The 110,007-nt window shown below is 63.0% G+C and carries 111 protein-coding genes and 2 pseudogenes (1 of these 113 only partly in view); 58 read left to right on the forward strand and 55 right to left on the reverse strand.

The window, feature by feature from the left end:
• Window positions 1-413: 413 nt before the first annotated feature.
• Complete coding sequence (locus tag AC0L3U_RS23995) at window positions 414-632, reverse strand: hypothetical protein (protein WP_456768873.1); 219 nt, start codon at window positions 630-632, stop codon at window positions 414-416.
• A 227-nt stretch (window positions 633-859) separates the two neighbouring features.
• On the opposite strand from AC0L3U_RS23995, the gene AC0L3U_RS24000 reads away from it, so the two are divergent.
• The 4 genes from AC0L3U_RS24000 (at window position 860) to uraD (ending at window position 3,472) form a co-directional block, all read left to right on the forward strand.
• Window positions 860-1,138 carry a hypothetical protein gene (locus tag AC0L3U_RS24000; protein ID WP_007612882.1) on the forward strand — a complete coding sequence of 93 codons (279 nt, stop codon included), beginning with the start codon at window positions 860-862 and terminating at the stop codon, window positions 1,136-1,138.
• A gap of 89 nt (window positions 1,139-1,227) precedes the next feature.
• Window positions 1,228-1,641, forward strand: a complete 414-nt coding sequence (locus AC0L3U_RS24005) for a DUF3830 family protein (RefSeq protein WP_007601448.1) — start codon at window positions 1,228-1,230, stop codon at window positions 1,639-1,641.
• Window positions 1,642-2,577, forward strand: coding sequence for an allantoinase PuuE (puuE, locus tag AC0L3U_RS24010; RefSeq protein WP_473363455.1), 936 nt, complete (start codon window positions 1,642-1,644; stop codon window positions 2,575-2,577).
• Window positions 2,578-2,584: 7 nt separating this feature from the next.
• Window positions 2,585-3,472 (forward strand): 2-oxo-4-hydroxy-4-carboxy-5-ureidoimidazoline decarboxylase, encoded by an 888-nt coding sequence (gene uraD / locus AC0L3U_RS24015; protein WP_473363456.1) that lies wholly within the window; start codon window positions 2,585-2,587, stop codon window positions 3,470-3,472.
• Here the strand turns inward: uraD and AC0L3U_RS24020 are convergent.
• Genes AC0L3U_RS24020 through AC0L3U_RS24030 form a run of 3 tightly spaced genes read right to left on the reverse strand, consistent with a single transcriptional unit; the run spans window position 3,469 to window position 8,436 of the window.
• A complete protein-coding gene (locus AC0L3U_RS24020; protein ID WP_473363457.1) occupies window positions 3,469-4,866 on the reverse strand; it encodes a nucleobase:cation symporter-2 family protein in 1,398 nt (465 codons plus the stop codon). The genes uraD and AC0L3U_RS24020 overlap by 4 nt on opposite strands.
• 22 nt (window positions 4,867-4,888) lie before the next feature.
• Window positions 4,889-7,612: a molybdopterin-dependent oxidoreductase gene (locus AC0L3U_RS24025; protein WP_473363458.1), complete on the reverse strand. Its 2,724-nt coding sequence runs from the start codon at window positions 7,610-7,612 to the stop codon at window positions 4,889-4,891.
• Complete coding sequence (locus AC0L3U_RS24030; protein ID WP_473363459.1) at window positions 7,609-8,436, reverse strand: FAD binding domain-containing protein; 828 nt, start codon at window positions 8,434-8,436, stop codon at window positions 7,609-7,611. The genes AC0L3U_RS24025 and AC0L3U_RS24030 overlap by 4 nt, the downstream gene beginning before the upstream one ends.
• Window positions 8,437-8,589: 153 nt before the next feature.
• Here AC0L3U_RS24030 and AC0L3U_RS24035 point away from each other — a divergent pair, with 153 nt between their 5' ends.
• Window positions 8,590-9,939: an 8-oxoguanine deaminase gene (locus AC0L3U_RS24035; protein ID WP_473363460.1), complete on the forward strand. Its 1,350-nt coding sequence runs from the start codon at window positions 8,590-8,592 to the stop codon at window positions 9,937-9,939.
• A 112-nt stretch (window positions 9,940-10,051) separates the two neighbouring features.
• Here AC0L3U_RS24035 and AC0L3U_RS24040 read toward each other — a convergent pair whose 3' ends face one another.
• The 4 genes from AC0L3U_RS24040 to AC0L3U_RS24055 all read right to left on the reverse strand — a co-directional run bounded on the left by AC0L3U_RS24040 (window position 10,052) and on the right by AC0L3U_RS24055 (window position 14,757).
• On the reverse strand, window positions 10,052-11,128 hold the full coding sequence (locus AC0L3U_RS24040; protein ID WP_473363461.1) for a BMP family ABC transporter substrate-binding protein: 1,077 nt from the start codon (window positions 11,126-11,128) through the stop codon (window positions 10,052-10,054).
• Window positions 11,129-11,206: 78 nt separating this feature from the next.
• Window positions 11,207-12,124: an ABC transporter permease gene (locus tag AC0L3U_RS24045; RefSeq protein ID WP_473295328.1), complete on the reverse strand. Its 918-nt coding sequence runs from the start codon at window positions 12,122-12,124 to the stop codon at window positions 11,207-11,209.
• Window positions 12,111-13,202 carry an ABC transporter permease gene (locus AC0L3U_RS24050; protein ID WP_473363462.1) on the reverse strand — a complete coding sequence of 364 codons (1,092 nt, stop codon included), beginning with the start codon at window positions 13,200-13,202 and terminating at the stop codon, window positions 12,111-12,113. The genes AC0L3U_RS24045 and AC0L3U_RS24050 overlap by 14 nt, the downstream gene beginning before the upstream one ends.
• A complete protein-coding gene (locus AC0L3U_RS24055; protein WP_473363463.1) occupies window positions 13,186-14,757 on the reverse strand; it encodes an ABC transporter ATP-binding protein in 1,572 nt (523 codons plus the stop codon). Before AC0L3U_RS24055 ends, AC0L3U_RS24050 begins: the two co-directional genes overlap by 17 nt.
• Before the next feature lie 572 nt (window positions 14,758-15,329).
• Here AC0L3U_RS24055 and AC0L3U_RS24060 point away from each other — a divergent pair.
• Complete coding sequence (locus AC0L3U_RS24060) at window positions 15,330-16,439, forward strand: hypothetical protein (RefSeq protein ID WP_473295331.1); 1,110 nt, start codon at window positions 15,330-15,332, stop codon at window positions 16,437-16,439.
• 136 nt (window positions 16,440-16,575) lie between these two features.
• Here the strand turns inward: AC0L3U_RS24060 and AC0L3U_RS24065 are convergent, their stop codons facing one another.
• The 6 genes from AC0L3U_RS24065 to AC0L3U_RS24090 are packed head-to-tail and all read right to left on the reverse strand — an operon-like array spanning window position 16,576 to window position 22,448.
• The gene (locus AC0L3U_RS24065; RefSeq protein ID WP_473363464.1) at window positions 16,576-17,061 is read right to left on the reverse strand and encodes a nucleoside deaminase; all 486 of its coding nucleotides are present in this window, start codon (window positions 17,059-17,061) and stop codon (window positions 16,576-16,578) included.
• 13 nt (window positions 17,062-17,074) lie between these two features.
• Window positions 17,075-18,607 (reverse strand): ABC transporter ATP-binding protein, encoded by a 1,533-nt coding sequence (locus AC0L3U_RS24070; protein WP_473363465.1) that lies wholly within the window; start codon window positions 18,605-18,607, stop codon window positions 17,075-17,077.
• Window positions 18,604-19,287 carry a biuret amidohydrolase gene (biuH, locus tag AC0L3U_RS24075; protein ID WP_473363466.1) on the reverse strand — a complete coding sequence of 228 codons (684 nt, stop codon included), beginning with the start codon at window positions 19,285-19,287 and terminating at the stop codon, window positions 18,604-18,606. Before biuH ends, AC0L3U_RS24070 begins: the two co-directional genes overlap by 4 nt.
• 11 nt (window positions 19,288-19,298) lie before the next feature.
• On the reverse strand, window positions 19,299-20,225 hold the full coding sequence (locus tag AC0L3U_RS24080) for an ABC transporter permease (RefSeq protein ID WP_007612833.1): 927 nt from the start codon (window positions 20,223-20,225) through the stop codon (window positions 19,299-19,301).
• A gap of 1 nt (window position 20,226) precedes the next feature.
• Window positions 20,227-21,339: an ABC transporter permease gene (locus tag AC0L3U_RS24085; protein ID WP_473363467.1), complete on the reverse strand. Its 1,113-nt coding sequence runs from the start codon at window positions 21,337-21,339 to the stop codon at window positions 20,227-20,229.
• Complete coding sequence (locus AC0L3U_RS24090; RefSeq protein WP_027566597.1) at window positions 21,336-22,448, reverse strand: BMP family ABC transporter substrate-binding protein; 1,113 nt, start codon at window positions 22,446-22,448, stop codon at window positions 21,336-21,338. Before AC0L3U_RS24090 ends, AC0L3U_RS24085 begins: the two co-directional genes overlap by 4 nt.
• A 405-nt stretch (window positions 22,449-22,853) precedes the next feature.
• Between AC0L3U_RS24090 and AC0L3U_RS24095 the strand changes: the two genes are divergently transcribed.
• Window positions 22,854-24,113, forward strand: a complete 1,260-nt coding sequence (locus AC0L3U_RS24095) for an allantoate amidohydrolase (RefSeq protein WP_473363468.1) — start codon at window positions 22,854-22,856, stop codon at window positions 24,111-24,113.
• 97 nt (window positions 24,114-24,210) lie between these two features.
• Entirely contained in the window at window positions 24,211-25,584 is a 1,374-nt protein-coding gene (locus AC0L3U_RS24100) for a hypothetical protein (RefSeq protein WP_473363469.1), read from the forward strand.
• 10 nt (window positions 25,585-25,594) lie between these two features.
• On the opposite strand, the gene AC0L3U_RS24105 is transcribed toward AC0L3U_RS24100, so the two are convergent.
• The gene (locus AC0L3U_RS24105) at window positions 25,595-26,914 is read right to left on the reverse strand and encodes a dicarboxylate/amino acid:cation symporter (RefSeq protein WP_473363470.1); all 1,320 of its coding nucleotides are present in this window, start codon (window positions 26,912-26,914) and stop codon (window positions 25,595-25,597) included.
• A 215-nt stretch (window positions 26,915-27,129) separates the two neighbouring features.
• Window positions 27,130-27,351, reverse strand: a complete 222-nt coding sequence (locus AC0L3U_RS24110; RefSeq protein ID WP_473363471.1) for a hypothetical protein — start codon at window positions 27,349-27,351, stop codon at window positions 27,130-27,132.
• Between the two features lie 351 nt (window positions 27,352-27,702).
• On the opposite strand from AC0L3U_RS24110, the gene AC0L3U_RS24115 reads away from it, so the two are divergent.
• Window positions 27,703-27,885 (forward strand): hypothetical protein, encoded by a 183-nt coding sequence (locus tag AC0L3U_RS24115; RefSeq protein ID WP_456768891.1) that lies wholly within the window; start codon window positions 27,703-27,705, stop codon window positions 27,883-27,885.
• A 19-nt stretch (window positions 27,886-27,904) separates the two neighbouring features.
• Here the strand turns inward: AC0L3U_RS24115 and AC0L3U_RS24120 are convergent, their stop codons facing one another.
• The 3 genes from AC0L3U_RS24120 to AC0L3U_RS24130 form a co-directional block, all read right to left on the reverse strand.
• On the reverse strand, window positions 27,905-29,281 hold the full coding sequence (locus AC0L3U_RS24120; RefSeq protein ID WP_473348259.1) for a vWA domain-containing protein: 1,377 nt from the start codon (window positions 29,279-29,281) through the stop codon (window positions 27,905-27,907).
• A 5-nt stretch (window positions 29,282-29,286) separates the two neighbouring features.
• On the reverse strand, window positions 29,287-30,234 hold the full coding sequence (locus AC0L3U_RS24125) for an AAA family ATPase (RefSeq protein WP_007601482.1): 948 nt from the start codon (window positions 30,232-30,234) through the stop codon (window positions 29,287-29,289).
• A 148-nt stretch (window positions 30,235-30,382) separates the two neighbouring features.
• The gene (locus AC0L3U_RS24130; RefSeq protein WP_473363472.1) at window positions 30,383-30,583 is read right to left on the reverse strand and encodes a hypothetical protein; all 201 of its coding nucleotides are present in this window, start codon (window positions 30,581-30,583) and stop codon (window positions 30,383-30,385) included.
• 224 nt (window positions 30,584-30,807) lie between these two features.
• On the opposite strand from AC0L3U_RS24130, the gene AC0L3U_RS24135 reads away from it, so the two are divergent.
• Window positions 30,808-31,782, forward strand: a complete 975-nt coding sequence (locus tag AC0L3U_RS24135; protein WP_247402853.1) for a quinone oxidoreductase family protein — start codon at window positions 30,808-30,810, stop codon at window positions 31,780-31,782.
• 39 nt (window positions 31,783-31,821) lie between these two features.
• Here AC0L3U_RS24135 and AC0L3U_RS24140 read toward each other — a convergent pair whose 3' ends face one another.
• Window positions 31,822-32,097 carry a hypothetical protein gene (locus tag AC0L3U_RS24140; RefSeq protein ID WP_473348261.1) on the reverse strand — a complete coding sequence of 92 codons (276 nt, stop codon included), beginning with the start codon at window positions 32,095-32,097 and terminating at the stop codon, window positions 31,822-31,824.
• Between the two features lie 97 nt (window positions 32,098-32,194).
• Complete coding sequence (locus AC0L3U_RS24145) at window positions 32,195-32,803, reverse strand: S24 family peptidase (RefSeq protein ID WP_007612810.1); 609 nt, start codon at window positions 32,801-32,803, stop codon at window positions 32,195-32,197.
• 166 nt (window positions 32,804-32,969) lie between these two features.
• Between AC0L3U_RS24145 and AC0L3U_RS24150 the strand changes: the two genes are divergently transcribed.
• Window positions 32,970-33,497, forward strand: a complete 528-nt coding sequence (locus tag AC0L3U_RS24150) for a GcrA family cell cycle regulator (protein ID WP_473363473.1) — start codon at window positions 32,970-32,972, stop codon at window positions 33,495-33,497.
• Window positions 33,498-33,543: 46 nt separating this feature from the next.
• The gene (locus tag AC0L3U_RS24155; protein WP_473363474.1) at window positions 33,544-34,119 is read left to right on the forward strand and encodes a hypothetical protein; all 576 of its coding nucleotides are present in this window, start codon (window positions 33,544-33,546) and stop codon (window positions 34,117-34,119) included.
• 46 nt (window positions 34,120-34,165) lie between these two features.
• Here the strand turns inward: AC0L3U_RS24155 and AC0L3U_RS24160 are convergent, their stop codons facing one another.
• Complete coding sequence (locus AC0L3U_RS24160) at window positions 34,166-34,522, reverse strand: hypothetical protein (RefSeq protein WP_473294726.1); 357 nt, start codon at window positions 34,520-34,522, stop codon at window positions 34,166-34,168.
• Window positions 34,523-34,659: 137 nt separating this feature from the next.
• Here AC0L3U_RS24160 and AC0L3U_RS24165 point away from each other — a divergent pair, with 137 nt between their 5' ends.
• The 3 genes from AC0L3U_RS24165 (at window position 34,660) to AC0L3U_RS24175 (ending at window position 35,934) form a co-directional block, all read left to right on the forward strand.
• On the forward strand, window positions 34,660-34,965 hold the full coding sequence (locus tag AC0L3U_RS24165) for a hypothetical protein (RefSeq protein WP_473363475.1): 306 nt from the start codon (window positions 34,660-34,662) through the stop codon (window positions 34,963-34,965).
• A 299-nt stretch (window positions 34,966-35,264) separates the two neighbouring features.
• Entirely contained in the window at window positions 35,265-35,450 is a 186-nt protein-coding gene (locus AC0L3U_RS24170) for a hypothetical protein (protein WP_027519309.1), read from the forward strand.
• Window positions 35,451-35,592: 142 nt separating this feature from the next.
• Window positions 35,593-35,934, forward strand: coding sequence for a phasin (locus AC0L3U_RS24175; protein ID WP_027519308.1), 342 nt, complete (start codon window positions 35,593-35,595; stop codon window positions 35,932-35,934).
• Window positions 35,935-36,131: 197 nt separating this feature from the next.
• On the opposite strand, the pseudogene AC0L3U_RS24180 reads toward AC0L3U_RS24175, so the two are convergent.
• The 3 genes and pseudogenes from AC0L3U_RS24180 to AC0L3U_RS24190 all read right to left on the reverse strand — a co-directional run bounded on the left by AC0L3U_RS24180 (window position 36,132) and on the right by AC0L3U_RS24190 (window position 39,522).
• Window positions 36,132-36,447: pseudogene (locus AC0L3U_RS24180) on the reverse strand (c-type cytochrome).
• Window positions 36,448-36,740: 293 nt separating this feature from the next.
• On the reverse strand, window positions 36,741-37,571 hold the full coding sequence (locus tag AC0L3U_RS24185; RefSeq protein ID WP_247402863.1) for an alpha/beta fold hydrolase: 831 nt from the start codon (window positions 37,569-37,571) through the stop codon (window positions 36,741-36,743).
• Window positions 37,572-37,725: 154 nt separating this feature from the next.
• A complete protein-coding gene (locus AC0L3U_RS24190) occupies window positions 37,726-39,522 on the reverse strand; it encodes a ShlB/FhaC/HecB family hemolysin secretion/activation protein (RefSeq protein WP_473363476.1) in 1,797 nt (598 codons plus the stop codon).
• Between the two features lie 129 nt (window positions 39,523-39,651).
• Here AC0L3U_RS24190 and AC0L3U_RS24195 point away from each other — a divergent pair, with 129 nt between their 5' ends.
• Complete coding sequence (locus AC0L3U_RS24195; protein ID WP_473363477.1) at window positions 39,652-40,932, forward strand: FecR family protein; 1,281 nt, start codon at window positions 39,652-39,654, stop codon at window positions 40,930-40,932.
• A 59-nt stretch (window positions 40,933-40,991) separates the two neighbouring features.
• Complete coding sequence (locus AC0L3U_RS24200) at window positions 40,992-43,733, forward strand: EAL domain-containing protein (protein ID WP_473363478.1); 2,742 nt, start codon at window positions 40,992-40,994, stop codon at window positions 43,731-43,733.
• An 18-nt stretch (window positions 43,734-43,751) separates the two neighbouring features.
• On the opposite strand, the gene AC0L3U_RS24205 is transcribed toward AC0L3U_RS24200, so the two are convergent.
• Window positions 43,752-44,036 carry a hypothetical protein gene (locus AC0L3U_RS24205; protein WP_473363479.1) on the reverse strand — a complete coding sequence of 95 codons (285 nt, stop codon included), beginning with the start codon at window positions 44,034-44,036 and terminating at the stop codon, window positions 43,752-43,754.
• A gap of 243 nt (window positions 44,037-44,279) precedes the next feature.
• Between AC0L3U_RS24205 and rocF the strand changes: the two genes are divergently transcribed.
• The 4 genes from rocF to AC0L3U_RS24225 all read left to right on the forward strand — a co-directional run bounded on the left by rocF (window position 44,280) and on the right by AC0L3U_RS24225 (window position 47,612).
• Complete coding sequence (gene rocF, locus AC0L3U_RS24210) at window positions 44,280-45,257, forward strand: arginase (protein WP_473363480.1); 978 nt, start codon at window positions 44,280-44,282, stop codon at window positions 45,255-45,257.
• 161 nt (window positions 45,258-45,418) lie between these two features.
• Window positions 45,419-46,690, forward strand: coding sequence for a sulfite dehydrogenase (soxC, locus tag AC0L3U_RS24215; RefSeq protein ID WP_473363481.1), 1,272 nt, complete (start codon window positions 45,419-45,421; stop codon window positions 46,688-46,690).
• A complete protein-coding gene (locus tag AC0L3U_RS24220; protein WP_473363482.1) occupies window positions 46,677-47,219 on the forward strand; it encodes a c-type cytochrome in 543 nt (180 codons plus the stop codon). Before soxC ends, AC0L3U_RS24220 begins: the two co-directional genes overlap by 14 nt.
• 96 nt (window positions 47,220-47,315) lie before the next feature.
• Window positions 47,316-47,612 (forward strand): hypothetical protein, encoded by a 297-nt coding sequence (locus AC0L3U_RS24225; RefSeq protein WP_007601505.1) that lies wholly within the window; start codon window positions 47,316-47,318, stop codon window positions 47,610-47,612.
• 6 nt (window positions 47,613-47,618) lie between these two features.
• Here AC0L3U_RS24225 and AC0L3U_RS24230 read toward each other — a convergent pair whose 3' ends face one another.
• Window positions 47,619-48,833 carry a mandelate racemase/muconate lactonizing enzyme family protein gene (locus tag AC0L3U_RS24230; protein WP_473363483.1) on the reverse strand — a complete coding sequence of 405 codons (1,215 nt, stop codon included), beginning with the start codon at window positions 48,831-48,833 and terminating at the stop codon, window positions 47,619-47,621.
• Window positions 48,834-48,996: 163 nt separating this feature from the next.
• Between AC0L3U_RS24230 and AC0L3U_RS24235 the strand changes: the two genes are divergently transcribed.
• Window positions 48,997-49,185, forward strand: coding sequence for a hypothetical protein (locus AC0L3U_RS24235; RefSeq protein WP_473348272.1), 189 nt, complete (start codon window positions 48,997-48,999; stop codon window positions 49,183-49,185).
• Window positions 49,186-49,339: 154 nt separating this feature from the next.
• Here the strand turns inward: AC0L3U_RS24235 and AC0L3U_RS24240 are convergent, their stop codons facing one another.
• Together AC0L3U_RS24240 and AC0L3U_RS24245 are read right to left on the reverse strand one after the other, a co-directional pair.
• Window positions 49,340-50,626: an NRAMP family divalent metal transporter gene (locus AC0L3U_RS24240; protein ID WP_473363484.1), complete on the reverse strand. Its 1,287-nt coding sequence runs from the start codon at window positions 50,624-50,626 to the stop codon at window positions 49,340-49,342.
• A 279-nt stretch (window positions 50,627-50,905) separates the two neighbouring features.
• A complete protein-coding gene (locus AC0L3U_RS24245; protein WP_007612773.1) occupies window positions 50,906-51,091 on the reverse strand; it encodes a hypothetical protein in 186 nt (61 codons plus the stop codon).
• Window positions 51,092-51,365: 274 nt separating this feature from the next.
• Between AC0L3U_RS24245 and AC0L3U_RS24250 the strand changes: the two genes are divergently transcribed.
• The 5 genes from AC0L3U_RS24250 (at window position 51,366) to AC0L3U_RS24270 (ending at window position 53,327) form a co-directional block, all read left to right on the forward strand.
• A complete protein-coding gene (locus tag AC0L3U_RS24250) occupies window positions 51,366-51,569 on the forward strand; it encodes a hypothetical protein (RefSeq protein WP_473363485.1) in 204 nt (67 codons plus the stop codon).
• A gap of 163 nt (window positions 51,570-51,732) precedes the next feature.
• Window positions 51,733-51,909, forward strand: a complete 177-nt coding sequence (locus AC0L3U_RS24255; RefSeq protein ID WP_473363486.1) for a hypothetical protein — start codon at window positions 51,733-51,735, stop codon at window positions 51,907-51,909.
• A 128-nt stretch (window positions 51,910-52,037) separates the two neighbouring features.
• Window positions 52,038-52,229: a hypothetical protein gene (locus AC0L3U_RS24260; protein WP_473363487.1), complete on the forward strand. Its 192-nt coding sequence runs from the start codon at window positions 52,038-52,040 to the stop codon at window positions 52,227-52,229.
• A 116-nt stretch (window positions 52,230-52,345) separates the two neighbouring features.
• Window positions 52,346-52,522: a hypothetical protein gene (locus AC0L3U_RS24265; RefSeq protein ID WP_473363488.1), complete on the forward strand. Its 177-nt coding sequence runs from the start codon at window positions 52,346-52,348 to the stop codon at window positions 52,520-52,522.
• A gap of 556 nt (window positions 52,523-53,078) precedes the next feature.
• Window positions 53,079-53,327, forward strand: a complete 249-nt coding sequence (locus AC0L3U_RS24270; RefSeq protein WP_456768913.1) for a hypothetical protein — start codon at window positions 53,079-53,081, stop codon at window positions 53,325-53,327.
• A gap of 117 nt (window positions 53,328-53,444) precedes the next feature.
• Here the strand turns inward: AC0L3U_RS24270 and AC0L3U_RS24275 are convergent, their stop codons facing one another.
• On the reverse strand, window positions 53,445-54,002 hold the full coding sequence (locus AC0L3U_RS24275; RefSeq protein ID WP_473363489.1) for a hypothetical protein: 558 nt from the start codon (window positions 54,000-54,002) through the stop codon (window positions 53,445-53,447).
• Between the two features lie 321 nt (window positions 54,003-54,323).
• On the opposite strand from AC0L3U_RS24275, the gene AC0L3U_RS24280 reads away from it, so the two are divergent.
• Window positions 54,324-54,593 carry a DUF6894 family protein gene (locus AC0L3U_RS24280; protein WP_456768914.1) on the forward strand — a complete coding sequence of 90 codons (270 nt, stop codon included), beginning with the start codon at window positions 54,324-54,326 and terminating at the stop codon, window positions 54,591-54,593.
• On the opposite strand, the gene AC0L3U_RS24285 is transcribed toward AC0L3U_RS24280, so the two are convergent.
• Window positions 54,587-54,793 carry a hypothetical protein gene (locus AC0L3U_RS24285; RefSeq protein WP_473363490.1) on the reverse strand — a complete coding sequence of 69 codons (207 nt, stop codon included), beginning with the start codon at window positions 54,791-54,793 and terminating at the stop codon, window positions 54,587-54,589. The two genes, AC0L3U_RS24280 and AC0L3U_RS24285, sit on opposite strands and share 7 nt — an antisense overlap.
• Window positions 54,790-54,990 carry a hypothetical protein gene (locus AC0L3U_RS24290; protein WP_473363491.1) on the reverse strand — a complete coding sequence of 67 codons (201 nt, stop codon included), beginning with the start codon at window positions 54,988-54,990 and terminating at the stop codon, window positions 54,790-54,792. The genes AC0L3U_RS24285 and AC0L3U_RS24290 overlap by 4 nt, the downstream gene beginning before the upstream one ends.
• Window positions 54,991-55,437: 447 nt before the next feature.
• Between AC0L3U_RS24290 and AC0L3U_RS24295 the strand changes: the two genes are divergently transcribed.
• Together AC0L3U_RS24295 and AC0L3U_RS24300 are read left to right on the forward strand one after the other, a co-directional pair.
• The gene (locus tag AC0L3U_RS24295; RefSeq protein ID WP_473363492.1) at window positions 55,438-56,214 is read left to right on the forward strand and encodes a DUF4261 domain-containing protein; all 777 of its coding nucleotides are present in this window, start codon (window positions 55,438-55,440) and stop codon (window positions 56,212-56,214) included.
• 114 nt (window positions 56,215-56,328) lie between these two features.
• A complete protein-coding gene (locus tag AC0L3U_RS24300; RefSeq protein WP_473363493.1) occupies window positions 56,329-57,219 on the forward strand; it encodes a hypothetical protein in 891 nt (296 codons plus the stop codon).
• Window positions 57,220-57,339: 120 nt separating this feature from the next.
• Here AC0L3U_RS24300 and AC0L3U_RS24305 read toward each other — a convergent pair whose 3' ends face one another.
• From AC0L3U_RS24305 to ligD, 4 genes are all read right to left on the reverse strand, one after another.
• On the reverse strand, window positions 57,340-58,017 hold the full coding sequence (locus AC0L3U_RS24305; RefSeq protein WP_473363494.1) for an SOS response-associated peptidase: 678 nt from the start codon (window positions 58,015-58,017) through the stop codon (window positions 57,340-57,342).
• A gap of 15 nt (window positions 58,018-58,032) precedes the next feature.
• Window positions 58,033-58,446 carry a hypothetical protein gene (locus AC0L3U_RS24310; RefSeq protein ID WP_473363577.1) on the reverse strand — a complete coding sequence of 138 codons (414 nt, stop codon included), beginning with the start codon at window positions 58,444-58,446 and terminating at the stop codon, window positions 58,033-58,035.
• A 108-nt stretch (window positions 58,447-58,554) separates the two neighbouring features.
• The gene (locus AC0L3U_RS24315) at window positions 58,555-58,890 is read right to left on the reverse strand and encodes a hypothetical protein (RefSeq protein WP_473363495.1); all 336 of its coding nucleotides are present in this window, start codon (window positions 58,888-58,890) and stop codon (window positions 58,555-58,557) included.
• Between the two features lie 177 nt (window positions 58,891-59,067).
• The gene (gene ligD / locus AC0L3U_RS24320) at window positions 59,068-59,991 is read right to left on the reverse strand and encodes a non-homologous end-joining DNA ligase (RefSeq protein ID WP_473363496.1); all 924 of its coding nucleotides are present in this window, start codon (window positions 59,989-59,991) and stop codon (window positions 59,068-59,070) included.
• A 133-nt stretch (window positions 59,992-60,124) separates the two neighbouring features.
• Here ligD and AC0L3U_RS24325 point away from each other — a divergent pair, with 133 nt between their 5' ends.
• Window positions 60,125-60,310: a DUF3606 domain-containing protein gene (locus tag AC0L3U_RS24325; protein ID WP_473363497.1), complete on the forward strand. Its 186-nt coding sequence runs from the start codon at window positions 60,125-60,127 to the stop codon at window positions 60,308-60,310.
• Window positions 60,311-60,460: 150 nt separating this feature from the next.
• Here AC0L3U_RS24325 and AC0L3U_RS24330 read toward each other — a convergent pair whose 3' ends face one another.
• Window positions 60,461-61,135, reverse strand: coding sequence for a hypothetical protein (locus tag AC0L3U_RS24330; protein WP_473294703.1), 675 nt, complete (start codon window positions 61,133-61,135; stop codon window positions 60,461-60,463).
• A 280-nt stretch (window positions 61,136-61,415) separates the two neighbouring features.
• Here AC0L3U_RS24330 and AC0L3U_RS24335 point away from each other — a divergent pair, with 280 nt between their 5' ends.
• Both AC0L3U_RS24335 and AC0L3U_RS24340 read left to right on the forward strand, forming a co-directional pair.
• The gene (locus tag AC0L3U_RS24335; RefSeq protein ID WP_473363498.1) at window positions 61,416-61,763 is read left to right on the forward strand and encodes a hypothetical protein; all 348 of its coding nucleotides are present in this window, start codon (window positions 61,416-61,418) and stop codon (window positions 61,761-61,763) included.
• Between the two features lie 36 nt (window positions 61,764-61,799).
• On the forward strand, window positions 61,800-62,012 hold the full coding sequence (locus AC0L3U_RS24340) for a hypothetical protein (protein WP_473294701.1): 213 nt from the start codon (window positions 61,800-61,802) through the stop codon (window positions 62,010-62,012).
• 325 nt (window positions 62,013-62,337) lie between these two features.
• Here AC0L3U_RS24340 and AC0L3U_RS24345 read toward each other — a convergent pair whose 3' ends face one another.
• Window positions 62,338-64,191 carry a caspase family protein gene (locus AC0L3U_RS24345; protein ID WP_473363499.1) on the reverse strand — a complete coding sequence of 618 codons (1,854 nt, stop codon included), beginning with the start codon at window positions 64,189-64,191 and terminating at the stop codon, window positions 62,338-62,340.
• A 262-nt stretch (window positions 64,192-64,453) separates the two neighbouring features.
• On the opposite strand from AC0L3U_RS24345, the gene AC0L3U_RS24350 reads away from it, so the two are divergent.
• Window positions 64,454-65,086 carry a tyrosine-type recombinase/integrase gene (locus AC0L3U_RS24350; protein ID WP_473363500.1) on the forward strand — a complete coding sequence of 211 codons (633 nt, stop codon included), beginning with the start codon at window positions 64,454-64,456 and terminating at the stop codon, window positions 65,084-65,086.
• 314 nt (window positions 65,087-65,400) lie between these two features.
• Window positions 65,401-67,290, forward strand: coding sequence for a hypothetical protein (locus AC0L3U_RS24355; RefSeq protein WP_473363501.1), 1,890 nt, complete (start codon window positions 65,401-65,403; stop codon window positions 67,288-67,290).
• Window positions 67,291-67,453: 163 nt separating this feature from the next.
• Here the strand turns inward: AC0L3U_RS24355 and AC0L3U_RS24360 are convergent, their stop codons facing one another.
• The 4 genes from AC0L3U_RS24360 to AC0L3U_RS24375 all read right to left on the reverse strand — a co-directional run bounded on the left by AC0L3U_RS24360 (window position 67,454) and on the right by AC0L3U_RS24375 (window position 70,425).
• The gene (locus AC0L3U_RS24360; protein WP_473363502.1) at window positions 67,454-67,777 is read right to left on the reverse strand and encodes a hypothetical protein; all 324 of its coding nucleotides are present in this window, start codon (window positions 67,775-67,777) and stop codon (window positions 67,454-67,456) included.
• A gap of 113 nt (window positions 67,778-67,890) precedes the next feature.
• Window positions 67,891-69,492, reverse strand: a complete 1,602-nt coding sequence (locus AC0L3U_RS24365) for an FAD-dependent monooxygenase (RefSeq protein ID WP_473363503.1) — start codon at window positions 69,490-69,492, stop codon at window positions 67,891-67,893.
• Window positions 69,493-69,735: 243 nt separating this feature from the next.
• Window positions 69,736-70,164, reverse strand: a complete 429-nt coding sequence (locus tag AC0L3U_RS24370; protein WP_473294698.1) for a response regulator — start codon at window positions 70,162-70,164, stop codon at window positions 69,736-69,738.
• A 60-nt stretch (window positions 70,165-70,224) separates the two neighbouring features.
• A complete protein-coding gene (locus tag AC0L3U_RS24375; protein WP_473294697.1) occupies window positions 70,225-70,425 on the reverse strand; it encodes a hypothetical protein in 201 nt (66 codons plus the stop codon).
• Between the two features lie 353 nt (window positions 70,426-70,778).
• Here AC0L3U_RS24375 and AC0L3U_RS24380 point away from each other — a divergent pair, with 353 nt between their 5' ends.
• From AC0L3U_RS24380 to AC0L3U_RS24400, 5 genes are all read left to right on the forward strand, one after another.
• Entirely contained in the window at window positions 70,779-71,078 is a 300-nt protein-coding gene (locus tag AC0L3U_RS24380; protein WP_456768923.1) for a hypothetical protein, read from the forward strand.
• 61 nt (window positions 71,079-71,139) lie between these two features.
• A complete protein-coding gene (locus tag AC0L3U_RS24385; protein ID WP_473294695.1) occupies window positions 71,140-71,568 on the forward strand; it encodes a GNAT family N-acetyltransferase in 429 nt (142 codons plus the stop codon).
• Between the two features lie 237 nt (window positions 71,569-71,805).
• Window positions 71,806-73,074 carry a CaiB/BaiF CoA transferase family protein gene (locus tag AC0L3U_RS24390; RefSeq protein ID WP_473363504.1) on the forward strand — a complete coding sequence of 423 codons (1,269 nt, stop codon included), beginning with the start codon at window positions 71,806-71,808 and terminating at the stop codon, window positions 73,072-73,074.
• A gap of 190 nt (window positions 73,075-73,264) precedes the next feature.
• On the forward strand, window positions 73,265-74,494 hold the full coding sequence (locus tag AC0L3U_RS24395; protein WP_473363505.1) for an acyl-CoA dehydrogenase family protein: 1,230 nt from the start codon (window positions 73,265-73,267) through the stop codon (window positions 74,492-74,494).
• A gap of 9 nt (window positions 74,495-74,503) precedes the next feature.
• A complete protein-coding gene (locus AC0L3U_RS24400) occupies window positions 74,504-75,049 on the forward strand; it encodes a flavin reductase family protein (protein ID WP_027519282.1) in 546 nt (181 codons plus the stop codon).
• Window positions 75,050-75,093: 44 nt separating this feature from the next.
• On the opposite strand, the gene AC0L3U_RS24405 is transcribed toward AC0L3U_RS24400, so the two are convergent.
• Window positions 75,094-76,002, reverse strand: a complete 909-nt coding sequence (locus AC0L3U_RS24405) for an NAD(P)-dependent oxidoreductase (RefSeq protein WP_473363506.1) — start codon at window positions 76,000-76,002, stop codon at window positions 75,094-75,096.
• 167 nt (window positions 76,003-76,169) lie between these two features.
• On the opposite strand from AC0L3U_RS24405, the gene AC0L3U_RS24410 reads away from it, so the two are divergent.
• The 6 genes from AC0L3U_RS24410 (at window position 76,170) to AC0L3U_RS24435 (ending at window position 82,522) form a co-directional block, all read left to right on the forward strand.
• On the forward strand, window positions 76,170-77,153 hold the full coding sequence (locus AC0L3U_RS24410; protein WP_007601560.1) for an ABC transporter substrate-binding protein: 984 nt from the start codon (window positions 76,170-76,172) through the stop codon (window positions 77,151-77,153).
• 78 nt (window positions 77,154-77,231) lie between these two features.
• Entirely contained in the window at window positions 77,232-78,926 is a 1,695-nt protein-coding gene (gene ilvD, locus AC0L3U_RS24415) for a dihydroxy-acid dehydratase (RefSeq protein ID WP_473363507.1), read from the forward strand.
• Between the two features lie 121 nt (window positions 78,927-79,047).
• Window positions 79,048-79,893, forward strand: coding sequence for an ABC transporter ATP-binding protein (locus AC0L3U_RS24420; RefSeq protein WP_473363508.1), 846 nt, complete (start codon window positions 79,048-79,050; stop codon window positions 79,891-79,893).
• Window positions 79,890-80,675: an ABC transporter permease gene (locus AC0L3U_RS24425; RefSeq protein ID WP_473363509.1), complete on the forward strand. Its 786-nt coding sequence runs from the start codon at window positions 79,890-79,892 to the stop codon at window positions 80,673-80,675. Before AC0L3U_RS24420 ends, AC0L3U_RS24425 begins: the two co-directional genes overlap by 4 nt.
• Complete coding sequence (locus AC0L3U_RS24430; protein WP_473363510.1) at window positions 80,672-81,439, forward strand: ABC transporter permease; 768 nt, start codon at window positions 80,672-80,674, stop codon at window positions 81,437-81,439. The genes AC0L3U_RS24425 and AC0L3U_RS24430 overlap by 4 nt, the downstream gene beginning before the upstream one ends.
• A 36-nt stretch (window positions 81,440-81,475) precedes the next feature.
• Window positions 81,476-82,522 (forward strand): 2,5-dihydroxypyridine 5,6-dioxygenase NicX family protein, encoded by a 1,047-nt coding sequence (locus AC0L3U_RS24435; protein ID WP_456768932.1) that lies wholly within the window; start codon window positions 81,476-81,478, stop codon window positions 82,520-82,522.
• Here AC0L3U_RS24435 and AC0L3U_RS24440 read toward each other — a convergent pair.
• The 5 genes from AC0L3U_RS24440 to AC0L3U_RS24460 are packed head-to-tail and all read right to left on the reverse strand — an operon-like array spanning window position 82,519 to window position 88,225.
• Window positions 82,519-83,511, reverse strand: a complete 993-nt coding sequence (locus AC0L3U_RS24440) for a 3-hydroxybutyryl-CoA dehydrogenase (protein WP_473363511.1) — start codon at window positions 83,509-83,511, stop codon at window positions 82,519-82,521. The two genes, AC0L3U_RS24435 and AC0L3U_RS24440, sit on opposite strands and share 4 nt — an antisense overlap.
• Window positions 83,512-83,514: 3 nt before the next feature.
• Window positions 83,515-84,603 carry an NAD/NADP octopine/nopaline dehydrogenase family protein gene (locus AC0L3U_RS24445; RefSeq protein WP_473363512.1) on the reverse strand — a complete coding sequence of 363 codons (1,089 nt, stop codon included), beginning with the start codon at window positions 84,601-84,603 and terminating at the stop codon, window positions 83,515-83,517.
• Window positions 84,600-86,123, reverse strand: coding sequence for a class I adenylate-forming enzyme family protein (locus AC0L3U_RS24450; RefSeq protein WP_473363513.1), 1,524 nt, complete (start codon window positions 86,121-86,123; stop codon window positions 84,600-84,602). Before AC0L3U_RS24450 ends, AC0L3U_RS24445 begins: the two co-directional genes overlap by 4 nt.
• 2 nt (window positions 86,124-86,125) lie before the next feature.
• A complete protein-coding gene (locus tag AC0L3U_RS24455; protein WP_473294684.1) occupies window positions 86,126-87,415 on the reverse strand; it encodes an acyl-CoA dehydrogenase family protein in 1,290 nt (429 codons plus the stop codon).
• A gap of 12 nt (window positions 87,416-87,427) precedes the next feature.
• Entirely contained in the window at window positions 87,428-88,225 is a 798-nt protein-coding gene (locus AC0L3U_RS24460) for an alpha/beta fold hydrolase (RefSeq protein WP_473294683.1), read from the reverse strand.
• Between the two features lie 213 nt (window positions 88,226-88,438).
• Between AC0L3U_RS24460 and AC0L3U_RS24465 the strand changes: the two genes are divergently transcribed.
• The 4 genes from AC0L3U_RS24465 to AC0L3U_RS24480 all read left to right on the forward strand — a co-directional run bounded on the left by AC0L3U_RS24465 (window position 88,439) and on the right by AC0L3U_RS24480 (window position 93,833).
• The gene (locus tag AC0L3U_RS24465) at window positions 88,439-89,200 is read left to right on the forward strand and encodes an SDR family NAD(P)-dependent oxidoreductase (RefSeq protein ID WP_473294682.1); all 762 of its coding nucleotides are present in this window, start codon (window positions 88,439-88,441) and stop codon (window positions 89,198-89,200) included.
• Between the two features lie 43 nt (window positions 89,201-89,243).
• Window positions 89,244-90,080, forward strand: a complete 837-nt coding sequence (locus tag AC0L3U_RS24470; RefSeq protein WP_473363514.1) for an enoyl-CoA hydratase family protein — start codon at window positions 89,244-89,246, stop codon at window positions 90,078-90,080.
• A 95-nt stretch (window positions 90,081-90,175) separates the two neighbouring features.
• The gene (locus tag AC0L3U_RS24475) at window positions 90,176-92,527 is read left to right on the forward strand and encodes a bifunctional salicylyl-CoA 5-hydroxylase/oxidoreductase (RefSeq protein WP_473363515.1); all 2,352 of its coding nucleotides are present in this window, start codon (window positions 90,176-90,178) and stop codon (window positions 92,525-92,527) included.
• 55 nt (window positions 92,528-92,582) lie between these two features.
• Window positions 92,583-93,833: a flavin-dependent oxidoreductase gene (locus AC0L3U_RS24480; RefSeq protein ID WP_247460916.1), complete on the forward strand. Its 1,251-nt coding sequence runs from the start codon at window positions 92,583-92,585 to the stop codon at window positions 93,831-93,833.
• A gap of 9 nt (window positions 93,834-93,842) precedes the next feature.
• Here the strand turns inward: AC0L3U_RS24480 and AC0L3U_RS24485 are convergent, their stop codons facing one another.
• The gene (locus AC0L3U_RS24485) at window positions 93,843-94,298 is read right to left on the reverse strand and encodes a cupin domain-containing protein (RefSeq protein ID WP_007601580.1); all 456 of its coding nucleotides are present in this window, start codon (window positions 94,296-94,298) and stop codon (window positions 93,843-93,845) included.
• Between the two features lie 29 nt (window positions 94,299-94,327).
• Window positions 94,328-95,503, reverse strand: a complete 1,176-nt coding sequence (locus AC0L3U_RS24490) for an ABC transporter substrate-binding protein (protein ID WP_473363516.1) — start codon at window positions 95,501-95,503, stop codon at window positions 94,328-94,330.
• A gap of 248 nt (window positions 95,504-95,751) precedes the next feature.
• Here AC0L3U_RS24490 and AC0L3U_RS24495 point away from each other — a divergent pair, with 248 nt between their 5' ends.
• From AC0L3U_RS24495 to AC0L3U_RS24505, 3 genes are all read left to right on the forward strand, one after another.
• Complete coding sequence (locus AC0L3U_RS24495; RefSeq protein ID WP_456768941.1) at window positions 95,752-96,270, forward strand: MarR family winged helix-turn-helix transcriptional regulator; 519 nt, start codon at window positions 95,752-95,754, stop codon at window positions 96,268-96,270.
• Window positions 96,271-96,416: 146 nt separating this feature from the next.
• Window positions 96,417-98,108, forward strand: coding sequence for a benzoate-CoA ligase family protein (locus AC0L3U_RS24500; RefSeq protein ID WP_473363517.1), 1,692 nt, complete (start codon window positions 96,417-96,419; stop codon window positions 98,106-98,108).
• A 21-nt stretch (window positions 98,109-98,129) separates the two neighbouring features.
• Window positions 98,130-98,588, forward strand: a complete 459-nt coding sequence (locus tag AC0L3U_RS24505; protein ID WP_473363518.1) for a RidA family protein — start codon at window positions 98,130-98,132, stop codon at window positions 98,586-98,588.
• 18 nt (window positions 98,589-98,606) lie between these two features.
• On the opposite strand, the gene AC0L3U_RS24510 is transcribed toward AC0L3U_RS24505, so the two are convergent.
• Window positions 98,607-99,335, reverse strand: coding sequence for a CBS domain-containing protein (locus AC0L3U_RS24510; protein ID WP_473363519.1), 729 nt, complete (start codon window positions 99,333-99,335; stop codon window positions 98,607-98,609).
• Window positions 99,336-99,525: 190 nt separating this feature from the next.
• Here AC0L3U_RS24510 and AC0L3U_RS24515 point away from each other — a divergent pair, with 190 nt between their 5' ends.
• Window positions 99,526-101,373 (forward strand): PHA/PHB synthase family protein, encoded by a 1,848-nt coding sequence (locus AC0L3U_RS24515; RefSeq protein WP_473363520.1) that lies wholly within the window; start codon window positions 99,526-99,528, stop codon window positions 101,371-101,373.
• Here AC0L3U_RS24515 and AC0L3U_RS24520 read toward each other — a convergent pair.
• Complete coding sequence (locus tag AC0L3U_RS24520; RefSeq protein WP_473363521.1) at window positions 101,370-102,341, reverse strand: CHAD domain-containing protein; 972 nt, start codon at window positions 102,339-102,341, stop codon at window positions 101,370-101,372. The two genes, AC0L3U_RS24515 and AC0L3U_RS24520, sit on opposite strands and share 4 nt — an antisense overlap.
• 12 nt (window positions 102,342-102,353) lie before the next feature.
• Window positions 102,354-103,886: a bifunctional aminoglycoside phosphotransferase/ATP-binding protein gene (locus tag AC0L3U_RS24525; protein WP_473363522.1), complete on the reverse strand. Its 1,533-nt coding sequence runs from the start codon at window positions 103,884-103,886 to the stop codon at window positions 102,354-102,356.
• Window positions 103,887-104,079: 193 nt separating this feature from the next.
• On the opposite strand from AC0L3U_RS24525, the gene AC0L3U_RS24530 reads away from it, so the two are divergent.
• A complete protein-coding gene (locus tag AC0L3U_RS24530; protein ID WP_473363523.1) occupies window positions 104,080-104,910 on the forward strand; it encodes a universal stress protein in 831 nt (276 codons plus the stop codon).
• 69 nt (window positions 104,911-104,979) lie between these two features.
• Complete coding sequence (locus tag AC0L3U_RS24535) at window positions 104,980-107,673, forward strand: bifunctional acetate--CoA ligase family protein/GNAT family N-acetyltransferase (protein ID WP_473363524.1); 2,694 nt, start codon at window positions 104,980-104,982, stop codon at window positions 107,671-107,673.
• 7 nt (window positions 107,674-107,680) lie between these two features.
• On the opposite strand, the pseudogene AC0L3U_RS24540 reads toward AC0L3U_RS24535, so the two are convergent.
• Both AC0L3U_RS24540 and AC0L3U_RS24545 read right to left on the reverse strand, forming a co-directional pair.
• A pseudogene (locus tag AC0L3U_RS24540) lies at window positions 107,681-108,170 on the reverse strand (phage holin family protein).
• On the reverse strand, window positions 108,171-108,437 hold the full coding sequence (locus AC0L3U_RS24545; RefSeq protein ID WP_473363525.1) for a hypothetical protein: 267 nt from the start codon (window positions 108,435-108,437) through the stop codon (window positions 108,171-108,173).
• A gap of 175 nt (window positions 108,438-108,612) precedes the next feature.
• Here AC0L3U_RS24545 and AC0L3U_RS24550 point away from each other — a divergent pair, with 175 nt between their 5' ends.
• Together AC0L3U_RS24550 and AC0L3U_RS24555 are read left to right on the forward strand one after the other, a co-directional pair.
• Window positions 108,613-109,749: an MlaE family ABC transporter permease gene (locus AC0L3U_RS24550; protein ID WP_473363526.1), complete on the forward strand. Its 1,137-nt coding sequence runs from the start codon at window positions 108,613-108,615 to the stop codon at window positions 109,747-109,749.
• Between the two features lie 2 nt (window positions 109,750-109,751).
• Window positions 109,752-110,007, forward strand: partial view of an ABC transporter ATP-binding protein gene (locus tag AC0L3U_RS24555; RefSeq protein WP_247460899.1) — the start only. 512 nt of this gene lie beyond the right edge of the window; 256 of the gene's 768 nt are visible here — the first part of the coding sequence; its start codon is at window positions 109,752-109,754; the stop codon falls past the right edge of the window.

Raw genomic sequence — 110,007 nt, forward strand, 5'->3', positions numbered from 1 at the left:
GGGTGCCAGCCGGCACCCGGCCTTCCCTGCGCCCTCTTGGACAAGAGGGTGGAGTGACCAAGCAAAGCTCGGGCGAAATGCGCCGCGAGGCTGCGAAGGCGTGTCTGCGTCTACATGCTCGCTGTCATCGCCCGGCTTGACCGGGCGATCCAGTATTCCAGTAACGGTTGCGTTCGAACCGAGATGTCACAGCGTACTGGATTCCCCGCCTTCGCGGGGAATGACATTGGAGGACGACGCCATTGCCTCATGCTCCGTCATTGCGAGCGCAGCGACTTGTCCGCCGAAGCTTTAGCGAAGGCGGGAGCAATCCAGAAATGCATCCGGGAAAATGTCTGGATTGCTTCGTCGCAAGAGCTCCTCGCAATGACGATTTGGAGGCAGTTTCGCGTGATCGCGCCAGGCTTCCCGCATCACCGTCCCGCTGGTGCAGACATCGCGCCGTTGGAATAGCGCGACCAGTCGGGCCCGGTCGGCTGCGACGGCCAGAGCGCGGCGTTGGAGTCGCGCACCGACTGGGTGATGGGATGGGGTTGCGCCTTGCGGACATGACGACGGTCGTTCGCAGCGGCGGTCTGGATCGTGGCGGCGGCAATCAGCGTCGCGCCGAGAATGACGAAAGTCTTTTGCATTGTTTCTTTCTCCCATGACGACGCCCGGCTGTGAGATGTGTGTTTTGTTTGGTCGCCGTCGCGGCTGACATGGCGATGCGCCCAGCCGATATCAGCGCTCGCGACATCACATTGGGGCGAGCCAATTTTCTAGCCTCGGCTAAATATTCGGCAATCGCGCCCGTAGCCCCGATGGACTCGACCTGTGCAATCCGGTTCAATGGGCCAAATTTGGTTTCTGGGCGACAATGATGTCGAAATATCTGCTGGTCCTTCTGCTGATCGCCTCGCCAGCCGTGGCGCAGGTCAAGCTGACCCCAAAAACATCGGCGGCGCATCCGGACCCCTGCGTGCCGATCGGGCGGACCGCGGACGGTAAGCTGGTCTACTCCATGAAATGCGAGAATTTGCCGGTGCCCCCTCCGCCGCCGCAGGCGGAACTGAGGGAGGCGCCGCAGCCCGCCGCCGAGCCGGAGCCCGAGACGCGGCGGAGCGGCGTTTTCGGCTGGTCCTACGACCGCAGGTAACGGGCCGCGCCCCTTGCGCGAAGCCCGACGGAGTGCTCTTTGCCTGAAAATTCCCCGTGGGGCCACCGCCCCCGATCCAGAGAGATGAGATGACCAAACTCGTGATCCGCGCCGGCGACTTCACATTCGATGCCCGTTTCGAGGAGCAAGCGGCGCCCAAGACTGTCGCCGCGTTCCGCAAGGCGCTGCCGTTCGAAAGCCACATCATCCACGTGCGCTGGAGCGGCGAGGGCGTGTGGATGCCGCTCGGCGACCTCGATTTCGGTGTCGGCTACGAGAACCACACCAGTTATCCCGCACCCGGTCAGATCATCCTCTATCCCGGCGGCATCAGCGAGACCGAGATCCTGATGGCTTATGGCGGCGTGCACTTCGCGAGCAAGATGGGCCAGCTCGCCGGCAACCATTTCATCACGCTGACCTCCGGCCTGGAGAATCTGGCGACGCTCGGCAAGAGCGTGCTGTGGAAGGGCGCGCTGCCGATCCGCTTCGAGGAAGTCTGAGTGACTGAGCCCCGCTACCCGCGCGATCTCCGCGGTTACGGCCGCAACCCGCCGCACCCGCAATGGCCCGGCAACGCGCGGGTCGCGGTACAGTTCGTCGTCAATTTCGAGGAGGGCAGCGAAAACAACATCCTGCATGGCGACCCTGCCTCGGAAGCGTTCCTGTCCGACGTGCTCGGCGCACAGCCTTGGCCCGGCCAACGCCATGCCAACATCGAATCGATGTTCGAATATGGCTCGCGCGCCGGCTTCTGGCGGCTGTGGCGGATATTCAGCGAGCGGAAGTGGCCGACCACCGTGTTCGGTGTCGCCACGGCGCTGAAGCGCAATCCGGAAATCGTGGCTGCCATGAAGGAGGCGGGCTGGGACATCGCCAGCCACAGCCTGAAGTGGATCGAGCACAAGGACATGACCGAGGCGCAGGAGCGCGCGGAGATCGCGGAAGCGATCCGCGTCCACACCGCAGCGACCGGCTCGCGGCCGCTCGGCTGGTACACCGGACGCTCCTCGATCAACACCAACCGTCTGTTGATGGAGGAGGGCGGCTTCCTCTATCTCAGCGATTCCTATGCCGATGATCTGCCCTATTGGGTCAAGGCCGCGAGCGGCAAGCAGCTCGTGATTCCCTATACGCTCGACGCCAACGACATGCGCTTCATCAATCCGCAAGGCTTTGCCGAAGGCGAGCAGTTCTTTACCTATCTGAAGGACGCCTTCGACGTGCTCTATGCCGAAGGCGAGAGCGCGCCGAAGATGATGTCGGTCGGCCTGCATTGTCGTCTCGCCGGCCGCCCTGGCCGCGCGGCGGGGCTGATCCGCTTCCTCGACCACATCGGCAAGCACGAGCGCGTCTGGGTGCCGACGCGGTTGCAGATCGCCCGGCATTGGCACGACAAGCTCGCGGGCCTTGCCGACGATGCTTTCGAGATCGGATAGGGAAGCAATGTCACAGATCGCCTTGTCTGATCTCAATGCTGCGAGCTTCGATGATTTCGTGGCAGTACTTGAAAACGTGGTCGAGTACTCGCCTTGGATTGCCCAAGAAGCCGCGGCGCGCCGTCCGTTTGCCGGCATCAATTCACTGCTCGACGCGATCAAGGCGGCGATCGCTAGCGCTGAGCCCGAGGTGCAGCTGGCGTTGATACGCGCGCATCCCGACCTCGCGAACAAGACCCAGCGCGCAGCGGGACTCACGCCTGACTCGACTGCCGAGCAGAGCAGCGCTGGTCTAGACCGTCTGTCGGACACCGAATATGCGGCCTTCGAGCGGGCGAACAATGCGTATCGCGAAAAATTTGGTATCCCCTATATCGTCTGCGCGCGCCGGCACACCAAGGATTCCATTCTGCGTGACTTCGAGTCGCGACTGCAGAACATTGCCAAGACCGAGACACGCCGTGCGCTCGAGGAAATCTCCCGCATCGCTGCGCTGCGGCTGGACCAGCTCGTCAGTGCTGACGACAAGCTGAAAGTCCATGGCCGGCTCTCGACCCACGTGCTGGACAACCACGCCGGCAAGCCCGCGCCGGGCATTCCGGTCGAGCTGGTCGAGCTCGCGAACCTCGGCGAGAGCCGCGTGATCGCGCGCGCGGTGACCAATGCGGACGGCCGCACCGACCGGCCGCTGATCGGCGGCCGCCCGCTGCCGATCGGCCGCTACGAGCTTCGCTTCAGCGTTGCCAAATATTACGCCGAGCGCAACGTGCAGCTCACCGACCCGCCGTTCCTCGACGAGATCCCGCTGCGCTTTGCGATCAGCGAGCCGGAAAGCCACTACCACGTGCCGCTGCTGGTGACGCCGTGGAGCTATTCGACCTATCGCGGTAGTTAGACGTGTTGCGCGGTCGATGCGACTGACGCGGCGTCAGCCTCCGCCGCTGCACCGCCGCTCAATCCGTTGAAGAAGGCATTGAGCAGCACGGAGACGATCGCACAGAGCAGAATGCCGGACTCCAGCAGCGGCTGGAGATCGTGCGGCAAATTCCTGAAGAAGCCCGGTGCGGCGAGCGGGATCAGGCCGAAGCCGATCGAGATCGCGACGATGAAGAGATTGTAGCGATTGTTGCGGAAGTCGACCGAGGTGAGGATGCGTGCGCCGGTCGCGGCGACCATGCCGAACATCACGAGGCCGGCGCCGCCGAGCACGACCAGCGGCACGGCCTCGACCAGCGCGGCGAGCTTCGGCAACAGGCCGAGCACGAGCATGATGCAGCCGCCCGTGACCGTCACCCAGCGCGAACGCACGCCGGTGACCGAGACGAGACCGACATTCTGCGAGAACGACGTGTACGGGAAGGTGTTGAAGATGCCGCCGAGCAGTGTGCCGACGCCGTCGGCGCGCAGGCCTCGGCTCAGGGCTTCGCGGTCGACCGTCTTGCCGGTGATGTCGCCGAGCGCGAGGAACATGCCGAGTGATTCGATCATCACGACGACCATGACGACGCACATGGTGATAACTGGTACCAGATGGAATTGCGGCATGCCGAAGCGGAACGGGATCACGAGCGCGCCCCAGGACGCCCCAGCCACCTTGTCGAAATGCATCACGCCCAGAATGGTCGCGAGCACGGCGCCGGCGATGATGCCAAGCAGCACGGAGACGTTGGCGAGAAAGCCGGTGCCCCATTTGATCAGGCCGAGAATGAAGAGCAGTACGAACAGCGAGATGCCGAGCCCCTGTAGCTGTCCATAGGCCGGATTGGGAAAGCTGCCGGCGACGCCGTCGACCACCTTCGTCAGCGTCGGCAGGCCGCCGCCCGCCCAGTTGATGCCGACCCGCATCAAGGAGATTCCAATGACGAGAATGATGCTGCCGGTGACGACGGGTGGGAACAGCGGCAGCAGCCGGCTGACGGACGGCGCCGCGACAATGCCGAACAGGCCGGCCGCGATCACCGAACCGTAGATGCCGAGCAATCCGATGTCCGGCGCACTCGCCATCGACAGCATCGGACCGACGGATGCGAAGGTCACGCCCATCATCACGGGCAGTCGGATGCCGACGCCGGGAAAACCGAGACATTGCACCAGCGTCGCAAGCCCGCAGGCGAACAGATCGGCGCTGATCAGGAAGGCGACCTCCTCCGGCGGCAGCTTCAGCGCGCGCCCGATGATCAAGGGCACCGCGACCGCGCCGGCATACATCACCAGCACATGCTGGAGCCCGAGCGCGAGCAGGCGTGGAACCGGCAGGACCTCGTCGACGGGATGCACTTCGCTGCTCATGGATCAATCCCCCGAAAGATGCCTATCCAAATTTGTCGTGCAGTGCCGGAAACAGCCGGTCCGGCTTGTAGGGCGGTGCGGTGAAGCGGATGCCGGTGGCATCGGCGATCGCGTTGCCGAGCGCGGCGGCGACCGGATTGTACGGACTCTCGCTCATCGACTTCGCACCCAACGGTCCGATCGTGTCGGATGTCTCGGCGAAGAAGACCTCGGTGCGGGGCACGTCGGCGAAGGAGGGCAGATGGTAGTCGCGGAATTCGGGGTTGGTGACGCGGCCGTCCGCGTCGATCACCATCTCCTCGTAAAGCGCGGCACCGAGCGCCTGCGCGACACCGCCTTCGACCTGACCGCGGCACTGCATGGGATTGGCGACGACGCCGGCGTCCGCCGCATGCACGCTCCTGAGAATCCGGAGCTCGCCGGTGCCCTTGTTCACGGCGACGCGAAAGCCCTGCACGTTGAAGCCGACCGAACGCGGCGTTCCGTTGGAATTGCCGGCGCCTGCGAACGGCTGTCCGCGTTCGCGCGCGAGCTTGGCCAGCTCCACAAAGGACATCCGCCGCACGCCACTGACGACGCCTTCGCTCTCGAGCGTGCAGCTGCCGACGTCGCAGAGCCACGCGCCGGCGGCGGCCGCCTTCAGCTCGGTCGCAAGCTGCATGGCCGCGGCATGCGTCGCCTTGCCGGCGACGAACATGCCGGCGCTGCCATAGGCGCCGGTGTCGTGGCCGCCATGGGCGGTGTCGGACTGGCGCAGCCGGATCCGGTCGACGGTGGTCGCAAGGGTCGTCGCCGCAATCTGCCGGTGCACGGTGCTGGTGCCGTTGCCGAATTCCGCGGTGCCGACGGTGAGGTCGAAGCTGGCGTCGTCGTTGAGTGCGACTATCGCATCCGCGAGATGGCCTGCCGGGGGTACCGTGTCGATCATGGTCAGCGCGATGCCGTCCCCGATCAGCCACTCCGGCGACAGGTCCGGCTGCGGGCCATCAGCCTGCATCGCGCGCTCGACGAGGTCGAGGCACTGGTCGAGCCCGTAGGAGCCGTAGAGCACGTCGTGGAATTCCGACGGCGGCGGCGACACCATGGGGTCGCCGGGCTTGACGACATTGCGCCGGCGCATCTCGTAAGGGCTGATGCCGAGCTGCTTGGCCAGTTCGTCGATCGCGGCCTCGACCGCGATCAGTGTTTGCGGCAAGCCATAACCGCGAAACGCGCCTGCCGGCACCGTATTGGTGTAGACCGCGTGGCCGTCGACCCGCTTGTTCGGGCAATTGTAGACGCTGATGGATTCGGCCAGCGAGTGGAACATCACGGGGCCGGCGTGATTGCCGTAGGCGCCGGTATTGGAGATCACGTCGAGCTGGAGCGCGGTGAGCTTGCCGTTCGCGTCTGCGCCGGCCTTGACGTGGACACGCATCGGATGCCGCGTCGAGGTTGCGATGAACTGCTCCTCGCGGGTGAGCTCCAGCTTCACCGGCCGTCCGGTCTTGAGCGCGGCGAGCGCCAGAATGTCCTCGACGAACATCTCCTGCTTGCCGCCAAAGCCGCCGCCGACGCGCTCGCAGAAGACGCGGACCTTGTCCATGGGAAGCTCGAAGATATCAGACAGTGCGCGCCGGGTCAGGAACGGCACCTGCGTCGAGGTGCGGACATTGAGCACGCCGGAAGCATCGAGCCAGGCGATGCCGCCGTGGGTTTCCAAAGCGGCATGCTGCACACGGTGGCTATGGAAGGTGCCCTCGAAGGTGGCGGCGGATGTCGCGAGCGCAGCCGCCACGTCGCCGAATTCGCCATGCGTCTCCGCGGCGAGGTTGCGCTGGGCGTTGGCAACACGATTTTCGGTGGTGCGGTCGGGATGAATGACGGGCGCGCCGGGCGCCATCGCCTGCTCCGGATCGACCAGCGCGGGCAAAACCTCGTAACTGACCTTCAGCCGGCGGCATGCGTCCTCGGCGGCGGCTTCGCTGTCTGCCACCACGGCGGCGACCTTCTGGCCGATGAAGCGGATGATGTCGTCGAGGACACGGGTGTCCTCGGGATCCATCCAGTCCTTCTCATGCCGCGCGGTCGACATCAGAGTGGTTGGCGCATCCTCATGCGTCAACACCGCGTGCACGCCGGGAACGCTCAGCGCTTCCGACTTGTCGATCGCGACGATCCTCGCGTGGGCATGCGGTGAACGGAGCAGCTTGATATGCAGCAGGCCGTCGATCTGCGTGTCGAACGTGTAGCGCGCCTTGCCGCGCACGACATCGGGCCCGGCCGGCGCCGGCAGGCTGCGGCCGAATGCGGCGCCCGCCTCGACGTTCGCCTCGATATTGGTCTTGCCGAGCAACGCATCCTCGATCGAACGATAGCCGGTGCAGCGGCAGATATTGCCCTTCAACGCGATGCCGAGATCGGTGCGCTGCGCCTGGTTCAGCGCGGCGCAGGTCACGATCATGCCGGCGGTGCAGAAGCCGCATTGAAAGCCCTGTGCATCGAGGAAAGCCTGTTGCATCGGATGCGTGCCGCCGTCTCCGCCCAGACCTTCGATCGTGGTGACGGCGCGGCCGTCGGCGCGGAAGGCCGGGATCAGGCAGCTATGCACCGGCTCGCCGTCCAGCAGCACGGTGCAGGCGCCGCAATCGCCGGCGTCGCAGCCCTTCTTCACGCCGAAATGGCCGAGCTCGCGCAGGAACGTGCGCAGGCACTGGCCGGCGCGTGGCTCCTGCGGAAACGTCGTGCCGTCGATCTCGAAGGTCATGGCGACGGTGCTCCGAGGAGTTCGTCGCGGATCTCTTCGGCAAGCCGCAAGGTCATGTGCTTGCGCCAGAGCGGCTTGCCGTGGATGTCGGCGTGGTACAGGTCGTCCGTGATCTGCTGCGCGATGGCCTCGCGAAGTGCTTTCGCGTCGGGTGGCTTGGGGAAGGACAGCCGGATCGGCCGAACCGTCGATGCGGTGACTGTGAGCGCCAGCGTGCCATCGGCATCCAGACTGCCGATCAGGAGCGCCGCCGAGCGGCCGACCGGCGCCAGCGAGATCTGGCGGAAAGCCGTACGACGCTTCAGCGCGGCGATCGGAATATCGATCTGCCGGAGCAGGTCGCCCGGCGCCAGAAGGTTGCGTTGGTTGCCGGTGACGAAGTCAACGACGGGCATCATCTGTTCGCCGCCGCCGGCCTTCCAGATCGTGCAGATGCCCTCCAGCGCAGCGGTGAGCGAGATCATCGGTCCTGCCGGCAGCGACATGCAGAGATTGCCGCCGACGGTCGCCGTCTTCCAGATCTTGAACGAAGCAAGGAAGGCGCGGCAGCACTGGTTGATCAGCGGCGCCGCGAACCAATCGGGTGGGCAGACGAATCCATCGAGCTGCGCAACGGTGCAGGTGGCCGCGATGCTGAAATGACTCTCGGTGACCGTCAGCGCCGGCCATTTGAGGTCGATGAGATCGATGAGCCGAGTCAGGTGAATCTGCGGCTCCGAGAACAGCCAGGTGCCGCCTGCGAGCCAAGCATCACCTGGCGTCCAAACGGGCAGCTGCGCGCGCGTTTGCGGATGGGCGACCGCTGTGATGGTATTCAAGTCCATGGCGACGCCAACGCTTCCAACGAGTGAATCGAGCCAGGAGAAAGTCTTGCAAGACGAGCGCCAAGTCGCAACAACAAGTCGCAGTAAAAGTGCAATCAGGCCGGCTCCCGCCTTGCAGGCCTGTCGTCAGCGGATGTGAGGAGGAGCAGATACATGAGCGACGCAAAGCCGATCTGGATCAGGGATCCCCTGGCTATCCTCGCCGATGGCGCCGAGCGCGGGATCGTGGTGAAAGGCGGCCGGATTGTCGAGCTGGTGCCGGCCGGCGCTGCGCCCGCAACCGCTGACGTCGCGGTGTTGGACGCTGGCGACCACGTCGTGCTGCCGGGCCTCATCAACACCCATCACCATTTTTACCAGACGCTGACCCGGGCGCTGCCCGCAGCGATGGACCGCGAGCTGTTTCCCTGGCTCCAGGCGCTCTATCCGGTGTGGGCGAAGCTGACGCCAGAGCGACTGCAACTGGGCGTCACCGTGGCGATGTCCGAGCTGCTGCTGTCGGGCTGCACCACCACGACGGATCATCACTATGTCTTCCCCGTAGGCCTTGAGGAGTCCGTCGACATCGAGGTCGAAGTCGCAAAACGGCTTGGCGTGCGCGTTCTGCTCACGCGCGGCTCGATGAACCTGTCGCAGCGCGACGGCGGTCTGCCGCCTGACAGCGTCGTGCAGGATGAGGACACCATCCTCGCGGACAGCGCGCGCGTGGTCGCCAAGCACCACCAGCGCGGTGCGGATGCGATGGTGCAGATCGCGCTGGCGCCATGCTCGCCCTTCTCGGTGACGACGTCCCTGATGCGCGCCACCGCTGATCTCGCCGACAAGCTCGACGTGCGCCTGCATACCCATCTTGCCGAGACCGAGGACGAGAACAGGTTCTGCCAGGAGATGTATGGCTGCCGTCCGCTCGACTATCTCGAACAATGCGGTTGGCTCAATGCGCGGACGTGGCTCGCCCATGGCATCTTCTTCAACGCGGACGAGATGAAGCGGCTCGGCAAGGCGAAGACGACGATCAGTCATTGCGCCTGCAGCAACCAGCTTCTGGCCTCCGGCTGCTGCCCCGTCTGCGAGATGGAGGAGGCCGGTGTCGGCATCGGCATCGGCGTCGATGGCTCGGCCTCGAACGACGGATCGAACCTGATGCAGGAGGTGCGGGCCGCGTTCCTGTTGCAACGGGCGCGCTACGGGGTGACGAAGGTTAGTCACAAGGATGCGCTGCGCTGGGCCACCAAGGGTTCGGCAGCCTGTGTCGGTCGGCCGGAACTCGGCGAGATCGCCGTCGGCAAGGCGGCCGATCTCGCGCTGTTCAGGTTGGACGAGCTGCGCTTCTCCGGCCATGGCGATCCCCTGGCCGCTCTGGTGCTGTGCGGGGCACATCGGGCCGACAGGGTGATGGTGGCAGGAAAATGGGCCGTGATCGACGGCGCCATCCCCGGCCTTGATGTGGCAGACCTCATCCACCGCCACAGTTCGGCGGCTCGGGCCATGCAGGCCGGATAATATCCAGGCGAAAATAGAAAGAGGGGGCGACCACAAGTGCCGGGTGCTTCTGGCCACCCCCTCCGAACCTGTTCCGGGAGGAGCAGGTGTTTAAGTCATTGCAAGAAGCGTGCTACTTGCCCGGCAGCTTGTCGTCGATGCCCTTGACGTAGAAATTCATGCCGAGGATCTGGCCGTCGTCGAGATTGGCGCCGCCCTTGCACTCGACCGGCTTGCCGTCCTGCCCAAGGACCGGGCACTTGAACGGATGCAACTTGCCCGCGGTGATCGCGGCCTGGGCATCCTCGGCGATCTTCTTCACTTCGTCAGGCATGTTGGTGTAGGGCGCCATCGCGAACATATGGCTGTCGAGGCCGCCCCAGCTGTCCTCGGATTTCCAGGTTCCATCGAGCTCGGCCTTGACCCGGGCGATGTAGTAGGGACCCCAGGTATCGAGGATCGAGGTCAGCTGGGTCTTCGGCCCGAACTTGATCATCTCGGAATCCTGGCCGAAGGCGAGCTTGCCGCGTTCGCTGGCGATCTGCATTGCCGCCGGCGAATCCGTGTGCTGCATGATGACGTCGGCGCCCTGGTCGATCAGCGCCTTGGCGGCGTCGGCCTCCTTGCCCGGGTCGAACCAGGTGTTGGCCCAGATGATCTTGACCTTGATGTTCGGGTTGATGGTCTGCGCGGCGAGGATCGTCGCGTTGATGCCGGAGACGACCTCGGGAATCGGGAACGAGCCGATATAGCCGAGCACGCCGGACTTCGACATCTTGGCCGCGATCAGGCCCTGGATGTAGCGGCCCTGGTACCATTTGGCCGAATAGGTCGACATGTTCGGGTTGCGCTTGTATCCGGTCGCGTGCTCGAAATGCACGTTCGGATATTTCTTCGCGACCTTCAGCGTCGGATCCATGTAGCCGAACGAGGTGGTGAAGATCAGCTTGTTGCCGGCGCGGACGAGCTGCTCGATCGAGCGCTCGGCATCGGGGCCTTCAGGCACGTTTTCGAGAAAGGTGGTCTCGATCTTGTCGCCGAGCTCCTTCACCAGCGCCTGGCGTGCCAGCTCATGCTGATAGGTCCAGCCGAGGTCACCGACCGGGCCGAGGTAGATAAATCCGACTTTCAGCTTGTCGGCGGCGGAGGCTGCACTGACGCTCCCGGCAAGCAAAAGCCCGGCAGTCAGCGCAAGAAGTGATTTCCTCATTATCAATCTCCAAACATCAGGGGAAAGCCACGATCCCCAACGTGCGCGCCCCATCGCGCACGCCGCGGAAATGAAACGCTAGCGGTCAGGCACGAACACGGTGCCAAGCGCGGCCGGCGCCGTCGATCCACCCGTGCGCGCGCGGGACAGCAGGACCAGGACGATGACAGTCGCAAGATACGGCAGCGCCGACATCAACTGCGAGGGAATGCCGACGCCCCAGCCCTGCGCGTGCAGCTGCAGGATCGTCACCGCGCCGAACAGATAGGCGCCGACCACGAGGCGGCCGGGCCGCCAGGACGAGAACACCACCAGCGCCAGTGCGATCCAGCCGCGGCCCGCAGTCATGCCCGGAATGAAAAACGGCGTATAGGCGAGCGGCAGATAGGCGCCGGCAAGCCCGGCGCAGGCGCCTCCGAACATCACGGCGATGGTTCTGATGCGCAGAACGGGGTAGCCGAGCGCATGCGCGGAGACGTGGTTGTCGCCGCAGGCACGCAGGATCAATCCTGGCCGCGTGCGATACAGGAACCACCAGACGCCGGCGACCAGCGCCAGCGAAAAATAGACAAAGGCGTCCTCGCCGAACAGCACGCGGCCGATCAGTGGGATGTCCGTGAGGCCGGGAATGTAAAGATGCGTTGCCGGCGTGATGCGCTCGCCGACGAAACCGGCGCCGATCAGGCCGGAGAGTCCGACGCCCAGGATGGTCAGCGCCAGCCCTGTCGCAACCTGGTTGACCGCAAGCCCGAGCGCCATCAGTGCGAAGACCAGTGACATCAACGTGCCGGCGACGATGCCGAACAGCGCGCCGATGAAGATCGAGCCGGTCAGCCACGCACCTGCAAAGCCACATGCGGCACCGACGATCATCATGCCCTCGACGCCGAGATTGAGCACGCCGGAGCGCTCGGTCACGAGCTCGCCGGTCGCCGCGATCAGGAGCGGCGTCGAGGCGGCGAGCACTGCGAGAATGATGGCTTCAATGAGTTCCACGAGCCACCTGTCGGTTCGGGAAGACCAGCTTGAAGCGGTAGAGAATGAGGGAATCGCAGGCAAGCACGTAGAACAGCAGGATGCCCTGAAAAACCTTGGTGACGTCCAACGGGATCTTCATCGCGATCTGCGCCTGCTCGCCGCCGATAAAGGTCAATGCAAGAAAAAGGCCTGCAATTAATATTCCAAGGGGGTTCAAACGGCCGAGAAAGGCCACGATGATCGCCGTAAAGCCGTAACCCGGCGAGATGCCGGGCTGCAGATGCCCGACCGGACCCGCGACCTCGATGATGCCGGCGAGGCCGGCAAGCGCGCCCGAGACGGCGAAGGTCAGGAGGATCAACTGGTTGGAATTGAAGCCGCCGAACCGCGCCGCGCGGGGCGCTGCACCGACCACGCGAATCTCGAATCCCTTGATGGTGCGCCCGAGCAGGATCGCCACTGCAGCGACGACGAGGAGGGCAATGATGGAGCCGAGATGCAGCCGGCCGCCTTCGATCAGCAGCGGCACCGTCGCGACCGGATCGAACTCGGCCGTGGTCGGGAAGTTGAAACCGTGTGGATCGCGCCAGGGGCCGCGCACGAGATAGTCGAGGAAGAGATCGGCGACATACACCAGCATCAGGCTGGTCAGGATCTCGCTGGCGCCAAACTTCACCTTGCAGATTGCCGGGATCAGCGCGTAGAGCGCGCCTGCGGCGGCGGCGAGCACCAGCATGACCGGCAGCACCCAGGCGCCGGCGTCGGTGCCCTGCGTCTTCACCGCAATCCAACTTCCGGCGACGGCGCCGATCAGGAACTGCCCTTCGGCGCCGATGTTCCAGGCATTGGCGAGATAGCAGAGCGACAGCCCGATCGCGATCATCACCAGCGGTGTCGCCTTCACCGCGATTTCCTGGAGCGAATAGCTGTCGGTCAAAGGCGCTATGAAATAGGCGTGCAGGGCGAGCAGCGGATTTTTGCCGAGGATCGCGAACAGGATGACCATGGTCGCGATCGTGAGGCCGATCGCGATCAGCGGAGAGATCAGCGCGATCGTGTTGGAGCGCTCGGCGCGCTTCTCAAGCACCAACTGCATGCGCGGCCTCCTTCGGCTCCAGCGTGCTGCCGCCCATCAACAGGCCGAGTTTTTCGCGCGTCGCTTCGCTGGCGGCGAGCGGCGCAGACAGATGGCCATGGAACATCACGGCGATGCGGTCGGCGATTTCCGCGAGCTCGTCGAGGTCCTGGCTGGTGACGAGCACGGCGGCGCCTGCGGTTGCGAGATCAAGCAGCGCCTGGCGGATGACGGCGGCAGCGCCGGCGTCGACGCCCCAGGTCGGTTGGCTCACCACCAGCACCGCGGGATTGCGCAGGATCTCGCGTCCCACAATGAACTTCTGCAAATTGCCGCCGGAGAGGGATGCTGCTTCCGGATCGCGCTTGGCCTTGCGGACGTCGAACGTCTCGGTTGCGCGGTCGACGGTCTTCAGAGTGGCCGCGGTATCGATGAAGCCGTGATGGACCATGCCGCTGGCGGCGTGCCCGGTGAGCAGCGCGTTCTCCGAAAGCTTCATGCGCGGCGCGGTGCCGTGGCCGAGCCGCTCCTCGGGAACGAAGGCCGCGCCGAGCTTGCGGCGCTGGGTGATCGAGAGATGGCCGGCAGCAAGGCCTTCGATCACGATCGTGCCGGGATCCTTCGACAAGCGTTCGCCGGACAGCGCGGCGAACAGTTCGTCCTGGCCGTTGCCTGCGACCCCGGCGATGCCGAGGATCTCGCCGCCTTTCAGCTCGAACGAGATGTGCTCGAGTCGCACGCCATGCGCCTCGCCGGGGGCGAGCGAGAGGTCGTTGACGACGAGGCGCGGCACGGTGGTCTGCCGGCCGGCCGCCGCCTTCACCTCCTTGATCTCGCCGCCGACCATCATGCGCGCGAGCGAAGCGGCGGTCTCAAGCCTGGGATTGCAGGTCTCCACCTTCTTGCCGCCGCGCAGGATCGTTGCCGTGTCGCACAGCCGCTTCACCTCTTCGAGCTTGTGGCTGATATAGAGGATCGCACGGCCTTCGGCCTTGAGCCGCTCCAGCACGACGAAGAGCTGGTCGGCTTCCTGTGGCGTCAGCACCGCGGTGGGCTCGTCAAGGATCAGGAATTGCGGATCCTGCATCAGCGCGCGGACGATCTCGATGCGCTGGCGTTCGCCGACTGACAATTGCCAGACCTCGCGTTTGGGATCGAGCGGCAGACCATAAGTCTTCGACACCTGCTCAAGCCGCGCCGACATGTCCTTGAAGGATTCTTTCCCGTCGAGGCCGAGCGCGACATTCTCGGCGACGGTGAGATTGTCGAACAACGAGAAGTGCTGGAACACCATGCCGATGCCGCGGCTGCGCGCTTCCGAGGGGCCGGACAGCACGATCGGCTGGCCCTGCCAGAAAATCTGGCCAGCGCTGGGCTGGATCAGCCCGTAGATCGCCTTGACCAGCGTCGACTTGCCGGCGCCGTTCTCGCCCAGCAGCGCGTGGATTTCGGTTGGCCAGATATCGATGTCGATGGCATCGTTGGCGAGGAAATCGCCATAGCGCTTGGTGAGCCCGACCGTCCTGAGGAGCGGGGACTCGCCGGAATGCAGGCTCTTAGCCGTGGGATCCAACATTCGCTGATGCGCTTGCATGGGGTGAATTGCCTCAATACTGGGCTAGTTTGAACCGCCGCGTAAGGTGTGAAAAAGCGTCATCCCTTGCTCAACGCTTCGGCAGGCAAGTGGTGTCGGCGAGTCGCGGCTCTCGCCAGGCGGCGATCGGCCTCAAATGCCTCCCGAGCAGCCTTTGCAGTCCCGACTTGCGTGCGACGCGTGTTGCAAATTTGTGACGGCTCAAGCCAAATCGGAACCCGCTATGCAGGCTTGGCGTGAAGTTAAGCAGAGACGCGCCATCACGCGTATGCATTTGCGAACATCGCGACAGTAGCTCTGGCCCGTCTTGTCTGCCTCGTCCGCCCGACATGAAAAGGCGAGCGAAATCAAACGGGAATATCCGGCAATGGCCGCTCTCGCCTGACCGCGTGGCGGTGAGCTTGGCCTTCCAAATCCGCCGGTGAAACGCAGCGCCCTGTGCAAACAAGCGGCATGCCTTGAAACAAGTTGAGGCTTCTCACTCCGGGAGATCGGCGCAAGTGTCGCACCCAAGGGACGTTCATTTTTACGTGTCCAAACTTGGGGGTATTCGGATGTCGTTTCGTATGAAGGCAGTTGCGGCGGCGGCGCTGTCACTTGTTACGCTCGCAACCGGCGGCATGGCTCAGGCGGCGGATCTGCCGGTCAAGGCTGCCAAGAAGGCGGCTGACCTTCCGTTCTTCCTGGTGATCGACGACCGCGTCACCTTCTCCTACATTTTCAATGCCTCGCAGCCCGGTGCATTCACCAACACCAACGGTGTAATCAACGCCAAGACGACGAAGCAGGTCTACTCCTTCACCCACTTCGATGCCTGGACTTACGGCACCAACTTCTTCACCATCTCGATGTTCAAGTCGGACCACAACGATCCGGCAGGCCCCTGCACCGCCACAGGCGTGGTCGTTTCGCCGGCTGCGGGCTTCGCAGCGACGCCGACGAGCTGTGCCGGCGCGACAGAAATCTACGGTCTTTTCCGCTCGACCTTCGGCTGGAACGAGATCTTCAACACCAAGGCCTTCACGCAGGGCCCGCTGCACAATATCTCGTTCGAGGTTGGCATGGATGCCAACACGGAGAACCGGTATTTCGGCGCCGCCAAGCGCGACGTTGTCGCCGGTCTGCAGTTCGCCTTCGATCTTCCCTATAAGGGCTACTTCAACGTCGCACCGCTGGTGTATTGGGAGTTCGCCAACCACAACTCCTTCTCGCAGTGCGGCGCCGGTTGGTCCGCTCCGTGTATTGCTGACGGCAACACGTCGTTCAAGCCGACCTGGGCGATCGAAACCAACTACTATATGGACCTCGGCTTCCTGCCGCAGAACATGCAGTATTTCTCGATCAGCGGTCGCGCGGCGTGGTACGGCAAGAAGGGCACCGACACCGAGCCACTTCCCGCCAGCGTTGCGAACAACGTCTATCCGACCAAGGTCGAGTTCAATTCCGAGCCGATCCGTCTGACCCTCGATGCCTCGAAGGCGATTTGGGGTGAGAAGTACTCGCACTTCGTCGACGTCTGGGTCGCCTATCGCTACTGGCAGAACAAGTTCGGCCTCGATCACAACAATGCCTTTGCTTGCACCACCTTCGTCGGTGGTACGAAGGTGAGCACCGGATCCTGCACCGAGTCCTCGCTCTACTCCGGTATCACTGTGAAGTTCTAACCACCTGACATTCTTCAGGTGAATGACGATGACGCCGCGTCAAACCTCCGCGGCGTCATCTTCGTTTGGGGGATGGGCTGGGTACCGGCAGGCGGCCCTTCGGTGAAGCGCGGCGCAAGGCCCGCTCGGCGGCCGCCTACTTCGTCCACACGCCGTCGTGCAGCGCTTCGGCTTCGTCTTCGAGCAGCGGCCCCGCAACCTCTGTCGGCCGCTGGCCACTGGCAAATACCTCGCGACAGGGCAGGTCGAGTGTCGGGTTCTCCGGATGATCGCCGGTAACGCCGCGCAGGCGGTGCTCGCTGAGGCCATAGACGACACGGCCGATGCCGGCCCAGTAGATCGCGCCGGCGCACATCGCGCAGGGCTCGGCGGAGGAATAGAGCGTGGCCGTCGCCAACACCTCGCGGCCGAGCGTGCTGCACGCCTGCGTCGCGGCGAGGCGCTCGGCATGCGCGGTGCCGTCGTGATGCGGCATGTAGCCATTCTCGGCCTCGATCAGCACCTTGCCTTCGGCATCGACGACGATGCAGCCGAAGGGATGGTTGCCGTGGGTGAGAGAACGGCGGGCGACCACAAAAGAAAGTCGGAGGAAGTGCTCGTCGCGCTCGGACCCGCCGCTCATCGCTCTCCCCTGGTCAATGCCCCGCCATATGCCGGCCGACCACGGTGAGATCGGCTTCGCTGGTCCGTGCTTCATACACGAATTCGCCGTGGAACATCACCACCAGCCGATCGGAGAGTTCAAGGAGTTCGTCGAGGTCCTCGCTGACCAGCAGCACCGCGGCGCCGCGGTTGCGCGCGGCCATGATCTCGGCATGGATTTGCGCCACCGCCGCGAAATCGAGCCCGAAACAGGGATTGGCTGCGATCAGCACCTCGACGTCGCCGCCGAGCTCGCGGGCTAGCACGGCGCGCTGGACGTTGCCGCCCGACAGCGCCGAGATCGGCGTGTCGGGCGTGCGGGTCTTGATCTTGTACTGGGCGATCTTCTTCCTGGCGTCGACACGGAAAGCACCGCGGTTGAGCCACCAGCCGAGGCTAGCGAAGGGCGGGCGGTCGAACTCGCGGAAGGCGATGTTGTCGGCGACGCTCATGCCGCCGACACAGGCGTTCTTCAGCGGCTCCTCCGGCAGGAGTGACATATTGTGCCGCCGCATCTCCTCGCGGCTGGCGTGATAGGGATGGCCGGCGACGCGGATCTCGCCACTCTCGGCTGCGCGCTGCCCGGCCAGCACTTCGACGAGCTGGCGCTGGCCGTTGCCGGAGACGCCGGCGATACCGACGATCTCGCCGGCGCGGACCGTGAGGGAGACGTCATGCACGGCGATAGCGCCGGCGTCGTCGAGCGCGCGCATCTTCGCCAGCTCCAGCCTCGCCTTGCCGGCCTCTCCGGTGCGGGGCGGCTGTATCGTGAGCTCCTCGGCACCGATCATGGTGCGTGCCATCGCGTCCGGCGTCAGCTCGGAAACCTTGCCGGCGCCGGCGAGCTTGCCGCGGCGCAGGATCGTGACGTCATCGGCGAAGGCCATGACCTCGCGGAACTTGTGCGTGATCATCAGGATGGTCAGCTCGCCCTTGACCACCATGTCGCGGAGCATGCCGAGCACTTCGTCGGCTTCCGCCGGGGTCAGCACCGAAGTCGGCTCGTCCAGGATCAGGAAGCGGCGCTTCAGGTAGAGCTGCTTGAGGATCTCGCACTTCTGCCGCTCGCCCGCGGAGATGTCGGAGACCTTTGCGCCGAGCGGCACCTTGAAGGGCATGCGTGCCAGGAATGCCTCGAGCTCCTTCATCTCTTTCGGCCAGTTCACCACGGCCGGCACGTCGTCGCGCGCCAGCACCAGATTTTCGGCGACCGTCATCGCCGGCACCAGCGTGAAGTGCTGGTAGACCATGCCGAGGCCGAGGGCGTGGGCGTCCTTCGGATTGCCGATCGCCTGCTCGCGCCCCCCGACGAGGATGTCGCCCTCGGTGGCGTGATAGTAGCCCATGATGCATTTGACGAGGGTCGACTTGCCGGCGCCGTTCTCGCCGAGCAACGCATGGAACGAACCCGGCCGCACTTTCAGCGCGACATTGTCCAACGCCAGGAAATCACCGAAGCGCATGGTCACGGCGATGGCATCGACGCCGAAGGCGCCCGATGGCGGCGGCGTTTCGCCGACGATCACGAAATCGCTCCGATGAAGGCGTCGGAGGTCGAGACCGCACCGAATACGCCGCCCTGCATCTTGATCATTTTCAGCGCGTGGTCGTGGTTGCTCTTGTCGGTGGCACCGCAGCAGTCATGCAACAGCACGCATTCGAAGCCGCGGTCGTTGGCCTCGCGCATGGTAGTGTGAACGCAAACGTCGGTGGTGATCCCGGTGAGCACGATGTTCTCGATGCCGCGCACGCGCAGGATCAGCTCCAGGTCGGTGGCGCAGAACGAGCCCTTGCCGGGCTTGTCGATGATGGGTTCGCCCGGCAGCGGCGCGAGCTCCGGGATGATGTCCCAACCGGGCTCGCCGCGCACCAGGATGCGGCCGCAGGGACCGGGATCGCCGATGCCGGCGCCGATCTGCCGGGACCGCCAGCGCTTGTTGGCGGGCAAATCCGAGAGATCGGGGCGGTGGCCTTCGCGGGTGTGGATGATGTGAAAGCCTTGGCTCCGCATTGCCGTGAGCAGTCTCTTGATCGGTTCGATCGGCGCCCGCGTCAGTGAGAGGTCGTAGCCCATCTTGTCGACATAGCCGCCGACGCCGCAGAAATCGGTCTGCATGTCGATGATGATGAGCGCGGTGTTCTCGGGACGCAGATCGCCGTTATAGGGCCACGCATAGGGCTCGGACTTGATGGTGCGCTCGGGCATGATTCGGCTCTCTAGCGGGTGATCGACAATTCGGCCGGGGCTCCGGTCAGCGTGCGCTTCGGCGAGCAAGTGATGATCATGATCGCCAGCGTCAGGATGTAGGGGGCGGCGTTGAAGAGGTGGTAGCCGGAGGTGACGCCGACCGATTGCAGCGCCGGGCCCAGCGCCGCGGCGCCGCCGAAGGCGAGCGAGGCCCACAGACACAGCAAGGGATCCCAGCGTGCGAAGATCACGAGCGCCACGGCCGTGATGCCCTGGCCCGAGGACAGGCCCTCGTTCCAGCTGCCGGGATAGAACAGCGACAGGAACGAGCCGCCGATGCCGGCGAGGAAGCCGCCGACCATGGTCGCGCGCAGGCGGATCAACAGCACGGAGTGGCCCATCGCACGCGCGGCGTCCGAACTCTCGCCGGCGGTGCGGATCAGGAGGCCCCAGCGCGTGGTCCGGAAGGCCCAGTAGAGAATTGGCGCGAGCGCGACGCCGATCAGGAACAGCACGTTGACCCGCAGGGCCGCGCGCACCTGCGGAATGTCGCTCCACCAGCCGAAATCGATCGCTGGCAAACGGGGGGCGGTGGGCTCGATCAGCGGCTTGCCGAGATAGAAGGCAAGCCCGGTGCCGAACAGCATCAGCGCGATGCCGACCGCGACGTCGTTGACGCGCGGCAACGAGCAGATGCCGGCATGCAGCGCGCCCAGAAGCGCACCGGTGATGCCAGCGGCGAGCACGCCCAGCCACGGCGATCCCGTGAGATAGGAAATGCCATAGGCGCTCATCGCGCCCATCACCAGCGTGCCTTCGAGGCCGAGATTGATGCGGCCGGAGCGCTCGGTGATGCATTCCCCCAGGCTCACGAACAAGAACGGCGTCGAGACGCGAATGGCGCCGCCGAGCACGGCGAGCGGGACGGTCCAGAGTCCGATCGAGCCGTCTGCCATCTCAGGACTTTCCCTTCAGAAATCCGATGCGGCCGTAGAGCGCATCGCTCGCCAGCACGAAGACGAAGATGATACCTTGCAGCACCAGCACGGATGCATCCGGCAATCCGAGGCGGCGCTGCAACAGCCCGCCGCTGGCGCTGATACCACCGAGCAGGATCGCGACGGGGATAATGGCGAGCGGATTTTGCCGCGCCAGGAAGGCAACGAGAATTCCGGTGAAGCCGTAGCCTGCGGCGAGGTTGGCGTTGGTGCGCCCCTGCACGGCGGCGACCTCGACCATGCCGGCAAGGCCCGCGGCGCCGCCGGCGAGGAAGCAGATGGTCAGGATCAGTTTGCTGACATTGAGGCCGACGATCTTCGCAGCGCGGATGTTGCCGCCGGCAACGCGCGCGGCGAAGCCGAACACGGTGTGATAGATCAGGATGTAGGCGGCGACCGCGGCGATCAGGCCGAATACGAGACCCCAATGCACGTCGGTGCCGGGGATCGATCCGATCATGTTGGCGGCGCCGATCTCGCGGGTCGACGGCTTGTTGAGGCTGGCGGGATCACGCATTGCGCCCTCGACGAGATGGTTAAGGACCGCGAGCGCGATGTAAACGAGCAATAGGCTCGAGATCGTCTCGTTGACACCGCGATATTGCCGCAGCGCGCCCGAGAGCATGACCCAGAGGCCGCCGCCGATCACGCCGGTGATGACCATGGCGATCTGCACGACGAGCGGCGGCATGCCCTGAAGCACCAGTGCTGCGCTGGTTGCCGACAGCGCGCCGACCAGGAGTGCGCCTTCGCCGCCGATGATGACCATGCCGAGTTGGGCGGGCAGCGCCGTGCAGAGTGCGGTGAGGATCAGCGGTGCCGCGCGCGTCAGCGTGTTCTGCCACGAGAACCAGGTGCCGAACGCGCCGTAGTACATGTAGAAATAGAGGTCGAGCGGGCTCTTGCCGAACATCGCGACGAAGATGCCGAAGACCCCGAGCGCGCCGGCCAGCGCCGCGCCCGGGATCAGGATATATTCGATCGCTCCGCCGTAACGCTGGAGGAATCCCGGATCGGCGGCCGGGGCAACTGTCCCGACCGCTTCAACGGGATCTGCAGCTTCCGTCGTCACGAAGTCGCCCCGACCACGCCCTCCACGAGATAGTCCATCTTCTCGAGCTCGGGGTCCTTCTGGCCGCGATCGGTGCCGGCCGCGATCACCGTCTTGCCCTTGTTGTCGACCAGCCCTCCCTTGAAGATGGCGTAGCCGTCACCGGACAAGAACTTGGCCTTGACGTCGTCGGCGTGCTTGCGCGCCTCGGCGGAGACCGCTTCGCCATACGGCGAGGTCTTGACGATCTCTTCCTTGAGGCCGCCGCGATAGAAGTTCGGGATGCTCTCGCCGGCGGCGATCATCTTGACGAACTTGGGATACAACGCTTCCCAGTTCCACTCGGCTCCCGTGAGATACGCTTTTGGCGCGAGCGGCGACTGGTTGACGTGATAGCCGCACACCATGGCGCCCCGACGCGCGGCGTTCTCGACCATGGTCTTCGGACCGTCGACATGGCAGGTCAGCACGTCGACGCCCTGGTCGATCAGGCTGTTGGTGGCCTCGGCTTCCTTGACCGGCATCGACCAGTCACCGGTGAAGATGACCTGCGTGGTGGCCTTGGGATTGGCAAGCCTCGCGCCGAGCGCGAATGCGTTGATGTTGCGCAGCACTTGCGGGATCGGCTTGGCGGCGACGAAGCCGAGCTTGCCGCTCTTGGAGCTGTAGCCGGCGACGATGCCCGAGATATATTGGGCTTCGTCGATATAGCCGAAATAGCTGCCGGCGTTCTTCGGGTCCTTGTCGCTCCACAGGCCGCCGCAGTGCTCGAAGTGCAGCTTCGGGAATTTGTTGGCCATCTTGACCATGTGCGGATTGTAGTAACCGAACGAGGTCGGGAAGAGCAGGGTGGCACCGTCGAGATTGATCATCGACTCGATCGTCTTCTCGACCGCGTCGGTCTCCGGCACCTTCTCTTCTTCCACGACCTTGAGGCCGGGAATCTTCTTCAGCGCCGCCGCCCCCTGCGCATGCGCCTGGTTGTAGCCGTAGTCGTCGCGCGAGCCGACATAGATGAAACCGATCGTCGTCTCGGCCGCAAAGGAGGGGCGGGCGCCGGCCGCCGCGCCGAGCGTGAGGGCCGCACTGCCCTGCAACAAATGACGTCGTGAGATCCTGCCAAATTCCATTGCTTGCTCCCCTTGGCGGATGCACCGCCTCATCTCGCGCTGCGCCGGTCTGGCGGAGCACGAGATCAATTGTCGCAAGCTTCGTGCCAGAGATAACCGAGAGACAGTTTCCGATTAAGCCGTTGAAAGCAATTAGTTATTTTTAGAGATCCGAGCTTGATCAGGAAAGCAGCAGATGAAATTATAAGCACTTTTGCGTAATTGTATGCAATGGAGTTAAGCAGTTTTGACCGGCCTGGACATGTGCATGACGAGGGGCCGGGTGGTCTGCCGGCGACCGCATTCATGCTAACCACGCGCTGATTGGAACGGTGTCGGCCGCGTGATTTCGCTGGCACCGAACTTGAATCGATTGCCGCCAGGACCGCCGTCGCTGCGGTCCCAAGAGATGGAAAGCTCGCCGAGATGGCTGCTGGTAACGCCGTTCACAATGGTTCGCTCGGCGAAGAGATCGTGCGAGGGATCAACGAGCTCGCGGCGGTCTCGGAAGAAGGCGACAAGCTCACCCGCATCTATCTGACCAGCGAGCTGCGCAAGGCGGCGGACCTCATCCTGAGCTGGATGCGCGACGCCGGCATGAGTGCGCGTCTCGACGCGATCGGCAATGTCTGCGGGCGTTACGAAGGCGAGCAGCCGGGCGCGCCTTGCCTGATGCTCGGCTCTCACTACGACACCGTGCGCGATGCCGGCAAATGGGACGGGCCGTTGGGCGTGATCACGGCGATCGCCTGCGTCGCCGATCTCAACCGCCGCGGCAAGCGCCTCCCGTTCGCGATCGAAATCGTCGGTTTTGCTGATGAGGAAGGGGTGCGCTTTGCCTCGACCTTGCTCGGCAGCCGCGCGGTGGCCGGCACTTTTGACGAGAGCGTCCTCAACACACGCGACCGCGATGGCGTCGCCATGCGCGATGCGCTGGTGCAGTTCGGGCTCGACCCCGATCATATCGGCGCGGCCGCGCGAGCCCGGCGCGAGCTGCTTGCCTATCTCGAGCTGCACATCGAGCAAGGGCCGGTGCTGGAAACGCAAAACCTGCCCGTCGGCGTGGTCACCGCGATTGCGGGCGCGACACGGCTTGCCGCGCGCCTGACCGGCATGGCGGGGCACGCAGGCACGGTGCCGATGGCGCTCAGGCGAGATGCGTTGGCGGGCGCGGCCGAATGTATCGGCGCGATCGAACAGTTTTGCCGCACCGACGAGGGTGGGCTGGTCGGCACCGTCGGCTACATCCAGGCGAGGCCCGGCGCAACCAACGTCATTCCGGGCGAGGTGTCGTTCACCATCGACATGCGGGCGCCGACCGACATGCACCGGAAGCGCGCGGTCGCCGATGTCGTGAGGCAGATCGAAGCCATCGCAAAGCGCCGCCAGTTGACACTTCAGCTCGACGTCACCCACGAGAACCGCACTGCGCCCTGCGCGCCCTGGCTCAAGGAGCAGATCGCGCAGGCGATCAAAGCGGAAGGTTTTTCCGTGTTCGAGCTGCCGAGCGGGGCCGGGCATGACGGCATGGCCATGATCGACATTGCCGATGTCGGCATGATCTTCGTCCGCTGTCGCGGCGGCATCAGCCATCACCCGGACGAGCATGTCGAGCTCGCCGATGCCGACGCCGGCGCGCGGGTGTTGCTGGGGCTGATCGAGAATTTTCGGCCACGGCAAGGCTAAACTGAGCCCGCAAGTCACGGGATAGAGACACGAATCAGACAGGTCTAGAGCCGCGACGGCCTCCCGCCGACCCACGAGACACCATTCGACGGCGCCTATGAACAGCGGCATCTCTTCTCCATCCCCCAGCGAAAACCGGTTTTACCAGGGGATCGCGCCGACCCTCGTTGCCAACGCGCTTCAGGCGATGAATTTTCTCGGTGATCGATTCTTGAGGAAGGCGCATCATCCGTTCACGGCCATCGAGGACCTTTACCGGCACTCGATGGACAGTGCCTTTGCGGTATCTGAGTCCTTTCTCGTTACGGGCGCGCCGCACGCTTCTGCGTACTATCCGCGCGACTTTGCCTGGTTCTATCCCGACATCCTCGATCCCGACACCATCATGGATTCTCAGGATGCGGTGCGCCGGGCTCGTCTGCTCGAAAAGAGCATCCGCCTGTTGCTGGAAGCGGTTCGCGCCAATGTCGTCACGACGACCATCGTCCCGGCCGGGCGCGCCCGGTATCTCGGCGTGAACTATTTCTCGCGCCCCTCGGATACGCTGCTCGGCATTCTGGCCGGCCTCCAGCAGATGATCTCTGCCGAGGAGAGAGCGTCATCCCATCTGGCGATGTCGCAATGCGCGCATGCCGGCCGCCTGCTGCTGGCCGAATATTGCGGTGATCTGAAGCGCGCGATCCTCCAGCTCGCAAGCGAGCTCGCGCCGTTCAATGATGACGGCTCCACGTATTTGCTGTGCGACGCCAGTGCTCCGCGCTCCGCGGCAACCGACACGCGCGCCGAGCGCAGGCGTTTCGTTACCAATGCCTGCGTCTACACGACGTTCGCGTGGGGCGTGCAGCTCGGAATCGTCGACGAGAACGAGCTGAAGCGGCGGCTCGGGCGCGACCTGGCGCAGTACAAGAGGGACCTGCTCCACCTGTTCGGCAAAGGCGGTTATATCAGGCATTCTCTTGATGGCCCCACGGGCTCGCCGGTGTCCTCGGTCGCGCTGGATTTCGTCAGTGTGCATCGCGGCTTCTGGGATATGAGCAAGGAAAGCGAGCGCGCGCTGTTCGCTGCAACTGCGGATCTGATCATTGCGGAGCCGCGCTTTCGCATCCCCGGCACATTCCACTTCCTGGTGTCCGCGGATAATCCGCGGAACAAGATGATCCACAAGATCGCGGCTCCCGCCTACCAGGGACGGTCCTCCTGGCCGACGTCCAACGTCGAGTTCGCGGATCGCATGCTAGACCATTACGAATTCTCGGGGAGCCATACTTACCGTTCCTGCGCCCAGGGAATTCTGAAGGACATTCGCACCGCGACCGAAGTCCACGGCGGGTATCAGGAACTGATCTCGGAGCAGGGCCTGAAATATCGCACCTGGGTCTACAAGGGCGCCGTGGCCCACTCCTGGTTTCCGCGTTTCCTCTCCGTCTGGAGGAGGGCGCATGGAACGCCGCTCCTCCAGTGGAATGACTGAACGGCGGTCACTACCCCGCCGTCACGTCCACGAGCTCGCCGCCATCGAGCACCTTGGCCGCCTTGGCGCGGTCGAGGTCGCCTTCCCATGCGGCCACCACCACGGTCGCAACGCAATTTCCGGTGAGGTTGCCGACCGCGCGAGCCATGCCGATGAACCAGTCGACCGACAAGACCAGCACGAGGCCGATCGCAGGGATGCTCGGCACCGCGTTCAGCGTCGCCGCCAGAATCACGATCGCAGAGCCCGGTACGCCATGCGCGCCCTTCGAGGTGATCAGGGAGACGCCGAGCACCAGCAGGAGGTCGCCGAACGACAGCGGCGTGTTGGTCGCCTGCGCGATGAAGTCGACCGCGAGCGTGAGATAGATCGAGAACGCGTCGAGGTTGAAGGAATATCCGGTCGGAATGACAAGGCCGACGACGGAATCCTTTACGCCCATCCGCTCCAGCTTCTTCATGATCTGCGGCAGCACGGCGTCCGACGAGGCGGTCGCGAGCACGATGGTCAACTCCTCGCGCAGGTAGGCGAGGAATTTGAGGATGTTGATGCCGGCGAGCGCCATGACCCCGCCGAGCACGCCCAGCACGAAGATGCCGACCGAGACGTAGAACAGCGCCACCAGTGAGACGAGCTGCTTGAGCGAGCCGACGCCGTATTTGCCGACGGTGTAGGCGACTGCGCCGAGCACGCCAAGTGGAGCAACGCGGACGATAAGCCCCATGACCCGGAACAGCACGGTCGAGGCGGCATCGATCATCGACGTCACGAGCTTGCCCTTCTCGCCGCCGACCAGTGCGAGGCCTACGCCGAACAGCACGGCGAAGAACAGCACCTGGAGCACGTCGTTGCGCGACAAAGCGTCGAACGAGGTGCTCGGGATTACGTTGAGCAGGAAGGAGCCGATGCCGCCGCCCTGAAGCTTGTGGGCGTTGTCCGCATAAGTGTTGAGCGCCTTGGCATCCAGCGTCGAAGGGTCGATGTTCATGCCATGACCGGGGCCGAAAGTGTAGGCCAGGATGAGACCGACCACGAGCGCGACTGTGGTCATCACCTCGAAATAGACCAGCGCCTTGACGCCGACCCGTCCGACCTTCTTGAGGTCGCCCGCACCGGCAATGCCGTGCACGACGACGCAGAACACGATCGGCGCCACGATCATCGAAATCAGCTTCAGGAAGGCGTCGCTGAGAATCTTGAGCGAGATGGCAAAATCCGGCGTGGCCACGCCGAGAATAATGCCGAGGATCAGCGCGGCCAGGACCTGGACGAACAGCGATGTGTAGAGCGGTTTTGGCTCGGCGGCCGGGGCCGCGGCAATGGTCGACATGGTGACTCCCCCGTTTTGACGACGTCTCGATCGTCGAAAGGAGCAACTAGCGTGCCAGATTGTCGCGGTTTTCGCTGAGGAGGAGGTCTATTCGGTCGCTTTTGCGGTACGACCGGGCGTCCGAATCGGCACCGGGACACCGTTCGAGGTGCCGTCGGTCACGTGGGCAGGTGATGTTGCGGTCGTATTGTCACGTTCCGCATGCGGTGGCCGCGTCACGCCGCGAGATCCAGCAGGCGACACGATCCGCGTACCAGCACCTTGCGGCCATTCGGCGTCATGACCGGCACGCCGTCGCAGACGACGACAAGACCGAGCTTGACGAGGCTCTCGACGAGATAGGCCTTGGAAAGGCGACCGTTCGACACCGGGTTGCGAAGCGCCTTCAGAACCTCCCATTGGTCTGGCGAAAGATCGAAGTCGATGTCGTTGCTCATGTTGCCTCAAGTCGTAGTGCCGTTCGTGCGCCTCTGTTAGAGGCGCTGCATGAAGACCGTGCGACGACAATGAGTCGGGAATTCGGTGACGTGTTTAGAACTCCTCTTCACAAATTGCTGCACGCCATTGCGCCACAAGAGTTAAGACCGCTCGACCGCGAGGACCGTCCGGAGCCTCGATCACATATTGATGATGTAGGTTTGATGTTGGTCCGCGAACTACCGCGCTGCACGGGCAGCGCTGCTGTCCCATTCTGCGTCGCAATAAGCACAGAAATTATGAGACGAAGGGTTCGGGATTCTGCTACGCTCATTCACGGGGAATGGCTTCACACGGCAGGAGTGGAGTGCATGAACAGACTGGTCGAAATTCGTAGTCAGGAATCCCTGTGCCGGGAGCGCGCCGTGCTTGATTTCCAGCGCCGCGTTTTCTGGCTTGCGCAAGCTCAGGAATGGGAGCAGCGCGCGCTTGACGAGATCGCCTATCATTTCCGGGAGTGCAATGTGACTCAGACGGAGCTGGGGCGAAACTGACGTCGGCTGTGGGTAAGGCCTACTGATAAGTCGCCACAATATCGGACACCGCGCGCTCGAGCTGCTGCGCGGTGGCGCACTGGCGCACCACGCTGCAGAAGGTCGCATAGCGCGGCATCTCGGAATCGCCAAAGCCCCAGGCGAGACGTCCTTCGGGATTGAGCCACACCAGTCGCTTCGAGCGCTCAGAGATGCGGCGCAGGATGTCGGCGCGCGGATCGAGATTGTTGCTGCGGGCGTCGCCCAGCACGATCACCGTGGTCTGCGGCGTCAGCGTGCTCATAAACTCCTTGTCGAAATCGGCCAGCGAAGAGCCGTAGTCGGAGGAGCCGAAGCCGACCTTGGACATGATCTCGGCCATCGCCTCTTCCGGCGGTTTCGATTCCAGGATGTCGCTGACTTCGATCAGATGCGAGGAGAAGGCGAAGGAATGGACGTCGTCGACCACCTCGTGCAGCGAGTGGATCAGGAGCAGAAAGAAATCCGAAACCTGCGCGACCGAGCCCGAGACATCGCAGAGCGCCACGATCTTCGGCCGGTCGCGATGCTTGCGCTTCCAGGCCGTGAGAAAGGGGATGCCGCCCCAGGCGGCGTTGCGGCGCAGCGTGCGGCGGACGTCGAGATGACCGCGCCGCTGGCGCTTGCGTGGCTTCGAATAGCGCTCGCGCAGGCGCCGCGCGATCTGGCGGATGAGAGCGCGCATTTCCGCGACATGGCGCCGCTCGATGCGGGCAAGCGGCGCGTTGCGCAGAATCTCGTTGCGGAGGTTTTCAGCCTCCTCGCGGGCATAGAGCGCAAGCCCCTGCGCGACGGTGTCGCGAACGGCGTCGCGCAAGCCATCGAGCGCGGCGCGAAGCCGCTCGGCCAGTGCCGGATTGGTCGCGGTCAGCTCGTCGAGATCGTCGCGAAGCCGCTGGAGCCCCATGGCGTCGAGGATGCGGCTGGAGAAGATGCCGCGCTGGGTGGAGTAGCGGATGTCGGACAGGGAGGCCGCACCCGAGGCGCTGGCGATCGCGGCGGTGATCGCATTGCGATCCTGCGACAGCAGCATTTGCGCCAGGGGGCCCAATTCTGCGGGAGGCGAACCGCCGCTCGCATCGCTGGCCTCGCCGGATGACGGAGATTGATCGGCGTCCTCCGAAACATCGTTGCTGTCGGCTTCAGGCTGTTCCTGCCGCGGCTCCGGCTGGCTGAAGAACAGATCGAAGCAGTCACCGAGCGCGAGCTTTTCGTCCTGCGACTTGGCGAGCGTCAGAAGGAGCGCATCGCGCAGGATGGTCCGGTCGGAAACGCCGACCTGCGCGACCGCACGCATCGCATCGATGCTTTCGGCCGGCGAGACATGGACCCCGGCTCCCCGTGCCGCACGGAAGAAACGATGAATATTCTCGCGCATCGGCGTCAACCGAAGACGTTGGATCGTGCTGCCTTGGCAATGAAGGTCGTAATCTGAGGCTGAGCCGCCTCGATGTCGGCCTCATATTTCAGAAGCACGTTGAGCGTGTCCTTGACGATCTCGGTGTCGAGCTCCGAGGCCTGCAAGAGCACCAGCACGCGCGCCCAGTCGATGGTCTCGCTGACCGAAGGCAGCTTCTTCAGGTCGAGCGAGCGGATTTCGTGGATAAAGCCGACCATCTGCCGCCGCAGCGTCTGCGAAATGTTGGGGACGCGGCTCTCGACGATGCGCTCCTCGAGCCGCTGCTCGGGAAAGCCGATGTGCAGATGCAGGCAGCGCCGTTTCAGGGCGTCGCCGAGATCACGCTCGCTGTTCGAAGTGAGGATCACCGTTGGCGGTGTGATCGCGGAGACGGTGCCGAGTTCGGGGATCGTGACCTGGAAGTCAGAGAGAATTTCCAGCAGCAGCGATTCGAATTCTGCATCCGACTTGTCGATCTCATCGATCAGGAGCACGCAGCCGCCCGGTTGCTCCAGCGCTTGCAGCAGCGGCCTCGGCTCGACGAACTCCTTGGAGAAGAACACGTCACCGAAATCGTGGAGCTGATTAAGTGCAGCGTGCAAAGTCTGCGCGCCGCCCAGGACTTCGCCGAGCTTGTCCTTGAGGATCTGCGTGTAGAGAAGCTGTTTGGCGTATTTCCATTCGTAGAGCGCCTTGGCCTCGTCGAGGCCTTCATAGCATTGCAGGCGGATCATCTTCAGGCCGCGCCAAGCCGCGATCGCCTTGGCAAGCTCGGTCTTGCCGACGCCCGCGGGGCCTTCGACCAGGATCGGCTTCTCGATCTGTTGCGACAAATAGACGGCGGTCGCGATCTGCCGGCTCGCGATGTAGCCTTGCGCGGCGAGGCCGCTCTCCACTGCCTCGATCGCTGTCGAGGGCTTCTGTTCAGCCACGAAAAGGCGCTCCCAAAGGTCTTGATTGAGGCTTGTTCTGCCTGCGTTCACGGCAAAGAACAAGCCTCGTTTGGGAGAGCCCAGACCCGCGCGAATGGGCGTTTTTTCCGCTCAGCGCAAATAGTCGGGCGGCCAATCGGCCGCGCGATCAGTGCCGCAGCAACTCCGGCTTGCGGATCGTCTGTCGCACCTCGGCGCCGCAATCGGCGCACTCATAGACGAAGTCGATCTTGGCAAGACTCCAATGCGGTTCGACCTCGCGCACATACATTGGAAGGAACCCCATGCAAGCAGGGCAAATCACAGGCGCGATCTCGATTTCCTGATGATGCTGTACATAAGCTGGCATCTCGGCTCTCCTTCGCAGACGACCTCCAAACCCGCGCGAAGGCTACTGCCGGCTGGCGCAAGGCCGACATCAACTCTTTCGAACAGAGGCGGAACGGCGGAGGTTTGTCGTTCGCTGTGACATTCTTGTTACGTCTCTGTACTGTGACGGGCGGACCAAATACCTATTTCAAAAGCCCGATCCGGTATTCGGACTTTGACCTCAATGATAAGGGAGCAACGCCCATGACGCATGCCATTCGCTTTCACAAGACTGGTGGTCCGGAAGTGCTGGTCTGGGAGGAGGTCAGCGTCGGCAAGCCCGGACCTGGCGAGGCGCGAATCCGCCATACCGCCGTCGGTCTCAACTTCGTCGACATCTACAACCGTTCGGGCCTTTACCCGGTGCAACTGCCGAGCGGGCTTGGCAGCGAGGCCGCTGGTGTCGTCGAGGAGGTCGGGCCCGGTGTCACCGATCTGAAGCCGGGCGATCGCGTCGCCTACGGCGCCTCGCCGCTCGGCGCCTATTCCGAGGCACGGCTGATCCCGGCCGACCGACTGCTGAAGTTGCCCGACGGTGTCGACGACAAGACCGCGGCGGCGATGATGCTGAAGGGACTCACCACGCAATATCTGATCCGGCAGACCTATCGCGTGAAGGCCGGCGACACCATCCTGCTCCATGCGGCCGCCGGTGGTGTCGGCCTGATTCTCTCCCAGTGGGCCAAGCATCTCGGCGCGACCGTGATCGGCACGGTCAGCAACGACGAGAAGGCCAAGCTCGCCAAGGCGCATGGCTGCGACCATGTCATCATCTATAGCCGCGAGGATTTCGTGAAGCGGGTGGATGAGATCACTGGCGGCAAGAAGGTGCCGGTGGTCTATGATTCCGTCGGCAAGGATACGTTCCTGAAGTCGCTCGACTGCCTCGCGCCGCTCGGCGTCGCCGCGCTGTTCGGTGCGTCGTCCGGCGCCGTCGAGCCGCTCAATCTCGGTTTGCTAGCGCAGAAGGGCTCGCTCTACGTCACCCGGCCGACGTTGTTCACCTACGCCGCCAAGCGTGAAAGCCTGGTCGCGATGGCAGGTGAGCTGTTCGACGTCGTCAAGTCCGGCGCGGTCAAGATCGAGGTGCACCAGACCTATCCGCTGAAGGACGCCGCCAAGGCGCATGCCGATCTCGCCGCGCGCAAGACCACGGGATCGACCGTCCTCACGGTGTGATCTCCGACCGGGCCGTGGCGCAAGCCGCTTGGCCTTGCGTCACGTCGGCTCGTGCTTACGCAGATCGTGGGCGTGATCGAGGCGGATAGCCTGTAAGTCGACTTCTTCGGGCCCGATCTCCGGGAGGGCCGCCTCGGCGAGGATGGCCTCGGTAATGTCCTCGACCGAGCTCTCCGCGATCTCGTGGATGAACGAGATGTTCCGATATTCACCTGAGGCAACGCGGGAAATGACCTCGCGCCTGGTGACTTCAGGGTCGACGACCGCCTCGCGGCCGCGGCGCCCATAGTCGATCATCACGACGAAATACTGCATGAAACGATCCTGCCGTGCCCTATGGTCGGGGCACGGCAGAGTATTTCCGAAAAACGGAATCAAGTCAAGACGCATTTCGTAAAACCGGAATTCCGGCCTACTTGCTCCTCTTGCGAGGGCGCGCCGACTTGGCGCGCAGCCGCTCCAGCTGGCCCTTGGGCATGGACAGGCAGATCTCGCCGACCCACTCCAGTTTCACACCGACGATCTGTTTGGCATTGAAGCTGCTGAGATTGACGACGGAGGGGGATTTGCCCCGCTCGATGGTCTTCAGATAGCGCTCGCCGGTCTTGAGCCGGACCACGGCCTCCTCGCCGTAGAAGCTCGACAGGGGATGGCGCTGGTCCTTGTAGACCACGATGACGTCGCCGCTCTCGTATTTGGGCAACATCGAATCGCCCACGATCTCGAATGCGATGGTCTCCTCCATGATCGGGAAGGGCAGCGCGATGTCGCCGAGGCCTTCCGGGGGAACCTGCTCATAATCCGGCTCGATCACGGCACCGGCGCCGACGCGGCCCATGATCGGCGCGAGATTGAGCTCGAGATATTCCATGATCGGAATGATTTCCGAAGCCTTCACCAGGCGTTCACCGCCGAGGATCTCCGAGACCGCGCCGGGGCGTACGCCCATGGCAGCCGCCAGGCCGCCCTTGCTCTTGCCTGTCTTTTCCAGGCCCCGTTCGATCATTGCAGCGTCCAACATGGTGATTCCCTCGATTGTCCATCGTTCCGCCTCTTGTAATCCGAAATTCGGAATTGATGCAATTATGAATATCAGAATTATCGCTTGACTCTGACTTCGGAATACCGGAATGTACGCTTCGCCTCGCGATCGTGTGGTCGGAGGAGGCGCATCACAGGACAGCAGCATGGAACCGGGCCATTGGCCGTCGGAGCACTCCGACGCGCTTCGCGACTATTTTCTCAAGGGAATGTCTTATGCGGAGATCGGAAGACAGATTAACGCAAGGTTTGGAACGGCTTACACGCGCAACGCGGTGGTCGGCCGCGCCAAGCGGCTCGGGCTGATCGTGCAGGTGCGGACGGCGAGCCCGTCGATCGTCCCGGTGTTGCCGTCTGGGGCCTGTCTTGTCCTGCCGCACCGCCCCACGGTGCTGACCCTGCCGCCGAAATCCGCGATGAAGCCTGCCGCGCAGGTCAAATTGCGCTGCGTCGGCGTCCAGCCGCGCCTGGTCCCGTTCGTCGAACTCGCTGGCGAGGACTGTCGCTATCCCTATGGCGGCGACAAGGACGGGGAGGAGATCACCTTCTGCGGGCATCCGCGTGAGCCGGGCTCGAGCTATTGCACGCCGCATGCGCGCCTGACGCGCCGCGCCGGAGCTGGATCCACCCGCATCGCCGGCCCCGTCGTGCTGAGGCTGGTCTCTGCCGCCTGACCTGACGACCGCCCGTTCAATCGTCAATTTCGCAAGGAGTATCCGAGTGGCACGTGTCCGACGCAACAGGTCCTACAAACTGGCGAATGTCTACGATCGACGCTCGCGCGAGATACCGTTCAATGCGGAGGTCGCGGAAGTCGAGGTGGACAATCCGCTGGCGCTCGACCCCGGCGAGAAGATCATGGCCGTGCGGTCGATCCGCAGCGATCCGCTCGGCCGGCTGCACGCACACCATCAGATCGACGAGGCGCAGTATCGCGGCGGGCGCGCCTTCCAGAACGATTGGGAGAGGGCCGAGCGTGGCCCTCAGGCGATGGACCCGACCCGCGAATATGTCGATGGCGCGCGCACGCGCGAGCCGGTTACCGAGAGCCAACGTCAGGCGGTGCTGCGGCTGAACCGGATCGAGCGCGAACTCGGCACCGACGGTGCCGCGCTAGTGCACGACGTGTTGGTGCTGGGCCTGACTATGGACGAGATCGGCCAGCGTCGCGCCGTTCGTACGCAACGCTGGACCGACTATTTTTCCCGACGTTTTCGTGAATGCCTGGACCGGTTGGCACTGATCTACGGCTTTGCGACGGAAACGGGGACACTGCGTGCAGGGCAGCGCAGATGACAAGGGCGCGCCCGCGACCTCGGTCGCGGGCGCGCCGGTCTGCTGCTTAGGGATGCGGTAGGATCTGGTAGGTCGTGGCATACGGCTCGACCCGGAGCGACGCGTTGGCCAGAAGCCCGATTCTGGCGGTCGGCGCTTGCTGCAATTCGCCGTTCGGACCGCGATGCACGTTGTATTGCCAGACGGTGAGATCGCCCTTCTGTGCCAGAGCATGTGCAACGGCGCTGGCATCATTGCCGCCGAGCGCCTGAAGCTCCTCCGTCGACAATCCGACGACGATTTCGTCCTTGATGGTGACGATCTTGAACAGGTTCATCCTGGTCTCCTGCGCCCATGCGCCTTGTATCGAGAAGGTGAGAAGCGCGACTGCGGCGCCCTTGATGAGATCGCAGCGAGAAAGCATGCCGTCGTCCTTTGGTTGTGGGGCGCCGAATCGATCAATGCATCGGCCATGGCGCCCGTGATCTGCGTGACTGTTTCGCCACCGCTTTGTCGTTTGCTCCTCAAAAACGGTTCACCGCCGGAAACAAATGCGGCCCGATGAATTCTGATGCGAAGAGGCGAGTCCAAGTCCAAGAGCTCGATGGGGCGGGTTTAGATGAATCCAAACGCCATAGTCTGTCTCTTGGTTCAGAAGGCAGCGCTGTGGCTGCCGATCGATGGCCCGAGATCGACGTCTATTTCGTGGACGATACAACCGCCGACGCCGGACTCAACAATTACGTGCATACGCTGAAGAAGCACTGGTTCGGGTCCACCAATGTCCATTCACATCTGAAACAAGACGAAGCAAGGCGTCGATTGACGGCGATCGAGGCTGCATGCCTGATCGATGACGCTTCTTGACGCAGGTGGGTGACGGCCGGCCATATTCCTGTTATCCGGAATTGCCGTGGCACGATGCAGACGAAGCATCGCTGGGCCAACTGTTAGGCTTGCCGGAGGGGTTGTTTCTTGACATAGTTGCAACCTGTTCAAGCGTGCCCGCTTGCACATGTAGCTCGGCGCGCGAACACACCGGGCTTCCCCGGACGAAAGCGCGCCGTCGCCATGGCATCCGGTTGTGGCATCTGGTTGTGGCGTTCGGTTCTTAGGTGGGACCTCGATGTTGGATCACGAAGTCCGATGCTTGTCATAGGTACGAGATGAAGAACCTCAATTTCGCAGCTGAGCTGCACCTCAAGCTCGGCGCGCCTGCAAGCGGTACTGTCGAAAGCCTGCGCCTGCTCCGCGCCTTTCTGAAGCTCGCGCCCCGGCAGCGTTTCGAGGTCATCAAGCTCGTCGAAGACCTCGCCACCGAAGAATCCCTTCCCGAGCACCCCCTGTCCTGAGCCGGCCTGCGCGCTGGCCTTACCCCTTGCCCTTCGTTTTCCTGCCAGAGCCGGCCGCCGGGCGACGTCTTCCCCGGCCTGGACGCTGGCAGGCGATCCGGCAAGTGTGGTATTCAGTTCTGAAAACGGGAGGAGTGCGACCATGATCGAACCGAAGCTCGAAGTTCCGGCCGAACTGCGCGACCTGGCCGAGAAGACGATTGACCAGGCGGAAAAAGCATTCGGCATGTTTTTCGAAGCCGCCACCAAATCGATGACGACCGTTCCGGGTGCGGGGACGGACGTCTCGAAGCAGGCGCTCGCATTCACCGAGCAGAACATGAAGTCGGCGTTCGAGCATGCTCGCAAGCTCGTCCATGCGACCGACCTTCAGGAGGCGATGCGAATCCAATCGGATTTCCTGCGCAGCCAGTTCACCAATGCCGGAGACCACATGCGCCAGATGACCGGCAGTCTCATGCAGCCAGGGAAGGGCAAGTCCTGATTCTCGGTGCGTTCCCGGCGCGTCCAGGGATTGGACTTGCGCGGGCGTGAATATCCGCACGTCAATGTGGGTACCGGTCCACGATGGGCCGTCGAATGGACCTCATTCGCCGCCCATCATCCCTTCTGCTGATCCCTGTCGGTTCTCAGGCGGGGATAAGCATTTGTCGCGGGTGTCTTGACCGATCGGTGGCTCTGCTAGCGCAGCGATGCGATGTAGGCCGCGATATCGCCGGCTTCGATCCGGCTCAAGGGGAAGTTCGGCATCTTCGGGTGCGGGTCTAGCAGGAAAAAGGCGAGCCTTTCCGAACTGAAGTCAGGCCTGCGCGCAACGGACGAAGGAGGGGACGTCGGCGCTCGCCTGGGTCTGGCCGTTCGCCACGACATGGCAGCTGGCGCACCAGCGCCTCGCAAGGTCGGCGCCGTGATCTGCATCGGCGGCGAGAGCGGACGACGTGCACACGCTCGAGGCCACTGCAACCAGCAGACAGATTCGTCTCAAATCCCGGTGCATTGGGCAACCCTGTGTGTTGTTGGCTCGCGACGCCGTCCTCATCCGCAACACGAACCCGGAAACTGCGAGAGGTCGATGCGGGCGATGATCGACCGCAGCAGCTTGCGAGCCGAACGATAGAGATGCCGGGCGAATCTCGGCGTCCTTGCCGCAGGCAGGACAAAGCTTGTCGTCGCGAGTGTTTTCGTACCAAGGCTTTCGATGGAGTGCGACACGGTGCCTCTCCGAGATGGCGAGGCTCTTTCTAGCGTGGCCGGCTCGCCGCAGCCTTGATCTGCCGCAAAGGGGACGGACTAATAGTCGCCGGGGTTCATGATCATCGGGCTTCGTGTATCGGCCGGCGCGAGCGCGCTGCTGGCGCTGTCGCGCAGGAAGCGGTCGAGTGTCGCCTGGATCTTCTCCTTGACCGCATCGGGACCGCGATCGCTCATCTCGGTATGCTGCGCACCAGTGTGGATAATGTCGATGCCGCGCGCCTTGGCCTCTTCCGGCGTCGGCAGCACGCCGGGATCGGTTACGAAATGCGGATCCTTCGAGCGGAACGACAGGATCTTCATGTTGTCGCTAAGCACGAAAGGTACCCGCAGATTGTCCAGCGTGATCACTTTCGACACCAGCTCCGGGTGCTGATGGGCGACATACATCGAAACGTCCCCACCGTTGGAATGCCCGACGAGCGTGATGTGGTCGTAGTCGGCGTTCTCCTGCCGCCGCTTCAACTCGCCCAAGGTGAAGAGGATGTTGGCCTCGCAGCGGATATAGACCTCGCGCCGGCCGACATATTGCTGGCCGGCCTTGGTCATCAGCGGCGGATCGCTCGGCAGATCCTGCTGGATGCTGGCGACGAGATAACCGCGTGCGGCGAGCACGTTGGCGAGGAAGGAATATTCGGTGGCCTTGACGGTATTGCCGTTGCTGATGATGGCAAGCGGGAGCTTCCAGAGGCCGAGATTGGCCTTGGTCTCGTAATCGCGCCGTACAGCGATTTCGACCGCAATCGGCCGCTGGCGCGCGGCGTCGAACAGGGTCAAAACCTCATGGCGGATCGCGAACCGGCTGACGACGAAATACTGGCCGACGCCGAGGACGCAGAGAAACGCCAGAACAGCAAAAACCTTCTTCATGGTTCCGTCTCAAATCACTTTTGACTGAATATGGCCATTGGGAACTCCCGGATCGAGCGATCGTGAGCAGGTTACGGGATTAAATTTAGGCAAGTCTGTGAGCCGCGCCCCAAAGAGCCGCATGCTCGGGGCCATAGCGCGAAGGACAAGGGGTTTACAGACAGCCGCCCTTGCCGCGTTCGGGGCAGAGCCGCAGCGCGCTTGACAGAGTAAACAGGATGCGGGGGCTGCGGCGGTCGTTGTCGGGCGCCCGGTAGCTCAGGGGGACGGCCACGCCGAGATCGGCCTGGAAATCGTCCGGCAGGAAGAACCGCACGCCAGCTCCGGCCGAGGTCAGCGACAGGCCGTCGTTCAGGCGATAACCGTCGTTCCAGACGGCGCCAGCGTCGCCGAAGGCATAGAGCTGATAGCCGGTCCAGTAGCGGTAGTTGAGTTTCTGGTCGAAGCGCAGTTCGAGAGAGCCGGCAAGACCGTTGTCCCCGCTGATCTCTGCTGCGCCATAGCCGCGCCCGAAGGCAGCGCCACCGAGATAGAATTGCTGCGAGGTGAACAGCGGCCGTGACGCCGCCTGGCTCGCAGCGGAAAGCTTGAGCGACCAGACATCGTTGAGCGTCTGGTAGCGCGTGAACCAGAGGTTTAGCACCGAGAAGTTCGATGACGAGCCATCGCGCGACAAAAGATCGTCGTCGAAATGCGAGGCACCGAAGATGTCGAGGCCCTGGCGGTAGGTCAGCGTCGCGAAATTGGTGCCGCCGAACTGGTCCTGAAGCCGGTAGTCGGCGGTCAGGCTCACGGTCCTGATGTGGTCGTTGTACCAGGGGCCGTAAAGGTCATGCTCGGACACGTTGCTGAAGGTCGTCGCTGCGGTCAGGGTCAACGAGGAGGATTGCGACTGCAATGGGACGATGCTGGCACGCAGCTCGAACGCCTCGGTCGTGGTGATGTCGCTGTCGAGGCGGCGGGCATCGCCCGGCCTGACCGCGCTGTACAGGACGGACCCGCCGAGACGCACACCGTCGACACCGACCGGTGCATCGTAGGACAGCCGTGCGAAGCCAAGCTGGCGGGGGTCGTTGGCGATGGTCGACAGATTGACCGCCAGCGTGTCGCCGGGCGTGAGATAGGAGTTGAACGCGCCGGTCGCATAGGTCTGCCACGGACCAACTGATGATGAGCCGAGATTGTCCAGACCGAACGACGAGAAGACGTGCCAGGTCTTCAAATAGACGATGAGGCGGAATCGGCCGGTTGCAGTGCCGACCTCCTCCAGTGCGGTATCGGTGATCCGGACGCCAGGTCTGCCGTTGATGAGAAAGAGCTGACGTTCCAGCGTTGCCAGGCGCGACGGTTGCTCAGCCAGAACCGGCCCAAGCATCGGTCGCACGCCGAACTGCTCGGCGCCGTCGCCTTTCAGTTCGGCCTGCACGATAGCGCCTTCGACCACCTGGATCCGGAGCAGGCCGTCGGCAATGTCCTGCGGCGGCACGATCGCCCGGCTCAAGTGAAAACCATCGGCCCGGTAGAGATCGCTGATCGCGCCGGCGATCGCGGCGAGGTCCGCCTGCGAAACCTTCTTACCGACATAGGGCTGATAGACCGCGGCGATGCGATCGGGGGAAACGGCCCGGGCTCCGCTGACGTTGATGCCGCGCAGCACGAACTGAGGCTTGGTATCGCCGCCGGTGTTGGGCTGGCCGACTGTCGGCAGCCTGACCGGAGGACGGGTCAGCGATTCCCGCTCGGTTTGGTTTTCAAAATATTTCTCAGGCTGGCGCGGATCGAAGCCCGGCTGGTTCGCCTGCTGTGCGAACGCCTGAGGAACTCCCGTGAAAAAAGGGGCTAACAGCGCCAATGTGGTAACGAGATGCCGCTTCCCGACGCGCGCGACGCGACCGTCCCCGTAGTTTGACGGAGATGTGCCCCCGATGCGGTAAGGGTTCGTTAGCGACATGATTTTTCATAGTTTTTTATGGTCAATGAACCGTTAACGCGACCGCTCCGCTGGCCGCTTCCCGCTAATCCTATGTTGAGTGATTTCGGATACCCCTCAGGCTGGCTGTAACGCGGACTGAGGATCGTCATGCTGAGCAAAATTGGAATGCGGTGCGCCTTCGCGGCTGCGCTGAGCCTGGGAACGGCTTACGGCGCATCCGCCGCCGACGATGGCGTCTGGTCGGTCGGCAAAGCCACCGGCGAGGTCTGGGTCGCCACCAGCGGCGCGCAGCAGGTTTCGTTGAATCAGCAGGAGGCGCTCAAGCCTGGCGACACCATTCGCACCGGACGTAATGGCCGCGTGCTGCTCGTCCGCGGCGAGGAGACGATCCTGATCTCTCCCAACTCGGTGGTCGGCTTGCCGACCGAGAGCAAGGAGGGCCTTTCGACCACCATCATCCAGCAGGCAGGTTCGATCCTGCTCGAGGTCGAGAAGCGCAACGTCAAGCATTTCGAGGTCGAGACGCCCTATCTGGCCGCTGTCGTGAAGGGAACGCAGTTCAGCGTCACCGTGAATGCGGGCAGCACCAAGGTCGGCGTGCTTCGCGGCCAGGTCGAGGTCTCCGACTTCAAGACGGGACAGATCGCCCAGGTTCTGCCGGGGCAGGCCGCCACCGTATTTGAGCATGGCAAGCCTGGTCTCAGCCTGAGCGGCGCCGGGACCTTCAATCCGATCGAGCACGGCAAGCCTCGCGCCTCGAGCATCGAGCGCGTCCCCGTGCCGAAATCGGGCCTGCCGGCGCCGCGCAACGGGGCGAATGGCCACATGATCCATGCGCTCGGGCCGATCGATAAGGGCACCAAGGCGGCTGGCGCCCTCAAGCCATCGCAACAGGCGGCTGGAGCTCACGCGTCCAAGGGCGGTACTGCAAAGCCCGGCGTCGTACGCATCTCGAACTCGCTCGGCGAGGTCAAGCTGAACGTCCACAAGGTCACGCACGGGCTCGCCCACGGCGGCGGTGCCCCCGGACAGGTGCGCAACGCGCACGCCAGCACGGAGACGGTCTGGAGCGACTCGAAAGCGGGCACAAACGCATCCAACAGCACCGTCCAGACTGCGGTAACCACGAGCAGCGGCGTGACGGCTGGCAGCACCAGCTCGTCGGCTGCGAGCACGACAATAGCCGCGACCACGGCCGGTGCGTCCAGCGACGGCTCTGGCGGCGGCAGCGGAAATTCCGGTGGCAAGACCAACCCCGGCAACGGCAACTCTGGTAACGGCAATTCCGGCAATGGGAATTCCGGCAACGGTAACGGCAACAACGGTGCCACCGGTAACGGCAGGGGCAACAACGGTAACGGCAACGGCAATGGCGGCGGCAACGGCAGCAATGGCCACGGCAATGCCTTTGGCCACAACAAGCACTGAGGCGATTTCCTGGGGATGAGGGGGCGCAACCGCAGAAGCGGGTGCGCGGGAGGATCGGAGTGAAGCGCTATCGTCCGCATATTCTAGTCGTGACCGCGCTGGCGATCGTGCTGTCGACGGGGTGGCATGGTGCGCTTCGCAACGCGCTGACCGACCTGCGGTTTGCCTGGCAATCGCGTGCCGCGAGCGGCAACGTCGTCGTGGTGGCCATTGACGCGCCCTCAATCGACCAGATCGGGGTATGGCCCTGGCCGCGCCGGCTGCACGCGGAACTGTTGCACAGGTTAGAGGCTGCGGGGGCGCAGGACATCGCTTTCGACGTCGATTTCAGCTCGCCGTCCGATCCGGCCTCCGACGAGGCTTTCGTCAACGCGCTGCGTGAGGCAGGCGGCTCGACCATCCTGCCGTCCTTCAAGCAGCCGGCGCCGAATGGCGGCGCAGCTCACATCAATCGCCCCCTGAAGCCGTTCGGCAACCAGTCGTGGCCCGCGCTGGTCAATGTCGCCATCGAATCCGACGGGCTCGTTCGCCGATATCCGTTCGGCGAGAAGCTCGGCGATGCCCTGATGCCGTCGATGGCCGTCGTGCTGGCCGGGCAGGACGCCAATCGGCGGCCGCCGTTCCTGATCGATTTCAGCATTCGGGCGGGCTCCGTTCCGAGTGTCTCCTATGTCGACGTGCTCCGCGGCAACACGGCCACTCTCGACAAGCTGAGAGACAAGAAGGTCATCATTGGTGCGACGGCGCTCGAACTCGGCGACCGCTTCAGTGTTCCTAACGGGCGCATCATCTCCGGACCCATCCTCCAGGCGCTGGCCGCGGAATCGATCCTCCAGAACCGGATGCTGCGCTGGACTTCCGATACCGGCATGATCCTGGGTCTCGCGGTGATCTGCCTGCTGATGATGTATTCGTGGCGCCGCTTCGCATCGGGAATTCGCGTCGCAATCTTGATCTCGGCCGGGGCGGCCTTCGAGTTGGTTGCGGTCCTCGTGCAGGCAAGATGGCCCTTCATCATCGACACATCGCTGTTCCACATCGCGATTGTCGCTTATCTGACGGCAATCGCACTCGACGAAATCGATTTCCGCGGTCTGCTGGGGCGCATCGCCGAAAGCCGCTTTCATCGTATTGCGATGTCGCTCGGCGATGGCCTCGTCTGCACCGACGAAGGTCAGCTGATCACCGTGTGGAATCCCGGCGCCAGTGCGATCTTCGGCTATATGCCCGCCGAGATCATCGGACGCCCGTTCGAAACGCTGTGCGCCGTGCCAGTGGACGGTGACGCGAGGCCGTCCATGCGCGACGCCGCGCGCCAGGCCCTCCTGGTCCCAGGCGGGGCGGTCGTCGTCGAGTTCGAAGGGCGGCGCAAGAACGGTGAAACTTTCCCGGTCGAAGCGAGCTTCTCGGGCTGGCAGGGAACGGACGGCTTCCAGTACGGAGCCATCCTGCGCGATATCTCGGTCCGTAAGCGCGAGGCCGAACGCGTCAGATATCTCGCCGAGTACGACGCACTGACCGGTCTTGCCAACCGCAACACGCTGCATGCCAGACTGGTCGGCAAGATCGCGGATGCGGGGCAGCGCCCTTGCGAGGTCGCGCTGCTCGTGATCGGGCTTGACGGCTTCCAGAGCATCAACGACATGCTCGGCCATTCCGCCGGAGATCTCGTGCTGCAGGCGGTCGCTGGTCGCCTGAAAGCCGAGGTGGGCGACGGCGCTGTCGTTGCCCGGCTTAGCGGAGACGAATTCGCCATTGCGCGCAAAGGCGCCGATGGCGACGAGCCGATCGCAGAATTCGCCGAGCGCATCGCGCGCGCGTTCGAAGCGCCGCTTGCGACCGGCACGCGGCAGCATCGCGTCAGGATCAGCATCGGCGTCGCCGTCCATCCGGAAGGCGGACACAGCGCCGACGAGCTCCTGAGCAACGGCCATCTTGCGTTGACCAAGGCAAAGCTGACGCGGCGCGGCGGTTATGTGGTCTTCGAGAGCGCGATCCGGGAGGAGCTGGAACACCGGCTGACGCTCGAGAGCGAATTGGCGCTTGCCGCGGACCGGGGCGAGTTCGAGCTGTTCTACCAGCCCCAGGTTCGCCTGGTCGACGCCAGCTTGGTCGGAGCCGAAGCGCTCATCCGTTGGCGGCATCCCGTGCGCGGCTACGTTTCGCCGGGAGAGTTCATGCCGGTGGTCAATAGCTCAGCTCTGTCCGAGCGGATCGGAAACTGGGTGATGGAGACCGCCTGCCGGCAGGCACGCGCCTGGGAATTGTCCGGCGACAGAGTGCGCGTCGCGATCAATTTGTCGCCCTCGCAGCTGCACTCCGGCGACCTCGCGCATTCGGTTGCGGAAATGCTCGAAGCGACGGGGCTCACCCCATCGCTGCTCGAACTCGAGGTCACCGAAGACATCCTGCTTCACGACGAAGCTCGCGTGCTCGACATGTTCAAGCGCATCCAGCAGCTCGGCGTCCGCGTCCTGTTCGACGATTTCGGCACTGGCTATGCGAGCCTGAGCTATTTGAAGAAGTTTCCGCTCGATGGGCTCAAGATCGACCGGTCGTTCGTGCTCGGTCTGCTCGCGGACTCCGATGATGCCGCGATCGTCGGGTCGACCATCGGCCTCAGCAAACAGCTCGGACTGACGGTCGTGGCCGAGGGCATCGAGAACCGCGCTACGGCCGATTTCCTGGTGAGCATGGGATGCGAGGAAGGCCAAGGCTATTTCTTCGGCCGTCCGATGCCGGCGGAAGCATTCGAGCGGCAATTCCTCGCAGCCAAGCGCGAAGCCGTCAGCGCCGCCTGAACGGGGCCCGCTCGATTTCTAGCGCCGACGCGCGACCGCGACGCCGAACAGGAAAGCAATGAACAGGCTGGCGAGCGGCGCTTCGCGCGTGATCGCAGCGACGGTCGCGAGGGGCCGGCCCGGCTTTCGCGCTTCGTCGATAGCGGAGGTCATGCGGTCGACAGCTGCATGCAGGCCACCCGCGACTTCACCGATGGTGCGGGATACGTCCGTCGCGGCATCGATGGCGCGCTCGGCCATGCCGGGATGTGAGGTGGACTGCGGGATCTCCGTGCTCAAGTGCGCGACCTCCGGGCTGATCATGTGACGGAGGCCGATACCTTTGGCTATCCGCGCGAGCGCTCGTTCTGAACAGCGGGTCAGATGACCTTTGGCTATCCGCGACAGGCGCCGTGGTTTTTACGGCGGGTACCGGCCTTGAATGAGCAATTCGGCGCGCGGGCATTTGTTCCGAAACGATGCGCGCCTGCGCGGACCGCCCCCGTGAAACGACGGATGCGAATCTCTGTTAGGCTGGCTCAATCTTGCTGATCTCAGGAGGCAGCTGTGACCGACCGGACCACGACGGATCGAGCCCGGCGCATCGCCTTGCTCGGCGCTCCCATCGACATGGGGGCTTCGCAGCGCGGTACCCTGATGGGCCCTGCGGCGCTCCGCACCGCCGGCCTTGCGACATTGCTCGAGAGCCTGGATTTCGAGGTCGTCGATTGCGGCGATCTCTCGGTGGCCGAGCTCCGGGACCTCGCAGACAGGCCCCCGGACAAAGCCAATCACTACCGCGAGATCCAGCGATGGACGCGCGTGCTGAGCCGCAGAGGCTACGAGATCGCGAAAACCGGCGCGCTGCCGATTTTTCTCGGCGGCGATCACACGTTGTCAATGGGATCGGTGAATGCCATGGCCCGTCACTGGCAGGAGCGCGGACGCGAGCTGTTCGTGCTCTGGCTCGATGCCCATGCCGACTACAACACACCGGAGACGACGATCACTGCCAACATGCACGGCATGTCGGCGGCATTCCTTTGCGGTGAACCCGGCCTCGACGGATTGCTGGGCGACGATCCGCGCGCCTCGATCGATCCCGACAGGCTCGACCTGTTCGGCGCGCGCTCGATCGACAAGCTCGAAAAGGAGTTGATGCGCACGCGCCGGATCAGGGTTGTCGACATGCGCCAGATCGACGAATTCGGCGTCGCCGTGCTGATCCGGCGCGTCATCGAGCGCGTCAGGGCCAGCAACGGCGTACTGCATGTCAGCTTCGATGTCGATTTTCTCGACCCCTGCGTCGCACCGGGCGTGGGCACGACAGTGCCGGGCGGCGCGACCTATCGCGAGGCGCATCTGATCATGGAGCTCCTGCACGATTCCGGCGTAGTCGGTTCAGTCGACATCGTCGAGCTCAATCCGTTCCTCGACGAGCGTGGCCGCACCGCGCGCACCGCGGTCGAATTGATCGGCAGCCTGTTCGGCCAGCAGATCGCCGACCGGCCGACCCCGAGCAATGCGATCGCACCGGGCGAGTGACGGACGAGCCGTTTGTGCGTTGCGAAGAAGAGAATTGCCGTCGCCGCCACCGGATTTAGATCAGTCCAGATCGAAATCGCCTGTTTTTGAAACAGGTGCGAATTGCAAATGCTCGTCGCAGAATGTTTCATGCGGGTCGCGCTTCAACCGAGGATCCGCAAATGAGCCGCACCTTCGACGCCGCCGACAAACCCGCGGGGACGACTCGCCGCCGCTTTCTGCGCGGCAGCGCTGCCGCTGCGGGTGGTACTGTCCTGGGCGCCGGCGCATCGGTTGCCGCCGGGACCGACAACCTTCCACCCAACATTCCCGAATGGATGAAGGCGCCGGGCGAACCGACGGGGGGCCAGCTCTATGGCGCGCCATCGTCGTTCGAGAAGGGCGTCGTCAAGAACATCTCGAAGACTCTCAAGCAGTACATCTCGGCCTCCAGCCGGACGCCGTTGCAGGAGCTCGACGGCATCATCACGCCGAATGGACTGTTCTACGAGCGGCATCATGGCGGCGTTCCGACCATCGATCCGGCCCAGCACCGGTTGATGCTGCACGGGCTGGTCGAGCGCCCGCTGATCTTCACAATCGACGATCTCAGGCGTTTCCCGTCGGAATCGCGCGTCCACTTTCTCGAATGCTCCGGCAATCCCGGCTACAGCAAGCCTTACGGCAAGACAGCGTCGGACCTTGTGGGTCTGGTGAGTTGCGCGGAATGGACCGGCGTCAGCCTCAAGCTGGTGCTGCAAGAGGCCGGGCTGAAGCCCGAAGCCAAATGGGTCGTTGCCGAGGGCGCCGACGCGGCTGCGCTGACCCGCAGCATCCCGATCGAGAAATGCCTCGAGGACGCCATGCTGGTCTACAGCCAGAACGGGGAGCGGCTGCGCCCGCAGCAGGGCTATCCGCTGCGGCTGTTCCTGCCGGGCTTCGAAGGCAATATGAGCGTGAAGTGGCTGCGCCGCCTGCATGTGGCGGCTGAGCCGGTTTATTCACGCGAGGAGACCTCGAAATACACCGACCTTCTGCCGGACGGCACAGCGCGTGAATTTTCGTTCTACATGGACGCGAAGTCGATCATCACACGGCCCTCGGGCGGCCAACGTCTGAGCGCGCCCGGCTTCCACGAGATCACCGGCATCGCCTGGAGCGGGCATGGCAAAATCGCGCGCGTCGAAGTGTCCGTCGACGAGGGAAAGAGTTGGCAATCGGCGCAATTGCAGGAGCCGGTGCTGACGCGCGCGTTGACACGCTTTCGCCTGCCCTGGCAGTGGGACGGCAAGCCTGCCGTGATCCAGAGCCGTGCCATCGACGAGACCGGCTATGTGCAGCCGACGCTCTCCGAGTTGCTCGCGGTGCGCGGCGAGAACTATTTCTACCACAACAACGCGATCTGGCCCTGGCGCATCGCGGCTGACGGCGAGGTGACCAATGCGCTGGCGTGAGAGTTGCGGCATTGCTGTCGTCGTCGTGCTGTGTGCGTTCGCGAGCGGTGCGCAGGCACAAAGCCTGTACGGCCTCGGACACCCCGCGACAGCGGCGGAGATCGCGGGCTGGAATATCGACATCGGACGCGACGGCAGCAATCTGCCGAAGGGAAGTGGCTCGGTCAGCCATGGGCGCGAGGTGTTCGCCCAGCAATGTGCATCATGTCACGGCGACAAGGGCGAGGGCGGGCTCGGTGACCGGCTCGTCGGTGGGCAGGGCACGATCGCAACGCCAAAGCCGATCCGCACGGTCGGTAGCTATTGGCCGTATGCGCCGACGCTGTTCGACTACATCCGCCGCGCGATGCCGCAGAACGCGCCGCAATCGCTAAGCGATGAGGAGGTTTATGCGGTCTCCGCGTACATCCTGAACCTGAATGGACTGGTAGGAGCGGATGCGACGCTCGATGCCAAATCGCTTGCGGCTGTCAAAATGCCGAACCGCGACCGGTTCGTCGGCGATACCCGGCCGGATGTGAAACACTGAACGCCTTGTGGCGTTCAGGTTCCCGCTCGGAACTTGTGTTGGCCAAGGGCGGAACTCGCAGGACCCGATCGCATTAACCTGCGAGAGGAAAAACCTATGGATTCCACGATGGCAACGGATCGCTTCGCAAATTCCATGTCCTCAGCGCTTCGCCATCCCGGCGTGATTGCGTTGATTGTGGCCGCGGTGACGATTGCTGCGATGCTCATCGTCGATCACGGACCATGGAATCGGGCCAAGACGCAACCCGCCCACGTTGCGATGTACGCAACCACTGGTGAAGCCGCGCGCGCCGCAGGTGCCAAAATTCTTCCGACCGAACCGAAATCACCGATCGAGCCGGCGCGGCCGGGGCCGAAGACGTCCCCGACCGTCAATCCAGTGACGCCGTAAGGATGCTCAGCCCTTGCGGCCGTAGTTGAGCAATCCGCCGCTGGTCTTCGGCGGATGCGCGCGAAGGGCTTCCTCGTTCGGATCGGTGCCCCAGCCGGGCCGGTCCGGAATGACCAGATGGCCGTTCTGAATTTCAGGCTCATGTGTGAAAAGCTCGCGGTCCCACGCCAGGCGATCGATGTCGATCTCCATGATGCGCAGGTTCGGCACGGCGGCGCAGAAATGCGCGTTCATCATCGAGCAGAGATGACCGTAGAAATTATGCGGCGCAACGTTGACTTCGAACGCTTCCGCAGCGGCTGCGATCTTCATCGACTGCCAAACGCCGTTCCAGGGTGTGTCGATGATTGCGACGTCCATGGCCTGTTCGCGGAAATAGGGCAGGAATTCCCGCAAGCCCAATAGCGTCTCGCAGGACGAGATCGGATGCGGACTTTGCCTGCGGATGTAACCGAGCGCTTCCGGATTGAAACTGTCGATCTCGATCCAGAACATGTCGAGGTCCGCAATGGTGCGCAGGATCTCCAGATAGCCCTCGGTCTTGGCGTTGAAGTTGCAGTCTAGCAGGATGTCGACATCAGGGCCTGCCCCGTCGCGGATCGCTTCCAGATGCATGCGCAGGTCGCGCAGGATCTTGCGATCGACGTTGATTTCGGGGGCGAAGGGCGAGCCGAAGCCCGGTCGCCAACCGGTTGGCTTGCCGTCGTCGTAGGAGAAAATGTTGGTCTTGAGCGCGGTGAACTTGTTCTCGCGGACCTCGCGTCCCATTGCCTTGACGCCGTCGAGGTTCTCGATCGGCGGTTTGTACCAGGACGGATGATTGATCCGCCACGTCGCGCAATGCGACCAATAGACCCTGACACGGTCGCGGATCTTGCCGCCGAGCAGTTCGTAGCAGGGCACACCGAGACACTTCGCCTTGGCATCGAGCAGCGCATTCTCGATCGCGCCGAGGGCTTGCGCCACCACGCCGCCGGCGGCGGGACGCGTGGCCGCGAACAGCTCTGCGTAGATGCGCTCGTGCCGGAAGACGTTCTGCCCGACGACGCGAGCGGACAGGCGCTGGATCGCAGCGCCGACGCCAGGGGAGCCGAAGCCTTCGTCGAACTCGCTCCATCCGACGATGCCGTCCTCGGTCGTCAGCTTGACGAAGTGGTAGTTTCGCCAGCCGGCGTCGCAGGCGAGAATTTCGAGACTTGTTGCCTTTGATGATCTGGTCATGTCGCTCCCTGTGACCCGGCTGGGTCCTTTTTTTGCTTTGGCCGGCTCGCAAGCCCCGCTCCAGCCGCAACTGTTAAGCTAATGGCCCTGCGCAGTGAAGCCCGGGGAGCTGCGCCGGGGGCGCTTTGCCGCCTTTCTTCGGCGGGAAAGTCCGTGGACAGCCATGATCTTTCCCGGGATCGTCCTGAAAAGGGACCATGCTTTGACGTTTTTGGCCACAATCGGGATCGACCCTCCGGCCATGAAATTTCTGGCTGTGATTTCGATCCTGGCGCTGCTCACGATGGGTGGCGCCGCCATTTCCGATCAGTTTCTGACGGCCGATCAGCACGCCGCGCACGGGGTGGAATAGCGCGGCGGGCGGAGAGGTTTTTTGTCTTGGGGGAGACAGCGATGCTTTCGATCGACCAATTCCTGCGCTTCATCAGCGTGCCGGCCGTATTCGCGGCCCTCGTCATCGCCTCGCAGATATCGACCGCCTTGTCGCAAGGTTAGTGAAAGGCTAGTCAGCCGATCGCGGACGAGGCGAGCAGAGCGAGCACGGCCAGCGCCATCAACGCGGTGCCGAGCCAGCCCAGCGCGATGAGCCATGAGCGGCCCTTGAAGCGGCCCATGATCGCCTTGCTGGAGACGATCAGCATCATCATGGCCATGATCGGAACGGCGACGATGCCGTTGAGCACGGCGCTCCAGACCAGCATGTGGATCGAATCGATCCCGGTGAACCCTAGGCCGAAGCCGATCGCGGTCGCTGCGGCGATGATGGTGTAGAAGCCGACCGCCTCGTCTGGCTTCGCCTCCAGCGTCGCGCGCCAGCCGAAGATCTCCGCCACGCCGTAAGCGGCCGAGCCCGCCAGCACCGGAATCGCGAGCAGGCCGGTGCCGATGATGCCGGTCGCGAACAGGGCGAAGGTGAAGTCGCCGGCGAGCGGCCGCAGCGCTTCGGCGGCTTCCGTCGCCGAATTGATGTTGGTGACGCCATTCGCGTGCAGCACCGAGGCGGTGGTGAGGATGATGAAGAAGGCGATGCCGTTGGAGAGCAGCATGCCGGAGAGGGTGTCGGCCCGGATGCGCGCCAGCTCCGGACTGCCGCCGCGCTTCAGCTCGCGCAGCGGCTTGTCGCGCTTGCCCTGGTTCATCTCCTCGACCTCCTGCGAGGCCTGCCAGAAGAACAGATACGGGCTGATCGTGGTGCCGAGCACGGCGACGACCATCATGAAATAGTCGGCGCTGACATTCGTCTTCGGCCACACCGCCGCGAGCAGCGCCGTGCTCCACGGGATATTGACGGTGAAGGCAGTCGCGACATAGGCGAACAGCGCCAGGGTGAGAAATTTCAGCACCGGCGAATAGCGCCGATAGGGCAGGAACACCTGCAGCAGGGTCGAGCCCGCCGCGAAGATCAGCGCGTGCTCGTGGTTGAGGCCGCCGATCACGAGCGACAGCGCCTCCGCCATCGCCGCGATGTCGGCGGCGATGTTGAAGGTGTTGGCGGCGACCAGCATGGCGACGAGCGACAGCACCGCCCAGCGCGGCGCGATCTGCATGACGTTGGCGGCGAGCCCCTTGCCGGTGACGCGGCCGATCCGGGCGCTGACGAGCTGGATGGCGATCATGAACGGCGTGGTCAGAAACACCGTCCAGAGCAGTCCGTAACCGAATTGCGCGCCGGCCTGCGAATAGGTGGCGATGCCGGACGGATCGTCGTCGGCCGCCCCGGTGACGAGACCCGGTCCCAGCCTCTGCAATAGCGTCGGCGCGGATTTCGTGGGGGTGAGGGCATCGTCGGTCATGACAGGAGGGGTCCGGTCGGTCGCGTCCTTCACAAATGCTAATGATGGAACAAGGTTCCCGGGCCAGCGGCAACGGGCTCCTCGCTGATTTCTGATAAAGCTAATCGCCTTTGACTCGTCGGGCAAAACACCTGTATAAGTGCATCATCGCAGAATACCCGGTGTCTGCTTCTGCGCGCATCCCGCCTCGACCAGACTGCCATGGCCGGCCGTCGCGCAGTCCGCAACCCGTGCACGGACACCGGCGGGACGTGTGTCCCCAGAGCGCGTGCGTCGGGATTACTTGATGCTGACGAACATGCCCCAGGCGCCGGCCAGCGCGGCGCCGGAAAAGACGATCAGCGGGTTGTCGCAGAACGCACTTCCATAGGTGCACATGGTGACACCGAACGAGCCGATCTCGTGATGGCTCGCGGAGTAGAACAGTCCCGACAGCACCAGCAACGCGGCGGCGACGACATACATCGACGATCTCTCCGAGCTGTCCCCGTTGCGTCTGTCGCAAGGGACATGTTCCAGCATGGCGCGAACCCCTTGCATCCTGCCGAATCCGCCTTGGTGCATTTGAACTAAAGTCGATCTTTCCCGCGAGATGTGCCATCGTCAGCTGCGCTCCGTGCGCAATCTGCACGTGTGATCGGAATCGGAACAGCTGCGCGGGAACTCCGGGACGTGCTCTTTATTAAGAAACATGAACAGTTGGACCAATCCAGGGGAGTGGCCCATGGGAGCCGAGCGGATGCACCCTCCGCGGTACTGGCGGATGCGGGCGGAAGAATTCCGCACCAAGGCGGATAATTGCGAATATCCCGAGACGCGGGACGTGCTGCGCAAGGTGGCGGAAAATTACGACGAGCTGGCCCGCCGCGCCGCGCGCATCTGCACACTCGAGAGCCTGGACGAACTGCGGGGGGGGGGACCCGTCAACACCAAGCCGGCTTGATCGTTCAGGACAAGCCCGCTTGATGGTTCAAGACGAAGCCGATGACCAGCGCGCGCGATCATGGGGCGCCTAGGCCCTCGTTTCCAAGAGAAGCACCGCCCGCGCCATTGGAACGAATGTCCACTTTGGCACTTAGGAACTCAGTCCTCCAATGAGGGATGAGATGAGCCGCGAACAGCAAAGCCCGGCAACGAGGCCGGATCAGCATTTCAAGCCGGGGCCGCCATGTCCCAAATGCGAGAGGGGCACGCGCTGCCTGACCTCGATCTTCGACGTGAGGCGCGATTGCTCGATCGTGATCTATCGCTGCGACTCGTGCCGCGAGGACGTCTGGGTCTGAGCGAGCGCCGTCGTCGGCCCATCTGCGGGACGCCCCATCGCCGATCTCAGAACAACGTCCGATAGGAACTTCGCCTGTTTCGCTCGCTTGTGCCTGCATCGACCACGCAGACGAGACAGCTCCCCACCATGCAATCACGCTACCCGTTGTTGAAGAAGTGGACAGCGGAAGAGCACGAGCGGCTGAAGGCGCTGGCCGAAGCCGGCTGGCGGCCGGACGAGATCGCCGGCGAGCTTGGTCGCAGCGAAGCCGCCGTGAGGGTGCGCGCCTGGCAGCACGGCATCGCGCTGCGGCTCGTCACGCAGAAGCGCGGACGCTGAAGACCGGCTGGGTCGAAAGCCCGCAGGCGGGCATCCCGCCATGCGTTCACTTGTGAACGGTCCTCGATCGTCTCTCGGCGTACTCTGCGAATGGAGCAGGAACACGGGAGCTTGTCATGCTCACCCGCGAGGAATTCGAGGCGGATCTCGACCGGCAGAAAATACACCAGCTCGATGCAAGCCAGGCGACACGACAATTGCTGCGCCGTTCGCGCGAGCAGATCGCGGCGTCGATGGCACTGCTTCAGCAACAGGTTCCGAAGATCTGGCACCCTGAACCTCCAGAACGATAGAAACCTCTTCCGCTGTCCCGCGTTTGCGCGCATGGCGAACCGAGACAGCAGGCAGCGGCCGATGTGTGCCGCGTGCAACAAGCCCATGACATTCATCGACGCGGTGAGTTCACCCGAGGGGGCGATTGCCATCTTCCGGTGCTCCGGCTGCAACAAGCTGTCCTGGGAGAAGCCGATGCGAGACCAGAACGCGGGCTCGGGTTGAATTTGCGCGGGGGAAGAAACGGCCCCAGCCCGCGGGGCGAGCTGAGGCCGTTGGAGGGGTGCCGGTCGTGCATCCGGACCGGCGCCCGAATAACTTTCTGATCCACAAGCTGTTCCTATTCAGGCGACCATGGACATGGTGCGCCCCGACGAAACACGCCTGAAACAGTGCTGAAACCAGATTGTCTCGAACGCCCCGCCGGCTGGCTCCGACCAACCTAGCGAAAAGGAGATCATCATGATCCAGGTTGGTTCGAAAGAAGAAGTCGCGTTCTTGCTGGCGCTGTTCGGCACCCATACCCAGCCGGTGAAGCGGCCGGCGAAATCGCGGCAGGCGTGAGGCGCTGATCCCATGCCAGGCTTGGCCGAATGCCAGAGCCTCTTGCGGCTTCTGATCGCAAGGGGCGACCCGAAGGCCATCCCGCTCGCAAAGGGCGCCATCGACCAATATTTGAACACGGCGCCGGTCTGTATGCGCGGCCGCGGCCTGCGCGTGCTCCAGCGCGACGCACTCGACCAGCATGGGACCGCGGTCGGTGTGCAGCGCTCGTTCGCCGAAACGGTGGATGCCTATATCGTCGGGAAGCTTGCGGAGGAGTGACGGGGCCGAATGTCGGTTCGCCCCTGTCGCTTTCGCTTCCTGAATAAACACGAACGCGGCAGCTGGTGCTCCCGCGTTCGATTTGTCATCGTATCCGGCGCGCGGGCTTCCGCGCGATTACTGGGTCGGCGGCAGCACGGCCTGCGTGGTCTGCTGCGGCAGGTTGGTGTAGGTCGCGCTTTCCTTGGTGCAGATATCCCTGAACACCACGACGCCGGCCTGCGGATATTCCTTCACCAGGCAGTTGCAGTTGTTGTTGACCACCGGAGCGGGCGCAGCAGCTGCGACCGGTGCCGCAACCACGGCGGGCCGCTGCACGACGACCGTCTTCTCCACCACCTGCGGCGTCGGAACGTACACCGGCCTGTTCACGACAACCGGATACTGGACCGGCCGGACCACGACCTGCGGCGGGATATAGACCGGCGGCGCGGGCCGCGGATAGACGACGACCTGGGGCATCGGCCGCGGGCCGGGATAGACGACCGGGCGCTGGCCGCCGTTGCCGCCATAGCCGTTGAAATGGGGACCGAATTGGGGCCGCGCCTGCGGCGCGTTGCCATACTGTCCGTTCTCGCCCCAGCCGGCCTGCGCCGAGCTGCTCGCAACGCCTGCCGCAACACTGGCCAACACGATCGCTGCCGCCATCTTCGTGATCATCAAGGTCTTCGTCATGGTCCACCTGTCTGGTTGTTTGTTTTGTCTCATGCCGTCGTCGTGGGATGAGTGATAGGCGGACATGGCGCGTGCTTCCGTGACGCCGCGCACACAGCAGGCGAAATCCTCCTTCGTTGGAATGAGAGATGACGGGGGAGCGGCGGCGCCGTCGGCGCTCGTGGCCTGCCGGATCGACCTGCGATGGGTACACGCAGGCGAAGTGCGGGCGCAGGTCGGGAAATCCTGGGTTCCCGGAACCTGTTGATTCCACCAGATTTTTTCGCCGCCGCCGGAAACCCTTTGGCCGTTTCGGACCTGTTACGGGCAAAGGATGCTGCAATGCCCCGATATTATTTCGACCTGCGCGACGACACCGGTGTAGCGCTCGACGAGGAAGGGTTGGAGCTGGCCAGCGCGCGCGCCGTTCAGGCGGAGGCCGCCAAGTCGGTCGCGGACATGGCGCGCGATGCCATCCTCTCCGCGCCGCCCGCGGGCGGCAGGCAGACCATGGCGATCGACGTTCGCGATGCCAGGGGTCCCGTGATGCAGGTCAAGTTCTCGTTCGCGTTCGAGACCTTCAGGCCGCCCTCGACATCACGCGATCATTGACGCGTGAGAAATTCCGGCCGGGATGACTCGGGCTCGAGCACTGCGATCTTGCGGCCGAGCTGCCAGACCTCGACCTTGCCGTGCCGCGTGAACTGCTGCGCGAAGGTGAGGGCGTTCGCATCGGAGGCGGCCTCGAATGCTTCGGCGGAGCGGAACACGCCGTTGTCGCCGACCAGATAGGCGCGATATTGCAGGGTCATGACGGTGCCCTCAGCCCGGGCGATTGCAGCCAGGCGTCGATGTGCATGGCGGTCTCGTCCTGCCGCGCGCGGCGCAGCAGCATCTCGCGGCGGCGCCCCGGCGCGAGCGTGCGCGCCTCTTCGCGCAGCCGCGTGGCCTCCTCGGCGAGCCGTTCGGTGAGTGTCGTGGTCTGCTTGAAACGTCGACGCTTCTGCATGGCGCATGTCCATCGTGCGAGCAGTCGGAGCGCAACCCCGGCGTTGTCGTTGCCGATCGATGCCGAGTGAGGCGCGGTGATGGATCAAGCCTAGGCCGCCGGTTTCGAGCCGTCGTTGTCATTTGCTAGTTGTTTGGAAGAATCTTTTGGAAGTGCAGTGCGGCAGTTTGAAAAAAGAGGCCCCAGCTCGCGGGGGCTTGGGGGGCATTGAGCTGGGGCCATCGGGGTCACCCTTGGGGAAGGGTATCGGGAAAACTTGGCAATGGCGGGAAGGTTCCGGCATCAAATGACAAAGGCGAAAATGGTTAGATCGATGTGCGTGCTCTCATTATGCAGGTAAGGAATACCGATTGACGACGTTCCTGATTTGTTCTAACGAAGCAAAGTTTCAACCTCTGGGCGAGAGCGGAAGTTGTCGGGCTCGCCGCAATGTTTCCGGGGCAGTCGATGAGTAACTCGATTCTCTCTCTGGTCTTATTGGATAATCCCGTGGCGCCGGATATGCCGGCGGTTGCCAAGGCGCTCCGCGCGCGACATCCGGAGCTGGCAACTGATGTTGCGGAGAACGGAGACGCGCAACAGGCTCAGGCAAACTCGCCGCTCATTCGCTGTGGCAACGAGCTTGTTGCCGTCATGTCGATGCCGGCGCGCATTCCTGACGATCCCGGTTTGTGGTCGCGCGCTTCCACGACGTGGCCGCAGGCCAAGGCGGTCGCGGCGCGGCACCGTGGGCATCTGATCGTCTCGGTCCTCGGTCAAAAGCAGCGGTCGTTGCCCGCCGCTCGTCTGACGACTGCTGTCATCGGCGCATTGATTGCGACGGTGCCGGAATGTTGCGCTGTCGTGTGGAATGGCAAGGTCGCACGATCCGCCGATCTATGGTTGGACATGTCCAGCCGATCGCTTGCGCCGTATCCAGACTATCCGTCTTCACTGTGGGTGGACATATTGCCGTTCCGATCTGACACGGGCATCGGAGCGGTAACGATGGGGCTGTCAGCATTTGCTGAGCGTGAAATCGAGTTCGAAACCCACAAGCTGACACTTCCAACGCTGGTCAACAAGGTGGACGGTCTTGCGGTTTATCTGGTTGAGCACGGGCTTGTGGTCAAAGACGGCGATACGTTCGGTCGCGACTCGCGCGAGCGCTTCTCGGCTCGTTACAAGGACTCAGATCGATTTGAAGGCCTGCCCGTTCTTTTCTGTACCGATGGTTCGGCATAATTGCGGAGTTCGGAGCCGTTAGTTGCCATGTTCGTGTTTCCGGTACCCCAACCTTACTGCTACCATACGTAGCCGGGGATTCGTGCTCGGCGGCAGACTATGGAGTCTCCGCGAATGCTGGATTTAGAGGCGGGGTCCTTTTTGAAGGCTGTCACTGGCTTGCGCCACCTCATCAATCTTATTGATCAGGTCCCAGACAAGGCAAGCGCAGTCGGCCCTGAAGACAGAACTAATATAATCGGACCCCAGCTCGGCAATCTCTTGATTGCCCTGGGAAAGGTTGGCGCGCGTTCCGCGTTAGCCCCAGCGAACAGATTGCAGCACAAAATCGCCGACCCTAATTCACTGATCACCTATGATGATTTGGGGAAGGCGTTTATCGATATCGAGAGTCGATTTGGCGATCACTTGGTAGACATTAAATTGTTCGTGCTCAACGAGCAAGAGGCTGGGATGTTCGTCCCGGCGGATCGGTTGCTTGGTTTAGGGGCGCAACCGGTAGAAGGGTTTTCTAGAGCCTTTAGCAATGCCTCGTTCGAGATAGAGGAAGCAGCAAAATGTGTAGCTTTAGGCAGGTACACGGCATGCGTATTTCACTGCATGCGGGCGATAGAATGTGGAATCAAGGCCCTCTGCAAGTTCTTGGAAATACCGGATGCTACAAAGCCCGCGGAGAAAAGCTGGGGCATAATTCTGGGAAAAATCCAAGCGAAGATTGATGAAAAATGGCCGCCGAAAATTCGTGTCACAAATTCTCAGGGCGCAAAACTAGAAGCCATGTACGTGACTCTAGATGCGATCAAAAACCCATGGCGCAACGCGACAATGCACGTTGAAACAATCTACGCTCCACATGAGGCGCTGCATATCGCCCGATGCACTGGCATGTTCTTGCTAGAGTTAATGAAGCACTGCGATGAAGATGGCATACCGCCAGAAAGCTCACCGGCGATGGTTACAGTTGCTCATGAGCCTACCTGCCTTTCGGAAGCGGCATCCGAATAGCGTCATCAATACTTTGCTAGTTGTGTCACTCGGCTTAAGTAATGTCCCCTGAAGCCCTGCTTCAGGAAGGCCGCGCATGCATACTATGAACCTTAGCTGTATAGTTATGGCCGCCGGCGATTAACGGTCAACTATCGCAACGGGGAGCGCGTCTTCTTTCTCGGTGCCGCGGGACACGATCTTCAAGCTCTCGTCCGACAACGGCCGTTGCAGCGCCTTGGCTTCGTCCCACGGCGCCCTCAGCCAAACCTCTCGCTCTTCCGCTGTGGTCAAGATAACCGGCATGGCCTTCGGATGGATCGGCTCGACGACCGCATTCGGTGTCGTGGTGAGAAAGCCGTACACCTGATGCGGGCCTGGAATTGGCTTCGACTTGGTGCCGCGATCACCGTTGAATGTCGTCCAGATCCCCGCGAACGCGAACAGCGGCCGAGCGTGCGCGAGCGCGAACCACACGATGTCTTTCTTCTTCGTCTCCGGGTTGGGCTCCGGCGCGTATTCGGCAAAGCTGTTAACCGGGACGAGACAGCGGTGCTCCGGCTTGAGCCACGCGCGCCAGTGCGGTGATGACGTGTTGCGAATGTTCGTCACGGGCGGGCCGCCGGTGCGAGGCGGGGGCGGCATGCCCCAGCGCATCAGCACCATCTCTCGCTCGCCGGCAGCCTCGCGAATGACTGGCGCGGGGTAATCCGGAAACACCCCGGGCATCGGCGCAAGATTGCCTTCATAGCGGCGGACGACCCGGAACAGGTCGGCAATAGCCGCCTGATTGGTGGTGATCGAATAGAGATTGCACATGAAGACGTTTGCCCCTTATCGCTCCCCCGGCCACCAGATTGAGGCCGGGTGACTGGCTGAAATCTTTGTCGGTCTCAACGCCACAAGCTTGCTTCGCTTGTACGGATAGCCACGGAGCTGCGAACAGTCCTTGCAGCGCATATAGCGTTCGAGTTCGTGCACCGGCGTCGACTTGGAACGTCGAATGATGTCGAGCGCTATCGTCTGGTTGGTATCGCAGCCAAGGCACCGAACCTCAAGGTAGGGGTATCCGCCATTGATCGCATCGCCGAGCGTGGGTGATGGCTGAGCGGGGCCTTTGTAGCCCAGCATCCGCTGGTTCCACGCCACGCACGCAAGCTTATCGGCCTCCTGTCGCGCGAACTTGGCGCGCTCAGCCGACATCTTGATTTGAGTGCCGAACAGGTATTGGCGCGACTTCGTGGACATCCCTTTATCAAAGTCATGCGCCAACAGCGTTGGCAAATTGTCGATCCCTAGTGGTCATGCTGGGCAACATGCTACTGCCTGTCGTGGCTGTGGAAAACCAAGGCGCATTCAAATGCTGACCAACTGGCGGCCCGTCCCCTTGCAATCGACGCATGCCAGTTCGCCTCCGACCATCTCCGGAGGAAACAGGCAGCGTCCGCTCCCGTCGCATTCCAGGCACACGATCTCTCCGGCGCCGCAGCCGACGTCTTCAACGCGGGTTTCGAATTCAGTGTTACAATTGTGCGCGCAGTAGACCAGCATGCTCGCGACTGGAGCAGAGACATCCGCAGGTCTTGCTGAACCGCCTTCGTCACGCGCTGAATCGTAAGACGTCAACGCTCCTATCAGTTCGGACCTGTTCTCGACCATCACGTTTACCTCAGTCATCTCCATCATCGTCATCCAGACGATCGGGACAAAGTTAGGTGGCATGGCTGGGGTGTTGAATTCATCGCTTGGATTGCAGACGGGGCAGGGCTCTCCCGCGCCGCACTCGCAGGCGCGAGGGCCGAAAGCAGGGCGATTGGGATGATTTTCGCAGACCCAACGGTAGTTGTCGCAAACAGCGCAAAACTTCACCTATAGGTCCTCCCGCAAGCCTTTGAAGAAGGGATGGCGGACCTTACCCTCGGCGGATTTCGCGCGATACTCTATTTCCGCAAGCAGCTTCGGCTCGACCCAGATGCCCTTGTGCGCGATGCGCTTGGCGTAAGGTTGCTTCTTGCGAATGAGCGGCTTCAATCGTTTTTGTAGTTCTGCGGCAGACGTCTTGTCGAATCCGTGGTCGACCTTGCCCGCATAAATGAGCTCGTCTCCCTTATGGCGCCCTAGATAGATGCCGTCCCATTTGCCTTCGTCGAGTGCGAAGCCGGCGATGGTTAGCGTCTCTCGCTGCGCGCAAGTCGTCTTGACCCAGTTATTGCCGCGGCCGCTGTTGTAGATGCTGTCGCGAACCTTGGAGACCACGCCCTCAAGTCCAACCTTGCACGCATGCGCGAACATCTCGCGTCCATCGATTTCGAAGCTGTCGCTGAACTGCACGTCGGTGCCGGAAATGATTTTCTTCAACTCGGCCTTACGCTGCAACAGCGGCAGGCCGCGCAGGTCTCGCCCATTCAGGTAAAGCAGGTCGAACGCCACGAGCACGATCTTGGTCGATGTGCCCTTGAGCTCGTTTTGGAGGACGGAAAAATCGGTGCTGCCATCGGCTGCAGGAACAACAACCTCGCCATCGATGACCGCCGATCCCGCCTTGATGTGCCAGGCGTCATCGGCGACTTTCTTGAAGCGTTTGGTCCAGTCGTGGCCGCGACGGGTGTAGACGGTGACGGCCTCGTTGGCCAAATGAAGCTGGACCCGGTAGCCGTCGAACTTGATTTCGTGAATCCACCGCGCTCCGGATGGCACGCGGTCCACCACCGATGCCAAGGCCGGCTCGATGAAGCCAGGGAAGGGCGCTTTCACCCCGATCGTCCCTGGCCTACGCTGACGCTGCAACGCCACTGACAAGCTCCACGCAACGAACACCTTGATTCGAATCTTTATGGCCGGATTCGTTCCGCTGATCGGCGCGGCCCCTATCGTCGCACGGAACCGTTTGAATTCTCTTGCGTTTCAAAGATGCAAGGAGAGCAACATGGCTAAAGCGAAGAAGCAGACAACTCGCGGTCGCAAGCAGGACCGCGCGCGCGTGGCGGGCGGACAGAAATACGAAGTCAGCTACGAGGCAAAGAAGACGGGCCGCTCGGCCTCGGCCGTGAAGAAGGCGGTCAAGAAGGTGGGCAGCAGCCGGAAGAAGGTGGAGCGCAAGCTGGGCCGCTGATAGTTTTGCGTTAGAACAGAGGTTTGTGGCGAGCCGGTCGCGTCAGCGACCGGCTTCTTGCGCCCCGGGGTGTAGCCACCTGACACGAGCAGCCGGTCCAGGACCGCTTGTGACCCAAAGCGAAATTTGTTTCATGGGCAGAAGAAATGGCTATTGCTGCGTGGCTTTCCGTACGTCATCCCGTGTTCTCGTAACTACGTCAGGCAACTTACGATGAAACTCCTGCTCCAAAGCCTTCATCGCTTCCCGGTCATAGGATTTGCCATGGCTGGAATATGTATCGAAGATGGTCTGTCGACTTTTCTCGCACGCTGCGAGTGCCCCGTGCTCGATAGTATCGGTAGGATCGTTGGAAGTTCGGGCTAACCTTCGTGCAGTGCCCTCAAGGCAGAGGGGATAGGTGCGCACTGCTTGGTCTTCGATCGCTTTATCAGGATTGGACTTCCATAGCTGCTCTGTTTGACGCTGTAGCTCGACAATTCTAGGGATCTGCTTGAAGAATGATCCTACGGTGTCGTCAACGTAAGACCGTTCATCCACGCGGTGCGAGCTGTCTACTGCGCGCTGTCTACAAACCGAAAATAAGTTATTAGCGATCTCGGCCTTTGCGCTGTCTTCGGCGCGGTTTAAGCCATCGGGACCATTTTTGATAACGAAGAGGCGCAGAGTAGTTGGCAATTCTCGCTTCACGCACTCGTGGAAATATTCCAGCTCGTCGGAAGCCGCCGCTGCTTGCCGGGCGAAAAAACATAGACCCATAACTAAAATGAGCCCAGCGCCAATGCCAGGTTGAGCTGTTCCGCCGAAGGCTAACTCGCGCTTCATTTCCAGTTCCGTAGTTTGCGCTTCTCACATATATGCTTCAGGTTGATAAGCTATAAATGATCGCGTCGAAAGACCGGCGATTGTTCTGCCAGCTTCTGGCCCTTAGCGGACCTGTGAAACGATGGTCGGAGAGGACGCTATCGGACGCTTTGGGCCAATGGATTTGACACGTCGGGCAAAACACTGGCAGAATAGCATCATTGAAGATCGGCCCGCGCGGAGCAATCCGCCGCGGGCTTTTTATTTTCGGAGACTCGTCATTTAACAAACGGATTTCCAAATGACCAAATTCAGGAGAAGGACCGAGCTGCATCTTCCTGTTGCGCAGCATGTGGCGAGTGAAGGTTTCAGGGCGCCAACGCTGGCCGATATCGAAACCCTGGCACGCGCCAAGACCGAAGCCGCACTCAACGTGCTTGCTGCCATCATGTTCAGAGAGACAGCGAATGCCTTTGCGCGGGTGGCCGCCGCAAACGCTATTCTCGACCGTGGGTGGGGCAAGCCGGTGCAGCCCTTGGCGACGGACGCACGGCCGCGCGAATTGCTGCAACGGATCGAACGCATCATCGTACATCCGGACCATCCATCGATAATCAACAATGAGACCCGCGAACCCGAGGCTTCGTAAGCTTCGCTTCGTCTTGTCTCCAGGCGAGGAATTGCAATGAAAACACCAACGCCATCGACTCCACCGGAGTCTAAAGATATGCATCCACAGCAAGAGAACGCGGCTCTGATCGGTTTACCCCAATGGATGCGCGACGCGCTTGCATATAAACCGGAGCAACCGGCTGTGGAGCCGAACACGCCCGCGAAGCCGACCGCAGCAGAGGCCGCTGACCGGCGCAACATTCGAATCCTGAACCGGGTATTGTGAAGACTTGATCCGCTGGGCCGATGGCTCATAAATCCGGCTGGCCCGCGGCGCAAGCCACGTCCGCTTCGTTTTCGAAACCGGACGTGCTCAGCTCGCAATAGTAGGTCAGCTATGGGCCAGGAGCGGACATCAACGAGCCACCGCTCCTTGCCAAACCTTCGAAATGACCCGATCGGGCATTAGGGGCGCCCTACCGCTTGCATAAGGCGAGCCGCCGACTGGTTTGCAGTGGCAGTCGCCGGTCGACTTCAGCTTCGCCAACCCGCTGATCAGCCTTGGGTGCGGATTGTGGCTGCGCCTTTACGAGTGCGGCGCTGCGCGTCGATCAGTCACAGATCTCCATGGTGTAGCTGTGGCTGCCCGTAGCTCCGACGGGACCCGTGCGCGGGGCGAGTCGACAGCCGCGGCCCACTGGACGGCATCCGGCTTGGCCGCAGACCATCTGACCGCTCGACAGAGGCTTGGACGGTGATGCTTCTGCCCGCTTCCTCTGCTCGTCGCGCTTCTGCGCATCGTCACGTGTAGCAACAGGCTTCTTCTCCTGCGCCTTTTCGCATTCATTGTCGTCGTTCACGCGATAACCAGCCCGGCAGGCGATCTTCACGCAGGCGTCGCCATCGCCTCTGAAACCGTGATCACAGATCAATGGGCAGACCCGGCCCGGCTTGGCCTTGATCGCATCGAGAGCCTCGAAGCTCGCGACCTTGGCGTCGAACTTAGTTCCGGCATATTTGTTGAAGGTCGAGAGCGACCTCTGCGATAAGGCATTCCAGTCTCCGTCAGCAGCCGCGGATAGACATCCGACCCGGCGCAGCTCGGACTGGACCAGCGTTGCGGTCTGCTGAGGCGACAGGCTCGGCTGCGATGACGTCGGCGCCACGGCCGCGACCTTCTGCTCGGTGTCGATCTGGTCCTTCTTCTCTGCCGCGTGTTTTGCGGACTGATCAGCCGCGCCCTTGTCGCTCGCGATCTTGTCTGCGAGAGCCTTTTCAGCCGCCTGCTTGTCGGCAAGCGCATTGGCAACGGCTGCCTCCGCGTCTTTCCTTCTCTGCTCGGCAGCGGCGGCTTTCGCCTCTTCGATCTGCTTGGTCTTCTCGGCGGCGAGCCGGGCGTCCTCGGCCAGTTTCGCGGCGGCCGCCGCCTTGTCCTGCTCGGCCTTCTTGGCGCGGTCCGCCGCGAGCCGTGCTTTCTCATCTTCGGCCTGCCGGGCCCTGTCGGCGGCGGAGGCGCGCGCTTGCTCAGCTTCGATCTTCTTCAGCTGGACCTTGGCGAGGTCAGCATAGAAGCCATCCGGGTACGTCCGCAGGAAGGCTTGCCATGCGTCTTTGTCGCCTGCCTGCAAGGCCAGCTCGTAGTCTCTGCGAACTGCATCCTGAGGGCTTGCCTGCGGTCCAGGAGCGGCTGCCGGCTTCGCCGGGACCAGCGGCACGTCGTCGCCACCGAGCGAGCCGTACACATAGGGCTCCTGCTTGTAGCCTGTGTTCTTGAGGACGTCGTCGCGGACGAAGCCAAACGCCTTGCGCAGGTCGAGCCCCGGCGTCGGCAGGCGCTCGACCAAGGCCGTGGAGAATGGGCTGTTCTTGGAGTCGCCATCCGAGGCGGTCGAGCCGGCCTTGGCCGCAAAGGCGATCATGGTGTTCGGGCTGGTTGGCTCGATCTTGGCAAGACCGCGGCCGATGGCGCGCGAGGCCACCGTGCGCTTCATCGTCTTGGCGAACGGGTTGTCGCGGCAGGCGTCCAGGATCACGAGACGGAGCTGCTTGGCCGGCTCGATCGCGAACAACACCCGATCGAGCGGGAATGTCTCGTCAAACACGTCGGTGTCGGTCTCTAGCGCCGCGTCCGTCGGGATCAGATAGTTGTTGCCGTCCAGTTCGATGCCATGGCCAGCGTAATAGATCACGGCCACATCAGCATCGCGCGCCTTGACGCCGAACTCGCGCAGCGCCTTGCGCATGTCGACGACGCTCAGATCGAGCTTGGTATCGACCACGTCGAAGCCGGCCTTCTTGAACATCCCACCGACGAGCGTGGCGTCGTTCACAGGGTTGGCGAGCCGCGGCACGCTCTTATAGGCCGAGTTGCCAATCACCAGCGCCACCCGGCGCTCGGCCTGAGCCGGAGCAGCGCCAAGCGAGATCGAAAAAATCAATAAAACCAAAAACCGAAGCGCGCCCACTTGGAGCCCCAAATCACAATATGAGCAGAGTATTCGCAGCCTGCCGGAAGGCAAGGGGCCTGTCTGTGATGTTGATCACGGTACGATCTGCGTCCGTTGCACGGCTTATGCAGAGGTCGGCGGCCGCTGTCCGCAATGGGTCAAAATCGGTCTTCATAGATCGAAATGGACACAAGAACGTCTCCAATCGTCTACAAGCGGACGCGGGATTGGAAGGGCTCCAAGCTGAAAATGACCAGCCTCACTAGCTGAGGAGGTTAACATGACCGATGTCCCAAGCACCATCCCTGCTGTCTCGAAACACGTTCCTTGGAACAAGGGCAAGATCGTCGGCGCAAAGCCGCCGCTCCGTCCGAAGCACGTCTGGTCAATCCGAACCAAGCTCCAGGTCGAAGGCCGAATGCGCGATCTGGCGCTGTTCAACGTCGCCATCGATAGCAAGCTGCGCGGCTGCGACGTCGTAGCCTTGAAAGTCGATGACCTTGCGCCGGGCGGATATGCCGCCGACCGCGCGACCGTCCGACAAAAGAAGACCGGCCGGCCAGTCAAATTTGAACTGACGGAATCGACCCGGCAGGCAATCGACGACTATCTGCGGCTTACAGGCAAGAAGTCAGGAGAATATTTGTTCACTGGCCGGCGGCGGAGTGGGCATATGACGACCCGCCAGTACGCCCGACTCCTATCTCACTGGATCGCTGATATCGGACTGGACCCGCGCCTGTTCGGGACGCATTCCCTTCGCCGGACCAAGGCGACCTTGATCTATCGCCGAACCGGCAACCTGCGAGCCGTACAGCTCCTGCTGGGGCATACCAAGATCGAGAGCACCGTTCGATACCTCGGCATTGAGGTCGACGACGCCCTCGCGATAGCAGAACAGGTTGACGTCTGACTTCGGGGGCAGAGCAGACGTGCTCTGCGCTGCCCTCAGAGTCGGCTGCGGGCCATCAGCGGAAACGTATGCTCTCGCCGATTATCCCGAGAGCTACTTTCACCGACCCAACTGATACCCTTCGATCTCTGCCAATCCACAGTTCCGGAAGCGCTGCTTCGACCACTCGTCCCTACTTGGGTCGACGCCGAGCGGCGACAACAGTGCCCTTTTCACTAATCGCGAAGGTTGCGTGAAGCGTCTTTCTCGTGTTCGAGATCAATTAGGGCTGCTAGTATCCACATATCCTTTAGCAGATTTAGGCTTGGCCTCCGATGATCAAAACTCCAGGTGATAAGAATAGCGCACCAGAACATGTTGTTGGCCGTACGCCGTGGGATGTTGCTTCGGAAGCATTGGGCTTTGTGAAGCTGCAAGCCTCTCTGCTCATCATGGTTGGCTTATCGGCATTCGCAATCTACATGTTTTACGCAAAGGGCGCTGACCAGCAACAAGAAACCACAAAGAGACTTCTTGAAGTCGAAGTATTGTTGAAAGACGCGCATGAGACAGCCGGCAAGCTGAGATCGTTGCAAGTCACAGACCTCGAACGACAGTTTGATCTGACCGGTAAGGCTATGAAGCGGTCTGAGGACGCGCTATCTGAGGCAGCGAAGGCAGAGGCAAGTGCAAAGACGGCCTTGTCGAAAGCTGCAGAGGCCGACGCGAAAGTGACGGAAGCGACGACAAAAGTGGCGGAGATTGAGGCAAAAGTGAAGGAAGCCACGGCGAATGCGACCGAGGTCAGCGCGCAACGGGATCGTATTCAAGACTCTCTTGCCACGCAGACACGCAAGCTTACGTCAACGGAGAAAGACCTGGAACGAGTGAAAGCCAGTATCTTGGACCTAGCAGGGTCCCTTCGCGAGGAAGAGCGCTGGAAAGAGATACCCGGCAAGCTTAGTAGTCTCTTGACAGACGCGGGGGCGTCGTTCGATCGGCGGATTGAAAAAGCACTACAGAGCCTGGGGACATCGAACACCTTGCTGCCTGCAACGCCGGGACTGGACAATTCGTTGCTTGCTAACCCGATTGCACCCCCAAAGATCGAGCGGCAATTATCCCCTACGCTCATTGCTCAGATTCAGCGAACGCTGTGCATCAAGGTCGATGGCATGATCGGCGATGAAGAGTCGAACACCAGATCTGCGCTATTACAGTTCTTTGAGGGGTACGACTACAAGCTGCGTCCGGACGAACCGAGTAGTCAACGAGGCCGAAAAGGAGAAAGAGCGCCCCTACCAGACCGCTTGGATTCGACAGCCCGCCCCAGCCAATCGCCGTACATTATTGATACGTCAGAACGGTTGACGGCGATATCGGCCGCGGTGGACAAATATGAGAGCTGCAACAAACATGGTTTCAAAAGCGCGTTCGAGGTTGGACTGTTTGCGCACTTCGGAAAGGAGCGGATCAGCAACACCATTTTGAAGGCCGCTTCGTTGGCGAAGATTGCTGTACAAAAAACAGGCAAGGAGTGGACCAACTCAGAAATGAGAGCGGCCGTTGAAAACTTGAGGAAGAAATACGGACTTAGCAGAGTTCGCGGTGACGATGCAGATGCAATAGACGATGCAGACGCAATAGACTCAGATCTTTTGGACATTTTGCGCGAAATAGCTCAGGGGCGGCCTTTGCCGCCGCAAACCGGCCGGACTGGTTTCGAACTAACTATAGGGCTCAATCAAGCCAAAGCCATTCAGCGTGTGCTTTGTGTCGACGACACCGGCGATTTCGGGGCCGAGGGCTCTCCGACGCGCAGGGCGATGATCGACTTCATGTCCGCCCAAGGTGTGATGAGCTCAGGGAAGATCGAGAACCCGTCCGATCTCACTGTGCTGAGGGAGGCGGTGACGGTGGTGAACTCCTGCGCGATTGAAAAGTTGGCGAATTCGTTTGAATCCGGACTTTTCGCCAGGTTCGGCAAGAAACTCGTTCGCGATCGGATCAAGCGGGCGATCGACAGAGTCAACAAGCGCGTCGCCACGAAGATCGCTACGCCGCCCGAATTGCTCAATCCCGACGCGACAATGGGCGATAGCATTCGCGCTTCGGTGACGGCGCTCCGAACCGTCTTTGCCGGCGAAGGTCTGCCGATCGCTCAGGGAAGCGCGATAGATCCACAGCTGTGGAGGCAGATTACGAAGGAGGGCCTGATTGAATAAGGGTCACTTGCGCATGTCGACCTTATCGCCGCTGGAGGTCAGCTAAGGGTCACAAGCAGCCCTTCGGCATCCCGGCTGCTTATATCCGATTGAGCACCGGGAGCGGACATCACCCCCGCCGGTCGGAAGGTCCGAGATGGGCCACAACCGGACAGCACCGGGCCTATCCATCCTTGTCTTGATCGTGATCGATCTGCATCAAGCAGACAGTTACACGGGCACCCTCGGCGTAGCTGATGCTCGGGTCGATTGTTTGGGCGATAAGCCGGACTTCATCGACCATCGCCCGCGCGCGCTCCTCGTCCCCGCACCCCATAACTTCTCGAAATCTCTGCATGAGGTGGCGATCCAATGATATTTGACGAGCCACGGGATCAAGTTCCTCCCCCGAGCGCATCGGCACTCGTGTGATCGGCGGAGGCTCACGCGCCGCTTTGCCAAGCGCGTTGATCTTGAGAACTCCCCTTTGGATTTTATCGTCTGTCATAGCCGCAGGGTCCAAAATCAACGAAATCCAAGCCGGATCGAAGGTCTGTGAGACGACCTTAGCACAGAAGTGTCGAAGACCGCTTTGGGTCAAAAAGCGAAATGCCAAAGTCGTCAGCCTAGGTCTGCTTTAACCCAAGAAGCGGAACTTATAGATTTGTCCTCCTCCGCCGCAGCCGGTCCGAACCACCTCGTCATCGCCTCCGCGAGTCCGCGTTGGCTCTCTTCTCCCACCCACGCGACATGCCCGTCGGGCCGCACCAGCACGGCTTTGGGCGCCGCGACCTGTCCGATGGACGGGAGCTCCCATGCACCGTGATAGTCCGCTTCGACGAGATCGATGCGATCTGCCCAGGGCGCGATGTCGAGGCCGCCTGCCTTGCCAAAATCGAGCAGCAAGCCGCGCGCGCCGTGCAGCAGCGTGAACAGTCGCAGCGGCCGCCCTTCGACCGTGAGATCGAGATCGGGCATGCGGCGCCCGAGCAGCGCGTGTCCTTGGCCGAGATCATAGTGCACATCGAGCCCGCTCATCATCGCGCCAAAACGCTGGCGCGGCGCGTCCATCGCGAGCAGTTCGGACACGATTTCGCGCGCGGCCTTGAGGCCGTCCTCGCCGCGGCGGAGCAGGGCGATTTGCGCCATGGTGTTGCGCAAGGTCCGCGCGGCGACGGGATGACGTTCGGAATGGTAGGTGTCGAGCAGCGTTTCGGGCGACACGCCCTTGACCACTTGCGCGAGCTTCCAGCCGAGATTGACGGCGTCCTGCACGCCGATGTTGAGGCCTTGCCCGCCGACGGAGTGATGGATATGCGCGGCATCGCCGGCGAGCAGCGCGCGACGCTTGCGATAGGACACCGCCTGCCGTGCCGCATCGGTGAAGCGGGAGATCCAGGACGGGTTGTGGAGTCCGAAGTCGGTGCCGTAGACGGCGACGAGGGCTTCGCTGAGATCGCGCAAGCTGGGTTCGCCGGTCCGATCGAGCGTTGCTTCCGTCACGACCACCAGCACGCGTCCGCTCTCGGTCTTGCTGAGGCCGTGAAAGCCGAGCGCGTCATGGCGCAGGCCCCATGCGGGCTCGCAAGCTGGTTCTCGGCGCATCTCGACTTCGGCCATCAGGTTGCTCAGCGTCGGATCGGAGCCTGCGAAGTCGATGCCGGCGGCCTTGCGCACCAGGCTGCGGCCGCCGTCACAGCCGACCAGATAATTCGCGCGCAAGGTTTCGCCGCCGGACAGCGTCACGTCGATGCCGGTCTCGTCCTGCGCAAAACCCGTCACCTCGCGGTTTCGATAGATCGGCACCGCGAGCTCGCTGACCCAGTCGGCCAGGATGCGCTCGATGTGGCTCTGCCGCAGTGCGAGCCCGTAAGCGTGCCGGGTGGGGAGGTCGCTGATGTCGAGCCTGGTCCAGGCGAAGCCCGCGAGCTGGGTGATCTGTCCTTCGCGCAGGAAACGATCCGCGACGCCGCGCTGGTCGAGGATCTCGATGCTGCGCGCGTGCAAGCCGCCGGCGCGCGTGCCGACCAGTTCCTGATCGGCGCGCCGTTCGACGACGGCGACAGCGATATTTGCGAGCGCGAGCTCCGCGGCTAGCATCAACCCGGTCGGGCCACCGCCGGCGATCACCACGGCATGGTCTTTCACTTGGTCTTGCGTGTGGCGGGCGCCGACCCCTTTGGCGTGGCCGCGCGTCCGGGACGTCGGAAGCAGTACAGGCATGTGATGACCCCTCGCGTTTGATGGTGTTCGGGTCGAGGGTTCTACGGCAGGGTCGGGGGCTTGAAGCAAGCCCGTTGCACACCACATATCTGAGTGGGGAGAGGGAATCCTTTGTCCGCGTTCGCCGCGTTGACACGTCGGGCAAAACACCGGCATGATGCGATCATCGGGAAGAGTTTGGTTTAACCCGCGCGGAGGCGATCCGCTGCGGGTTTTGTTTTGGGTTTTCTGAGCTTGCACCCTTTAGCAGATGCCGGTGGTCCGCTGCATGGTGCTGGCGAGTTCCTCGAACGAAAACGGCTTTCTGATCATGGGAAGGCCGTCGCGCCGGGGTTCACGCCCGGACAATTGCAGGATCTTCAGTTCCGGGCGGTTTCGCCTGGCCCGCTCGGCCAGTTCGTGACCGTCCATGCCGGGCATGTTGATGTCAGTGATGAGGATTGAGATATCTTGGTTCTGCTTGAGCCGGTCGAGCGCATCGGGGCCGCTCCGGGCGCTGATGACTTCGCAGCCGAGATCTTCCAGCATGTCCACGATGACGTCGAGCACGCTGGGATCGTCGTCAACAACCAGTACGGTATGGCTCATCGCACAACGTTCCTTCTGAAGGAATAAACGCGCCCGCCGTGGCGTAAGTTCCGGCACGGCCTGGTCGAACGAGCGATGTTTCACACCTCGTGCAAGGCGCCGCAGAACGGCAAGATCAAGATGCGCCCCCGCCAGCGGAGCGGCCTAGTCGTCCTTCGACAAATCGCCGGGTTTGCTGGGAAGGTCGATGGGGCCGCCCTCGCCATGCACGAGATCGCAGTCCTTGTCCTCCGTGTCGCCGGCGTTTTCAACGACGGCTTCTTGAGTGTCGCGCTCCTTGTCGATGCGCGGCTTTCGTCCTGCAAGATTTAGCGACGTGTTTTGTGAGGTCGTCTTGAGTGTCATCTGCCGGCCCTCCTGATCAGCTAACGCTGCTTAAGCGAATTCGTTCTTTTGACACGTCTGCGAAAACACTGGCAGAATGGCATCATCGAAACGAGCTTAGTTCACCCGCGCGGAAAGCTTTCGCCGCGGTTTTTTTTCGTCTCGATCGAGATCGGACGGCGGCGGCGCGCTGCGGCCACGCACTCGTCAAACCTGGTGCGCCGCCGGCCGTACTATTGCTGACCGCGCACGCGCGAATGTGCCGGCCCGCGGCGCTGGGCCAGTGCTCGCGCCGCTGCGGCCTTCGGAGCCAATCTGGTTGTCTCCTACTTCGCCATGCGCGGCTTCGAGAACATTGAAAGGATCATCAAGCGGTGAAGATGGCAGATGACGAAATCAGGGCGATCGTTGCCGAGACGCTGGCCGAGCAACACAGGCTTCAGCAGGCGAACATCGATGCCATCGTATTGCGGACGGTGGCATTGGTGCTGGCGTCTTTCGGAATCGAAGATGACGACCGAAAGGAGCTAAGGGCCGATTTTCAGCACTTGCGCCGATGGCGAACGAGCGTCGAGCAGGCGCAGAGCTACACGCTCAAGGCCGTGATTACGGTGATCGCCACCGGTCTGATGGGTGTGATTGGGCTAAGCGTCAAGGTCGTGCTCGGCAAGTGAGCCTCAGCCACGACGACATTGCTGCATCCACTCACGTCGTCCTTCGCCAACGGACCGTCTCATGTACAGAATTCGCATCGTGGATGCATCCGATGACGACATCGCCGATACATTGGCCGACCTTCACCGGTTGACGTTCTTCGATGCGGCTCTCTTGTCACAATTCGAGTTAGGGGCGTGGTGGCTTGCCTATCACGGCGATGAGCCAGTAGCCTTCGCCGGTGTCGTGCCGTCAACGCACATTCGAAATGGCGGTAATTTCTCCAGGGTCGGTGTGTTGCAGCGGCACCGGGGACGTGACCTCCAGTGCAGGCTGATGCGGGTGATCGAGGCAAGGGCACGGCGTATCGGGTGGGACAGCATCGTCTCGGATACGACGGACAATCCGGTGTCCGCCAATAATTTCATCCGGGCGGGCTATCGGCTCTTTGAACCCCATGTGCCCTGGGCTTGGGCCCATACGCTTTACTGGCGAAAGCGGCTTCGCTGAGCGAATGGAGCCAGGTTTCCCGTGGTACGGAACGCAATTCCCGCAACGTAAAAATGGCTCGCGCGAGATGAAGCGCAACACCGAACGTCCAAGGGCCCGGCAGCTTGACAGCTGCCGGGCCCTTTTTGCGTATTGAAGCGATGCGGGCGAAGGACTTGCGAAGTCAGCGGTGCCGGGCTTTAAGTTTGCTCCTGCGGGAATTCGGCAACGATAAACCGATGTAAGGGAGCGCCGTCGATGCCCACCAAGCCTCAATTGCCGGAACGTTCGTCGCGGGCGACGGGGGCGCCTACCGCGCTCGACGGTCTGCTGGTCGTCGATTTCACGCGTGTGGTTGCCGGCCCGGCTTGTACGCAGACGCTTGCTGATTTCGGCGCGCACGTCATCAAGATCGAGAATCCGGACGGAGGCGATGACACGCGTGCGTATGAACACGCCGAGATCGGTGGAGAGAGTGCCGCTTATCTGAGTCTCAATCGCAACAAGCGTGGCATCACGCTCGACCTTACCGTGCCGGAGGCTCGTGAGATCGCGCTGGATTTGATTCGCAAGGCGGACGTGGTCGTCGAGAACTTCTCCAGCGGAGTCATGAAGAAATTTGGGCTGGACTATGAAACAGTTGCGCCGCTCAATCCGCGGCTAGTCTATTGCTCGATCTCCGCCTACGGGCGCACCGGACCGTTTGCCTCGCGTCCCGGCTTTGATCCGATCACGCAGGCGGAAAGCGGCTTCATGTCGCTCAACGGATTTGCTGATGGCCCGGCGGTTCGCACCGGCCCGCCGATCATAGACATGGCGACGGGGATGTCTGCCTGCAATGCCATCCTGATGGCGCTGTTGGCGCGGGATCGGCTGGGTCGCGGTCAGCATGTCGAGGTCGCCCTGTTCGACGTCGCGATGGGCATGACCGGTTTCTATGGCATGGCCTATCTGATCAACGGCGAAAATCCTGGCCGGTTTGGTAATTCGCCGAGTGGTTCTCCTACCGTCGGCGTGTACGAGGCCTCCGATGGGGCGCTTTACATGGCCTGCGCGAACGACCGGCTCTATCGCCGGCTGGTTGTCGAGGTGCTGAACCGGCCGGAACTGATCACCGATCCCCAGTTTGCCTCGCGCAAGGCGCGTTCCGAGAACAAGGAGCTTCTGCGGGCAGCCATCGCGGAGGTCTTTGCAAGCGACACCCTCGAGAACTGGATGACCAAGATGAAGCTGGCCAATATCCCGGTCGGCTATCTGCGGACGGTCGAGGAGGGGTTCAATGCACCGGAGGCGCGAGAGCGCCATCGCTTGAACCGGATTCCACATCGTACGGCAGAGTGGGTCCCGAACATCGAGCCGCCGATTGCCATGAGCTTGACCGGCCCGATTGATCCTGTGGCTGCTCCATTGCTGGGCGAACACACGGAGCAGGTCTTGCGTGATACGCTCGGTTACGACGAGCGTCGGATATCGCAGTTTACCCAAAAGGGCGTGTTCGGCTCGGGCAAACCCTCGACGTTGGGCTGAGCCTGAGGGGTTGATCTTAAAGGCCAGGCCCGGCGCGGCTTGCGGATCACGGATTGGCGATGCCGCCACCTTCGCGGCATCGCATCCTTCCTGGGCAGCCAGGTTCAGGGCGACCATACCCAGACAGCGCCGCCTCGGCTTGATTTGGCAAGGGTCTCGCCGCATAAATGCATGAAAGCGAGGGATGCGAATGGCGCCTAGTCAAGAGCCGAGCGTGGGCCGACCCGCAGGGGCGCAACCCGATGAGCCTGCCCATGCGGCAATGGTCGCGAAGGCCCGCGCGCTCGTCCCACGGCTGCGGGAGCGGGCGGCGCGGACGGAGGAGTTGCGGCATCTGCCGCCCGAAACGGAGAAGGATCTGCACGACGCGGGCCTGTTCCGAATGCTTCAGCCCAAGCGCATTGGCGGCGCAGAACTCGATTATGTCGCCTTGATCGATTGCGCAGACCTGCTCGGACAAGCGGACGCCTCGGTGGCATGGAATCTGGCCAATCTGGCGAGCCATCATTGGATGCTCGGCATGTTCGAGCCGACGGCGCAGGAGCTGGTCTGGGGCCGTGACCCGGACGCGCTGATCGCGTCCTCGTTCATTTTTCCCGCCGGACGTGCCAAGAGAGTCGAGGGCGGATACCGGCTCCATGGCAGCTGGCCGTTCTCCTCGGGCGTTGCCTCCTGCGCATGGAACATGCTTGCGAGCGTGGTCTACTCCGACGATGAGGCAGACGGCATCGAATATCGGATATTTCTGCTGCCGAAAGCCGACTACAAGGTCCTCGACACCTGGAATGTCGCGGGGCTCCGCGGGACAGGGTCCTGCGACGTGGAGGTTAGGGACGCTTTCGTGCCCGACGATATGACGGTCGCGGTCGGCGATCTTGACGGCGGTCCGACGCCGGGAAGCAAGCTCAATCCCAACCCGCTGTATGCGCTCCCCGTGTTCTCGCTATTTCCCTACGTCCTCTCTGGCGTCGCGCTGGGGAACGCGCAGGCGTGTCTCGACGATTATGCGGAGGTCGTCCGTCATCGCATTTCCACCTACAATCACGCCAGGCTGAGCGACTTTCAAAGCACCCAGATCAAGATCGCGGAGGCGTCGGCGAAGATCGACGCTGCACGCCTGATCATGCGCTCGGCCTGTCTGAATGCCATGGAGGATGCAAGGCGGGGTCATCTCCCCGATATGGCGATCAAGACCAGATATCGGCGCGACGGCGCCTTTTCAGTGAACTTCTGTACGGATGCGGTGTCGACGCTGTTTGCCGCGAGCGGAGCACGGGGCCTGTTCACGACGGGCGCGTTGCAGCGGCAGTTCCGCGATGCGCACGCGATCAATTCGCATCTCGCGTTCAACTTCGATGCGGCCGGGACCAATTATGGACGTGTGGCACTGGGCCTGCCGTCCGAGAATCTCACGCTGTGAGGCCGGCCGATGAATGATCTGCCGAAGCAGCCGGCCGTTCCCGATCCGGCCAACGAACTCGCGAGCGACAACTCGCCGATCGATCCCCGTGATTTCCGCAGTGCGCTCGGCACCTACGCCACGGGGGTGACGATCATCACGGCCGCGGCTCCTGACGGCAAGCCCTATGGCCTGACGTGCAATTCGTTTGCCTCGGTCTCGCTGAACCCGCCGCTGGTTCTTTGGAGCCTCGTCGTCTATTCCTCTAGTCTGACCATCTTCCAGAACGCCAGTCATTTCACGGTCAACGTTCTTGGCGTTTCGCAACAGGCGCTTGCGAGCAAATTCGCCAAGTCGTCTGATGACAAGTTCACCGGTGTCGAGTGGACGCCGGGCCTCGGCAACGCGCCGGTGCTCGCCGAGAGCGTCGCCAATTTTCAATGCCGCTCAGTCAATCGTTATTACGGCGGCGACCACGTGATCTTTCTCGGTGCAGTCGAGGCGTATACTTACAATGCGAAGGAGCCGCTGCTCTTCGCGCGCGGCGCGTTCGGCCGATTTCTCGCCGACGGCTAGCGCAAGCAGTCACTGCAAGCGTGCTTCAGTTCGCGCTCGACGGTTCAGCGCACCCCTGCCGAAAGCTTGTAGATTTCGAGCGCATCCGCATCCGCGCCTCGCGCGGCCTTAGCGAGCCTGAAAAGTTGTCCGGCGAGCGAGGCCATGGGCACCGGGGTCGACGTCGTCTGCGCGACATCGGCGACGGTATCGAGGTCCTTGAGCATTGTGGCGATGTGACCAAGCGGCGGTGAGTGAATGCCCTGAACCATTCGCGGCACGAATAGCTGCAACGGAATGGAGTCTGCGAAGCCGCCGGCGAGTGCTTCGGGCAAGCGGTTGGCATCGATTCCGGCGTTCACTGCAAGGCGTGTTGCCTCCGCAAGAACAGCCATCGCGCATCCGACGATCACCTGGTTGCACAGCTTTGTGGTCTGCCCCGCACCGGTCGGGCCCATGTGGGTGAACCTGCGTGCCATGGCCAGCACGTAGGGGCGGACCCGCTCGATATCGCCGGCTTTTCCGCCGGCCATGATGGCAAGTGTGCCTTCCTCGGCGCCCTTGGTCCCACCGGACACCGGCGCATCGATCCAGCCCGTGCCGTTCGCAGCTGACAGTCGCGTTGCAAGGTCCCGTGCGGCGTCAGGATGGATCGACGAGAAGTCGACCACGAGCTTACCCGCGCCGGGCGCAGTTGAGATGCTCTCGGGCCCGAAGATCACCTCTTCCACGGCAGCCGCATCCGTCACGCACATGAAGACGATGTCCGAGCTCTCCATCAAGGCGCGGGGGGTGGCTGCACGCCTGGCACCGGCCTCCACGAGCGCGGCCATCTTTCCTTCCGAACGGTTCCAGACAGCGACCTGATGGCCGGCGTTGAGCAGGCGTCGGCTCATCGGTGTCCCCATCAGTCCAAGGCCTAGATAGCCGAGCCGCTCGGCGCCTTGCGGGTTTGTCTTGCTCGCTTCAGCCATAGGTTGCCTCCATCTGTCGGTCCGCGGCGCTGCATTACCATATATCGCGCAACTCACGACGAAACCGCCCCGGCCGGCATGGCTTGCTTGATTGTTTGAACCATGAAACATTTGCTGCGGTCGGGTTGGATGGCGCCGGTCGGCGCCTGGGCAGCGGAGTGGGCACGATGCGAACCGTTTCGAAGTGGATCCTGGCTTTGGGGGCGGCAGCGGCCGTGAGCGCGAGCGCAGGCCCGTCATGGGCGCAGCAGACAATTCGTGTCGGCTGGACGATTCCGGCCGAAGAATCCAAGTACTGGATGATGCGCCGCCCGGCTGAGTTTCCCAATATCGGCAAGGCCTACAACATCGAATGGACCCAGTTTCAGGGCACTGCTCCGATGACGCAGGCATTGGCGGCCGGCGCGCTGGATTGCGCGACGCAGGCGCCGCTGTCGCTCGCCAACGGCGTAGTTGGCGGCAACCTCAAGGCCTACATCGTGGCGCAGCACGTCTTCGAGAAGGCCGGCGGTTTCTCGGTCTACTGGGCTGTCATGGACGACTCCCCGATCAAGACGATCGCCGATCTCAAAGGCAAGACGGTCGGAATCTCCGTGATCGGCGGCGGCACCCAAGGCCCGTTCAATCTGTTGCTGAAGCAGAACGGCATTGATCCGGCCAAGGACATCAAGCTGGTCGAAGTCGGCTTTGCCGTCTCCGAAGATGCGTTGCGGCAGGGCCGCGTCGATGCGGTCAACATGAACCAGCCGTTTGCCGCGCGCGCGGAGGCAAAGGGCGGCACGCGCAAACTGTTCTCGCTGTCGCAGGCGATGCCGAACATCGTGCACATCCTGGAAGCCTGCCGTGCCGATTTTGTCGACAAGAACCCGGAACTGGTCAAGGCTTACGTGCGTGACATTACCTCTGGCATGAAGAAAGCGCTGGCGAACCGCGAAGAGACGTTGAAGGTCGTCAACGAAGTCCTGAAGGCACCTATTCCGGTTCTCGAGACCTATCTGCTCAAGGACAATGATTTCGGCCGCGATCCGGGCGCTGCACCGAATTTCCCCGCGATCCAGAAGATGCTGGACATCTACGCGGAGACAGGGATGCTGCCAAAATTGGATGTCGCGCAATTCAAGCATTCGACGATTGTCGCTCCGCTGCAATAGGCGATCGGGCGAATGAACCGAGCGAGAAGGTCGCGGCGTCCAGGATGATCCGGGACGTTGCATGAAGAAGATGCACGTATGAAGAAGCTCCGATCTCGGATCACGACGGATGGCCTCGACCGGGCTCCGCACCGCGCTTTCATGCGCGCCATGGGGCTTGACGACCCTGCGATTGCCAAGCCGATGGTGGGCGTCGTCAGCATGAAGGGCGAACAGACGCCCTGCAACATGACGCACGACTTTCAGGTCGCGGCGGCCAAGACCGGAATCGAGGAGGCCGGCGGCACGCCGCGCGAGTTTTCGACCGTGTCGGTCTCCGACGGCATCAGCATGAATCACGAGGGGATGAAGTTCTCCCTGTTTTCGCGGGAGCTGATCGCCGACTCGATTGAAGCCGTCGTCCATGGTCTCGCCTACGATGCGCTGATCGGATATGGCGGATGCGACAAGACGCTTCCCGGCGTGATGATGGGCATGGTCCGGTGCAACGTCCCGTCCATTTTCATCTATGGCGGCAGCGCGCTGCCGGGCCGTATGGACGGGCGGACCCTCACCGTGCTCGACTCCTATGAGGCTGTTGGCAGCTTCATGACCGGAGAGATCGACAGTGCCACGCTCGAGCGGATTGAGCGGGCCTGCCTGCCGACCATCGGCGCGTGCGCCGGCCAATTCACTGCTAACACCATGGGGATGGTCTCGGAGGCGATGGGCCTCACCATTCCTAACGTGTCGATGGTGCCGGGTGTCTATGCCGAACGCGCGCAGATATCCAGGCGGGCCGGGCGCCTCGTCATGGAAATGCTGGAGCGCGGCGGGCCTTTGCCGCGCGACATCGTGACGCGGAAATCGCTGGAAAACGGTGCGGCAATCGTAGCCGCCACGGGCGGTTCGACCAATGCTGCGCTACATCTGCCGGCGATCGCGAACGAGGCCGGCATCGCATTCACGATCGATGATGTCGGCGAGGTTTTTGCCAGGACGCCGCTGATCGGAAACCTGCGGCCTGGAGGCAAATATACGGCGAAAGATGTCTACGATATCGGCGGCGCCGCCGTGGTGATCAGGGAGCTGATCCAGAGCGGGCATATCGATGGCAGTTGCCTGTCGATCACGGGCCGTACGCTTGCCGAAGAATACGGCGCTGCCAATGCACCTGACGGAGAGGTCGTTTACGCGAGTTGCGCGCCGATCATGCCAGATGGCGGCGTCGCTGTGCTGAAGGGAAACCTCTGTCCCCACGGCGCAGTCATCAAGGTCGCGGGCCTGAAGAGTCAGTTCTTTGAAGGCGTGGCGCGCGTTTTCGAAGACGAGGAGGGCTGCGTCGCTGCGGTTCGTGATCGCACCTATCGGGCGGGCGAGGTTCTCGTGATCCGAAATGAGGGGCCGGTGGGCGGCCCCGGCATGCGCGAGATGCTCGGCGTCACCGCGCTGATCTATGGACAGGGCATGGGCGAGAAGGTGGCCCTGATCACGGATGGACGCTTCTCTGGCGCCACGCGCGGAATGTGCATCGGCTATGTGTCTCCCGAGGCCTTCGTCGGCGGTCCGCTGGCGCTGGTTCGCGATGGCGACAGGATCCGGATCGATGCTGCGAACCGGCGGATGGATATGCTGGTCGACGAGCAGGAACTCGCTGCTCGCCGGCACGATTGGAAGCCGCGTCCGCCTCGTCACCGTGCTGGCGCGCTGGCGAAATATGCCCGATTGGTTGGCCAGGCACCGGGCGGGGCCGTGACGCATGAGGGGCCCGCGGAATGGCCCTGGTTCGGATGACGCGGCGCACTTGCCCGAAAACAGCCAATGGTCTGGCAAGTTTCTTGCTAAGCTCGCGTCGCTGACGAAGGATGTTTAGCAAGCCTGTTGCGCAGGGTTTGCGCGAATGAAGTGAGACGGGATGAAGGTAGTGCCTTCGAGATCGAGCGAATGGGTGAGACCGGTGACGCCGCAAAAACCGGCTTCTGCAATCATCGAGATCGAGAACGTCTCGCAGGTATTTCAGACCTCGGCGCGCAAGGACCATGTAGCGCTATCGGACATCTCGCTGGCGATCGACGAAGGAGCCTTCGTCTCCATCCTTGGTCCGTCCGGCTGCGGCAAGTCGACATTGCTTTACGTCGTCGGCGGCTTCGTCAGCCCGACCAGCGGCTCAGCGAAGATCAGGGGACGGACGATCACGGGACCAGGGCCGGATCGCGGCCCGGTATTTCAGGAATTCGCGTTGTTTCCGTGGAAGACCGTGCTGGGCAATGTGATGTATGGCCCTCGCCAGCAGGGCGTGCGCACCACCGAGGCGGAAGCACAGAGCCGGGCCTTGATCGAAATGGTCGGGCTCAAGGGCTACGAGAATTTCTATCCCAAGGAGCTGTCCGGCGGCATGAAGCAGCGCGTGGCACTGGCTCGAACGCTGGCTTACCATCCTGAGGTTCTGTTGATGGACGAGCCGTTCGGCGCGCTCGATGCTCACACGCGAACGCGGCTGCAGAATGATCTGTTGAACATCTGGGAGCGTGATCGCAAGACAGTGCTGTTCGTCACGCATTCTGTGGACGAAGCGGTTTTCCTTTCAGACAAGGTCGTGATGATGTCGAAATCGCCCGGCCGTATCCGCGAGGTCATCGACATCGATCTGCCGCGGCCGCGCCGCCGCAGCGAGCTGCTGCTCGATCCACGCTACCAGAAATACGTTGTCGATATCGAGCGCATGTTCGACGAGGTCGACGAGACGGGATCGCGGTCGTGACGTCGCTGGCGGCCTTGGGCAAGCGTGCCGCTCCGGTGTTTGCCTGTATCGGGCTTCTGGCGGCATGGCAGGTTGCGTCACTCGCGCTGAAGAACGACAGCTTCCCGACGGCAGTCGAGGCGATCCGTGCAATCCCGGACATCCTCGGGGACAAGGAATCGCTGATCAACATCCTGGCCTCGCTCCGCCGCATGGCGATCGGGTTCGCGGTCGCGGTGCTGGTTTCGATTCCGCTCGGCCTATTGATGGGCCGCAGCCGGGCCGTCGCGGCATTCTTCAATCCGCTCTTGATGGTGATCTACCCTGTGCCGAAGGCGGCCTTGATGCCGATCATCATGCTGTGGCTCGGCGTCGGCGACATCACGAAGACGCTGGTGATCTTTCTCGGCGTCAGCCTGCCCGTGATCTATCACAGCTTCGAGGGCGCCAAGGCGGTGGAAGAGAAGATGCTGTGGTCGGGCGCCGCGATGGGGCTTTCGCCTGCGCAACGGCTGGTCTGGATCGTACTGCCGGCGGCGCTGCCGGAAATTCTGACCGGTTGCCGCACGGGACTCGTGCTGGCGCTGATCACGATGATTACGAGCGAGATGATCGCCCGTCAGTCCGGCGCCGGCAATATCCTGTTCAATGCCCTCGACATGGGCCAATACGACACCGTCTTTGCGATGATCATCATCGTGGGGGCGATGGGAATTTGCCTCGATGCGATCTTCGAGCGGGTCCGCGCAAGGCTGGTGCGCTGGTCCGAACCGCAGTTCGACATGCCGCTGAGCTTCTCATGATCCCGCAGCTTCGCTCCACCAGCATTATCCTTGGGCTTGCGCCGATCGTGCTGGTGATCGCCCTGTGGCAGGGCCTCGTATCATTTGGCTTTGCGCCTGCGGTCTTGCTGCCGCCGCCGGGATACGTCTTCAGCAGGTTGCTTCAGCAACTCCTGACCTGGACGTTTCAGCAGGAGATCGCAGCGACCCTGATCCGGCTGTTTGCCGGTTTTGCGATTGCGGTCGTGCTCGGTGTCAGCATCGGCATCGCCGCTGCCGCCAATCCGGCTATCAACGCCGTGGTTCGGCCGATCGTTCGCGTGCTTGCACCCTTGCCCAAGGTCGCGCTCTATCCAGCATTGCTGCTGCTGCTCGGTTTCGGCCACGGATCGAAGATCACGCTGGTGGCGGCGGATGCCCTCTTTCCCATTCTGTTGTCTACCTATTACGGCGCATCGACGGTGGAGCAGAAGCTGATCTGGTCGGCCATGGCGGCGGGAACGCCGCGCTATGAGATCCTGTTCAAGGTGGTGCTGCCGGCCGCGATGCCGTCGATCCTGACCGGTTGCCGGATCGGCCTTGTCATTTCCTGCATCGTGGTGTTTCTGGCGGAGATGATCACGTCGAGCGACGGGCTCGGACATGTCCTCGTCACGGCGGCCCGGACCTTTCAGGCCGTCGACATGTTCGTGCCGCTGATCACGATCTCGCTGCTGGGCCTGATCCTCAATGGTCTGCTGGGGGCAGTGCGCGCGTATCTGCTGCGGGGTTTCCCCGAAGCATGAACTGACGAAGAAGAAACAGAAAGACGGGAGTAGACCATGCTGGCTGATCGCATCGAGGCAAAATGGATCGACGCATTTTGCGAGATTTTTGAGCGATGCGCCGTCAAGGCCGGCGATACCGCGGCGATTCTCTCGGAAACCCAGTCACGTGCGTTGAACGTTCATCTGGCGGAGCTCGCGCTGCTGCGGATGGGCGCGCGACCGTTTCACGTGGTCATGCCGACCCCGCGTAACCGGAATATCGTTCCGGTTCGCTCGACAGGGGCGAGCGAGGCGATCCAGCGGCTCGGCCCGGTCATCACCGCGCTTCAACAAGCCGGCTTTGTGGTGGATTGCACCATAGAGGGACTGATGCATGCGGTGGAGACACCCGAGATCCTCAAAGCCGGCGCGCGCATCCTGGTGATCTCCAACGAGCATCCCGAAGCGCTGGAGCGGATGGTGCCGGATTCCGCGCTCGAGAAGCGCGTTCGCGCGGCGGCGAAGATGCTGCGCGGGACCAAGCGGATGCGGGTGACGTCAAAAGCCGGCACGGCGCTCGACGTCGATATGGTCGGCGCGTCCACGGTCGGCGTGTGGGGGTGGACGGACAAGCCCGGTACGCTGGCGCATTGGCCCGGCGGCATCGTCGTCAGCTTCCCCAAGAGCGGAACGATCAACGGCACGCTGGTGATGGCGCCCGGCGACATCAACCTGACCTTCAAGCGTTACCTGACCTCGCCGGTGAAGATGACGCTGAAGGACGATTATGTCGTCGAGCTGGAAGGCGAGGGCACGGATGCCGCAATGATGCGTGCCTATCTTGCCGCCTGGGGCGATCGGGAAGCCTATGCGGTGTCGCATGTCGGCTTCGGCATGAATCCCGGCGCGCGCTACGAGGCACTGTCGATGTATGACCAGCGCGACACCAACGGCACGGAAATTCGCGCCGTCTCCGGCAACTTCCTGTTCTCGACCGGTGCCAACGAATTCGCCGGCCGTTACACGGCGGGCCATTTCGATCTGCCGATGATGGGGACGACGATCGAGCTCGACGGCATTGCGGTGGTGCGCGAAGGGGTGCTGCAGGACGTCTTCGGCTAACCGCGATCGAGCACTGGTGGCCGCGCCAGGTCAAAGTGCCGAAGCAAATCGACCATGGCCTGAAGCCGTTTTGCCCGATAGGCGTCGATGTCCATACCTGAATAATCGAGAAAGCCTGCGCCCGTTCGCAGGCCGATCCGGCCCTCCTGCATGTTCCGCGAAATGACCTCCGGCGCACGATAGCGGTCGCTGCCGAGTGCGCCTTCGAGATAGCGGCTGGCGTAGTACAAAATGTCGCCGCCACCCCAGTCGATGAATTCGAGCAGCCCGAGCACGGCGTAGCGGAAGCCGAAGCCGTAGCGGATCGCCTTGTCAATCTCCTCGGCGCTAGCGACGCCTTCCTCGACCATGCGCGCGGCCTCGTTCATCGCCAGCGCCTGGATGCGCGGAACGATGAAGCCGGGTGTGGCCGCGCAGACCACCGGGACCTTGCCGATGCCTTCGAGTAGCGCCTTGACCTCCTCGACGATGCCTGGATCGGTGGCCTTACCGGGCGAAATCTCCACAAGCGGAATCAGATAGGCTGGATTGAGCCAATGCACATTGAGGAAACGGCGGGGATTCACGATCGCGCCTGAGAGATCGTCGACCAGGATGGTCGATGTCGTCGATGCGATGATCGTATCGGGCCCGACCTGTTTTGAGGCCGCCCCCAGCACATCCCGCTTGAGCTCGACGATCTCGGGGACCCCTTCGAAGACTATTCCAGCATTGGACAGTGCCGCATCGCTCTGGCTGGCCGGCACCACCGAGACCCGCGCGATGAGCGGGTCGACATCCGACTCGGTCAGTAGTCCCAGCTTCGACAGGCTGGCAAAGGTCTTCCTGATTTCGCCGAGCGCATCTGCCTCCAGCCTCGCGAAATCTTCGGCTGGACGGGCCTTGATGTCGATCATCGTGACCATATGCCCCGCGTAGGCGAACGCGACGGCGATGCCGCGGCCCATGCGGCCGGCCCCGAGACAGGCGATGGTGGTTCGGCTGGTCATCGGTCAAAATCCCCCGCGAAGAAGCGTCTGCAAAGCGGCCTTGTCGAGATTGCCGAGGCCCAGCGTCTCGAGGGTTCGGCCGCCTTGCGTAAAATCCTCACCGCAGATTGCACCACCGATGGCCAGAAATCCTTTGGCCAGCGGCGTAGCCACGCCCGCCAGGCCGGCGACGGAGACCAGCAGCGATAGCCCAAGCCGCAAATCCTCTCTCATGTAGCGATGCTCGGTCAGCACGATCCGCTCGCGCCAGTCGCCGGAATCGGTCAGCCGGTCATGCGAGCCGCGGCCGTACATCCAGATCTCGCCTTCCTTGGCATAATGATGGGCGAGCGGAAAATGCGGTGCGCCATATCCGAGCGCCTCACGCACGGCCATTCGTTCGGCGTCGAGCGCGTCGGTGACCCGGCGAATCGCGGCTTGCGTTCCTTCCTTGTGGATGTCCCACTTCTCGAAATGCTCGATCGGACCTGCATTCATTACGATCAGCGGCGGATGGATGATCGGGCCTGCGTTCATCAGTGCGCCGGAGAGAGCATCTCCGCACGGCTCGATTGCGCCGGGGAAAGCCTGTCCAATCACTTCAAGTGCGCGCGGCGCTTGATCAAGCGGGAAAACGCCGACCGGCAGTCGCTTGGCGCGGATGGTGATCGCGACCTCGAACGGGCCGTGCTTGCGGGTCAGCCAAGGCAAGGTCCCGGTTTCGGCAAAGCACGCCTTGGCGCGGTTGCCGGCATCCCGCGCGGCCTGGGCGAAGATCATCGAGCCGAAGGTAGCCGGCGGCAGAAACACGACCTGTCCGTCCCGCAGATGTGGAGCAAGCAGGCGCGCAATATCAGGCTGCGCGAAGGCGGGGGCGGGGCACAGGATCAGCTCTGCGCCGTTGACGGCCTCGGCGATATCGGTCGTGACCAGCGCCAGTTTCACGTCGTGACGGCGGTTATGATCCTTCACCAGGATGTGCGAGCCGGCGGCGCGATGGGCTGCGACCTGATCCGCGTCGCGGCGCCAGAGCCGGACCTCATGTCCCGACAGCGCAAAATCGCCCGCGGCCGCGAAAGAGCCGTTCCCCCCACCCAGAACCGCAATCTTCAAGATGCTTCTCCTTGCGTGCGCGATTGCGCATCAAGCTGCTTCAGCAGGAAATGCTGGACCTTGCCCAGCGCTGTGCGCGGCAGGTCGGTGACGAAAACGACGTCGCGCGGAACCTTGTAGCGGGCGAGTTGGGCCTGAAGATGTATTTTCAATGCGTCTGCTTCGAGCCGACAGCCGGATCGCGGGATCACGTAGGCGATGGGCACCTCGTCCCAGCGTGGATCGGGCCGGCCGATCACAGCGCATTCGCTGACATCGGGATGTTCCAGCAGGACGCGTTCGACCTCCGCCGGATAGATGTTCTCGCCGCCGGAAATGATCATGTTCTTCTTGCGGTCGCGCACCCAGAAATAGCCGTCCGCGTCGCACAGGCCGATATCGCCGGTACGATACCAGCCGTCGTGCAGCGCATCGCGCGTGGCGTCCGCATTGCCCCAATATTCGAAGAACACGTTGGGGCCGCGCACCGCGATCTCCCCCGGTGCGCCCGCCGGCACCTCGTTGCCGGCGTGATCGATCACTTTCGCTTCGCAGCACAGTCCGGCAAGTCCGGTCGATCCCGCGCGCGAAAGATCGCCACCAAGCCGGGTGTAGACTGCGATGGGACAAGTTTCCGTCGAGCCGTAGACCTGAAGCACGGGTACGCCGCGCGCTACGAAGCGGTCGATCAGATGCGGCGGCACGATGGTCGAGCCGGTCGCGACGGCTTTGAGTGACGAAAGGTCGGTCGTGGGCCAGGCGGGATGCTCGCTCACCGCCTGGATGATCGCCGGCACCATCACGGTCAAGGTCGGCCGTTCCCGTTCGATGGCTGCAAGCGCGGTGTCCGGCGTGAAGCGTGCGTGAACCGTGACCGTCGCGCCCAGCTGGAGCGCCGCCGTGGTCTGGATGTTGAGGCCACCGACGTGGAAGAACGGTAGCAGCGTCAGCACATGGTCATCGGACGTCATGTTGTGCATGTGCTGACTCATGACGCCGTTCCAGAACAGCGCCTCCTGGCGCAACACCGCGCCTTTTGGCCGTCCGGTCGTTCCCGACGTGTAGACAATGAGGAGCGGGCAGGAGAGATCGGTGTGCGGGTTGCGGCCGGTGCCCCGGCTTCGAGCCAACAGGTTTTCGAACGTCGTGCCGCGGGGCGGCTCGAAATCGAGCCCGACGATTGCGGTTCCCTCAAGCTCGGCAAGTACCCCCTCAAATGCCTGCTCGAGCACCAGGACCTTGGCGCCGGCATCGTTGAGGATGAAAAGCTGCTCGGCGACAGCGAGCCGCCAGTTCAGGGGCACCAGCATCGCGCCGAGCCGCGCGCAGGCATAGAGCAGAACCAGATAGTCCGGCCGGTTCAGGCTGAGGATCGCAACGCGGTCGCCCCTGACGACGCCGAGCTCCTGCTTCAACGTCGCCGCCGTCCGCTCGATGCGTGCAGCGAATGCCGCATAGCTCAACCGTTCGCCCTCGAAGGCGATGGCTGTCTTGTCTGGCGCGAACGCCGCGTTGCGATCGATCAGACTGCAGAGGTCCACCGTCAGTCGTCCGTTTCGCCGGCCTCGTACAGCGCCTCGCGCCCGATCCGGTCGAGGCAGAGCTCGGCTGTCCAGGGCAGCATCAGCGAGCCGCAGCGGCTATCGCGATAGATGCGCTCGAGCGGCAACGAGCGCAGCATGGCCTGTCCGCCGCAGGTGCGGATCGCGAGCGCGGCGAGCTCATTGGCGCCCTCCATCACAGAATATTGCGCGGCATAGGCGCGCAGCACCTGCTCCTTGCTCGGGTTGGCGCGCGCCTCGGTGACGGCCTGGAACCAGATCGCCTTGATCTGCTCGAGCTTGATCTGCATCTGCGCGACCGCAATCTGCTTGGTCGGATACATCCTGCGCTTGACCGGCGGCATGCCCGGCACTTCGCCGCGCAGATATCGCACGGTGAAGTCATAGGCGGCCTGAGCAAGGCCCATATAGGTCGGCGACAGCGTAAGGAACATGTGCGGCCAGCGCATCGCGGCCTGGAAATAGACGCCGCGCGGCATCAGCGCCGAATCTGCCGGCACGAACACGTCCTTGAACAGCAGCGTGCGCGAGACCGTTCCGCGCATGCCGAGCGGATCCCAGTCGCCGACGACCGAAACGCCTGCCGATTTTGCGGGGATGGCGAGGTAAAGCGTATTGCGGCGCGAAGCCTTCTCGCCTTCCTCGATCTCCGTGCAGAGAACGCCGTAATAGTCGGCATGGCCGGAGAGTGATGCAAAGATCTTCTTGCCGTTGACGATCCAGCCACCCTCGACCGGCCTTGCTTCCGTGCCGAAAGCGACGCCGCCTGCCGCTGCCGCACCGCCCTCCGAGAAAGGCTGCGAATAGATCGCGCCGTCCTCGACGATACGCTTGTAGTGGACTGCACGCCGCTGCTCGTGCTCGGCACGGGTCTCTGCATCCATGTCGAGATCGTCGGCGAGCGGGCCCGACCACAGCGTCGAACAGACATGCATGTTCCAGGTGAGCGCAGTCGCGCCGCAATAGCGGCCGATTTCGGCTGCCGCCAGTGCGTAGGTTTGATAATTCGCGCCGAGTCCGCCATGCTTCTTGGGCACGGCAATACCAAGCAGGCCGACGCGATGCAGGTCGCGATAATTCTCGGACGGGAAGATCGCCTCGCGATCGTAGGTCGCGGCGCGGCCGGCGAATACGCTCTGGCCGATCTCGCGCGCCCGCGCGATGATGCCGGCCTGCTCGTCGCTCAGTCGGAATGCAACGGGATCGAAGATCGGCGCATCCAGCGCAACCTTGTCGGTCGCGCCGATGGTCTTGCTGACTTGCATGGTCATCGCGCAGTCATCCTACGTGTTGGTCGCGACGGAATTCAGGAACCGGCCGAGCGCCTCGTTAAAGGCATCGGGACGCTCCAGGTTGGCGAGATGGCCGACACCGGCCAACTCGACATACTCGGCAGATGGAATGTAGGTCGCCGTCTTCGCCATCATCGGCGCTGGCGCGTTGTTGTCCTTGGAGCCGGACAGCAGCAGCGTCGGTATGGAAATATCCTTGAGGGTGCTGCGTTGGTCGAAGCCGATCAAGGCCAGCATCATGGCGCGATAGCTCGCCTCGGGCACACTTGCCATGCACTCGCGTGCAAGCTCCATTCCCCTGGGATCAGGATCGTCGCCCACCAGTTCCTTCACCAGAGAGGGCGCCAGCGACTTCATCGTTTCGCCGCGATCGAGCGGCCCGAGCCGTGCGGCGATAAACGATTTCTGCCAATCGCCGTCGGCCTTGCCGAACGCCGGGCTGGTCTGCGCCAGCACGATCGCGCGCGCCAGTTTTGGGGAGTGCACCAGCCATTTCTGGACGATCATGCCGCCGATGGAATGGCCGACCAGAATCGGCCTGCTCGCACCAAGCTGCTCGATGAATCGCTGAAGCGCATCCGCCAGGGCAGCGATGCTGACGCTGGCGAGCGGCGCCGATCCGCCATAGCCGGGCATGTCCCATGCAATCGCGTGGAAGCGGTCGCCGAATGTCGCAAGCTGCTGCAGCCAGGCCCGTGCCGCACCGCCGATGCCATGCAGGAAAATCAGAGGTGTCCCGCCCGGATCGCCCGCTGCTTCATAGGCGAAGCGGCCGTCCTTTGTTATCATTGGCGCAGGCTGCGACACGCGACATCCTTTTGCTTGGCCCTTCGATGCTAACAGGCCTGTGAGGGATGGGAAGAGATAATTTTATACTTAAAGCAATTTTCGGGCCGGTCTTCGGCGTGCCGCCTTTCGCGGGGTCGCGTCGAGCTTTGTTTGCAAAAGTTTGAAGGTTAAAATATATCGAGAGGGCGATCAGCAGAATGCAAGGAAGCCAGCATGTCCGGATTACCGCATTCGCCGCACGCGCTGGTGACCGGTGGCGGTCGCGGCATCGGTCGCGCCATCGCAGCAGCGCTCGTCGAGGCCGGTGCCACGGTGACCGTCCTTGGGCGGAACGCTGCGATGCTTGAACAGGCCGTCAGCGCAGGCGCCGCGCATTTTGCGGCCGTCGCCGACGTATCGGACGAAACCTCATTGAAAGCCGCCATCGCTCAAGCAAGTGCGCGGCAGCCGATCGATATCCTGATCGCCAACGCGGGAAGCGCCGAGTCCGCGCCGTTCTCCAAATCCGACAGTGCCCTGTTCGCGCGCATGATGGATGTCAATTTCATGGGCGTGGTCCATGCTGTCAGCGCTGTGCTGCCCGGGATGAAGGATCGTCCCTATGGCCGTATCGTCGCGATCGCGTCGACAGCGGGGCTCAAGGGATATGCCTATGTCAGCGCCTACACCGCGGCCAAGCATGCTGTGGTCGGTCTCGTGCGTTCCCTTGCCATTGAAATGGCTGGCAGCAACGTGACCGTCAACGCGGTGTGCCCCGGTTTCACCGACACGGATCTGGTCGCCGGCAGCATCGAGAGCATCATGAAAAAGACGGGCCGTAGCCGCGAGCAGGCCGTTGCCGAGCTCGCGAAGCATAATCCGCAGGGGCGGTTGATCTCTCCTCAGCAGGTCGCGGATGCCGTGGTGTGGCTGTGCGGCGAGGGCGCCGGCGCAATCACCGGGCAGGCGATCGCTGTTGCCGGTGGTGAGATTTAGCGCGCATGGCACCGGCACGGAACAAGAAAGCCAAGGAGATCGTATGAGCAGACCAGCCAATCCCGTGACCTTACCGCTTGCGGACTATTCGCCGCAGCACTTCCTGCTGGCCGTGGTCGATGGTGTTGCAACCGTGACGCTCAATCGTCCGGAACGGAAGAATCCGCTGACCTTCGAGAGCTATCGCGAACTCACTGATTTCTTTCGCGCCTGCGCGTTCGACGATGCGGTCAAGTCCATCGTCGTGACCGGCGCTGGTGCCAATTTCTCGTCCGGCGGCGATGTGTTCGAGATCATCGGTCCGCTCGTGAAGATGGACACCAAGGGGCTGACGGCGTTTACGCGGATGACCGGCGACCTCGTCAAGGCGATGCGGGCCTGCCCGCAGCCGATCGTTGCCGCGGTTGAAGGCATCTGCGCCGGGGCGGGCGCGATCATTGCCATGGCGTCGGACATGCGGCTTGCGGCGAGCGGGACCAAGGTCGCATTCCTCTTCAACAAGGTCGGCCTTGCCGGTTGTGACATGGGCGCCTGCGCGATCCTGCCGCGGATCGTCGGACAGTCCCGCGCTTCCGAGTTGCTCTACACTGGCCGGTTCATGACCGCGGAGGAGGGCGAGCGCTGGGGCTTCTTCAGCCGCCTCGTCACCCCGGAGCAGGTGTTGCCCCAGGCGCAGCTACTGGCCAAGCAGATTGCTGAGGGACCGACCTTCGCCAACACCATGACCAAACGGATGCTGGCCATGGAATGGGCGATGTCGGTGGAGGAGGCGATCGAGGCGGAAGCCGTTGCTCAGGCGCTGTGCATGACGACGGCCGATTTTGAACGGGCCTTCGAGGCCTTTGCCAACAAGGTCAAGCCGGTCTTCAGGGGCGATTAAACGGGGGCTTTGCCGGCAGCCTGCCGCAATGGGGACTTGCGCGAGATTATTTTAGGCTTAAAATAGTTTGGCCGGGTTGAATTGGCGAGGCTCCCATGAAAGTCGCGATCATCGGTGGCGGACCTGCGGGTCTCTACGCTGCAATCCTGCTGAAGAAGCAGCGGCCGAGCGCTGAGATCGCGGTGTACGAGCGCAACCGCGCCGACGACACCTTCGGCTTCGGCGTGGTGTTCTCGGACGCCACCCTCGATAATTTCGAGAAGCACGACCTTCCGAGCTATCGCCGCATCACCCAGGAATTCGCCTACTGGGATGACATCGCCGTGCACTTCCGCGGAACGGTCCATCGGGTCGGCGGCAACGGCTTTTGTGGCTGCTCGCGGCAGAAGCTGCTCCTGATCCTCCAGGCGCGCGCGCGCGAACTGGGGGTCGTCCTGAATTTCGAAGCGGACGTCGAGGACGAATCCCGCTTCGCCGACGCCGATCTGATCCTGGTCGCGGACGGCATCAACAGCCGTTTTCGCGACAAATACGTCGATCATTTCGCGCCGGAAGTCGATCTCCGTGCCAACAAATTCGCCTGGATGGGCTCGACCAGGCCGCTGGATGCCTTCACCTTCATCTTCCAGGAGACGGAGTGGGGGCCGTTCATCGCCCATGCCTATCAATATGAAGCCGGACATTCGACCTGGATTTTCGAGACCGATCCGGAGACGTTCGAACGCGCGGGGCTGACAGGGCTGAACGAGACCCAGTCGGCTACGCGAATGGCCGAGATCTTCGGCTGGTTCCTCGATGGGCACCAATTGCTCACCAACCGCTCGACGTGGCGCAACTTCCCAATGATCCGCAGCAAGCGCTGGGTCAAGGACAACATGGTTCTGCTGGGCGACGCCAAGGCGAGCGCGCATTTCTCGATCGGCTCGGGCACCAAGCTCGCGATGGAAGACGCGATCGCGCTGGCTGACGCAATGGAGAAGGCGCCCAGCATCAAGGCGGCGCTGGACGTCTATGAGCACGGACGGCGTGAGGAGGTCGAGAAGACGCAGCACGCCGCTGACGTCTCGCTGGTCTGGTTCGAGCATGTCGACCGATTCTGGGATTTCGATCCCGTGCAGTTCGCCTTTGGCGTGATGACGCGCTCGAAGGCGATCACCTATGACAATCTGAAGCTTCGCGCCCCTGACTTCGTGGCGGAGGTCGAGAGATCGTTTGCCAGGCGTGTTCGTGATAGCGGTTTCGAAGTGGACACCGAGAAGCCGATGGTGCCGCTGTTCCAGCCCTTCCGGCTGCGCGAGATGGAGATCGCCAATCGCGCCGTGGTGTCGCCGATGTGCATGTATTCGGCGAAGGAGGGCGTGCCGACGGATTTCCACCTGGTGCATTATGGATCGCGCGCGATAGGCGGCGCCGGCCTGATCTTCACGGAGATGACCTGCGTTGCCCGCGACGCCCGCATCACGCCCGGCTGCACAGGACTGTGGAATGACGAGCAGGAGGCGTCCTGGCAACGCATCGTTGATTTCGTCCACGGCAATTCAGCCGCAAAAATCTGCCTGCAACTGGGGCACGCCGGGCGCAAGGGTGCGACCAAGCTGATGTGGGACGGCATGGACCGTCCGCTCGAGGAGGGCGGCTGGGAGGTGTTTTCGGCGTCGCCGCTGCCCTATTTCCCCGACAGCCAGGTTCCGCGCGAGCTTAATCGGGCCGGCATGAACGCAGTGAGGGACGCTTTCGTCGCGGCGGCCGAGCGCGGCGAACGCTGCGGCTTCGACATGCTCGAACTGCACTGTGCCCACGGCTATCTGCTTGCGAGCTTCATCTCGCCGCTGACGAACACCCGCACGGATGAGTATGGCGGCTCGCTGGCCAATCGTTTGCGTTTCCCGCTCGAGATCTTCGAGGCGCTGCGGGCCGCGTGGCCGTCGCACAAGCCGATGTCGGTGCGCATTTCCGCGACCGACTGGGCCGAGGGTGGCATCGGCGGCGACGATGCGGTGGCGATCGCGCGCACTTTTGCCGAGGCCGGCGTCGATCTCGTCGACGTCTCAACCGGGCAGACCGTGCGCGATGCGCAGCCGATCTATGGGCGCATGTTCCAGACGCCGTTCTCCGACCAGGTCCGCAACGAGGCGCGCGTCGCCACGATGTGCGTCGGCAACATCACGACGGCGGACCAGGCCAACACCATCCTGGCTGCCGGCCGGGCTGACCTCGTCGCGCTCGGGCGGCCGCATCTGGTCGATCCCTCCTTCACCATGCGGGCGGCGGCCTGGTACGGGGCGGACGACGCGTTCTGCCCGCCGCAATATCTTCCCGGAAAAGATCAGATTTTCCGCAACAGCGTGCGCGACCGGCAGGATCTCGAGGAGCTGAGAATTAAGGCTAAGCCCAAGACCCGGGCCGAGCTCAAGGCGGAGGCGACAAAGCCGCTTGCGGCCGAGTGACCGCCCGTGCGACTTTGGCCGCATTGCCTGGTGTGTACCGAGTGGAGTGAGGGCGATGAAGGCGATTATCGTCGGTGGCGGTATCGGTGGTCTCACCACCGCATTGATGCTGCGCTCGCGGGGCCTCGCTTGCGAGATCTTCGAGCAGTCCGACACCATCCGCGAGCTTGGCGTCGGCATCAACACGCTGCCCCATGCCATGCGCGAGCTGGCAGGCCTCGGTCTGCTCCAACAGCTTGACGATGTCGCGATCCGCACCGACCAGCTCTATTACCTCAACCGTCACGGCCAGGAAGTCTGGCGCGAGGCCCGCGGCATCGACGCCGGCCACGATGTGCCGCAATTCTCGATCCACCGCGGCCGCCTTCAAGGCGTCATCCATCGCGCCGTCGAGGAGCGGCTCGGCCCGGAGGCCATCCACACCGGCTGCCGCCTCGGCGCCTTCACGCAGGACGAGGGCGGCGTCACCGCGTACTTCTTCGACCGCTCAGGCGCGCACATCCATACCGCGCGCGGCGACATCCTGATTGGTGCCGACGGCATCCATTCGCGGGTCCGTGACACGCTGTTTCCGAGCGAGGGTCCGCCGTGCTGGAACGGCCTGATGCTGTGGCGCGGTGCGCGGGATTGGCCGCTATTCCTCACCGGCAAGTCGATGATTGTGGCCGGCGGGCTCAACGCCAAGGTGGTGATCTATCCCATCGCGGAGGGATCGAGCCCGGCGAGCCGTCTCACCAACTGGGCGGTGCTGGTGAAGGTCGGCGAGGGCAATGCCCCGCCGCCACGCAAGGAAGACTGGTCCCGGCCGGGCCGTCGCGAGGAGCTGATGCCTCACGTGGCGCGCTTCTCGGTACCTTACGTCGACGTGAAGAGCCTGATCTCGGCCACGCCCGAGTTCTACGAATATCCGACCTGCGACCGCGATCCGTTGCCTTATTGGTCGTCGGGCAGAGTCACGCTGCTCGGCGATGCCGCGCATCCGATGTATCCGGTTGGCTCCAATGGTGCCTCGCAGGCCATCCTCGATGCGCGCTGCCTCGCCGACGCGCTGGTGCGCGCCGAGCATCCGCGCCAGGCGCTGCTTGAATACGAGAAGAAGCGCCTGCCCATGACCGCGGACATTGTCCGCTCCAACCGGCGCGGCGGCCCCGAGGGCGTCATCGACGCCGTCGAGCAGCTCGCGCCTGATGGTTTCGACAATGTCGACAACGTGCTGAGCTATTCTCAGCGTGAGGCGATCGTGCGCGGCTATGCCACCAAGGCCGGCTTCGCCGCAGTGCCGGGACTTGCGGCGGTGAGGGCTTGACTTGCGCTGCTAGCCGCCGGGAGGCGGCGGCAGGAAGTGGATGTTGAACTCGGCGGCCATCGCCACCACGTCCTCGGGCTTCTGTTCTTTCATGTTGTGAAGGCCCCAGAACAGGTCGAACAGCTTCCGGGTCGGTGACACCCAGAACAACACCTTCGCGGTCTGCTCCGATTTGTTGAAAATGCCGTGCGGCACGCCCATGCCGAGCCGGATCAGGTCGCCCGCGGTCGCCTGCGACTCGGAATTGCCGAGCATGAAATCGAGCTTGCCCTCCAGCATGTAGAGATACTCATCCTGGTCGGGATGAATGTGCGGCGGTACGAACGTGCCCGGCGGCAGCGTCGCATGCCAGGAGAAGCTGTGCTCCGTGTTGCTCTTCGGCACATAGGTCTGGCCGAGGATGTTCCAGGAGATGCCCTGGATCCCCTCATTGGCCCGCGTGATGCCGGTGATTTCGCTCTTCATTGTGATCCTCCCTCGACGCGACGTGCGGCTTAGTTCGCCGCCTTGCAGTCCTTGGCGTAGCGGTCGCCGTAATTCTCAAAGACTTTCTGGACGATCTCGGTCTGGAACTTGCCGTCCGCGCGCTTGGCGACCTTGGTCAGGTAGAAATCCTGGATCGGATAACCATTGGTGTTGAACTTGAAGGCGCCGCGCAGCGAGGTGAAGTCGGCCTTTTTCAGAGCGGCCGCGACCGCGTCCTTGTTGGAGAGATCGCCCTTCACGGCCTTGACGGCGCTGTCGATCAGCATCGCGGCATCATACGCCTGGAAGGCGTAGGTACCGGGCACGCCGTTATAGGCGGCCTCATAGGCGGCGACGAACTTCTTGTTCTGGGGATTGTCGAGATTGGGCGCCCAGTTCGCGCCGCCGAACATGCCGACCGCCGCGTCCTGCTGCGCCGGCAACGTCGATTCATCAACCGTGAAAGCCGAGAGCACCGGAATGCTGTCGGCAAGGCCAGCCTGCTTGTATTGCTTGACGAGATTGACCCCAAGGCCGCCGGGCATGAAAGTGAAGAGCGCATCCGGCTTCTGCGATGAAATCTTGGAAAGCTCCGGTTGGAAGTCCAGCGTGTTCAGCGGCATGTAGGATTCTTCGACGATCTCGCCCTTGTAGTCGAGCTTGAAGCCCGCCACCGAGTCCTTGCCGGCCTGATAATTCGGCACCATCAGATACATGCGCTTGTAGCCGCGATCCTGCGCGACCTTGCCGAGGATTTCGTGCACCTGATCGTTCTGATACGAGGTCACATAGAAGAACGGGTTGCAGTCCTTGCCGGCAAACGTCGATGGGCCGGCATTGGGGCTGATCAGGAAGGTTTTCGATTCCGTGACCGGCCGATGGATCGCCTGGAGGATGTTGGAGAAGATCGGGCCGACCACGAAGTCGACCTTGTCGCGCTCCAGAAGGCCCCTGACCTTGGTGACCGCTGCGTCCGGCTTCAACTCGTCGTCGACCACGACGACCTCGACATCGCGGCCGCCCATCTTGCCGCCGAGATCCTTCATCCCGAGCGCAAAGCCGTCGCGAACCTGTTGGCCGAGCGCGGCGGCGGGTCCCGAGAGGGTCACGATCACACCCAGCTTGATTTTCTCCTGGGCGAGGGAAGGGCTCACCGCGGTGCCGAGCAGCAAGGCGGCTGCGGCCAATGTCATTTGCGTCTTCATGATCTGTCCCCCGTGACAACAGGACTTGCGCTGCAAGCCGCTACTCCAATCCAAGTTTATGCCGATGATTGCTGCCGCGGCAAGCGAGCTCAAAGCGTCGTCATCTGCGAGCAGCGGTGCATGCAAGCGGCGCGCCAATTATTTGAAGCCTAAAGAAATCGGCATGCGGTCGATTGTTGCGGCTTTACGCTTGCAGCCGGCTCGGATTTACTTGAAGCTCAAAACGTTGGGAATCCGTGCCGGCGCCCATGCCGGCCGTGAGTGGCTACATCGAGATGCTCGATTCCGAGACCAAGGCCGTCGAAACTCCGGAGGACCACGCCGAAGAGCTTCGGCTGTGGCTGCGCCTCTTGACCTGCACGACCCTGATCGAGGGCGAGGTCCGTGGCCGGTTGCGGCAGCGCTTCGACGTCACATTGCCCCGTTTCGACCTGATGGCGCAGCTCGACAAGGCACCCGACGGCATGACGCTGTCCGACGTCTCCAAGCGCATGATGGTGTCGAACGGCAACGTCACCGGCCTTGTCGAGCGCCTCGTGGAATCCGGTCATCTCGACCGCCGCACGTCGGAGACGGACCGCCGCGTCCAGGTGATCCGGTTGACCAAACTCGGTCGCGCCGAGTTTCGCAGAATGGCCGCGGAACACGAGACCTGGATCGCCGATCTCTTCGCCGACCTGACGCCGAAGGATGTGCGCGAATTGATGCGGCTGCTCGCCAAGACCAAGGCATCGGCGCAGAAATCGGCTGCTCGCCGCCGGGCCTAGGTCCGCGGCCGAGGCACCCACCAATCCCGTTTGCCGCCGGAAAAAGCATGGGATGCCCAAAATCCGCTATTGCGCGAAATTGCTTTAAGCCTAAAATGTTTTCGAGTGAGTGCTGCCGGGTGCTTTCCTGCTGAAAGGAGCGTGCGATGGCCAACGCTGCCAAGGTTCAAGTCTCGGGCTCGCGTGACGACAACGCCGCGACAGCCCATGTCGATACGTTCGCGCGGCAGCATCTTCCGCCAGCCGAGCTTTGGCCGGAATTCGTCTTCACGCGACCGGAACTGCAATATCCGCCGCGCCTCAACTGCGTCAGCTATTTCCTCGACCGCTGGGTCGAGCAGGGACATGGCGACGCTCCTTGCGTGATCAGCCCCGCCGTCAGCTACACCTATCGTGAGCTGCAAACGGTCGTGAACCGCATCGCCAATGTGCTGGTGGGCAAGCTTGGTCTCGTCACCGGCGGGCGCGTGCTGCTACGTTCGGCCAACAATCCGATGATGGTCGCGACCTATCTGGCGGTGATCAAGGCCGGCGGCATCGTCGTGGCGACGATGCCGCTCTTGCGCGCGAAGGAGCTGTCCTATCCGATCCAGAAGGCCGAGATCACACTCGCGCTCTGCGACGGCAAGCTCGCCGACGAAATGGAGAAGGCGAAAGCCGCAGCCCCCGGCCTCAAGCGCGTGGTCTATTGGGGCAACGGCGGCAGCGACTCGCTCGAGGCGCTGATGGAGGATGCAAGTCCGGAGTTCAGGGCTGTCGATACCGCCTCCGACGACGTCTGCCTGATCGCCTTCACGTCGGGCACGACCGGCGATCCCAAGGGCACCATGCATTTCCACCGTGACATGCTGGCGGTCTGCGATGGCTATGCGCGCAACATCTTGCGCGCTGAGCAGAAGGACCGCTTCGTCGGCTCGGCACCGCTCGCCTTCACGTTCGGATTCGGCGGCGTGCTGTTTCCGATGCACATCGGCGCCTCCTTCGTCGTTCTGGAGAAGACGGCGCCCGACGACATTCTGAATGCGATCGAACGGTACAAGACCACAGTCTGTTTCACCGCGCCGACCGCGTACCGGGCGATGATTGGCAAGCTCTCGGGCCGCGATATTTCCTCGCTTCGCAAATGCGTGTCCGCCGGCGAGACGCTGCCCAAGCCGACATTCGATGCCTGGCTGAAGGCGACCGGCATCAAGCTGATGGACGGCATCGGCTCGACCGAGCTGCTGCATATCTTCATCAGCGCGACCGAGGACGAGATCCGCCCGGGTGCGACGGGCAAGCCGGTGCCGGGATATGAGGCGAAGATTGTCGACGAGTCCGGCAATGACGTTCCGCCGGGCACGATGGGACGGCTCGCGGTACGCGGGCCGACCGGATGCCGCTATCTCGCCGACGAGCGGCAGCGCAAATACGTCCAGAACGGCTGGAACATCACCGGCGACACCTATCTGATGGATAGCGACGGCTATTTCTGGTACCAGTCGCGCTCGGACGACATGATCGTGTCGGCCGGCTACAACATCGCAGGCACGGACGTCGAGGCGGCGCTGCTCACGCATCCCGCCGTCGTCGAGTGCGGGGTCGTCGGCGCGCCGGACGAGGCGCGCGGCATGATCGTGAAGGCCTACGTCGTTGCCGCGCCGGGCGTAACGCCGAACGCGGAACTCGTGGCTGCGTTGCAGGAGCATGTCAAACGCGAGATCGCACCATACAAATATCCGCGCGCGATCGAGTTCGTGACGCAACTACCGAAGACCGAGACCGGCAAACTAAAGCGCTTTGCCCTGCGGCAACTGGCGCAGACCGCGGTGACGTCCTCCGGCGTCGCGGCGGAATGAGAGAAGGATAGAGAATTGTCAGTGACGACGCCGAAAGGCCCGCATCTCGCGGTGCTGCCGACAGCAGCCCAGGACGAAACCCGCTCCAGGGCGCAGGTGCTGCAGCCGTCCGGTTGGCCGGTGCCGAAAGGCTATGCCAATGGCATGGCGGCCGAGGGACGCATCGTCGTCACCGGCGGCGTCATCGGCTGGGATGCCGAGGAGCGTCTCGCGGACGGTTTTGTCGCGCAAGTGCGCCAGACCCTGAGCAACATCGCTGCGATCCTCGCGGAGGCCGGTGCGCAGCCCGAGCATCTGGTGCGCCTGACCTGGTACGTCGTCGACATGGAGGAGTACCTGACGAACCTGAAAGAGCTCGGCAAGGCCTACCGCGCCATTTTCGGCGCGCACTACCCGGCGATGGCGCTGGTTCAGGTCGTCCGCCTCGTCGAGAAGGCGGCGCGCGTCGAAATCGAAGCCACCGCCGTCATTCCGCGCTGAACTGCGATCGGCGCGCGCTCAGCTTGCTTTGGCGAGGTCATCGTCCTCGGGCGAGTTCAGATATATTCCTGACATGGTGTCGACCCAGCAGAGATGGTCATGCACCTTCTTCACGCCGGTGACGTTTTCCGCTGCGACGACCGCGGCCTGTCGCACGCGCTCCTCGGTGATGACGCCGCTGAGATGAACGATGCCGTCGCGGACGATGACGTTCAGCCCGAACGGGCACCAGTCATTCTTTTCCATGGTATCGATGATGCGGCTGCGAATGTGATCGTCGTCCGCGGTCGGGTCGGGTACGTCTCGGGCGAGGTCCGCCACCGCCTGGAGCAGGTTCGCCCGCGACACGATGCCGACGATCTTGTCGCCGCGGATCACCGGCAGACGCTTCACATCGTTCCGTTCCATGAGGTCGACGATCTCGGCAAGTGCCGTATCCTCGGTGATGGTCACCGGTGAAGAGGTCATCACCTCCGAGACCTTGCGGCCGTGCTCGTGGACGAAGTCGCTGGCCGATTTGCCGGATCCGAGAATGAACCGCAGCCAGCGCCCGCGCTTGCGTCCCGTGCCGATTTCGCTGCGGCGGATGAAGTCGCCTTCCGAGACCACGCCGACCAGCTTGCCGGCATTGTCCACGACCGTGAGACCGCTGACATGCCGCTTCAGCATGATGTTTGCCGCCTCGACGATGCTGGTGTCCGGGGTAACCGAGATGACCGACCGGGTCATGATCTGATGGGCACGCATGGCAGTCTCCGCTGGCTTGTCGATGTCGATGCGCAAAACCTAGCTCCGGCGTGGTGCTGCGGCTTGATGCAGGTCAAGGGGTGAAGCGGGGCTCTTCCCGATGCCCGGACTTGATGCAGCTCAACGCGCATCCGAAGCCTCGCCATATCCTGCTGCCACGTAGCCAAGAAGCTGGCAGGAACATTCAGCCATGAGCGTCGTGCAGATATTTCCACGGGCCGAAGAGCCATCCGCGCAGGCTCTCTCCGTTAGCCCTGTCGTTGAGCCCGAAGCCTCTACGACGGGCCCCGAAACGCCGGCTGGAATGCCCGTCGCCGCCGATCCCCCGCTTCTGTCGGAGCCATACCCTCTCGACCGCGCGTTTCATGCGATGCTGGTGCGGTTGACGGGCGGGATTTCGCCGCTGGCCTTGTCGCTCGCCTGGCTCGATTGGAGCTCTCATCTGGCTGCGGCGCCACAGCGTCAGGTGGAGATGTCGCGCAACGTGCTTCGCGACATGGGCCAGTTCCTGGAAGCCGCCGCGCATGCGACGTCGCAAAAGCCGTGGTCCGTGATTGCGCCGCAGGGGCGGGACCGTCGCTTCAGGGGGCCGCAGTGGGAAGCCGCACCGTTCAATCTGCTTGCGCAGGCGTTCCTGCTCGGAGAGCGCTGGTGGCACGATGCCACGACCGGCGTACGCGGCGTGTCGCACGCAAATGAAGCCGTCGTCGAATTCTCGATGCGTCAGATGCTCGACATGCTGGCGCCGTCGAATTTCGCGGCGACCAATCCGCAAGTGCTGGAGAAGGCGTTCCGGAGCGGCGGGGAGAATTTCGTATTCGGCTGGCAGAATTGGTGCAGCGACCTGATGCGCCTTCTCTCCGCCGCAACGTCCGCGGGTGACGAACAGTTCATCGTCGGGAAGACAGTCGCGGCTTCGCCGGGCAAGGTCGTTTATCGCAATGCGTTGATCGAGCTGATCCAGTACCATCCGACGACTGCGCAAGTGCGCCCCGAGCCAATCCTGATCGTGCCGGCCTGGATCATGAAGTACTACATCCTCGATCTATCGCCGCAGAATTCTCTTGTGAGGTATCTGACCGGCCAGGGCTTCACCGTGTTCGCGATTTCCTGGCGAAATCCGGATGCCAAAGACCGGGATGTTGCCTTCGACGACTATCGCAAGCTGGGTGTCATGGCGGCGTTGGACACGATCGGCCGGATCGTGCCGGGCCGGAAGACCCATGCGCTCGGCTACTGCCTGGGCGGCACATTGCTGTCGATCGCTGCGGCTGCGATGGCACGCGATGGCGACAAGCGACTGTGCACGACCACCCTGCTTGCGGCACAGACGGATTTCACTGAGGCCGGCGAGCTGACGCTCTTCGTCAACGAGAGCCAGGTCGCCTTTCTCGAGGACGTGATGTGGCAGCGGGGCTATCTGGACACGACGCAGATGGCCGGCGCGTTCCAGCTGTTGCGCTCCAATGAACTGATCTGGTCGCGGCTGTCGCACGACTATCTGATGGGCGAGGGCGCGCCACCGAGCGACCTGATGGCCTGGAACGCCGACGCCACGCGGCTGCCCTATCGTATGCACTCGGAGTATCTGCGAAAGCTATTCCTGGGCAACGATCTCGCCGAGGGCCGCTATCGTGTCGAGGACAAGAGTGTGTCGCTTTCCGACATCCATGCGCCGATGTTCGTGGTCGGCACGCTCGCCGATCACGTCGCGCCGTGGCGATCCGTCTACAAGATCCACTACCAGGTCGATGCCGACGTGACCTTTGTGTTGACCAGCGGCGGCCACAATGCGGGCGTCGTCGCGCCGCCGGACGAGCCCGGCCACAGCTATCAAGTGCTGATCAAGGCCGCCGATGCGCGCTATGTCGGCCCGGACGAATGGCTGAAGCTGGCACCGCAAGTCGAGGGATCGTGGTGGCCGGAATGGGCCGAGTGGCTGGCCGCACACTCCGGGGCGCCCTGCGATCCGCCGCAGACCGGAGGCGGAGAACTTGACGGTCTGCCCGACGCGCCGGGAGACTATGTCCACACCTAATCCTCAGGCTCCGCATTCGGCGCAAGGTCGGCGGAGCGGAACGGCTTGGCCTTGTCCAGTTTCCGGTAGGCGTCTGAGGCGGTCCGCAACAGTTTCTTTTCGCGCTTGCGGTTGAGGAAGCGAATGCCCGCCTCGGGGACGGCCTCGTTCAATGACGCCGCCAAGGTTTGCCCTCGCGCGTCGTCGTTCAATCGCCCGAGCGACTTTTGCGCCTTGCGCAATTGCTTGAGGATCGACTTCTGCTTGGTTAGCGATTCGTCGGCAAACAGGTCGTCCAGGGACTCGATCGAATAGGTCAGCCGCTTGTTGAGCAGCCGCAGCTTGTGCCGTTTCTCGACATCGAGCTTGCGGAGCTTGCGTGCTTTCTTGAGCAGCGCCTTTTCCCATTCCGTGAGTTTCGCTGTAGCGTGGTCGGCGAGCGCGCAGCGGCGCAGCCTGATGGCCTCCTTGCTGCGCCGGGTCGACCAGGGGCCGCTCTCGATCCAGGCTGACGTCTGCTCGACGAGCCGGCGATACCGCGCGGATTGCAGCGCGCGCGCCAGCAGGCGGTGACTCTCGGCGCGCTTCTCATCCCAATGCTGGAGCTCGGCAATCACGATCAAGTCGCCGCCACTTTCGGCGATGACTCGCTCGATCGCCACGTCGAGATCCCGCACCATGCCGAGCTGGCTGTTCAGCCATTTCAGTTCGGTCCAGACCTCGGGCCGTGCGGCGTCATCGACCATCGGCGAGAAGAAGCGGATGGCGGTGCGCAGATGCGTCAGTGCAATCCGGATCTGGTGCAGTGCCTCCGGATCGCCGCGGCAGGTGCCGTCATGCTGGGCGAGAACGGCGGCGAGGTGACGGCGGGCGATGATCCGGAACGCCGTATCGCAGACCATGCCGGGGCTGAGGCGGCCGGGCAGGACATTGTGCCTCGCCGCAGGCTTGACGCGCGCGGCCGTCGAATTCGTGCTGGGTCGCGCCATTTGCAGACTGCCTTACTTGCTCTCGGCGATCGCGTCCCGGCAGTTCTGGAGCGTCTGCTCTTGCGTCCCGGATGCATCGATGGTCGCCCAACCGACATGGCCGATATTATAGTGCTCTTGCAGCACGGCAACCTCTTGCGTGGCGTCGGATGCGTCGCCCCGGCGGGCTCCGATCCGCGCCTGCCGCGTCCCGAGGTCTGCACCCAGAAATAGGCCGCTCAGCGGCAAATTACGCTCGCGCGCCAGTGTGGCCACCGCGTCTCGTTCGTCCTCACGGGCGAACACGCCGTCGATGATCGCTGAATGGCCTTGCGCCAGCACCCGCCCGGCGTGCTGAGCCAATATCTCGTAAACGCGGGCCGTGACCTCCGGTGTGTATGCGGATGCCGGCAGGCGGTCCGTGTCCTCGACCCCGAGCATTTGCTTGCGGACGAGGTCGCTGCGCAGCACGACGGCGCCCGGCTGCGGCGAAACGTCCGGCGCGAGCCTGCGTGCCAAGATCGTCTTTCCGGTGCCTGACAGTCCGCCGACTGCAATCAGCCGGGGAGCCGGCGGCTGGATCAGCGCGCGAGCGAGGCCAAAATAGCGCCGTGCACCGTCGAGAATGCTGGGATCATCGGAATGCGGCGGCTTCAGCCGTGCCAGCGCGACCTGGGCGCGGATCGCCGCCCGGATGGACATGAACAGTGGCAGTGCGGAGAGCGCGTCGAGATTCTCGACTGGAGTCGCGGCGAGATAGCGGTTCAGCACGATGTTGGCTGCGCCTGCCTGATCGTGGTGCAACAGATCCATCACTCCGAATGCGAGATCGTAGAGCACGTCGGTGGTTGCCATCTGGGCGTCGAATTCGATGGCGTCGAATAGCACCGGCCGCTCGTCGATCGACACGATGTTCGCAAGATGCAGGTCGCCATGGCAGCGGCGCACGAAGCCTTGACGGCCGCGCTCTTCGAGCAAAGGCCGGAGGCAGAGGAACATTGCTTGCGAGTCTCTGCCGAGTTCTGCGATCTCTTCGCCTTCGAAATGGCCGCCGGTCCGCAGGCCATCGCTGTTGCCATCGATCAGCCCGGGGACGGCGGAAACCCATGCGTTGCCGTCGGCGCGAACAGCCTGCGCATGCGAAGCCGCGATCGCGTCGGCGATAGCCGAGGCAAAAGTGTCATCCAGCGCTCCGGCGTTGGCCAGATGATCCAGCGTCCGGCTTTCGTCGAAGCGCGACATCTCGACCGCATACTCGATCGGCCGGCCGCTTCCGTCGACCTTCACCGATCCATCGGGCTGTTCCGTGATCGCCACGACGCGGTGATAGATCTGCGGCGCCAGCGGCCGGTTGATCCTGATCTCCTCCTCGCACGCCGCCTTGCGCTTCTCGAGCGTCGAATAGTCGAGGAACGGAAATTTCACGGCGCGCTTGATTTTCAGAGCGCGTCGGCTTTCGAGGAAGACCGAAGCTGCGTGCGTATCGATCCGCCTCACGTTTGGATGATCCGCGGAATTGGTGAGCGCCGCAAAGATCCGGTCCTGAGTCGCAGAATCGTCTGTCATTCCAGCTGGTACGTCCAGATACGTCGGAAGGCGGCTCGCCCCGCGATCAGGTTAATCCATAGAAGCAGATCGCGGCCAGTCCTTGACTTCGGTCAACGCCTGTCTTCCTCCAACCGGTCGAAGTTCCCGGGCTTGACGAGGATCAAGCGTCCCGACCAAAGCCAGCCTATTCTGATGCCTGAGGAGAATCCCGATGCCGATCAAGGACGTCTTTCTGCCGCTCGTCGGCCAGCCACGCGGCCCGGCCCTTGCTGCGATCGAGAAATGCGTGGCCGTTGCCGCCGACCTCGGCGCCAGGATCACCGCGCTGGCACTCGAAGAGGATGTTTTCGTGCGGCCGAAGGTGCTGCTCCCCGATGCGGCCGAGGCAAACGGGGCGCTTGGGGCGGGCGACAGTCAGCATCTCCTGGATGCGTTCACCCGCGCAACTTCCCGCACCGGCATTCGCGCTCAAAGCCGGTCGGCCAAGGTGCCGCCAGACCAGATCGCGTCAGTCCTGGCCGAGCACGGACGCTTCAGCGATCTCACGCTGCTCCCCATGAAGCCGCACGACAGCCGAACCGAGCACATCATCGAGACGCTCCTGTTCGAATCCGGACGGCCCGTGCTGCTCTGCCCGGAGCAGCATGTGGACGAACTGCGACCGGAATTCGAGAACGTCATGATCGCCTGGGATCACTCCGCGCGTGCGGCGCGGGCGGTCGGCGATGCGCTGCCTATCCTTCAGGCAGCAGCCCTGGTCCGCGTGGTGACCGTGGCGGACGACAAGTCCGAGGCGATCGTGCAATCCGGGACGGCTCTCGTCGATCATTTGAGGGAACACGGGGTCTACGCCTCGTTTGAAACCACGAACGGCAGCGGCAGCTCGATTGGTAAGGTGCTCGGAAGCTGGGCGAATTCCCATGCCATCGACGCGATCGTGATGGGCGCCTACCATCATTCGCGCCTGAACGAGATCGTTTGGGGCGGTGTGACAAAGACCGTCATTGGCGAGCCACCGTGCTGGGTTATGCTCTCGTACTAGGCGAGTGGCCAGTTTATCGGCCTGATCGTCAACCATCGGAACCGCCACCGACCGGGCGCATTTGCTTTCATGTCAACCTATCGTCTGAAGAACCTGCTGTCGCCGCGTTCGGTCGCGCTCGTCGGTGCGAGCGCCCGCCCGGTCTCCGTTGGACGCGCCGTTCTGGAGAACATCCGCAAGGCTGGGTTCACGGGACAGTTCGGCCTCGTCAATCCGCGCCATGCCGAGATCGGCGGCGTCGCGGCCGTGGACAGCCTCGACAAATTGCCGTTCGTGCCCGAGCTCGTGATCATCACCGCGCCGGCGCGCGCGGTTCCCGGCATTGTCGATCAAGCCGGGCGGCGCGGCTCGGCGGGCGCCCTGATCGTCTCGGCCGGGCTCGGTCACGGACCGGGGTCCCTGCACGAAGCCGCCATCACTGCGGCCCGCAAATACGGCATGCGGCTGATCGGGCCGAACTGCTTGGGCATCATGATGCCCGGCGTGAGCCTCAATGCGAGTTTTGCCGCGCATATGCCGGGGCCGGGGAATCTCGCGCTGATCTCGCAATCGGGCGCGATCGCGGCTGGCATGGTCGATTGGGCCGCGCAGCGCGGCGTCGGCTTCTCCGGCATCGTCTCGATCGGCGATCAAATCGACGTCGATGTTGCCGATCTGCTCGACCATTTCGCGATGGATCACAAAACCCGGGCGATTCTGCTCTACATCGAAGCCATCAAGGACGCGCGCAAGTTCATGTCGGCCGCGCGGGCCGCGGCGCGTGTGAAGCCCGTTGTCGTGGTGAAGTCCGGCCGAATGGCGCAGGGCGCGAAGGCGGCCGCCACCCATACCGGTGCACTCGCCGGCGCCGACGCCGTCTATGACGCGGCGTTCCGCCGCGCGGGCGTCCTGCGGGTCTCCGATCTGCGCGAGCTGTTCGATTGCGCCGAGACGCTCGGCCGCGTCGAGTCGCCGGCGGGAAAGCGCCTCGCCATCCTGACCAATGGCGGCGGCATCGGCGTCCTCGCTATTGACCGATTGGTCGAGCTCGGCGGCATTCCGGCGACCATCTCGGCCGACGCCCGCAAGAAACTCGATGACGCGCTGCCGCCGACCTGGTCCGGCGCAAATCCAGTCGACATCGTGGGCGACGCCGATGCGTCGCGCTATGCGGCGGCACTCGAGGTGCTGCTCGCCGACCCCGACAACGACGCGGTCCTCGTCCTCAACGTGCAGACCGCGATTGCCTCGGCTGCGGATATCGCAACGATGGTGACGGAACGGGTCAAGGCATATCGCGAGAAGCACCGCAGTTGGGCCAAGCCCGTGCTCGCCTCGTGGATCGGAGCAGACCAGAACATCATCGAAACACTGTCCGGCGCGGCCATCCCGAACTATCCGACTGAGGATGACGCCGTGCGCGGCTTCATGTACCTCGTGAGGCACCGCGAAGTCGTGGAGGAGCTGAGCCAGGTTCCACCGGCGATGCCTGAGACGTTCGTGCCGGACGCACGTGCTGCAAAACAGATCGTAGCTGCTGCCATCGCCGACGGGCGCCAATGGCTCGAACCCGTCGAGATCAAGCACCTGCTCGAAGCCTACGATATCGCGATGGTGCCCACATACGCCGCGGCCGATATCGAGCAGGCGGTGGCCTACGCGAGCGACATCTTTGCGCAAGGCGCCACCGTCGTGCTGAAGATCATGTCGCGCGACATCGTCCACAAATCCGATGTCGGCGGCGTCGTGCTCAATCTGACGACGGTCGAGGCGGTCCGCGCCGCCGCCACCGACATTCTCGCCCGGGCAAGCAAGCTGCGTCCGCATGCCCGCATCGAGGGCGTCATCGTGCAGGCGATGGTCGTGAAGGCGAAGGCGCGCGAGTTGATTTTGGGTCTCGCCGACGATCCGACCTTCGGCACCGTCGTGGTGTTCGGCCGCGGCGGGACCGCGGTCGAGATCATCAACGACAAGGCGCTTGCGCTGCCGCCGCTCGATCTGCAACTGGCCCGCGACCTGATCGACCGCACGCGCGTGTCACGGCTGCTTCGCGCTTACCGGGACGTGCCGGCGGTGAAGCCCGACGCGGTCGCCATGGTCCTGGTCAAGCTGGCGCAGATGGCCGCCGACATTCCCGGGATCCGTGAATTCGACATCAATCCGCTGCTGGCGGACGAAACCGGCGTGACCGCGGTCGACGCTCGCGTCGCGGTCGGGCCGCCGCAACGGAAGTTTGCCGGCTCCGGCGCGGCCAATTTCGCCGTTCGGGCCTATCCGTCGCAATGGGAGCGCCGCCTCAAGCTCAAAGAGGCCTGGCGGATCTTCGCGCGGCCCCTGCGTCCGGAGGACGAGCCGACCATCCATGCATTCCTGAAGCATGTCACGGCGCACGACCTTCGTTTGCGCTTCTTCGCGCCGATGAAGGAGTTCACCCACGAGTTCATCGCGCGCCTGACCCAGCTCGACTATGCGCGGGCGATGGCCTTTATCGCATTCGACGAGGCGACCGGTGAGATGGTCGGCGTGGTCCGACTCCATTCGGACTCGATCTACGAGAGCGGTGAATATGCGATCCTGCTGCGGTCCGATCTCAAGGGCAAGGGGCTGGGATGGGCCCTGATGCAGCTGATCATCGACTACGCGAGATCGGAGGGGCTCAAAGCGATCTCCGGTGATGTTCTCAGGGAGAACACCACGATGCTCGAAATGTGCCGGCGGCTCGGCTTCGAGGTGAAGCCGGATCCCACTGAACCGGATATTTGCGACGTCAGGCTGAAACTCTGAGCGCCCGCTATGAGCGCGCTTCAGCCGAATTTGCGGCGGGGGGCCTCCTTGGCCGTTCTCCGCAAATTCTTGACCAGGACCGCAATCAGCGGCACCAGCACGGGCAAGATCGTGCTGAGCGGATGATGCACGGCGCCCGACATTTGGGCCTGGAATGTGCGTGCCTCGAGCTGAAGCGCTTCGATGGATGCGCCGTGAATCTCGTTGGCGAGTTCGATGTCGCGGCCTGCAGGAGGCCGGCCGGCAATCACAAAGAGAATTGCGGCGATGGCAAAATTGACGGCGCCGAGGATGGCGGCCGCGCCAATGGCACTCCAGATCTGCACCAGTGCGAAATAGGCGGACAGCTCCAGCATCAGGAGTCCGAACGCGGCGATCAGCGCCGCAAAGGCGCGCAGGCCTAGGCCGATCAGAAGGTGGCGCAGCCTGATGTCCGCGATGATCCTGTCGGTACGCCAGAGCACACGCAGATGTTTGACGACATTTTCCGTGTTCACCTAGTGCCTCCGCAGCGCAAATCCGACGACCACGCCGAGCGCGAAGGCCGAGGCAAGTGATGTGATCGGGCGGTCCGCAATGAGGCCCTGAAGCTGGTCCTGCTCCTCGTCGACGGTCTCGCCGAGCGCTGCCTTGATCTGATCGGCAAGCGCCTCCGCGCGGTCTTTCGAACTGTCGAACATCTCCTCGCCGGCCGTGCTCAGCAAGCGTGTGACGTCAACCTTCAGCGTGCGCAGTTCTTCGCTCATCCTGTCGTTGTCGAACATGGATCTGATTTCCCCGTTAATGGAAACAAACCTAGGACTCGCCGGCCCGAGCGCGCTTGATTTGCGTCAAGGAGGCAGACGCGTCGTGGTCTTGAGACAGGTCAAACCGGCTGCCACATGCTGGCCTAGAATGACCGGCTGAATGGGGACCCGGTTGTCCCGATGAGGTGGAAGCGTGAATTCCGAACCGCTGTTGCTGGCAACGCCCTCCGGCGAAGAGCTGAAATTGTGCCCGGAAGGGCCGTGGATTGCCGCGAACGTGTCGATGCTGGAGACATTGTCCCGGTCGGTCGAGGCGGATGTCGATCGATCCAGAGCCATGAGCTTGGACATGTCGGGCGTCAGCGCGCTCGACACGCTCGGCGCCTGGGTCCTGGAAAAGCTGTCACGCAGGGCCTCATCATCCGGCAGGTCGGCCGAGTTTATCGGTGTCGCCGACCATTTCAGTGGCCTGATGGACGAGGTGCGTCAGGTCAACCGCCACACGCCTCCGCCGGCGCCTGCACCCAACCCTGTTCTGCTCAGGCTGAACGATCTCGGCAGGTCCACGGTCGGCGCGCGCGAAGACATCACGATCTTTCTTCAAATGCTGGGCGCGCTGTTCATGGCCCTGATCGGCGTGCTGCGCCGGCCGCGCTCGCTGCGGCTGACATCGCTGATCTATCAGCTCTACCGCATCGGCTGGCAGGCCATCCCCATCGTCGTGCTGATCACCTTCCTGATCGGCGCCATCATCGCCCAGCAGGGATTTTTCCATTTCCGCAGGTTCGGCGCGGAGTCCTACACCGTCGACATGGTCGGCATCCTGGTGCTGCGCGAGCTCGGCGTGCTGATCGTCGCCATCATGGTCGCCGGCCGCTCGGGAAGCGCCTACACCGCCGAGCTCGGCTCGATGAAGATGCGCGAGGAGATCGACGCGCTCTCGACCATGGGCCTCGATCCCGTCCATGTCCTGATCCTGCCGCGGGTTGCTGCCCTGGTGATTGCGCTGCCGATCCTTGCCTTCATCGGATCGATCGCCGCACTCTATGGCGGCGGCCTGGTCGCGCAGTTCTACGGCGGCATGGCGCCGGCGATCTACATCGCGCGGCTGCACGAGGCGATCTCGGTCACCCATTTCGAGGTGGGCATCCTGAAGGCGCCGTTCATGGCGCTGGTGATCGGAGTAGTCGCCTGCAGCGAGGGCTTGCGCGTGAAGGGCAGCGCCGAGTCGCTGGGACGACAGACCACGACGTCGGTGGTCAAGTCGATCTTCCTGGTGATCGTGCTCGACGGCCTGTTCGCGATCTTCTTCGCCTCGATCGGAATGTGATCATGGGCGAGCCGCAAGAGCAGTTCGCGATCCGCGTCCGCGACCTCGTGGTCGGCTTCGGCCGGCAGACCGTGCTCGATCATCTGTCGCTCGACGTGCGCCGGGGCGAGATCCTCGGACTCGTGGGGGCGTCCGGTGGCGGCAAGTCGGTCTTGATGCGAACCATCATCGGCCTCATCCCGCGCCAAGGTGGGACCATCGAGGTCACGGGACGGCCAATCGGCGGCCGTACCGAAGGCGCCGCCACGACATGGGGCA

The organism is Bradyrhizobium sp. Kon69, from assembly GCF_055807515.1.

Bases quoted from the DNA above. Each gene is read 5' to 3' on its own strand.
- AC0L3U_RS24115 (WP_456768891.1), top strand. From the start codon at position 27,703: ATGAACAGACTGGTCGAAATTCGTAGTCAGGAATCCCTGTGCCGGGAG.
- AC0L3U_RS24330 (WP_473294703.1), bottom strand. From the start codon at position 61,135: ATGAAGCGCGAGTTAGCCTTCGGCGGAACAGCTCAACCTGGCATTGGC.
- AC0L3U_RS24160 (WP_473294726.1), bottom strand. From the start codon at position 34,522: ATGCTTTCTCGCTGCGATCTCATCAAGGGCGCCGCAGTCGCGCTTCTC.
- AC0L3U_RS24110 (WP_473363471.1), bottom strand. From the start codon at position 27,351: ATGAGCAACGACATCGACTTCGATCTTTCGCCAGACCAATGGGAGGTT.
- AC0L3U_RS24310 (WP_473363577.1), bottom strand. From the start codon at position 58,446: ATGTCCACGAAGTCGCGCCAATACCTGTTCGGCACTCAAATCAAGATG.
- AC0L3U_RS24485 (WP_007601580.1), bottom strand. From the start codon at position 94,298: ATGAAGAGCGAAATCACCGGCATCACGCGGGCCAATGAGGGGATCCAG.
- AC0L3U_RS24135 (WP_247402853.1), top strand. From the start codon at position 30,808: ATGACGCATGCCATTCGCTTTCACAAGACTGGTGGTCCGGAAGTGCTG.
- AC0L3U_RS24295 (WP_473363492.1), top strand. From the start codon at position 55,438: ATGAGTAACTCGATTCTCTCTCTGGTCTTATTGGATAATCCCGTGGCG.
- AC0L3U_RS24225 (WP_007601505.1), top strand. From the start codon at position 47,316: ATGGATTCCACGATGGCAACGGATCGCTTCGCAAATTCCATGTCCTCA.
- AC0L3U_RS24510 (WP_473363519.1), bottom strand. From the start codon at position 99,335: ATGCGTGCCCATCAGATCATGACCCGGTCGGTCATCTCGGTTACCCCG.
- AC0L3U_RS24090 (WP_027566597.1), bottom strand. From the start codon at position 22,448: ATGGAATTTGGCAGGATCTCACGACGTCATTTGTTGCAGGGCAGTGCG.
- AC0L3U_RS24395 (WP_473363505.1), top strand. From the start codon at position 73,265: ATGGCGCCTAGTCAAGAGCCGAGCGTGGGCCGACCCGCAGGGGCGCAA.
- AC0L3U_RS24190 (WP_473363476.1), bottom strand. From the start codon at position 39,522: ATGTCGCTAACGAACCCTTACCGCATCGGGGGCACATCTCCGTCAAAC.
- AC0L3U_RS24170 (WP_027519309.1), top strand. From the start codon at position 35,265: ATGAAGAACCTCAATTTCGCAGCTGAGCTGCACCTCAAGCTCGGCGCG.
- AC0L3U_RS24430 (WP_473363510.1), top strand. From the start codon at position 80,672: ATGATCCCGCAGCTTCGCTCCACCAGCATTATCCTTGGGCTTGCGCCG.
- AC0L3U_RS24270 (WP_456768913.1), top strand. From the start codon at position 53,079: ATGCCAGGCTTGGCCGAATGCCAGAGCCTCTTGCGGCTTCTGATCGCA.
- AC0L3U_RS24375 (WP_473294697.1), bottom strand. From the start codon at position 70,425: ATGACACTCAAGACGACCTCACAAAACACGTCGCTAAATCTTGCAGGA.
- AC0L3U_RS24025 (WP_473363458.1), bottom strand. From the start codon at position 7,612: ATGACCTTCGAGATCGACGGCACGACGTTTCCGCAGGAGCCACGCGCC.
- biuH (WP_473363466.1), bottom strand. From the start codon at position 19,287: ATGCCCGAGCGCACCATCAAGTCCGAGCCCTATGCGTGGCCCTATAAC.
- AC0L3U_RS24060 (WP_473295331.1), top strand. From the start codon at position 15,330: ATGTCGTTTCGTATGAAGGCAGTTGCGGCGGCGGCGCTGTCACTTGTT.
- uraD (WP_473363456.1), top strand. From the start codon at position 2,585: ATGTCACAGATCGCCTTGTCTGATCTCAATGCTGCGAGCTTCGATGAT.
- AC0L3U_RS24385 (WP_473294695.1), top strand. From the start codon at position 71,140: ATGTACAGAATTCGCATCGTGGATGCATCCGATGACGACATCGCCGAT.
- AC0L3U_RS24525 (WP_473363522.1), bottom strand. From the start codon at position 103,886: ATGACAGACGATTCTGCGACTCAGGACCGGATCTTTGCGGCGCTCACC.
- AC0L3U_RS24530 (WP_473363523.1), top strand. From the start codon at position 104,080: ATGCCGATCAAGGACGTCTTTCTGCCGCTCGTCGGCCAGCCACGCGGC.
- AC0L3U_RS24245 (WP_007612773.1), bottom strand. From the start codon at position 51,091: ATGTATGTCGTCGCCGCCGCGTTGCTGGTGCTGTCGGGACTGTTCTAC.
- AC0L3U_RS24255 (WP_473363486.1), top strand. From the start codon at position 51,733: ATGAGCCGCGAACAGCAAAGCCCGGCAACGAGGCCGGATCAGCATTTC.
- AC0L3U_RS24535 (WP_473363524.1), top strand. From the start codon at position 104,980: ATGTCAACCTATCGTCTGAAGAACCTGCTGTCGCCGCGTTCGGTCGCG.
- AC0L3U_RS24280 (WP_456768914.1), top strand. From the start codon at position 54,324: ATGCCCCGATATTATTTCGACCTGCGCGACGACACCGGTGTAGCGCTC.
- AC0L3U_RS24120 (WP_473348259.1), bottom strand. From the start codon at position 29,281: ATGCGCGAGAATATTCATCGTTTCTTCCGTGCGGCACGGGGAGCCGGG.
- AC0L3U_RS24285 (WP_473363490.1), bottom strand. From the start codon at position 54,793: ATGACCCTGCAATATCGCGCCTATCTGGTCGGCGACAACGGCGTGTTC.
- AC0L3U_RS24460 (WP_473294683.1), bottom strand. From the start codon at position 88,225: ATGATAACAAAGGACGGCCGCTTCGCCTATGAAGCAGCGGGCGATCCG.
- AC0L3U_RS24250 (WP_473363485.1), top strand. From the start codon at position 51,366: ATGCACCCTCCGCGGTACTGGCGGATGCGGGCGGAAGAATTCCGCACC.
- AC0L3U_RS24495 (WP_456768941.1), top strand. From the start codon at position 95,752: ATGCCGGCCGTGAGTGGCTACATCGAGATGCTCGATTCCGAGACCAAG.
- AC0L3U_RS24440 (WP_473363511.1), bottom strand. From the start codon at position 83,511: ATGACCAGCCGAACCACCATCGCCTGTCTCGGGGCCGGCCGCATGGGC.
- AC0L3U_RS24475 (WP_473363515.1), top strand. From the start codon at position 90,176: ATGAAAGTCGCGATCATCGGTGGCGGACCTGCGGGTCTCTACGCTGCA.
- AC0L3U_RS24130 (WP_473363472.1), bottom strand. From the start codon at position 30,583: ATGCCAGCTTATGTACAGCATCATCAGGAAATCGAGATCGCGCCTGTG.
- AC0L3U_RS24205 (WP_473363479.1), bottom strand. From the start codon at position 44,036: ATGATCAGCCCGGAGGTCGCGCACTTGAGCACGGAGATCCCGCAGTCC.
- AC0L3U_RS24265 (WP_473363488.1), top strand. From the start codon at position 52,346: ATGCTCACCCGCGAGGAATTCGAGGCGGATCTCGACCGGCAGAAAATA.
- AC0L3U_RS24350 (WP_473363500.1), top strand. From the start codon at position 64,454: ATGACCGATGTCCCAAGCACCATCCCTGCTGTCTCGAAACACGTTCCT.
- AC0L3U_RS24360 (WP_473363502.1), bottom strand. From the start codon at position 67,777: ATGACAGACGATAAAATCCAAAGGGGAGTTCTCAAGATCAACGCGCTT.
- AC0L3U_RS24185 (WP_247402863.1), bottom strand. From the start codon at position 37,571: ATGAAGAAGGTTTTTGCTGTTCTGGCGTTTCTCTGCGTCCTCGGCGTC.
- AC0L3U_RS24165 (WP_473363475.1), top strand. From the start codon at position 34,660: ATGAATTCTGATGCGAAGAGGCGAGTCCAAGTCCAAGAGCTCGATGGG.
- AC0L3U_RS24305 (WP_473363494.1), bottom strand. From the start codon at position 58,017: ATGTGCAATCTCTATTCGATCACCACCAATCAGGCGGCTATTGCCGAC.
- AC0L3U_RS24545 (WP_473363525.1), bottom strand. From the start codon at position 108,437: ATGTTCGACAACGACAGGATGAGCGAAGAACTGCGCACGCTGAAGGTT.
- AC0L3U_RS24030 (WP_473363459.1), bottom strand. From the start codon at position 8,436: ATGGACTTGAATACCATCACAGCGGTCGCCCATCCGCAAACGCGCGCG.
- AC0L3U_RS24290 (WP_473363491.1), bottom strand. From the start codon at position 54,990: ATGCAGAAGCGTCGACGTTTCAAGCAGACCACGACACTCACCGAACGG.
- AC0L3U_RS24240 (WP_473363484.1), bottom strand. From the start codon at position 50,626: ATGACCGACGATGCCCTCACCCCCACGAAATCCGCGCCGACGCTATTG.
- AC0L3U_RS24235 (WP_473348272.1), top strand. From the start codon at position 48,997: ATGATCTTTCCCGGGATCGTCCTGAAAAGGGACCATGCTTTGACGTTT.
- AC0L3U_RS24325 (WP_473363497.1), top strand. From the start codon at position 60,125: ATGGCTAAAGCGAAGAAGCAGACAACTCGCGGTCGCAAGCAGGACCGC.
- AC0L3U_RS24140 (WP_473348261.1), bottom strand. From the start codon at position 32,097: ATGCAGTATTTCGTCGTGATGATCGACTATGGGCGCCGCGGCCGCGAG.
- AC0L3U_RS24390 (WP_473363504.1), top strand. From the start codon at position 71,806: ATGCCCACCAAGCCTCAATTGCCGGAACGTTCGTCGCGGGCGACGGGG.
- AC0L3U_RS24300 (WP_473363493.1), top strand. From the start codon at position 56,329: ATGCTGGATTTAGAGGCGGGGTCCTTTTTGAAGGCTGTCACTGGCTTG.
- AC0L3U_RS24405 (WP_473363506.1), bottom strand. From the start codon at position 76,002: ATGGCTGAAGCGAGCAAGACAAACCCGCAAGGCGCCGAGCGGCTCGGC.
- AC0L3U_RS24145 (WP_007612810.1), bottom strand. From the start codon at position 32,803: ATGTTGGACGCTGCAATGATCGAACGGGGCCTGGAAAAGACAGGCAAG.
- AC0L3U_RS24150 (WP_473363473.1), top strand. From the start codon at position 32,970: ATGGAACCGGGCCATTGGCCGTCGGAGCACTCCGACGCGCTTCGCGAC.
- AC0L3U_RS24050 (WP_473363462.1), bottom strand. From the start codon at position 13,202: ATGCAGTTGGTGCTTGAGAAGCGCGCCGAGCGCTCCAACACGATCGCG.
- AC0L3U_RS24365 (WP_473363503.1), bottom strand. From the start codon at position 69,492: ATGCCTGTACTGCTTCCGACGTCCCGGACGCGCGGCCACGCCAAAGGG.
- AC0L3U_RS24455 (WP_473294684.1), bottom strand. From the start codon at position 87,415: ATGACCATGCAAGTCAGCAAGACCATCGGCGCGACCGACAAGGTTGCG.
- AC0L3U_RS24020 (WP_473363457.1), bottom strand. From the start codon at position 4,866: ATGAGCAGCGAAGTGCATCCCGTCGACGAGGTCCTGCCGGTTCCACGC.
- AC0L3U_RS24315 (WP_473363495.1), bottom strand. From the start codon at position 58,890: ATGACGATGATGGAGATGACTGAGGTAAACGTGATGGTCGAGAACAGG.
- AC0L3U_RS24515 (WP_473363520.1), top strand. From the start codon at position 99,526: ATGAGCGTCGTGCAGATATTTCCACGGGCCGAAGAGCCATCCGCGCAG.
- AC0L3U_RS24420 (WP_473363508.1), top strand. From the start codon at position 79,048: ATGAAGGTAGTGCCTTCGAGATCGAGCGAATGGGTGAGACCGGTGACG.
- AC0L3U_RS24435 (WP_456768932.1), top strand. From the start codon at position 81,476: ATGCTGGCTGATCGCATCGAGGCAAAATGGATCGACGCATTTTGCGAG.
- AC0L3U_RS24410 (WP_007601560.1), top strand. From the start codon at position 76,170: ATGCGAACCGTTTCGAAGTGGATCCTGGCTTTGGGGGCGGCAGCGGCC.
- ilvD (WP_473363507.1), top strand. From the start codon at position 77,232: ATGAAGAAGCTCCGATCTCGGATCACGACGGATGGCCTCGACCGGGCT.
- AC0L3U_RS24095 (WP_473363468.1), top strand. From the start codon at position 22,854: ATGGCTGCTGGTAACGCCGTTCACAATGGTTCGCTCGGCGAAGAGATC.
- AC0L3U_RS24230 (WP_473363483.1), bottom strand. From the start codon at position 48,833: ATGACCAGATCATCAAAGGCAACAAGTCTCGAAATTCTCGCCTGCGAC.
- AC0L3U_RS24080 (WP_007612833.1), bottom strand. From the start codon at position 20,225: ATGGCAGACGGCTCGATCGGACTCTGGACCGTCCCGCTCGCCGTGCTC.
- AC0L3U_RS24340 (WP_473294701.1), top strand. From the start codon at position 61,800: ATGAAAACACCAACGCCATCGACTCCACCGGAGTCTAAAGATATGCAT.
- AC0L3U_RS24465 (WP_473294682.1), top strand. From the start codon at position 88,439: ATGTCCGGATTACCGCATTCGCCGCACGCGCTGGTGACCGGTGGCGGT.
- AC0L3U_RS24355 (WP_473363501.1), top strand. From the start codon at position 65,401: ATGATCAAAACTCCAGGTGATAAGAATAGCGCACCAGAACATGTTGTT.
- AC0L3U_RS24220 (WP_473363482.1), top strand. From the start codon at position 46,677: ATGCGCTGGCGTGAGAGTTGCGGCATTGCTGTCGTCGTCGTGCTGTGT.
- soxC (WP_473363481.1), top strand. From the start codon at position 45,419: ATGAGCCGCACCTTCGACGCCGCCGACAAACCCGCGGGGACGACTCGC.
- AC0L3U_RS24490 (WP_473363516.1), bottom strand. From the start codon at position 95,503: ATGAAGACGCAAATGACATTGGCCGCAGCCGCCTTGCTGCTCGGCACC.
- AC0L3U_RS24065 (WP_473363464.1), bottom strand. From the start codon at position 17,061: ATGAGCGGCGGGTCCGAGCGCGACGAGCACTTCCTCCGACTTTCTTTT.
- AC0L3U_RS24470 (WP_473363514.1), top strand. From the start codon at position 89,244: ATGAGCAGACCAGCCAATCCCGTGACCTTACCGCTTGCGGACTATTCG.
- AC0L3U_RS24520 (WP_473363521.1), bottom strand. From the start codon at position 102,341: ATGGCGCGACCCAGCACGAATTCGACGGCCGCGCGCGTCAAGCCTGCG.
- AC0L3U_RS24005 (WP_007601448.1), top strand. From the start codon at position 1,228: ATGACCAAACTCGTGATCCGCGCCGGCGACTTCACATTCGATGCCCGT.
- AC0L3U_RS24260 (WP_473363487.1), top strand. From the start codon at position 52,038: ATGCAATCACGCTACCCGTTGTTGAAGAAGTGGACAGCGGAAGAGCAC.
- AC0L3U_RS24035 (WP_473363460.1), top strand. From the start codon at position 8,590: ATGAGCGACGCAAAGCCGATCTGGATCAGGGATCCCCTGGCTATCCTC.
- AC0L3U_RS24400 (WP_027519282.1), top strand. From the start codon at position 74,504: ATGAATGATCTGCCGAAGCAGCCGGCCGTTCCCGATCCGGCCAACGAA.
- AC0L3U_RS24100 (WP_473363469.1), top strand. From the start codon at position 24,211: ATGAACAGCGGCATCTCTTCTCCATCCCCCAGCGAAAACCGGTTTTAC.
- AC0L3U_RS23995 (WP_456768873.1), bottom strand. From the start codon at position 632: ATGCAAAAGACTTTCGTCATTCTCGGCGCGACGCTGATTGCCGCCGCC.
- AC0L3U_RS24000 (WP_007612882.1), top strand. From the start codon at position 860: ATGATGTCGAAATATCTGCTGGTCCTTCTGCTGATCGCCTCGCCAGCC.
- AC0L3U_RS24500 (WP_473363517.1), top strand. From the start codon at position 96,417: ATGGCCAACGCTGCCAAGGTTCAAGTCTCGGGCTCGCGTGACGACAAC.
- AC0L3U_RS24335 (WP_473363498.1), top strand. From the start codon at position 61,416: ATGACCAAATTCAGGAGAAGGACCGAGCTGCATCTTCCTGTTGCGCAG.
- AC0L3U_RS24480 (WP_247460916.1), top strand. From the start codon at position 92,583: ATGAAGGCGATTATCGTCGGTGGCGGTATCGGTGGTCTCACCACCGCA.
- AC0L3U_RS24105 (WP_473363470.1), bottom strand. From the start codon at position 26,914: ATGTCGACCATTGCCGCGGCCCCGGCCGCCGAGCCAAAACCGCTCTAC.
- AC0L3U_RS24195 (WP_473363477.1), top strand. From the start codon at position 39,652: ATGCTGAGCAAAATTGGAATGCGGTGCGCCTTCGCGGCTGCGCTGAGC.
- AC0L3U_RS24055 (WP_473363463.1), bottom strand. From the start codon at position 14,757: ATGTTGGATCCCACGGCTAAGAGCCTGCATTCCGGCGAGTCCCCGCTC.
- AC0L3U_RS24275 (WP_473363489.1), bottom strand. From the start codon at position 54,002: ATGACGAAGACCTTGATGATCACGAAGATGGCGGCAGCGATCGTGTTG.
- AC0L3U_RS24175 (WP_027519308.1), top strand. From the start codon at position 35,593: ATGATCGAACCGAAGCTCGAAGTTCCGGCCGAACTGCGCGACCTGGCC.
- AC0L3U_RS24040 (WP_473363461.1), bottom strand. From the start codon at position 11,128: ATGAGGAAATCACTTCTTGCGCTGACTGCCGGGCTTTTGCTTGCCGGG.